The sequence below is a fragment of the Duganella sp. CY15W genome (assembly GCF_009857555.1).
GTDB lineage: Bacteria > Pseudomonadota > Gammaproteobacteria > Burkholderiales > Burkholderiaceae_D > Rugamonas > Rugamonas sacchari.
The window spans coordinates 396,139-509,880 of the sequence record NZ_WWCQ01000001.1; the positions used below are offsets into that span (position 1 = coordinate 396,139).

The window sequence follows — 113,742 nt, forward strand, 5'->3', positions numbered from 1 at the left end:
GATAACGGTATCGGCCCTAAGCGCCGCGTGGTTGGCGCGTCCTACGGCATGCGCGACTGGCTGGCGCAACGCGTCACCGCAGTCATCATGGTGCTGTACACCGCCACCCTGGTCCTGGCCTTCCTGACCGGCCAGAACTTTACCTATGAAGGCTGGGCCGGCCTGTTCGCCCAGCAGTGGTTCAAACTGGTCACGGCCGTGACCCTGATCGGCCTGTTCTACCACGCCTGGGTAGGCATGCGTGACGTCTGGATGGACTACGTGAAAGCCGTTGGCCTCCGCCTCACCCTGCAAATCGCCACCATGGCCTGGCTGATCGGCTGCGCCGTCTGGTCGATTCAAATTATCTGGAGTGTGTAATCGTGGCAGCTATTAAATCTGCAATCCCTACCCGCCGCTTTGACGCGGTAATCGTCGGCGCCGGCGGCTCCGGCATGCGCGCATCGCTGCAACTGGCCGAAGCCGGCCTGAACGTGGCCGTGCTGTCGAAAGTGTTCCCGACCCGTTCCCACACCGTGGCAGCGCAGGGCGGTATCGGCGCCTCGCTGGGCAATATGGCCGAAGACAACTGGTTCTGGCATATGTTCGACACCGTCAAAGGTGGCGACTACCTGGGCGACCAGGATGCGATCGAATTCATGTGCCGCGAAGCACCGAAGGTCGTGTACGAGCTGGAACACTTCGGCATGCCGTTCGACCGCAATCCGGATGGCACCATCTACCAGCGTCCGTTCGGCGGCCACACCGCCAACTTCGGTGAAAAGGCTGTGCAGCGCGCTTGCGCCGCAGCTGACCGTACCGGCCACGCGCTGCTCCATACGCTCTATCAACGAAATGTGCGCGCCCGTACCCACTTCTTCGTGGAGTGGATGGCGCTGGACCTGATCCGCGACGCCGAAGGTGACGTGGTGGGCGTGGTGGCACTGGAAATGGAAACCGGCGAAGTCATGATGCTGGAAGCGAAAACCACCATCTTCGCTACCGGTGGCGCTGGCCGTATCTTCGCTGCCTCGACCAATGCCTTCATCAACACCGGCGACGGCATGGGCATGGCGGCACGCGCCGGCCTGCCGCTGCAAGACATGGAATTCTGGCAGTTCCACCCGACCGGCGTGGCCGGCGCGGGCGTGCTGATCACCGAAGGTGTACGCGGTGAAGGCGGTATCCTGATCAACTCGGAAGGCGAGCGCTTCATGGAGCGTTATGCGCCGACGCTGAAAGACCTGGCGCCGCGCGACTTCGTGTCCCGCTCGATGGACCAGGAGATCAAGGAAGGCCGCGGCTGCGGTCCGAACAAAGACCACGTCATGCTGGACCTGCGCCACATCGGCAAGGACACCATCGAGAAGCGTCTGCCGTCGATTCTGGAAATCGGCCACAAGTTCGCCAACGTCGATGCGACCAAGGAACCAATCCCGGTCGTACCAACCATCCACTACCAGATGGGCGGTATCCCGACCAACATCCACGGTCAAGTGGTCACGCCGAACGGCGACGGCACCCAGAAAGTGGTCAACGGCCTGTACGCAATCGGCGAATGCGCCTGCGTCTCGGTGCACGGCGCCAACCGCCTGGGCACCAACTCGCTGCTGGACCTGGTGGTCTTCGGCCGCGCAGCCGGCAACCACGTGGTGGCATCGAACCTGAAGCAGAAGGAAAACAAGCCGCTGCCGAAAGACGCGGCCGACTTCGCGCTGAACCGCCTGAACAAGCTGGAAACCTCGACCGGCGGCGAAAAAGTGCAGGGCGTCGCCAACGACATCCGCGCTTCGATGCAGAAGTACTGCGGCGTGTTCCGTACCGACGACATGCTGCAAAAAGGCGTCGAAGAGATCATGAAGCTGGACGAGCGCCGCAAGCACGTCTCGTTCAAGGACAAGTCGAAAGTGTTCAACACCGCCCGCGTGGAAGCGCTGGAACTGGACAACCTGATCGAAACCGCGAAAGCCACCATCGTGTCGGCTGCAGCGCGTAAGGAATCGCGCGGCGCCCACGCCCACGATGACTACCCGCACCGCGACGACGACAACTGGATGAAGCACACGCTGTGGTACTCGGAAGGCAACCGCCTGGATTACAAGGCAGTCGTTACCAAGCCGCTGACGGTTGATACCTTCAAACCGAAACCACGTACTTTCTAAGGCTATATAACATGGCACGCACTCTCAAACTCAAGATTTACCGTTACGATCCGGACCAGGACGCCAAGCCGTACATGCAGGACGTCACTGTCGAGCTGAAAGACACCGACAAGATGCTGCTCGATGCCCTGCAGCGCATCAAGTCCGACGTCGATGACTCGCTGGCCCTGCGCCGCTCGTGCCGCGAAGGCGTGTGCGGTTCGGACGCCATGAACATCAACGGCAAGAACGGTCTGGCCTGCACCACCAACCTGAACGAGCTGACCGAGCCTATCGTGCTGCGTCCGCTGCCAGGCCTGCCGGTGATCCGCGACCTGATCGTCGACATGACCCAGTTCTTCAAGCAGTACGATTCGATCAAGCCTTACCTGATCAACGATTCGATCCGTCCTGAAAAAGAACGCCTGCAATCGCCAGCAGAACGCGAAGAGCTGGACGGCCTGTACGAGTGCATCCTGTGCGCGTGCTGCTCGACCTCGTGCCCGTCGTTCTGGTGGAATCCGGACAAGTTCGTCGGTCCTGCCGGCCTGCTGCAAGCCTACCGCTTCATCGCCGACTCGCGCGACGAAGCCACCGGCCAGCGTCTGGACAACCTGGAAGATCCGTACCGCCTGTTCCGCTGCCACTCGATCATGAACTGCGTCGATGTCTGCCCTAAGGGTCTGAACCCGAACAAGGCGATCGGCAAGATCAAGGAATTGATGGTCCGTCGCGCAATCTAAGGCGCACACGGGCGGTGGCGACTGCGCCGCCCGTTTTTGTGTAAAGTAGCATGACTATGACTGAAACAAATCACTCTGCGCATCAGTCCGACCCAGCCAACCGCGCCCGCCTGCGCTGGCGCTCCCGCCGGGGTCTGCTGGAAAACGACATCATCCTCACCCGTTTTCTGGATGCGCATGAAACCGAATTGACCGACGACGAAGTGGACGCGTTCACGCGGCTCCTCGACTTGTCGGACAATGCCCTGATGGATCTGGTACTGGCCCGTAAAGAGCCGGAAGGCGACGTCGATCTGCCGCACGTTCACGCGTTGCTGCAGCGGTTGCGCCAAGCGTAAGACACACCCAGAATTTTTGCTTTTTTTACTCGCATCATCTCTCCAAGAAGGAAGAGTCCATGAATATCTCTGATAACAAAGCCACTCTGTCGTTCTCCGATGGCAGCCCATCGGTCGAATTCCCGATCTACAAAGGCACCGTTGGTCCTGACGTCGTCGACATCCGTAAACTGTACGGCGCGACCGGCAAGTTCACCTACGATCCAGGCTTTATGTCGACCGCAGCGTGCAACTCGTCGATCACCTACATCGACGGCGACAAAGGCGAACTGCAATACCGCGGCTACCCAATCGAACAGCTGGCCGTGAACGCCGATTTCATGGAATCGTGCTACCTGCTGCTGAACGGCGAACTGCCAAACGCGGCGCAGAAAAAAGAATTCGTCGAGACCGTCGGCAAGCACACCATGGTGCACGAGCAGATGCAATTCTTCTTCCGCGGCTTCCGCCGCGACGCGCACCCGATGTCGGTACTGGTCGGCACCGTTGGCGCGCTGGCCTCGTTCTACCACGACTCGCTGGACATCAACGATGCCAAGCAGCGTGAAATCTCGGCTATCCGCCTGATCGCCAAGATGCCGACCCTGGTCGCCATGGCGTACAAGTACTCGATCGGCCAGCCGTTCATGTACCCACGTAACGACCTGTCGTACTCGGCCAACTTCATGCGCATGATGTTCGGTAACCCATGCGAAGAATACAAAGTCAACGACGTGCTGGTGCGCGCGCTGGACCGTATCCTGATCCTGCACGCTGACCACGAACAGAATGCTTCGACTTCGACCGTGCGTCTGGCTGGTTCGTCGGGCGCCAATCCGTTCGCCTGTATCGCTGCTGGTATCGCCTGCCTGTGGGGCCCTGCTCACGGCGGCGCCAACGAAGCGGCCTTGAACATGCTGAAAGAAATCGGTTCGGTCGAGAACATCCCGGCGTTCATCGCGCAGGTTAAAGACAAGAACTCCGGCGTCAAGCTGATGGGCTTCGGTCACCGCGTCTACAAAAACTTCGACCCACGTGCGAAGCTGATGCGCGAAACCTGCTACGAAGTGCTGAACGAACTGGGCCTGCAAGACGACCCGCTGTTCAAACTGGCGATGGAACTGGAAAAGATTGCACTGAACGACGAATACTTCGTGTCGCGCAAACTGTACCCGAACGTCGACTTCTACTCGGGCATCGTGCAATCGGCACTGGGCATCCCGGTCTCGCTGTTCACCGGCATCTTCGCGATGGCACGTACCATCGGCTGGATCGCCCAGTGGAACGAAATGATCGCCGACCCGGAACAGAAAATCGGCCGTCCACGCCAGCTGTTCGTTGGCGCGACCACCCGCGACGTACCACCGCTGGACAAGCGTTAATCCACGGTTGTATGCAGCACAAAAAAAAACGGGCTTCGGCCCGTTTTTTTTCGTCCTTACGGCGAGCAATCGCTGATGGATGCGCTAACGCTGCGCCGAGACCAGCACCAGCATCGGCCGCTGCGCTTCTTCCGCCAGCGCCGGCGTGGCCACGATCTGCTGCGCGCTCGGCCCCCATTCCTCGACATGGCGAAGTGTGAAGCCGGCAGCCATGAGCGCGTTCAAGGTGGTGCCCAAGGTCCGGTGGTACTTGCGTACGCCGTCGGCCAGCCAGTTGCTGATGCGCGGGCCTTCGTTTTGATAATTGTTGACGGCCCAGGAGCGCTGGCCATCGTCATCCGTGAGCCAGGCCTGGCGTGTCGGGCAGGTGTAAATCGGATGTTCGGTGGAGAACACCAGCCATCCGCCCGGCTGCAGCGCCTGATGGATGGCCGCCAGCAGCGGCGCAAGGTCGGGCAGGTAGTGCAAGGTCAGCGAGCTGTAGACCAGATCGAACGCCTGAGCGGGCAGTGCGAGCTGTTCAAGGTCGCCGAGCCGGTAGCTGATGCCGGCATCGTCGGTCAGCTCCCGTGCACGGGCCAGCATTTTCTCGGACAGGTCGATGCCAACGACTTCCGCCGCCCCTGCGGCGCGGGCGCTGCGGCAAAACCAGCCGTAGCCGCAGCCAAGGTCGATCACCCGTTTTCCTGACAGGTCCGGGAGCATGGCCTGGATCGCGGCCCATTCGGGCGCGCCATCAAGACCTCGCTGCGAGCGTGGCAGTTGCGCGTAGCCGTCGAAGAAGGCTTGGTTGTCGTAGATATTCTGGGACATGGTGGGTTCCTGAAGACAGCGGGTCCGGCTACGCTGTCGGCCGCGTGTTGAACGCCTGTTGATCGGCAAAGGCGCGTTGATAGGCATGGCGGGCTTCGCCACGGGCGACGTAGGCGGCAAGGCGGGGGAATTCGTCCAGGATGCCGGATGGTCTTAGCTGGAGCAGCACCGAAACCATCATCAAGTCACCCGCGCTGAACGCGCCATCCAGCCAGTCGGCATCACCGAGGCGTGCGGAGAGTTGATTCAGGCGCTGGCGGATGCGGTCTGCAATCAACGGCATACGCTCTTTGCTCCACGGCTTGTCGCCTTCCTGGAACTTGGCGGTGGCGATTTCCAGGATCGGCGGCTCCACGGTGTTGAGGGCGGCAAAGATCCAGGTGATCGCGCGGGCGCGGGCATTGGCGTCATCCGGCAGCAAACCTGGGTGGTGCGAGGCGATGTGAAAAATGATGGCGCCGGACTCGAACAGCGCCAGCTCGCCTTCCTCGTAGGTCGGGATCTGGCCAAAAGGGTGGAGCCGCAGATGCGCCGGCTCCTTCATCGCAGCAAACGACACGGGCCGTACTTCGTAGGCCAGACCGGCTTCTTCCAGCGCCCACCGTACGCGCGTGTCGCGCGCCAGTCCCTTGCCGCCATCCTGACATGACGACGTATGACTTAACGCGAAATCGACACGGCGCTGTCAAAGTGCAGCATGTGTTCGACGTGGACCTTGATTTCGCTGTTGAGGCTGGCAAACGCCTTGCGCAACGCGCGCGCGGACGCCTCGCCGATGCCGCCCACAGTAATGCTGTGCTCGTAACAGCCGCCACGACGCAGGATAAGCCATTTGTCGACGCGCGCGTTTGAACTTTTCAAGGTCGATTCCAGCTGGCCGGCGACCGGTTCGCTGGCGCCCAGCAGCAGATGAAAGGTATGGGTCATGCGGAACTGGTTGTCCAGTGCGCTGACGTTGTCGGGGGAGTGGGCGGTAAGAGTCGTCATGGTTTCTCCAGAAAGCTTGGCTCGATTCGGAGCAAACCATGTGCGCCCGCTTCGTTGCCGTTAATAGGCCGCATCGCCGTAAAGGCTTCCACCTTGCCCGGGTAGGCAGGTTGGCGTCGGATAACCGACTCTTGATGCTAAATAATTTATAACAGATTGGCTTGAACAAAATCCGCTATAAAGAACTGGTGTTCAATATAGCGGAAATTTCCTGATGAGGCAATAGGCCGGTGCGCGCTACGCCGGTATCTGCAGCGAGGCGTCTATGCAAAGCCGTACAAACGCCTGGTAGCGGTTTGCCGCTTTGCCAACAACGGGCGTTTGGCGCTGGCGTTGATATTCCTGATAGAAGAAAGCCGCCAGGTCGGCCCGGGATTCCAGGAAAATTTTAATGAGGCCCTCGGCCGCCTGCTTGTTGTCAACCCAGAGTGCAATGTCGAGCGCCCAGTCCGGAAACCGGGTGATCTCCGGACGTGCAAGCAGATGGGTGCTGAGGCTTTCCATGGACGAGCAGGCATCGAACGCGGGAAGCACGATACTGCGCACAGTCTCGATCATGCTCTGGATTTCGTTGGCGCGGGTGTGTGCATCCACCAGCTGCCATTTCAGGTAAGTGTGCGCCGGGCTCAGATAGCCGGCTTGCGTGGTCCAGACGGTGGCGCTGTCCGTCACGCCATGGTTTATTTGACGCCACTTTTCCAGCGCAGCGGACTTCACCTGGGCGTGCATGGCAACGGCAACATGATGGCCGGAGGTGTTGGCGCTGTCGGCCTGAAACGACACGATCTGGGTGAATGGGCCGGCCTTGCGTGAAAACCGCAGTCCGCTTTTCGCCCACTTGAAGCCGTCGGCGGCAAATGCGGCGGCAACGGCGCTGCAGCTGTCGATCACGACGTCGCCCACCAGTTCGGTCCCCTCAGGGACGGCCTGGAATCGCCCGGCATGGCTGCGGCCGCGTGACTCGGTGATATCTTGAACGTGGTCGTCCAGTGAGGCTAATTTCTTTGGCATGGCTGTCACGACTCCCTGTGACGGCGGTCCGGGCGCAGCACCAGCAGCCACCAGCCCAGCACGCCCAGCGTCAGCTGAGGCAGGTTGTACAGGAATTTATCCAGCGTCACATCGCGCCGCTGCGGCCAGGCGCTGCTGGCGGTTTCGGCGATGATGTTGGTGTGGTAGAAGCAGGCCGCCAGCAGGAACAGCGCGGCGATGCCCCAGATGGACGGCAGGCTGGTGATGCGGTGACGCAGCAGCGCCGCAAACGGGTACACGAGCACGCAGCAGAACGTATAGGCAAACAGATTGGCGGGCAGGTTTGCCAGATCGGCGTGCGGCAGCACGACAGGCACGGCGCATATCGCCACGCCCAGCATGACAGCCAGAACAGGATGCGCCCGTTCGGGCCAGGAAGAGAAGCGAGTAGTCATCTGATGGTGCGCAGTGAAAGGAGCACCATTGTAGTGCTACTTTTCCTGGTCGAGCAGGGCCTGGATTTCTTCGCGTTCTTTTTTGCTGACATGACCGCCGCGCAGGGCGGCCAGCACCAGCGCTTTGCCTGAGCCGGCAAAGGCTTTCTGGATCAGGTCCTTGAGCAGGTTGGTCTGGACGGAGTCCTGCTCCTGTACCGGCGCGTAGACGTGGGCGCGCTGGCTTTCATCGCGCGCCAGCAAGCCCTTGGTGTGCATCACTTGCAGCACGCGCAGCACGGTGGCGTAGTTCATGTCCGGACGCGTTTCCAGAGCGGCTTCGTGCACTTGCCGCGCAGTGGCGGGGCCGAGCGCGAACAGCAGGCGCAGCATCTCCAGTTCGGAGGCGGTCGGTTTGGGCAGATTGGCGGTACTCATGGATGTAGAATAAAATATCTAGAATGGATTGTCTAGCTGTTCTTGGATGCGGGCGAAGCGTGGCTGGCCTTGCTGGCAGACGGCTTGCAGTTCACGCAACGCGGCTGGCGCGGCGTCGCAGCGGTCCAGCAGTTCTTCCAGCAGGTTGCCGAAGGCGCGCACTTCCAATGTCTGCATGGCGTCGGCCTGCGGGCCGGCGGCGTCGTAGAAGGAGGCGGCGCCAAAGTCGCCCAGCAGCGTGTGGCCGTGGTCGTCGTGCAGGATGTTGTGGGCGTACAGGTCGCCGTGCATGATGCCGTGGCGGTGTAGTTGCGCAGCGGCGGAGGCGATGGCGCGCGCGATCGCCAGCGCCGCCGGCAGGCCGAAGCGCTTGCCGGCGGCGTAGATGTCGCGCGTGCAGCTGTCCAGGCTTGGCGGGCCGGCCAGATTGTGGAAGGCCGGATCGATGAGCGCCATCACCAGGCCGTGGGTGGCGTCGGGATGGTCTGCAACGTGGCCGAGCACCGGGATCAGGTTCGGATGCGCGCCGGCGCCGAGGCAGGCCGCCATTTCGCTGAGCGGCGAGCCGTCGCTGGTCATGGCGGCGCGGAACAGCTTGACGGCGACTGGCTGGGCGGAGCCGGCGCCACGCTGCCAGTCGGCGCGGTGGATGATGCCGGAGGCGCCTTCGCCCAGCTTTTCGCGCAGCGTCAGCGCGGACCACGGGATGGCGGCGGACGGCGTGTGCACCAGCGTGTCTTCCAGCTGGTCGCACAGCGGATTGCCGGCATAAGCCAGCCAGGTCAGGCGCGGCAGCGACAGCAGCCAGTCCGGCAGCGCGGTCAACTGGTTGCTGGCGATGCGCAGCAGTTCCAGTTTGTGCAGCTGGGCCATGGACGCGGGCAGCGCGCGCAGGCGGTTCCCGGCCAGCATGAGCTTTTGCAGCAGCGGGCGTTCGCCCAGGGCCGCAGGCAGCTCTTCGATAGCGTTATCGGTCAGTACCAGCCAGCGCAACGCAGCGGGCAGGGCGGCGGCGGGCACGTGGCGGATGCGGTTGGCCTTGAAGCCGACCATGGTCAGCGCCGGGCACGCGCCCAGCACCGCTGGCAGTTCTTCAAACAGATTGTCCGAGCAGAAAATGATGCGCAGCTTGTGCAGCCGGTGCAGATCGTCCGGCAGCGCGCTCAGGGCATTGCCGGAGAGGTCGAGAATTTCCAGGCTGTCGGCCAGCGCGTAGATCTCGCGCGGGAATTCGGTGAGGCCGCAACGCAAGGTCAGGCGCGTGATGCCTGCCAGCGCGCCGCTGCGCAACTGCTCAAGGGTGTGCATGGGAAGAGGGGATAAACAACGACGGCGCAGTGTATCACTTCACCGCCGCTGTCGCCGCCTCGTCTCAGCGCATTACCACTTCACCACTTCATTTCGCCCTTGGCGACCTTGGCGCTGATTTCCAGCGCGCTTTGCAGGCCGGCATTTGGATACAGCTGTTTCATGCGGGCGATCAGCGCGGACGAATCGGCGGCTTTGGCGGTTTCGCCTTCAAACTTGACCAGGTAGTCGCGGGTGTAGGCGATGCTGTCCGGCGTCAGCGGCGCCGATGGTGCAAAGTGGCCTGGCACCACGGTGGTTGGCTTCAGCGCGGCGATGCGGTCCAGCGTGGACAGCCACTGCTTGCGCGATTCCGGCGTCTGGCTGTCGGCGGTCCACACGTGCAGGCCGTTGAACACTTCGACGCCGCCTACCACGGCTTTGATCGATGGAATCCACACGTATTCGCGGGTGATGTCCAGCTTTTGGCCTTCCAGCGTGATGACATTGCCTTTGAGGGGCTGCGGCACGATCACTTCATGCGGCGCGTTGTCTTTCAGTATCGGACCCCAGTAAGCGACCTTGGCGGCCTTCTTGCGCTCGATGCCGGCGATGACGTCAGGCAGGGCGACGATTTTCGCGTCCGGGAAGGCGGCGTGGATCACGTCCAGGCCGAAGTAGTAGTCCGGATCATCATTGCTGATGTAGACGGTGGTCAGGCGCTTGCCGCCGGCCTTGATCTTCTCCACCAGTTTCACGGCTTCGCCACGCGAGAACTGGGCGTCGATCAGCACCGCATCCTTGGCGCCGCTGACGATTACTGAGGCGACCGGGAAGATGGCGGCTTCGCCAGGATTGAAAACGTCCAGCTTCAGCGGCGCGGTGTGGGCGCTGATGGTGGTGGCGAGGGCGGCGGTCAGCAGGGCTTGCTTCAACATGGTCAACTCCAGAAAAGTAAGAATGACGCTATCTTAAATTTCTTAATCCGATAGAAAAATAGGTTATTCTGGCTTTATTAATTGCATAAATCGGACGAATCATGGATCGCATCACAGCTGCACGGGTGTTTGTCAGCATTGCCGAGCGGGGCAGCATGATTGCCGCCGCCGATGCGCTGGACATGTCGCGCGCCATGGTCACGCGCTATCTGGCGGAGATGGAGGAGTGGGCCGGCGCGCGCCTGCTGCAGCGGAGCACGCGCCGCCTGAGCCTGACCGATGCCGGCGACGTCACGCTGGCGCGCTGCCGCCGCATGCTGGAGGTGGCGGACGACATGGCCGTTGCCGCCGGCGACGAGGCCGATGTGCCGCAGGGCCTGCTGCGCATCACGTGTTCGCAGTCGCTGGCGCAGGCCGAGGTGGCCAGTGCCGTCGGCGCCTACCTGAAGCGCTACCCGCGCACGGCGGTCGATCTGCAAATGAATAACCGCGCCGTCAACCTGATCGAGGAGCGCATCGACCTGGCGCTGCGTGTCACCAACACACTGGAGCCGAACCTGATCGCCCGTCAGTTGGGCAACTGCGATTCGGTGGTGTGCGCAGCGCCGTCCTACCTCAAGGAGCGCGGCACGCCGCAGCAGCCGCAGGACCTGGCGGGCCACAATTGCCTGACCTACACCTATTTCGGCAAAAGCCTGTGGCAATTCACGCGCGGGCAGGATGGCGCCGCGCTGTCGGTGCCGGTCAGCGGCAACCTGTCCGCCAATGAAGACCTGATCCTGCTGAAAGCGGCGGAGCAGGGCGCCGGCATCGCGCTGCAGCCGCTGTATAGCGCGGCGCCGCTGATCGCCGATGGCAGGCTGGTGGCGTTGCTCCCAGGCTACACTCCGCAGCGCATGGGGATCTATGGCATCTACACTTCGCGCCAGCATATGCCGCCAGCCTTGCGTACCATGCTGGACTTGTTACTGAATTGGTTTGATGGCAAAAAACCGTTAAAAATATGAAAACATTGCGTGGGCAACCAGCATCCATGCGGCTTAAGTTAAAATTAACGGCGAAAGATTCATCCGGATTTTGTCGCGCCAATGGTTGTTGGGATACAATACCGGTGCTATGCTGAAGGACCCGTTTTAGGTATAACCCAAACAAATAGCCCTTCCCCCACAACTTGATGTGCAATCCGCTAACCGGTCAGGCCGTGTCGCGGAAGGTTAGATTAACCCGCTAATTCCTCGCGAAGCGCGAAGAAAGGTGAGCAAGAATGATGCAACAATACACGTCCAACTCCTACCTGTTTGGTGGGAACGCCCCGTACGTTGAGGAACTGTACGAAGCGTACCTCGACAATCCAGGCTCCGTCCCAGACAACTGGCGCGCTTACTTCGACGCCATGCAGCACGTCCCGGCAGTCGATGGTTCCAACAAACCCGACGTGGCCCACGCCTCCGTCATCGCCTCCTTCGCCGAGCGCGCCAAAGCAGGTCCCATCCGCACCGTAACCGCCTCCGCCGACGCCGAAATGGGCCGCAAGCGCGTTGCCGTGACTCAGCTGGTCGCAGCCTACCGTTACCTGGGCTCCCGCTGGGCCAACCTGGACCCGCTGCAACGTCAGGAGCGTCCAAGCATTCCGGAACTGGAGCCAAGCTTCTACGGCTTCTCGGATGCGGACATGGACACCGTATTCAACATCAGCAACACCTACTTCGGCCCAGAGACCGCGACCCTGCGCGACCTGCTGAACTACCTGCGCGACACCTATACCCGTTCGATCGGCGCAGAGTATATGTACATCTCCGACCCGACCGAAAAGCGCTGGCTGCAAGAGCGCCTGGAGTCGATCCGCTCGACCCCGAACTTCACCCCGGAAAAGAAAAAGCACATCCTGGAGCGTCTGACTGCGGCCGAAGGCCTGGAGCGCTACCTCCACACCAAATACGTTGGCCAGAAGCGCTTCTCGCTGGAAGGCGGCGAAACCTTCATCGCCTCGATCGATGAAATCATCCAGCGCGCCGGCGAAAAAGGCGTGCAAGAAATCGTCATCGGCATGGCCCACCGCGGCCGACTGAACGTGCTGGTCAACACCCTGGGCAAAGCACCAAAAGACCTGTTCGAAGAATTCGAAGGCAAGCACGGTGACGACCTGCCAGCGGGCGACGTCAAATACCACCAGGGCTTCTCGTCGGACATCTCGACCGTTGGCGGTCCTGTCCACCTGTCGCTGGCGTTCAACCCATCGCACCTGGAAATCGTCAACCCAGTGGTTGAAGGTTCGGTCAAAGCCCGTATGGATCGCCGTGGCGACCATGGCGGCAAACAGGTCCTGCCTATCCTGGTCCACGGCGACGCTGCATTCGCTGGCCAGGGCGTGGTCATGGAAACCCTGAATCTGGCGCAAACCCGTGGTTACGGCACCGGCGGTACCGTGCACATCGTGATCAACAACCAGATCGGTTTCACCACCTCCGACCCGCGCGATGCCCGTTCGACCATCTACTGCTCGGACGTCGTCAAGATGATCGAAGCACCGGTGCTGCACGTGAACGCCGATGATCCGGAAGCCACCGTGCTGGCGTCGCAGATCGCCATGGACTACCGCACCGAGTTCGGTAAGGACATCGTGGTCGACATCATCTGCTACCGCAAACTGGGCCACAACGAGCAAGACACGCCAGCGCTGACCCAGCCGCTGATGTACAAGAAAATCGGCAAGCACCCAGGCACCCGCAAGCTGTATGCCGACAAGCTGGCTACCCAGAACGTGATCCCGGCCGACGGCGGCGAACAAATGCAAACCGCCTACCGCGACGCGATGGACGCCGGCAAGCACACCGTCGATCCAGTGATCTCCAACTTCAAGAACAAGTACGCCGTTGACTGGCTGCCGTTCCTGAACAAGAAATGGACCGACGCTGCCGACACCGCCGTGCCGATGACCGAACTGAAACGCCTGGCCACCCGCATCACCACCGTGCCGGAAAACTTCAAGGTCCACTCGCTGGTCGAGAAAGTGCTGGCTGACCGCGCTGCCATGGGCCGTGGTGAAGTCAACCTGGACTGGGGCATGGGCGAACACCTGGGCTTCGCGTCGCTGGTATCGTCGGGCTACGCAGTGCGCCTGACCGGCCAGGATGCTGGCCGTGGCACCTTCGTGCACCGTCACGCTGTGCTGCACGACCAGAACCGTGAACGCTGGGACGCAGGCACCTACGTGCCACTGCAGAACATCGCAGAAGGCCAGGCGCCATTCACCGTGATCGACTCGGTGCTGTCGGAAGAGGCAGTGCTGGCGTTTGAATACGGCTACTCGACCGCTGAACCAAACACCCTGACCATCTGGGAAGCCCAGTTCGGCGACTTCGTCAACGGCGCCCAGGTCGTGATCGACCAATTCATCAGCTCCGGCGAAGTGAAGTGGGGCCGCGCTTCCGGCCTGGTCATGATGCTGCCACACGGCTACGAAGGCCAGGGTCCAGAGCACTCGTCGGCGCGCCCAGAGCGCTTCCTGCAGCTGTGCGCGGACAACAATATGCAAGTGGTGCAGCCAACCACCGCATCGCAGATCTTCCACGTGCTGCGTCGCCAGATGGTGCGCCAGTTCCGCAAGCCGCTGGTCATCATGACCCCGAAATCGCTGCTGCGTAACAAGGATGCCGGCTCGCCGCTGACCGACCTGGCCAAAGGCGCGTTCCAGACCGTGATCGGTGAAGTGGACGAGAAGATCGACGCCAAGAAAGTCAAACGCGTGATCGCCTGCTCGGGCAAGGTCTACTACGACCTGGTCAATGCACGCAAAACCCGCGGCCAGACCGATACCGCCATCGTTCGTGTTGAGCAGCTGTATCCGTTCCCGCACAAGGCCTTCGCTGCCGAACTGAAAAAGTTCCCAGGCCTGACCGAAGTGGTGTGGGCGCAGGACGAGCCGCAGAATCAGGGCCCATGGTTCCAGATTCAGCACAACATCTTCGAGAGCATGGACGCTGGCCAACGCCTGGCTTACGCCGGCCGCCCAGCCTCGGCATCGCCAGCTGTCGGTTACTACGACAAGCACTACGCTCAACAGAAAGAGCTGCTGGAAACCGCCTTCTCGAAGCTCAAAGGCTTCATCCTGACGAAGTGATGCGCGAAGGCGCCGGGCGAGTCGCCCGGCTCCTGACCAAATAAGCGTCACTACACATTGAACGGAGCGCCGCCTTGCTACGCGGGGCGGCGCCGCAAAAACAAAATATACGGAGTTTTACATGGCAAAAATCGAAGTCAAAGTTCCCCAACTGTCGGAATCCGTCGCTGAAGCGACCATGCTGACCTGGCATAAAAAAGTCGGCGACACCGTTGCGCGCGACGAAAACCTGATCGATATCGAAACCGATAAAGTGGTTCTGGAACTGCCAGCACCGGCGGCCGGCACCCTGGTGCAAATCATCAAGGGCGATGGCAGCACCGTGGTTGCTGACGAACTGATCGCCATTATCGACACCGAAGGCGGCGCTGCTGTTGCCGCACCTGCTGCTGCCGCTGCTCCAGCACCTGCCGCTGCGCCTGCCGCCGCTGCACCAGCTGCTGCAACCGGTGGTTCGAAAGGCGACGTGGCGATGCCTGCCGCTGCCAAGATCCTGTCGGAAAAAGGCCTGTCGGCTTCCGACGTTGCCGGTTCGGGCAAAGATGGCCGCGTGACCAAGGGCGACGCCCTGGCAGCTTCGGCGCCTGCTACCCCGGCCGTTGCGCCACTGGCCGCACCTGCTGCCAAGCCAGCACTGGCACAAGTTGCTGCACCAGCCGCTGCCAACCTGGGCGACCGTCCAGAAGAGCGCGTGCCGATGAGCCGTCTGCGTGCACGTATCGCTGAGCGTCTGATCCAGTCGCAATCGACCAACGCCATCCTGACCACCTTCAACGAAGTGAACATGGCGCCAGTCATGGAACTGCGCAACAAGTACAAAGACAAGTTCGAGAAAGAGCATGGCGTCAAGCTGGGCTTCATGTCGTTCTTCGTCAAGGCTGCAGTTGCCGCGCTGAAGAAATACCCGATCATCAATGCATCGGTGGACGGCAATGACATCGTCTACCACGGCTACTTCGACATCGGTATCGCAGTGGGTTCGCCACGCGGCCTGGTGGTGCCTATCCTGCGCAATGCTGACCAAATGTCGATCGCTGACATCGAGAAGAAAATCGGTGAATTCGGCGCCAAAGCCAAGGACGGCAAGCTGACCCTGGACGACCTGACCGGCGGTACCTTCTCGATCTCGAACGGCGGCACCTTCGGCTCGATGCTGTCGACCCCGATCATCAACCCGCCACAATCGGCGATCCTGGGCGTGCACGCGACCAAAGACCGCGCCGTGGTTGAAAACGGCCAGATCGTTGTTCGTCCGATGAACTACCTGGCGATGTCCTATGACCACCGCATCATCGACGGCCGCGAAGCCGTGCTGGGCCTGGTGGCCATGAAGGAAGCGCTGGAAGATCCTGCACGTCTGCTGCTGGACCTGTAATTTGTCCGGCGACCCCGGCACACCAGGGTCTGACCCCGTACGGGGTCAGACCCTGACGATTGCAGGGTTTAACTAAGAGGATCGTGGAATGAGCGTTGCTGAAGAAATCAAGCGTTTGCACGAACTGCATCAGGCGGGTGCGCTGTCGGACGAAGAGTTCGCGGCTGCCAAGGCCCGTTTGCTGAACAAGGAAGAAAGCCCGGGCGCCAGCAGCGATTTTTCGCGCTTGCGCCGTGCGCGCACCGACCGCTGGCTCGGTGGCGTCTGCGGTGGCCTGGCCCGCATCAGCGGTGTCGAATCGTGGATCTGGCGTTTGCTGTTTGTACTGTTTGTGCTGACCTTTGGTTTCGGTCTGGCGATATACATTCTCTTGTGGATCTTCGTCCCAGAAGACGAACTGATTGGAAATTAAAAAATGAGTAAACAATTTGACGTAGTAGTCATCGGCGCCGGTCCTGGCGGTTACATCGCCGCTATCCGTGCTGCACAACTAGGCTTCTCGGTTGCTTGCGTGGACGCGTGGGAAAACGAAAAGGGCGGCCCTGCACCAGGCGGCACCTGCACCAACGTCGGCTGCATCCCATCGAAAGCACTGCTGCAATCGTCGGAACACTACGAGCACGCCGGCCATGCGTTCAAGGACCACGGCATCGACGTTGCCGGCCTGTCGCTGAACCTGCCGCAAATGATCAAGCGCAAAGACACCGTTGTGAAGCAAAACAACGACGGCATCCTGTTCCTGTTCAAGAAAAACAAAGTGACCTTCTTCCACGGCCGTGCTGCCTTCGCTGGCGCCGCTACTGCTGAAGGCTACCCGCTGGCCATCTCGGCGCCTGCCAACGAGACCATCACCGGCAAGCAAGTGATCATCGCCACCGGCTCCAACGCCCGTGCTCTGCCTGGCGCAGACTTCGATGAAAAACTGATCCTGTCGAACACCGGCGCGCTGACCATCGGCGAAGTGCCGAAGAAGCTGGGCGTGATCGGCGCCGGCGTGATCGGCCTGGAAATGGGTTCGGTATGGCGTCGTCTGGGTTCGGAAGTGACCGTGCTGGAAGGCCTGCCAGTGTTCCTGGGCGCCGTGGACGAGCAGATCGCCAAGGAAGCCAACAAGCTGTTCACCAAACAGGGCCTGAGCATTAACCTGGGCTGCAAGATCGGCAAGATCACCAAGGGCGACAACAACGTCACCGTGGAATACGAAAACGCCAAGGGCGAAGCCACCACCACCGTGTTCGACAAGCTGATCGTATCGATCGGCCGTACCCCGAACACCAACGGCCTGGCGGCGGACAAAGTTGGCCTGGCGCTGGACGAGCGTGGTTTCGTGGCTGTCGACGACGACTGCAAAACCAACCTGCCAGGCGTATGGGCAGTGGGTGACGTGGTGCGCGGCCCGATGCTGGCGCACAAGGCGGAAGAAGAAGGCGTGGCAGTGGCCGAGCGTATCGCTGGCCAGCATGGCCACACCAACTTCAACACCATCCCTTGGGTCATCTACACCTCGCCGGAAATCGCGTGGGTTGGCCGCACCGAGCAGCAACTGAAGGCCGACGGCGTCGCTTACAAAGCCGGCACCTTCCCGTTCCTGGCCAACGGCCGCGCACGCGCGCTGGGTGATACCTCGGGCATGGTCAAGTTCCTGGCCGACGCCACCACCGACGAAATCCTCGGTGTGCACATCATCGGTCCTATGGCTTCGGAACTGATTTCGGAAGCGGTAGTGGCGATGGAGTTCAAAGCTTCGGCTGAGGACATCGCACGCATCTGCCACGCTCACCCTTCGCTGTCGGAAGCGACCAAGGAAGCAGCGCTGGCAATCGATAAACGTACGCTCAACTTCTAAGTTGATGACGTAGCCGTTGTAAGGCGGGCCGCCATGGCCCGCCGTTTTTGTTTGTGCCGAATGAACACGATGAACGTCCAAGAGTACTACCACAATGCGCTCTCGCAGCGCGGCTACAAGCCCGATGACGCGCAACTGCGCGCGATCAACCGTCTGCAGCAATGCTATGACGAGTGGGTGGAATACAAGTCGCAGCGCTCCAGCACCTTCAGGCGCCTGATTAACCGTCCGGCCGTGCCGAAAGGCGTGTACATGTGGGGCGGCGTGGGACGTGGTAAGTCCTTCCTGATGGACAGCTTCTTCTCGGTGGTGCCGCTGGTGCGCAAGACGCGCCTGCACTTCCATGAATTCATGCGCGATGTGCACCGCCAGCTCGATGATCTGCGCGGCGTTGCCGATCCGCTGGATGAAGTGGCCAAGCGCGTGGCCAAGAAATACCGTCTGATCTGCTTCGATGAATTCCACATCTCCGATGTGGCCGACGCCATGATCATGTACAACCTGCTGAAGGCGCTGTTTGATAACGGCGTGTCCTTCATCATGACCTCCAACTACGATCCGCAGCTGCTGTATCCGGACGGCCTGCACCGCGACCGCATCCTGCCCACTATCGATCTGCTGTACGAAAAGCTGGACGTCATGAATATCGACGCCGGCATCGACTACCGTGGCCGCGCGCTGGAGCAGGTGGAGGCCTACTACACGCCGCTCAACGCGAAGACCGATCAGGCGCTGCGCGACGCCTACGCCAGCGTTGCCGAGACGGCCGACGAAGATCCGGTGATCCGCATTGAGGCGCGCGAGATCCGCGCGCTGCGCCGCGCCGGCACCATCATCTGGTTCGACTTCAACACGCTGTGCGGCGGGCCGCGCTCGCAGAACGATTACCTGGAAATCGCCAGCCGTTTCCATACCGTGATATTGTCCGGGGTGCCGATGATGTCGGCATCGATGTCGTCGGAAGCGCGCCGCTTCACCTGGCTGATCGACGTGTTCTACGATCAGGGCGTGAAGCTGCTGATGTCGGCCGAAGTCGAGCCGGAAGAGCTGTACACGACCGGCGCCATGGCCAACGAATTCCATCGCACCGTGTCGCGCATCGTCGAGATGCAGTCGCAGGAATACATGAACCGCCAGCAGCGCGGCGCTGCAGCGTCGCTGGCGTAATCGGATCAGGATATGAAAGCACTTATCGCATTGCTGGGCGCCGCCGTCATCACCATGACGGCACAGGCCCAGAACGTAACTTCGGTGGCGCAGGCCGATGCCGCACTGGTGCAGGTGGCCAGCGACCGCGCCGCCGCCAACGAGGAATTTGCCGCCAGCGAGCGCGAATGCTCGGCCAAATTCTTCGTCAATAACTGTCTGGACAAGGCCAAGGAAAAACGCCGCGTGGCGCTGTCCGCAATCCGTGCGCGGGAAGTCGATGCGCAGCACTTCAAGCGTGCCGACTCTGTCGCCAGGCGCGATGGCGACCTGGCTGAACGCGCACGCAAGGATGCGGACGAAGCGGCGCTGCGTGCCGCCCAGCCCGCCAAACCGGCCAAGGAAGAGAAAGCGCCTGCTCCGGCGCCAAGCGGCCAGCGCGTAGCCGACCGTGAGGCCGAACACGCCGCCAAGATCAAGCGTCTGGAACAGCAGGACGCTGCCGAAGCAGCCAAGCGCGCCGCCAATGTCCAGGCCTACGAGAAGAAGAAAGCCGAGTCCGAACGTCGCCAGACCCAGGTCGAGCGCAAGAAAGCGGAAAACGCCGAGAAAGCGAAGGCAGCTGCCGAGCGCGCCGAAGCGGACAAGAAAAAAGCGGAAGCACAAGCCGCCGCAGCAGCCTCCAAGAAGTAATCACACGGCGCGGCGCATCTGCTGCACCGTGTAGGCGGGGGCCTGAGGCGGTGGTGCCACCAGCTTGATGATGGCCATTGAGCAGTTGTCGCCTTTGCCTTGCGCCCGCTCGCCGGCCTTGCCGATCAGGCGTTCGGCCGCCTGGCGCGGCGTGTTGCGGGCCACCGCTGCGGCCAGCTCCTCGGGCCGGAACAGCTGCCATAAACCATCGGAGCACAGCATCAGCGCATCGCCGGCCTGCAAGCCCTGGTGGCAGCCGACGGTGACAAACGGCTCTTTCATGCTGTTGCCGATCACGTTATGCAGCAGGCGCGAGCTGCGGTGCTTCTTTGCCGCTTCCGCCGGCAGCTGCTCGACATTGACCAGATGCTCAATATAGGCGCTGTCGTTGGTGCGCATGGCGCAGGTCTCGCCGGCAAAACGGTAGATGCGTGCATCGCCCACATGCGCCCACACGGCTTGCGCCTGCGGCGTCAGCACCAGCAGGGCAAGCGCGCTTTGCGGCTCGGCCACGGCGGCGATCGGGCTCATCTTGATGACCTGGTGGACTTCCAGCGCGATACTGCGCAGCAGCTCCTGCAGGCGGGGCAGGTTGGCGCTGTCGCCGACGCGGAATTCATCAAACAGGTGCTTGCTGGTGAGTAAAGCCTGATCGGCGGCGATGGGGCTGTGATTGCCATCCGCCAGCACCGCCATGACATAGCCGGGCGCCTGGGCTGCCGTGTACAGCGCGACCCGGTCGTTTTGCTGGGGGCGTTGGCCGATGTGCTGGGCGGTCCCGGCTTCGATTTTGTAGGCGCTCATGGCTGACACGGTATCCTGCGCGATCATTCTGTTGGCGGCAGCGCCGCCGTAGATTAAACTATGCACCGTGTCCCAGTTTGTTTGCAATGTGTAGTCGCGTCCCTGTTGTTCCAGTGAAACTATTTGGCTGAGAAATATGACTGATGTACAAGATATCCAACGTCGTTTGATCGAACTCGACGTCGAACACCGCGATCTGGACGCGGTCATCGATATGCTCACGCTGGACGGACACCACGATCAACTGCAATTGCGCCGTCTCAAAAAGCGCAAGCTGCAACTGAAAGACCATATCACTTTGCTTAAAATGCAGCTGGTACCTGACGTCCCGGCGTAAATAACGCCACAAGCCGATTTATTTTGACCGAACACCTCCCACCGTCCGCAGACGCCACGCCCGCCATCATCGGCGCCACCCCTGAACAGCCTCCCGGCAAGTACGATTCCGAGGTCGAGCGCCTGTTTGGCGCTGGCGGCCCGCTGGGGCCGGCCGTGGGCGACTTCCGCCCGCGCCGCTCGCAGACCGAAATGGCCAAGGCAATTGCGTCGGCGATTGCCAACCAGACCACGCTGATTGCCGAGGCGGGCACGGGCACGGGCAAAACTTTTGCCTATCTGGTGCCGGCGCTGCTGTGGGGCGGCAAGACCATTGTTTCGACCGGGACCAAGAACTTGCAGGATCAGCTGTTCCTGCGCGACATTCCTTCGGTGCGCAGTGCGCTGCAGGCGCCGGTGTCGGTAGCGCTGTTGAAGGGGCGTTCGAACTACCTGTGCCACTATCATCTGGAGCGCACGCTGCAGAATGGCCGCATGACCTCGCGCGATGACGTCGGCTATCTGCGCGAAATTTCGCGTTTTCTCAAGATGACCAAGACCGGCGACAAGGCCGAGCTAGCCCGTGTGCCGGAAAACGCCCTGATCTGGAACCTGGTGACCTCAACGCGCGACAACTGCATGGGCGCGGAGTGCCAGTATTACCAGGATTGCTTCATCATGAAGGCGCGCAAGGAAGCGCAGCAGGCGGACGTGGTGGTGGTCAACCACCACCTGTTCTTCGCCGACGTGGCGCTGAAAGACTCGGGCGTCGCCGAACTGCTGCCGTCCGCCAACACGATTATCTTCGACGAGGCGCACCAACTGCCGGATACCGCCACCCTGTTCTTCGGCGACACGTTTTCCACGTCCCAGGTGCTGGAACTGTGCCGCGATGTGCTGGCCGAAGGCCTGTCCAACGCGCGCGATGGCGCCGACTGGGGCAAGGTCGTTACCGTGGTGGAAAAGGCGGCGCGCGACCTGCGCCTGACTTTCCCTCAGGACATCGTGCGCCTGTCGCTGCCGCAAATCGCGCCGTCGAGCGACTTCTTCCCGGCGCTGGAAACCTTGAAGGACGAGCTGGACGGCATGATGGCCGTGCTGGAAAAGCAGGCGGAACGCGCCGAAACGCTGGAACAATGCCGCCAGCGCGGCGTGGAACTGGTGGCGCGCCTGGCGGCATGGAAATTTGATCCCAAGGCCAGGGTCGCCAAAGGCGAAGAAGCCGTGTTCTGGGTTGAAGCGTTCGCCTCATCCTTGCAGCTGCACAAGACACCGCTGTCGATCGCGCCGATCTTCAACGGCCAGCGCGAAGGCGTGCCGCGCAGCTGGATTTTCACCTCCGCAACCTTGGCGGTGAAAAACGACTTCAGCCATTTTTCCGAGCAAATGGGCCTGGACAAGGAGCCGTCGATGTCGTGGCCGAGCCCGTTCAATTACGAAGAACAGGGTATTTTGTACGTGCCCACCGGCTTGCCGGACCCGAATTCCTTCGGTTACACGGACGCTGTGCTAGATCTGGCCTTGCCGGTCATCGAGGCGGCAGGCGGAAAAACTTTCCTTTTGTGCACGACTTTGCGCGCGGTAAAGCGTGCCGCCGAGCGCCTGCGCGACGAATTCGAGAAGCGCGGTCTGCCATTCCCGCTGTTTGTGCAAGGCGACAAAGGCCGCACCGAGCTGCTGGATCAGTTCCGGAAAGCAGGAAATGGCGTGCTGATCGGTTCACAGAGTTTCTGGGAAGGCGTGGACGTGCGGGGTGATGCGCTGTCGTTGGTGATTATCGACAAGCTTCCGTTCGCGCCGCCGGATGATCCGGTACTGGCCGCGCGCATCGAAGTGATGGAAAAACAGGGCAAAAACGGCTTCATGCACCACACTCTGCCGGAAGCCATCATCAACCTGAAGCAGGGCGCAGGCCGTCTGATCCGCGATGAAAAAGACCAGGGCGTGCTGATGTTGTGCGATCCGCGCGTGATTTCCAAGCCTTACGGCAAGCGCATCTGGCAGAGTTTACCGTCCTTCAAACGCACGCGCGAACAAGACGTCGTCCTCGAATTCTTCAAAAACAAGAATTCTGATCAGTAACTTTCAGTATCAAAATCCGGGGTCAGTTCTTGCAATCCAACACGAGCTCAACTATTGAATAGCTGAGCTCGTGTTGGATTGCAAGAACTGACCCCGGATTGGGTTTTATGATTGCGGCAATACAATCACCTTGCCAGTGACCTTGCGGGCGGCCATGTCTTTGAGCGCTTGCGCGGCGTCTTCGAGTTTGTAGCGTCCGGAAATGTGGGGTTTGATTTTGCCTTCGTGTAACCATTGCAGCAGTTGGCGCATATTGCTGGCGTTGCCTTTTGGATCACGTTTGGTGAATTCACCCCAGAATACGCCGACCAGTGATGCACCTTTGAGCAAGGTCAGGTTCAGCGGCAATTTCGGAATTTCGCCGTTGGCGAAGCCGACCACCAGGTAGCGTCCTCCCCACCCGATCGAACGGAATGCCGGTTCGGCATACTCGCCGCCGACAGGGTCATAAATCACGTCCGGGCCTTTGCCGCCCGTCGCGGCCTTTACCGCTTCGCGTAAATCTTCCTTGCTGTAGTTAATCAGGACGTCGGCGCCGTGCTGGCGGCAGACTTCCAGCTTCTCATCGGTGGAGGCGCAAGCAATAATGCGGGCGCCAAGGGCTTTTCCTATCTCTATTGCAGCCAGGCCTACCCCTCCAGCTGCGCCAAGAATTAGCATGTTCTCACCATTTTTTAGCATGGCGCGGTCGACTATCGCGTGATAGGAGGTGCCGTAGGTGAGGGTGATGGCGGCTGCGGTGTCGAAATCCATGCCGGGCGGCATTGGAATCAACGATTGCACTGGCGCTAATAGTTGTTGTCCAAAACCACCGGTAGGGGCGAAGGCGATGACCTTGTCGCCGGCTTTAAAGGTGGTCATATCACTACCGGTTGAGCGGATGATGCCGGCCACTTCGCTGCCCGGAACAAATGGCAGCTCTGGCTTGAATTGATACTTTCCTTGCACGATTAATACGTCCGGAAAATTTACACCGGCCGCTTGCACGTCGATGACCACCTGTCCGGAACCCGCTTGCAGATCTTGTAATTCTTGCACTTTCAGGGTGTCTGGCGCTCCCCAGTTTTCGCACACCACAGCTTTCATTCTGGTCTCCTTGTTTTTAAAAAAGAGCGAAAAAAGAACGCTCGTTATATTTTTATCTTACCCCAAACTGCCAGCCGCTTGCGCAAAGTTATGGCTGGCACACGTTTGTGCTGGCGCAAAGTGTCTGCATTCTGGCTTGTTAGAGTTGGTTAAACGCAGGGAGGATGTCATGACTATCCGTCACGGCTGCTTTTTCAGTTATGCCCATGGCCAGCATGCCTACATGAGCAAATTCAAGGACGATCTGGTCGATGCCTTGAAATGCTATCTGGAACCGCATTTTGATAACGAAGACGAGTTATTTGTTGACAGTGAGCAACTCGGCGGCGGAGATGATCTGGATGAAAAAATCGCGCGCGCTTTGTGTGAGAGCGTTTGCATGATTGCCATTTATACACCAAAATACGAAGCCCACGGCTATACCCGCCGGGAGTTTGCAGCCATGCAACTTATCGAACATGAGCGCAAACAGTGGTACACGCTGCCCAGCCATTTGATTATCCCCGTCATCATGACGCGCCATCCGGTCGGCTTGCCGCCGCAAATTGCCGGGCCGGGCATGTATGTGGATTTTTCCCGCTACACGCTGGCCAGCGGCGACTTGAAAACCAATCCAGATTTCATACCGGACATTGAAAAAATCGTCCACCGCATTGCCGAGCATTACCACTGTCTAAAACGAAGCACGCCGCCGGGGCATGACTGCAGTCGTTTTGTGTTGCCGGAAATCCCGCCGGAATGGCGTGTCATTCCTCCTCCACACTTCCCTCGCTAAAGGTTTGCCATGGAATCCATTCCCTTGTCGCTGCCGCCGCTCAGCACCAACGGCGAAGTCATTACTTTCTATTCTTATAAGGGCGGCACCGGTCGCACCATGGCACTCTCCAATATAGCGGTGTTGATGGCGCGTCAGCAGAATGCCACCACGCCCGTGCTCATGATCGACTGGGACCTGGAGGCGCCCGGCTTGCACCATTATTTTGACCACCATCCCGAGCCTAGGCCGGGGGTGCTGGAGTTGTTTGAGGCTTGCCGCGAGCAGTTGCAGCGTCGCCGCAGCGGCACCATGGCGCTGGACGATGAAGAACTCGCCCATGAAGTATTGGCAGCTGTTGGTTGGGAGCAATATGTGAGCCGTGTTGACCAGAGCAGCCAGCTCTACCTGATGCGCGCCGGCCGGTTTGACGACAGTTATGGCGAGCGGCTCGCCGGCCTGCGCTGGGAGGAGCTGTTTAATAGTTGCCCGGCGCTGTTCCGATGCTTTGCCGAGCGGCTGACCCGGCATTTCCGTTATGTGCTGGTGGATTCGCGTACTGGCCGCAGCGATAGCGCCGGCATCTGCACCACCTTGCTTCCTCGTAAGCTCGTCGTGGTGTTTACGCCCAACCGTCAGAGTCTGGAAGGCGTGCAGGCGCTGGTGACACGCGCCACCACTTATCGGCGCAGTCACGAAGACGAGCAGCGGCCTTTGCTGGTCTACCCCTTGCCGTCGCGTATGGAAATGGCCGATAGCGCCCAGCGTGCCCAGTGGCGGCGCGGCGACGAGCGTCAGCGCATTTTCGGTTACCAGCCTAGCTTTGAGGAGCTGATCGGCGAATGCTATGGCATGCAGGACGTGTCGCTGGAGAGCTATTTTGACGAAGTCCAGCTGCAGCAGACCCGTACTTTTGCCTATGGCGAGCAGCTTGCGGTGCGGCTGGATCAGGGCGGCGACCGTTTCTCGCTGACGCGTACTTTCGAAGCGTTTCTTGCTTGGCTGGCGCCGGGCTATTTTCCGTGGCAGTGCAGCCGTGAAATTCATCTGCTGGGCTCGATCAATCAGGCGCGCAAGGCGCTAGAGGAGGGCGGCGTCGCATCGCGCGCTGTTGCCCAGTCACTCGCGCACAATCTCAATCTGCTGGGGGAGTTGTACCGGCGCGATGGCAGCTTGCGGCAAGCGCTGGCTTGTTTCGAGGAAAGCCTCGGTTTGCGCCAGCGCGTCTTGGGCGAAGACCATCCTGATACGTTGTCCAGCAAAGCTTACCTGGCGGCCGGTTTGCGCCAGCAGGGGCGGCTGGATGAATCGCAGTTTCTCGATGAGTGCGTGGTGGAGGCGCGTGAGCGGCAGCTGGGGAATGAACATTTTGACACCTTGTCCGCCCGTACCAGCCTGGCCACCACGCTGGGGCAGCAGGGGCATGTCGCCGAGGCGCTGGCCATACAGGATGCGGTGATCGATATTTATCTGCGCCTGCTGGGGCCTGAGCATCTGCTGACCTTGTCCGCCAAGGCGGTGCGCGCGGAACTGCTGCTACGGCGCGGCGAAACCGAACACGCGCGCAGCCTGCAGGAGCATGTGCTGGCGGCGCGCAAGCGCATGCTGGGTTCCGAGCATGTGGATACACTGCACAGCAAGACGGCGCTGGCGCAGACGCTGGTGCAGATGCAGGAGCTGGACGCGGCCCGCAGTCTGCTGGAAGCCGTGCTGCATGCCCATTTGCTCCGTCTGGGGCCGGATCACCGGGATACTCTCAAGGCGCGCGAGCAGCTCGTGGAAGTCCAATTGCAGCTGGGGATGCCATCCGCCGACCTGCCCATGGTGACCGAACTGCACCAGAATGCCGCCATGGACGACTACGGCGATGCGCTGGTCCGGCCGCTGCGGCCGCGCAACCCGCTGCCAGCCCATAGTTTGTGGTCACACGCCCCGGATGAATTGCTGGCGCTGGACGGCCATCTGGCCGGCATGCGCAGTCCGCCGCGGTGATAGAAATTTATATGTTTTCCGGGCCTCTGCCATGCGCAGTGCGGCCATTGCTTCGGGTAAAATCCCCTGTATGAGAATCCTGATAAGCAATGACGACGGCTACCTGGCGCCCGGTATCAATGCGCTGGCCAGTGCGCTCGCCCCCATCGCTGACATCGTGGTGGTGGCGCCGGACAGCAACCGCTCGGGCGCATCGAACTCCCTGTCGCTGGACCGGCCCTTGTCGGTACAGCAGGCGGCCAATGGCTTTTACTTTGTCAACGGCACGCCCAGCGATTGCGTGCACGTGGCATTGACGGCGCTGCTCGATTACAAGCCCGACCTGGTGGTTTCCGGCATCAACAACGGTCCCAATATGGGGGACGACACGCTGTATTCCGGCACGGTTGCCGCCGCCACCGAGGGATTTTTGTTTGGCATTCCCGCCATCGCCTTTTCCCAGGGCGCATACGGCTGGGAGCATATCGATGATGCCGCACGTCATGCGCGCGACATTATCCAGCGTTATTATGAAACGTTGCCGCGCCCCTGTTTGTGGAACGTGAACATCCCGAATCGTCCTTACGAGCAGCTGAATGTGCTGGCCGCCACCCGTCTGGGCCGGCGCCACCAGTCGGAGCCGGTGATCAAGGCCAAGGACCCGCGCGGCAGGGATATTTACTGGATCGGCCCACCGGGTGCATGCAAGGATGCAGGGGAGGGCACGGATTTCCATGCTGTCGCCCATGGCCGCACATCGATCACGCCGCTGCAAGTCGATCTGACGCACACCACCCAACTCGATGCATTGGCAAAGGCCTTGGCATGACCGAAAAAAACCGTACCTTTCCCTTGCCGCTGTCCTCAGTAGTCGACAAGGGGGCCAAGAAGGCAACGGTATTCGCGCCGGTGGCAACACCGCAAACCGCCACCCAAAATGCTGCGCGCCATGCGCCGCCGCTGTATCCCGCTCCCCGCCCGGTTGCCACGCCGTCCAAGTCGCACAGTTATGCGATGGAGCGGGCGCAGGCCGCGCCGGTGCAGGCGCCGCGCCAGAATCCGCTGGTATCCGATGCGGTGCGCCGTGCGATGGTGCAGCGCATCGCCAAGCAGGGCGTCAAGGACCCGGTCGTGCTGGGCGCCATGGAAACCGTGCCGCGCCATCTGTTCATGGATGAAGGCCTGGCGCCGCAAGCCTATATCGACGCCTCGCTGCCGATAGGCCATCACCAGACCATTTCCCAGCCCTACATCGTCGCCCGCATGATCGAGGTGATGCGCAACGGTGGCCAGCTCCGGCGCGTGCTCGAGATCGGCACCGGCTGCGGCTACCAGGCCGCCGTGCTGTCCTGCGTGGCGCAAGAGGTGTATTCCATCGAGCGCATCAAGCCGTTGCACGAGCTGGCCAAGGCCAATTTGCGGCCGCTGCGCGTGCCGAACCTGCGTCTGCATTACGGAGATGGTATGCTTGGGCTGCCGCAAGCCGCTCCATTTGACGGTATCATTCTGGCCGCGGCCGGTTTGGAAGTGCCGCAAGCCCTGCTGGAACAACTGGCCATCGGCGGTCGCCTGGTCGCGCCAGTGGGGTCCCGCTCACAGCATTTGGAACTGATTACCCGCATCGGCAAGACGGAGTGGACCAGCGAAACGCTGGAAGATTGCCACTTTGTGCCTTTGCGTCCGGGCGTGGTTTAGCGCCCGCACCACTAGACAATACGATGAGAATGACGAATAAAAGTAATTTGCTCGCAATGAGCTTTGCGCTTGCCTTATTAAGCGCGTGTACCACTCCTCCTAATCAGGCCCCGGTCGTAGACCGCACGATCCCGCCGGCCGTCAAACCCGCCACCCCGAGCGAAACGGCGCAGGTGGCGCGCGACGAGCGCGGCCTGTACACCGTGAAAAAGGGCGATACCCTGATCCGCATTGCGCTGGAGTTCGGCCAGAACTACCGCGACCTGGTGGCCTGGAACAATCTGTCCAACCCCAACGACATCAAGGTTGACCAGGTGCTGCGCGTACTGCCGCCCGAGAATGTGAGCGGCGTCGAAACCGCTGCTGTCGTCATGCCGCCATCCGACAAGACGCCGCCGCCACCGCCGGTGGTCAAGAAGACCAGCCCGAAAGGCGACAAGAAACCCTATTCCGAAGCCAATCTGGCCGAGCTGCAACGCGCCGATACCGGCAAGGATGTTGCGGCAACGCCTGCGCCAGCGCCGGCCGCGACGCGTCCAGCGGCGCCGGTGCCGGCCGCGCCAGCCGCACCGGCCATGGCGGCCGACGATGCCAGCCTGACCTGGATCTGGCCGGCGGAAGGCAAGGTGATCGCCACGTTTGACGAAGGCAAGAACAAGGGCGTGGACATCGCCGGCAAGGCCGGTCAGCAGGTCGTGGCTGCCGGGGCAGGAAAAGTGATGTATGCCGGTAGCGGCATCCGCGGATATGGTAATCTCGTTATTGTGAAGCACAGTAATAATTTGTTGTCGGCCTACGCGCACAACCGGACCATCCTGGTCAAGGAAGGGCAAAGCGTCAACAAGGGGCAAATGATTGCGGAAATGGGTGATTCCGATACCGACTCCGTCAAGCTGCACTTTGAAATACGACAGCAAGGCAAACCGGTGGACCCGTCCAGATTCCTGCCTAACCGCTAGCTGAACCATGACACATACGCCGCACGATCAAATGGATGACGACGCTCTCCCGGACGATTTCCGGGACGAAGCGAATGAGGATGTCGCAATTGATGGTGCGGACGAAGCCGATCTGCCTGAAGGCAGCACGGTGCTGGAAACCGTCGACGAGCTGAAGAAAGTGCTGGCCGCCGAACTGTCCACCGACACCACGCAGCACTATCTGAACCAGATCGGCACCCGCCCGCTGCTGACCGCGCCGCAGGAAGTCCATTACGCCACGCTGGCCAAGGCCGGCGACTTCAGCGCGCGCCAGACCATGATCGAGCACAATCTGCGGCTGGTGGTGTCGATTGCCAAGCACTACATCAACCGCGGCGTGGTGCTGCTGGATATGATCGAAGAGGGCAACATCGGCCTGATGCGCGCCATCGACAAGTTCGAGCCCGAGCGCGGCTTCCGTTTTTCGACCTACGCCACCTGGTGGATACGCCAGAGCATCGAGCGCGCCATCATGAACCAGGCCCGCACCGTGCGCCTGCCGGTGCACATGGTGCGTGAGCTGAACCAGATCCTGCGCGGCAAATACCACCTGGAAGCCCAGCACCACAACGGCAAGGACGCCACCGCCGAAGACATCGCCGAACTGGTGGGCCGGCCGGTGGAGGAGGTGCAGGACATCCTGGCGCTGTCCGAGCATGCCACCTCGCTCGATGCGCCGCTCGACAACGATCCCCAGTCCTCGCTCATGGACATGCTGCCCGGCGACAGCGATGACAGTCCCGACGCCCGCGCCGAACATCATGAAATGACGGTGCTGGTGCGCGACTGGCTGACCAAGCTGCCGGACAAGCAGCGCATCGTCATCATGCGCCGTTTCGGCCTCGATAACGACGACCCGGCCACGCTGGAAACTCTGGCCGAAGAGATGGGCGTCACGCGTGAGCGCGTGCGCCAGATCCAGCAGGAAGCGCTGGTCAAACTCAAGCGGGCGATGGCCGCGCGCGGCGTAGTCCGCGATTCCCTGCTGTAGTTCCTTCCTGTTCTGCTATCATATTGCCCCTGCACGCGGGCCGGCCGCGCCATTCTTTTTCCAATATTGAACGCTATGCAAGAAAATACCATCGACATCAAATCGCTCGACATGGACGCCCGTGGCGTCGGCCACCTGCAGGACAATGAAGACGGCTCGCCGGGCAAAGTGGTGTTCGTGGAAGGCGCGCTGCCAGGCGAGCGCGTGAGCTTCGAGACCTTCAAGAAGAAGAAAAACTGGGAAGCGGCCAGGATGACCGCGCTGCACCGCGAATCGTCGATGCGCGTGAAGCCGAAGTGCGAGCACTTCGACTATTGCGGCGGCTGCTCGATGCAGCACATCGAGCCGAGCGCCCAGGTGGCCATCAAGCAGCGCGTGCTGGAAGATAATCTGTGGCACATCGGTAAAGTCACGTCCGAAACCATCATGCGTCCGATGTACGGCCCGACCTGGGGCTACCGCTATCGCGCGCGCCTGTCGGTGCGCTGGGTCGAGAAGAAGGGCACGGTGCTGGTCGGCTTCAAGGAAAAACGCTCGGTCTACGTGGCCGACATCAAGAGCTGCCAGATCCTGCCGCCGCACGTGTCGGATATGCTGATGCCGCTGCGCGCGCTGATTGGCTCGCTGACCCTGTACAGCCAGGTCCCGCAGATCGAACTGGCGATCGGCCAGGACGTGACGGTGCTGGTACTGCGCATCATGGACGCGCTGACCGCCGACGACGAAGCCAAGATCAAGGCCTTCGCCGATGAATACAAAGTGCAGTTCTGGCTGCAGACCAAAGGCCCGGAAACCGCCGCGCCGTTTTATCCGCTGGAGCCGGAGCTGCACTACCTGCTGCCGGAATTTGGCGTACGCATGCCGTTCAAGCCGGTCGACTTCACGCAGGTGAACCACCACATCAACCGCGTGCTGGTGCACAAGGCCTTGCGCCTGCTGGACGTGCAGCCCGAAGACCGTGTGGCCGACCTGTTCTGCGGCCTGGGCAACTTCACGCTGCCGCTGGCCACGCTGGCGCGTGAAGTGGTCGGCATCGAAGGCAGTCAGGCGCTGACCGACCGTTCCCTGAGCAATGCCAAGGCCAATGGCCTGGATGCCAAGACCACGTTCTACAACCGCAACCTGTTTGAAGTGACGCCGGAAGACCTGATCGCGCTGGGCAAATTCGACCGCATGCTGATCGACCCGCCACGTGATGGCGCCATGGCGCTGGTGGCGGCGCTGGGCGAACTGCGCAACACCCATCCGGAGTTCCTGCCGAAGCGTATCGTCTACGTCTCGTGCAGCCCATCGACGCTGGCGCGCGACGCCAACACGCTGGTCCACCTGGCGGGCTACAAGCTGGATAAGGCCGGCGTGGTCAATATGTTCCCGCACACCTCGCACGTCGAGTCGATGGCGGTGTTCGATCTGGTCTAATGTTTTTCTTCTAATATTATTGACTTTGCAGGAGGCGTGCGCAACACTGAGCTGATTCACTTTCAGCATCTGGAGTTGGCATGCGCCTCCTGTCCCGCCTTATCGCGCTCGCTGCGCTCTGCAGTCCGCTGGCCGTTCTGGCCGACACCTCAGTCACCTCGTTTTCACCGTCGGGCACCGTCAAGGGCGTACGCCAGGTAGCCGCGCGCTTCAATGGGCAAATGGTCCCCTTGGGCGATATGCGCCTGGGCGATCCGTTCACGGTCGATTGTCCGGAAGAGGGCAAGGGACGCTGGATCGATGGCCAGAACTGGAGCTACGACTTTGTCCGCGACCTGCCCGCCGGCGTCGCCTGCCGCTTCACACTGAAAGACGGCATCAAGGATTTGAGCGGCAAGGCGCTGACCGGCGAGCGCCAGTTCGCCTTTGATACCGGCGGTCCTGCGATTGTGGAGGCCGTGCCGCGCGAAGGCTCCAGCTATATCGACGAACAGCAGATCTTTTTGCTGGGCCTTGACGCACCGGCCAGTGATGAAACGGTGGCGGCGCATGCCTGGTGCCGCGCCGATGGCATCAACGAGAAAATCGGCGTACGCGTGCTGCAGGGTGCGGAACGCCAGCAGGTGCTGAACTTGCGCAAGTCCTTCACTGAGCGCTATCTGTCGGTGTACTTCAAGGCGCGTGGCGTGCTATGGCGCGCCACAGCATCCGTCAACAACAAGAAGCTGGACAAGCTGCCGCTGGCGGTCCTGCAGTGCCGGCGCAATCTGCCACCGGGCACCGGGGTGTCGCTGGTGTGGGGCGCGGGCATCAGCGCCGATAGCGGGATTAGCACCTCCCAGGATCAAACGCTGGCATACAAAACGCGCGAGGACTTTACTGCGCGCTTCAGCTGCGACAGGGCGAGCGCCGATGCGGGCTGCGTGCCTTTCCTGCCGATGCGCTTGCAGTTTACGGCGCCGGTCAGGCGCGCGGATGCGCTGGCGGTCAGGGTCACCGGTCCGGGTGGGCAAGTCTTCAAGCCCGCGCTGGAAAAGGATGACGAAAAGAGCGAATACCTGACGTGGCTGAATATCAAAGGCCCGTTCCCGGAGAAGGCCAAACTCACGCTGTCGCTGCCGGCAAATCTGAAAGACGATGCTGGCCGCGCACTGGTCAACCAGGCGCGCTTCCCGATGGCGATACGCACCGACGCGCAGCCGCCGCTGGTCAAATTCCCCGCGCGCTTCGGCATCATCGAAGCCAAGGGCGACAAGCTGCTGCCGGTCACCGTGCGCAATGTGGAGGCCAGCCTGGCTGGCAGCAAGGTGGACGGCGCCGCATTGCGCGTCAATGATGGCGATGCATCGTCCGACCAGCAGGTGATCTCCTGGCTCAAGCGCATGTCCGGCTACGGCTGGGAGCCGCAGGAACTGTATATCGACAAAATGACCAAGCCGCTGCTGGACGCCAATGTCGGCAGGGTCGAACGCTTCACCATGCCCAAGCCGGGTGGCGGCAAGGCGTTTGAAGTGGTTGGCATCCCGCTGCGCAAGCCGGGCTTTTATGTGGTGGAGCTGGCCAGCCCCAAGCTGGGCGCCGGGCTGGCGCTGGGCCGCAAACCTGCCTACGTCAGCGCAGCGGCGCTGGTGACCAATATGGTGGCGCACTTCAAGCATGGCGCCGAGTCGTCGCTGGTGTGGGTGACGTCGCTGGATAACGGCAAACCGGTGGCGCAGGCACAGGTCGTGGTGCGCGACTACACGGGCAAGCAGCTGTGGCAGGGCATGACGGATAGCGGCGGGCTGGCCCACATCCGCCAGGACCTGCCGAGCGCCAAGGACGATGGCAATGGCCGCTACTTCATCAGCGCGCGGCTGGGCGGCGACATGACGTTCACCCTGTCCGACTGGGATCGTGGCATTGAGATGTGGCGCTTCAACCTGCCAACCGGCGACTTCGGCGCAGACAATGTGATTGCCTCGACGGTGTTTGACCGCACGCTGCTGCGTGCCGGCGAGACGGTGCACATGAAGCACTTCATGCGCCGCCATATGGAGCAGGGCCTGGTGCGTGCAGCCAGGGAGCAGGCTGCCAATATGTTCATCATCCACGAGGGTAGTGGCCAGCAGTACGAGCTGCCGCTGAAATGGAGTGCGAACGGTTCGGCGGAAAACACCTGGACCATTCCCGCCGATGCCAAGCAAGGCTGGTATGAGCTGATGATAGGCGGCCGCGCGTCGGGCCGCTTCCGCGTGGAGCAGTTCCGCGTGCCGACCATGAAAGCGCTGCTGCAAGGACCCAAGTCGCCAGCGGTGCAGGTGTCGTCTGTCGATCTGGATGTGCAGCTGAGCTATTTGTCTGGCGGTGGTGCCGGCGATGCACCGGTGCAGTTGCGCACCGTGGTGCAGGACAAGGGCGTAAGCTTTGAAGACTATCCCGACTTCAGCTTCAGTAACGGCGATGTGAAGGTGGGCCTTGAACGCAGTGGCGGCAGCTTCGACGATGACGAAGGCATGTATGAAGGTGACGAGAACGCAGTCGCCACCCCTGGCGCAATCAAGACCCGCAGCCTGGTGCTGGACAAGGCAGGCGGTGCGCGCGTCAAGCTGGATCAACTGCCCGAGGTGAAAATCCCGCGGGAGTTGATGGCGGAGATGACCTACCAGGACGCCAACGGCGAAACCCTGTCCTCGGCGACGCGTATTCCGCTGTGGCCCTCCAGCTATGTCATCGGCATCCAGCCGGATGGCTGGGTGGTGAGCAAGGAGGCGCTCAAGTTCACTGCAGTGGTACTGGATTTGCAAGGCAAGCCGGTGGTGGATGCGCCGGTATCGGTGGACTTCTTCCAGCGCCAGTCGTACTCGCATCGCCGCCGCTTGATTGGCGGTTTCTACGCCTACGAGAACAGCAGCGAGATCAAGGCGCTGGGCGCCGCTTGCGAGGGCAAGACCGACAACAAGGGCCTGCTGATCTGCCAGGTCAAGGCACCCGCATCGGGCAACCTGATACTGCGCGCTAAAACACAGGATGCGCAGCAGCGGGTGGCGGTCGCCAATCGCGAGACCTGGGTCGCCGACGGTGCGGACTGGTGGTTCTCCGCGAGCGATAACGACCGCATCGATCTGCTGCCGGAGAAGAAGCGTTACGAACCTGGCGATACCGCCACCTTTCAGGTACGCATGCCGTTCCGCGAGGCGACCGCGCTCATCACGGTGGAGCGCGAAGGCGTGATCGATACCTATGTGCGCCCGCTGTCGGGCAGCGAGCCGGTATTTTCGATCCCGGTGAAGAAGCAGTATGCGCCGAACGTCTACGTGTCTGCGCTGGTGGTGCGTGGCCGCGTGAACGGCGTGCAGCCAACTGCGCTGGTCGACCTGGGCAAGCCTGCTTACAAACTGGGTATCGCGCCGCTGCGTGTGGGCTGGTCGGCCAATGAGCTGAAGGTGCAGGTGACGTCGGACAAACCTGTCTACAAGGTACGCGAGAAGGCGACGGTGAAGGTCAAGGTGGCGCGGCCGGATGGTTCCGTGCCGCCTGCTGGCGCCGAGGTGGCGCTGGCGGCTGTGGATGTGGGCCTGCTGGAACTGATGCCCAACACCAGCTGGGATTTGCTGGAAGCGATGATGGAGCAGCGTAATCTGCAGGTCACCACCTCTACCGCGCAGATGCAGGTGGTCGGCAAGCGCCACTTCGGCCGCAAAGCCGTGCCGGCCGGCGGTGGCGGTGGCAAGGGCGCTGGCCGTGAGCTGTTCGATACACTGCTGTTCTGGAAAGCGCGCGTGACCCTGGATGCCAATGGCGAGGCCAGCGTGCAGGTTCCCATCAACGACTCGCTGACGGCCTTCCGCATCGTCGCTATCGCCAGTGCGGATGCAGACCTGTTTGGTACTGGCCGCACGGAGGTGCGCAGCTCGCAGGACCTGATCCTGCTGTCTGGCCTGCCGGCGCTGGTGCGCGAGGGTGACCGCTTCCGCGCTACCTTCACCTTGCGCAATACGACCGACGCCGCCGTCAAGACCACGCTGAACGCCAATGCTGGCGGCAAGGACTTGTCGTCACAGCAGGTGGCGCTGGAGCCGGGGCAGGCGCGTGAAGTAGCGTGGGACGTGCAGGTTCCGCAAGGCGCAACCACGCTGGCATGGGACGTGAGCGCGGCCGTGGAAGGCGGCGGCCCGGCATCCGTCGACCGGCTCAAGGTGAAACAGAAGGTAGTGCCGGCGGTACCCGTGACCACCATGCAGGCGACGTTGCTGCAACTGGACCGCAAGCAGAACATACAGGTCAAGTCGCCGGACGACGCCTTGCCTGGCCGTGGCGGCGTGCAGGTGCAGTTCAGCCCCAAGCTGGGCGGCGACCTGCCTGGCGTGCATGACTACATGCTGGCCTATCCCTACCGCTGCTTTGAACAGGTGACCTCGCGTTCCATCGCGCTGCATGATGAGGCGATGTGGAAGGCGGCGCTGGAGACCCTACCGGCGCATCTGGATGCCGATGGCCTGGTCAAATACTTCTCCGGCATGTACCGGGGCAGCGATACGCTGACCGCGTATGTGCTGTCCGCCGCGAATGAGGCAGGTTATGAGATTCCCGATGCGCTGAAAGGACGCATGGAGTCGGCGCTGCTGGGCTTCGTGCAAGGGAAGGTGATGCGCAACTCGGCGTTGCCAACCGCTGATCTGGCGGTGCGCAAGATCGCTGCGCTGGCGGCGCTGTCACGCTCCAGGGCCGTCAACGCCAGTGAGCTGGAATCGTTCAGCATTCAGCCGAATCTGTGGCCGACATCGGCGGTCATCGACTGGTACCAGATCCTGCAACGCTCGCCGAAGCTGCCGCAGCATGCGCAACGCCTGAAAGAGGCCGACCAGATTCTGCGTTCGCGCCTCAATCTGCAGGGCACCACTATGACCTTCTCTACCGAACGTACGGATGACTGGTGGTGGCTCATGTCTTCGGCGGACGCCAATGCCAACCGCCTGCTGCTGCTGATGGCGGACAATCCGGCGTGGAAAGATGATATCGGCCGTCTGGCGCGCGGTGCGCTGGGCCGTCAGCACAAGGGCCGCTGGGGGACGACCGTGGCCAACGCCTGGGGCGTGCTGGCCATCGACAAGTTCTCGCGCGTGTTCGAGAAAGACAAGGTGGCTGGCACCTCCGGCGCAACGCTGGGCAATGCCAGCAAGAGCATCGCGTACGGCGGCGAGCCGGCCGGCGGCACGGCGATGCTGCCGTGGCCGCGCGGCGGCGCGGGTCCGCTGGAACTGGAGCATACCGGCACGGGCAAGCCGTGGGTGACGGTGCAGACCTTGTCGGCATTGCCGCTCAAGGCGCCGCTGTCCAGTGGTTACAAGATCGCCAAGACCGTCACGCCGGTGGAGCAGAAGGTGCGCGGTGCGTGGTCGCGTGGCGATGTCTACCGCGTGCATCTGGACCTGGAAGCGCAGTCGGATATGACCTGGGTGGTGGTCGATGATCCGATTCCGGCCAGCGCCACGGTGCTGGGTTCCGGCCTGGGTGGCGACTCCCAGATCATGAGTGCGGACGAGCAGGACACCGGCTGGGCCTATCCGGCGTTCCAGGAGCGCACCTTTGAAGGTTATCGCGCGTTTTACCAGTTTGTCCCGAAAGGCAAATGGAGCGTGGAGTACACGGTACGCCTGAACAATCCGGGCCAGTTCAACCTGCCGCCGACGCGCGTGGAGGCCATGTATAGCCCCGAGATGTTTGGCGCGCTGCCGAATGCGGCAATGAGTGTGAAATGAAGCTGAGGACTGGCCCCCTGATGGCGGCGCTGGCGCTGGCCAGCGCCGCTGCCCATGCGGTACCGACCTTTGACCAGGTGCGCGCCGTGTATCGCTCGTCGGATGCCGAGCTGCTGGACCGGCATGGGGAAGCGATCCAGTCGCTGCGTATCGATATGGCGGTGCGCCGCCTGCCGTGGGTGGCGTTGAACGACATCTCGCCGGCATTGCCTGCAGCGGTGCTACAGGCGGAAGACCAGCGCTTCTACGAACACAATGGCGTGGACTGGAGCGCAGCGGCCAAGGCGGCCTGGGACAATCTGTTCCGCAAGCGTCCGCGAGGCGCGTCGACCATCACCATGCAGCTGGCGGCGCTGCTGGACCCGGCGCTGCAGCCCACCTCGCAAGGCCGCAACTGGTCGCAGAAGTGGGATCAGGTGAAAGCTGCACGCGAGCTCGATGACGGCTGGAGCAAGCAGCAGATCATCGAGGCCTATCTGAACCTGGTGTCGTACCGCGGCGAGCTGCAAGGCGTCGGCGCCGCCGCGCGCGGCCTGTTCGGCAAGGCGCCGTCCGGGCTGGACCTGAGCGAATCGGTGATCCTGGCCGGCCTGCTGCGCGGGCCGGCGGCGGCGCAGAAGGTGGTGGCGCAGCGCGCGTGCGGCCTGGCGCACGAACTGCACCTGCCAGCGACCTGCAGCGAGATCCAGCTGCGCGTCATCATTGCGATGAGCCGCCCGCAGCTGGCCGCCAATCTGCCGCCGGCGCCGCAAGTGGCGCAGCAGCTGCTGACGCGCAGTGGACAAGCGGTGCGCAGCACGCTGGATGCCAACTTGCAGCGCCACGCGCAAAACGTGCTGCGCCAGCAGCTGACGGCGCTCAATGGCCGTAATGTCAATGACGGCGCGGTGATCGTGCTGGATAACGCGAGCGGCGAAATCCTCGCCTATGTCGGCAATGCCGGCGGCCGCGAGGTGGACGGCGTGGCGGCGCTGCGCCAGGCTGGTTCCACGCTCAAGCCCTTCCTGTATGAACTGGCGCTGGAGCGCAGGCAGCTGACGGCGGCATCGTTGATGGATGATGCGCCGATTGATATTTCTACGGCGTCCGGCATGTACGCGCCGCAGAATTACGACAAGGGTTTTAAAGGCTATGTCAGCGCGCGCACCAGCCTTGCCAGTTCGCTCAACGTGCCGGCCGTCCGCACGCTGATGATGACAGGGCTGGAGCGCTTCCATGAACGCTTGCGCGACGTGGGGCTGGGCAGTCTGACGCAGCCGGCGGAGTACTACGGCTATTCGCTCGCACTGGGTTCGGCCGAAGTGTCGCTGCTGGAATTGACCAACGCCTACCGCACCCTGGCTAATGGCGGCTTGTATGGCGAGGCGACGCTGCTGCCCAGGGCCGCCGCCGCGCCGCGCCGCGTGCTCGATGCGCGGGCCAGCTTCATCGTCAGCGATATCCTGGCCGACCGCGCGGCCCGCAGCCTGACCTTCGGTCTGAAGAATGAGTTGGCGACCACCTTCTGGGCCGCGGTCAAAACCGGCACCAGCAAAGACATGCGCGACAACTGGTGCATCGGCTATTCGGACCGCTACACGGTCGGCGTCTGGGTCGGCAACTTCGATGGCCAGTCGATGTGGGATGTTTCCGGTGTCAGCGGCGCGGCGCCGGTGTGGCGTGATGTGATGGATTACCTGCACCGCAGCCAGGGCAGCCGTGCGCCCAAGGCGCCGGCCGGCGTGGTGCGCCAGCAGATCACCTACCAGCCGGCGGTGGAGGCGGCGCGCAACGAGTGGTTCATTGCCGGCACCGAAAGTCCGCTCATCGCGCTGGTGCAGGACGGCCAGCGCGGGCCGAAGATACTGTATCCCGGCGATGCCAGCATCATCGCGCTCGACCCCGATATTCCCGACGCCACCCAGCGCGTGTTTTTCCAGGCGCAGGCAGGGCGGGGCTTGAGCTGGCAGCTGGATGGCGAGCCGCTGGGTCAGGCCAGCGTCAGCTACAGCTGGCGGCCGACACCGGGCGCGCACCGGTTGGCCCTCATTGACGCCAACGCCAAGCCTGTCGCCACCACCAGCTTCCAGGTGCGAGGAACGGAGCGGCAATAAAAAAGCCGGCGCAGCGGCCGGCTTTTTGAGAGGAGGGGTAAGCGCTTAGTCGCGGTCACCGCCAAAGATGCCCAGCAGGGACAGCAGGTGGGTGAAGATGTTGTACACGTCCAGGTACAGTGCCAGGGTGGCACGGATGTAGTTGGTTTCACCGCCGTTGATGATCTGCTGCACGTCATACAGGATGTAGGCCGAGAAGATCGCAATGGCCACCACCGAGATCACAATTGCCAGCGCCGGGATGTGCAGGAAGATGTTGGCGATCGATGCCAGCAGCAGAATGATCACACCGGCGAACAGCCAGGTGCCCATGCCCGAGAAGTCACGCTTGGAGACGGTGGCGACCGATGCCAGCGTCGCAAACACGGCCGCCGTGCCGCCAAACGCGGTCATGATCAGGAAGCCGCCATTCGAGTAGCCGAGGATGCGCGACAGCAGCGGCGTCAGCATCAGACCCATGAAGAAGGTGAAGCCCAGCAGCAGGGCCACGCCCACGCCGGAATCCTTGTTCTTCTCAATTGCCCAGATGAAGCCAAACGCCACTGCCAGGAACAGCAGTGCCATCATGCCGCCACCGAGTGGCAGATGCAGCGACACGCCGAGGGCCGCGCCGAATACGGTCGGAACCATCGACAGGGCCAGCAGCCAGTAGGTGTTGCGCAGCACGTTATGCTGCACCAATCGGCGGCTTCCCGCCAGATCGTAGGTGTTTTGCACGTTGTTCATATATTGCCTCCAGTAAAGGATTTCAGGTAAAGCTTTGATAAAAGCATAGCATGTCGGGAAGAGAATACGCAAAAACATGCCAAAAATGCACTTAATCCGGACTTAAACAGCCTTCATGCCCGCGCCAAATCGGCTTTATAGCCTTATTGCAAGCTTATCGACGGCCCTTTATTCGGAATGTGGGGTGTTCTATGGTAAAATCAAAGGTTGATTGGATTATCAATTATTGTTTTAAACCTTTCTTTTTATTGGAGTTTTTCAAATGGCAATCGAACGCACCCTGTCGATCATCAAACCAGACGCAGTTGCAAAAAACGTGATCGGCAAAATCTACACCCGCTTCGAAGAAGCCGGCCTGAAGATTGTTGCTGCGCAAATGAAGCAACTGTCGCGTGAAGAAGCCGAAGGTTTCTACGCTGCGCACAAAGAGCGCGGTTTCTTCAAAGACCTGGTGGACTTCATGGTCTCCGGTCCAGTCATGATCCAGGCGCTGGAAGGCGAAAACGCAGTACTGAAAAACCGCGAACTGATGGGCGCTACCGATCCTAAGAAGGCAGACAAAGGCACCATCCGTGCTGATTTCGCTGACTCGATCGACGCTAACGCTGTTCACGGCTCGGACGCTGTTGAAGCCGCTGCTGTTGAAATCGCTTACTTCTTCGGTAAGTAATTTGTAAGGATTCCGTTTCCGCGCTGCGGTGCGGAAACGGGATAAATGATTAGTACTGTTTTGAGCCCCATTATGAACGCTCCTCTGACCAACTTGCTGGACTTCGATCCCGCGCAACTCACCGCGTATTGCGCCGAGTTGGGGGAGAAGCCGTTCCGCGCCAAGCAACTGCAACGCTGGATCCACCAATTCGGTGCGTCGGATTTCGACAGCATGACGGATCTGGCCAAGTCGCTGCGCGACAAACTGAAAACCCGCGCCTTCGTGGCGGCGCCGGCCATCATCAGCGACCACACGTCGACCGACGGCACCCGCAAATGGCTGGTGGATGTCGGCAATGGCAACGCCGTGGAAACCGTGTTCATTCCGGAAGAGAACCGCGGCACGCTGTGCATCTCGACCCAGGCCGGTTGCGCCGTCAACTGCCGTTTCTGCTCGACCGGCAAGCAAGGCTTCAGCCGCAACCTGAGCGTGGGCGAAATCATCGGCCAGCTGTGGATGGCGGAATTTGAACTGCGCCGCACCAAGGGCATCGAGCCCGGTCCGAAAGGCGAACGCCAGATCACCAACGTGGTGATGATGGGCATGGGCGAGCCGCTGCTCAACTTCGAGCCGACCGCCACCGCGCTGAAGCTGATGCTGGACGATAACGCCTATGGCCTGTCGCGCCGCCGCGTCACGCTGTCCACCTCGGGCGTGGTGCCGATGATCGACAAGCTGTCGCAGGAAGTGCCGGTGGCGCTGGCGGTGTCGCTGCACGCGTCCAACGACGAGCTGCGCAACGGCCTGATTCCGCTGAACAAAAAATACCCGCTCAAGGAGCTGATGGCCGCCTGCAAACGCTACATCGAGTTTGCCCCACGCGACTTCATCACCTTTGAGTACTGCATGCTGGATGGCGTCAATGACACCGACCAGCACGCACGTGAGCTGGTGGCGCTGGTACAGCACCCCGAGTACGGCGTGAACTGCAAGTTCAACCTGATTCCGTTCAACCCCTTCCCGGAATCGGGCCTGCTGCGCTCGAAGAACCCGCGCATTGCCGCCTTCGCGCAGATCCTGCTCGATGCCGGCATCGTCACCACCATCCGCAAAACCCGTGGCGACGATATCGACGCCGCCTGCGGCCAGCTGGCCGGCGAGGTGCAGGACCGTACCAAGGTCCAGCAGCGGATGGAAAAAATGGCCGAGTATCAGAATAAATTCGGCGCCAACTTCGGCAAGATCGTGGAGATCCGTTCCTGATGATCTTCCTGGCGCAGCCTAGCCGCTTCCATCTTGTCGCGCTGTGCGCGGCAGGGGTGCTGGCCGGTTGCGCTTCGCCAGGAACCCAGCCGGGCAACAGCGGCAAGGCCGAACTGCAAACGGCGTCCGACCAGACTGCAGCGCAGCGCAAGGTCGACATCCGCATGCAGCTGGCGATTGGCTATTTTGAGCAAGGCCAGTATGCTGTGGCGCTGGATGAAGTCAAACGGGCCTTGGCAGCGGATCCGAACAACGCCGAAGCCTATGGCATGCGTGGCCTGATTTACCAGCAGATGGGCGAGAACGGCCTGGCCGAAGACAACTTCGTGCGTGCCCGCAAACTGGCGCCGAACAGCCCTGAGCTGGACAACAACTATGGTTCCTTTCTGTGCCAGACCGGCCGTGTGAAGGAAGCCATGCCGCTGTTTGATGCGGCCCTGAATAACCGGAGTTACCGTTCGCCGGCCAGTGCCGCGAACAACGCCGGTTCTTGCGCATTGAAGATCAAGGATTACGCCAGCGCGGAGCGTTATCTGCTGCAAGCCTTGCAGTTGACGCCTGACCTGCCGGCCACCAACGCCAATCTGGCGCGGGTCTATGTTGAAAAAGGCGATTATGTGCGCGCCAATTTCTTCATCACCCGTTTGAACAAGGTGGCAAAGATGGAGAGCCTGACGGCCGATGTGCTGTGGCTCGCGATTAAGGTGCAGCATAAGCTGGGCGATACGGGTGCGGAATCTGGTTGGGCGACGCAATTGCGCCGTCACCACCCTGGCTCGCCTGAGTATGCTGCTTATCAACGTGGGGCGTTTGATGAGTGAAACAGGGGTACCAATGAATTCTGAGTGGGCAGAACCGCCGCAGGAGCAGGGCAACACTGGCAAGGCTACGCCCGGCGCATTGCTGGCGGCCCAGCGCGAAGCGATGGGTTGGACGGTGGAACAGATTGCAGACCAGCTGAAACTGGCCGTGCGCCAGGTGAAGGCATTGGAGTCCGGCGATTATGCTGCGCTACCTAATTCGGCGGTGACGCGCGGCTTTGTACGCGCGTACGCCAAGGTATTGAAGATGGATGCGGCGCCCTTGGTCGCAATGATTGAAGCAGCGCAGCCGACCAGCCCCGAGGTCGTGGTTGCGCCGCGCAAGGATCTGGCGCAGTCGTTCTCGGAATCGCGCTTCCCGTCGATGACGGGGCGCTCCTCCGGTCCGGCTGGCTGGCTGGTGGGCCTGGCCGCCGTGGTGGTGGTAGGCGGCGCGGCTGCTTATGCCTACCAGAGCGGCATGATTCCAGCCTCGCTGTTTGAGCGCAAGGAAGAAGAAACCAAGCCGGCAGAAGCCACGACGGCGCCGATTGACACCACGCTGGTGAAGCCAGGCCAGGAAACTACCGCGCTGCAGACGCAGAACGTGCCGCTGATTTCGGTGCCGCCGCAAGGTGGCGAACAAGCGGCAACGCCTGCCGCTGCCGAAGCTGCGCCTGCGCCGACGCCAGTTCCGGTTGCGGTTGCACCAGCTCCAGTACCAGCGCCAGTGGCTGCTGCGCCGGCGCCTGCTCCAGCCCCGGCACCGGCACCGGCACCGGCAGCACCTGCTGCGGCAGGCGCGGGGCATCAGCTGGTGCTGAAGGTGAACGAGGATTCGTGGGTAGAGATCCGCCGTCCAGGCACCACTTCGCTGATTTCGCGCGTGGTGAAGGCCGGCAGCACCGAGACCTTTGATATCAAGGATCCAGCGCTGCTGATCGTCGGTAAGCCAGGCGGCGTGGAAGCCACGCTGAGTGGTGCGCCACTGTCGCTGCCGCTGATCCCGGGCGGCACGATTTCGCGTGTGAACATTAAGTAAAAACAGAGTTAGAACCATGACGCAAACTGCTATTCCATCGGGACCAACCGACCGCCGCGCCAGCCGCCGCGTGTTGATCTCGCACGGCGAGCGCAAAATCTGGGTGGGCGGTGACGCCCCGGTAGTGGTGCAGTCGATGACCAACACCGACACCGCCAACGCTATCGAAACCGCGATCCAGATCCGTGACCTGGCGCGTGCCGGTTCGGAACTGGTGCGCCTGACCGTGGACCGTCCGGAAGCCGCCGAAGCGGTGCCGTACATCCGCGAACAGCTGGATAAAATGGAAGTCGACGTACCGCTGGTCGGCGACTTCCACTACAACGGCCATACGCTGCTGAACGACTACCCGGAATGCGCCAAGGCCCTGTCCAAGTACCGCATCAACCCGGGCAACGTCGGCAAGGGCGCCAAGCGCGACACGCAGTTTGCGCAGATGATTGAAGTGGCCGCACGCTACGACAAGCCGGTGCGCATCGGCGTCAACTGGGGTAGCCTGGATCAGGCGCTGCTGGCGCGCATCATGGACGAAAACGCCGGCCGCGCCAACCCGTGGACCGCGCAGCAGGTGATGTACGAGGCGCTGATTACCTCGGCCATCGAAAACGCCGTGCGCGCGGAAGAACTGGGCCTGGGCCGCGACAAGATTATCCTGTCGTGCAAGGTCTCGGGCGTGCAGGACCTGATCGCGGTCTACCGCGAGCTGGCCAAGCGCTGCGATTATCCGCTGCATCTGGGCCTGACCGAAGCGGGCATGGGCAGCAAGGGTATCGTCGCATCGACGGCCGCGCTGTCGGTGCTGCTGCAGGAAGGCATCGGCGACACCATCCGCATTTCGCTGACGCCGGAACCGGGCGGCGACCGCACCAAGGAAGTGGTGGTTGGCCAGGAGATCCTGCAAACCATGGGCCTGCGCAAATTCACGCCGATGGTGATTGCCTGCCCGGGTTGCGGCCGCACCACCTCGACCACCTTCCAGGAACTGGCGGACAACATCCAGACCTTCCTGCGCGACCAGATGCCGGAATGGAAAAAAACCTATCCGGGCGTGGAGGCGATGAACGTGGCCGTGATGGGCTGCATCGTCAACGGTCCGGGCGAATCCAAACACGCCAACATCGGCATCAGCCTGCCGGGCACGGGCGAATCGCCGGCCGCGCCGGTGTTTGTCGATGGCGCCAAAGTGGCAACTCTGCGCGGTGAACGCATCGTCGAAGAGTTCCAGGAAATCGTACTGAATTACGTCAAGAAGAACTACAGCAAAGAATATGTCTAAGACCGAAAAAATCGTCGCCGTTAAAGGCATGAACGACATCCTGCCTACCGACTCGCATCTGTGGCAGCTGTTTGAAAATACCGCGCAGTCGGTGGTGCAGAGCTATGGCTTCCAGCAGATCCGCACACCGATCGTGGAAGATACCGCGCTGTTCAAGCGCGCCATCGGCGCTGTGACCGACATCGTGGAAAAAGAGATGTACTCTTTCGAAGACTCGATGAACGGCGACCAGCTGACGCTGCGTCCTGAGGGCACGGCCGGCGCGGTGCGCTCTGTGATCGAACACAATCTGGTCTACGAAGGTCCAAAGCGCCTGTGGTACACCGGCCCGATGTTCCGCCATGAGAAACCACAGCGTGGCCGCTATCGCCAGTTCTACCAGTTCGGCTGCGAAGCGGTTGGCTTCACCGGTCCGGACGTGGATGCGGAACTGATCATCATGTGCCGCCGCCTGTGGGACGACCTGGGCCTGCCGGAAATCCGTCTGGAGATCAACTCGATCGGCGACGCCGAAGAGCGTGCGCGCCACCGCGTTGACCTGATCGCCTATCTGGAAAAGCACGAAGACCTGCTGGACGCGGAAGCCAAGCGCCGCCTGCACAGCAACCCGCTGCGCATCCTGGACACCAAGAACCCGGCGCTGCAGGACGTGGTCAATGCCGCGCCGAAGCTCATGGATTACCTGGGCGAAGAATCGCTGGCCCACTTCAACGGCGTGCGCAAGATCCTCGACCACAACAACATCCAGTACGTGATCAATACCCGCCTGGTGCGCGGTCTGGATTACTACAACCGCACCGTGTTTGAATGGGTGACCGACTCGCTGGGTTCGCAGGGTACTGTGTGCGCCGGTGGCCGTTACGATCCGCTCATCGCCTCGTTCGGCGGCAAGCCGACGCCTGCTGTCGGTTTCGCCATGGGCATCGAGCGCCTGCTGGAGCTGATGAAAGAAGCGGGCGAGCCGGAAGCACCTAACCAGTGCGACGTCTACCTGGTGCACCAGGGCGAAGCGGCGCAGCTGCAGGCGTTTGTGCTGGGCGAGCGTCTGCGTGACGCCGGCCTGGACGTCATCATGCACGGCGCCACGCTGGCCGGAGCAGGCAGCTTCAAGTCGCAGATGAAAAAGGCCGACGGCGCTGGCGCCGCCTATGCCATCATCATCGGCGAAGATGAAGTGGCCAACAACACCGCGGCCGTCAAGTCGATGCGCGCTGCGGAAGGCGAGCAGCAGCAAACCACGGTGCCGTTCGACCAGGTAGTAGACTTCGTGGTGGACCAGATCACCGACAGCGGCGATCATCACCACCACGTGCACGATGAACACTGCAACCATTAATCATCAACTCATAACAACGGCAGACGAATACCATGGCATACGATCTTGAAGAACAAGAACAACTCGCGTCCCTCAAAGCATGGTGGGACAAGTACGGCAATGCAGCGACCTGGGTGCTGATCGCCGCTCTGGCCTCGTACTCTGGCTATACCTACTGGAAGTTCCGCGACCGCGACCACGCCAACCAGGCTTCGGTGCTGTACGGCGAACTGCAAGCTGCTGTGGAAGCCAAGGACAACGCCAAGGCGCTGCGCGCCGCCAGCGACATGGAAAGCAAATTTGGCGGCACCGCCTACGCGCCGATGGCCGCACTGGTAGCAGCGAAAAGCGCGTTCGATGCCAACGACCTGAAATCGGCCAAGGCTCAGCTGCAATGGGCGGCCGATAATGGCGCCGCTGAGTTCAAGGCGATTGCCAAGATTCGCCTGGCTGGCGTGCTGCTGGATGAAAAAGCCTACCCTGACGCGCTGAAAACGCTGGAAGGCGACCTGCCGGCACAATTCGCAAGCGCCGTGGCCGACCGCAAGGGCGACATCCTGGCTGCGCAAAACAAGCTGGTTGAAGCCCGCGCTGCCTACAAGGCAGCCCTGGATGCTGCCGACAAGAAGAACCCTGGCCGCCAGCTGATCCAGATGAAACTGGAAGCTGTCGGCGGCGCTGCGTAAGCGCGTCCGTTCCCACGCCAAGTCACGATCAAGGTTGAATAAATTTATGCGTATGACCAAAACAGTAGTTGCAGCAAGCGTGTTTGCGATGTTGGCCGGTTGTTCCTTGTTCTCGTCCAAAGATACCAAGAACCAGCCGGCGCCACTGGTGGAGCTGAAAAATCCATCGCTGTCGCCGAAGGTGGTGTGGAAGTATTCGACCGGCAAGGCCGGCACCGCAGTGTTCTCGCCGGCATTGGCTGGCGATAGCGTGTACGTGGCGGATGCCGACGGCGCGCTGGTGCGCCTGAACGCGGCCAGCGGCAAGGAGCAGTGGCGCGTCAAGACCGGCACCGACCTGACCGCAGGCGTGGGCAGTGATGGTGAGGTAATCGTGGTCGGCGGCGTCAAAGGCCAGATCCTGGCGTACGACGCCAGCGGCAAGCAGCTGTGGAAAGCACAGGCCAGCAGCGAAGTGCTGTCGTCGCCGGTGGTGGGCGGCGGCCTGGTGGTGGTGCGCAGTGTCGACAACATGATTAACGGCTACGACGCCAAGACCGGCGCGAAGAAGTGGAGCATGCCGCGCACCACGCCGGCGCTGACGCTGCGTAACGCACCGGGCATGGTCATCAACGGCCCTAACGTCTACATCGCCCAGCCAGGCGGCAAGCTGCTGGCGCTGACGCTGGCCACCGGCATCCAGCGCTTTGAAGTGGTGGTCGGTGAGCCACGCGGCGCGACGGAACTGGAACGCGTGACCGACATCGCTGGCGCACCAGTGATTTTTGAAAAAGACGTCTGTGCCGTGTCGTATCAGGGCCGTGTCGCCTGCTTCGACGCCGCCACCGGCGCACCGCACTGGAGCAAACCGACGTCGTCCGACAAGGGCGTGGCGGTGGACCAGCGTTTTGTATTCGTCTCTGACGACAAAGGCGACGTTGGCGCCTATAGCCGTGAAAACGGCGCCAACGCCTGGAAGAACGACAAACTGTCGTATCGCAACCTGTCGACCCCCGTGTCGTATGGCCGCGCGGTGGCAGTGGGCGACTACCAGGGTTATATCCACTTCCTGTCGCGGGAAGATGGCGCATTTATAGGTCGTGTGGCGACCGACGGCAGCGCAATCAACGCTGATCCTGTCATCGCCGGCACGAATTTGATTTTCCAAACCCAATCAGGGACAGTGACCGCTCTCGCGGTCGAGTAATAAAATGAAGCCGGTAATCGCACTAGTGGGTCGACCCAATGTAGGGAAATCGACCTTGTTCAATCGTCTGACCCGCTCGCGCGATGCGCTGGTGGCGGACTTGCCTGGGTTGACGCGAGATCGTCACTATGGCGAGGGCCGTGTCGGCGAACGTCCCTTCCTCGTTATTGACACCGGCGGCTTTGAGCCGGTGGCCAAGGAAGGCATCCTCCATCAGATGGCCAAGCAGACCAAGCAGGCCGTGGCCGAAGCCGACGTCGTCGTCTTCCTGGTCGACGGCCGCCAGGGCCTGACGCCGCACGACAAGACCATCACCGACTTCCTGCGCAAGAGCGGACGTCCGGTGCTGCTGGTCGTGAACAAGTCTGAAGGCATGCGCTACACCTCGGTGGTGGCGGACTTCTATGAACTGGGCATGGGCGAACCGGCTGTCATTTCGTCGGCGCACGGCGATGGCGTGCACGATCTGGTGGAGCTGGCGCTGGACACCGCTTTCGAGCAGCGTCCGGAAGATCCGCAAGAGCTGGAGAAGACCGACCGTGGCGTCAAGATCGCACTGGTGGGCCGTCCCAACGTCGGCAAGTCGACGCTGATCAACACCCTGGTCGGCGAAGAGCGCGTGATCGCGTTCGACATGCCGGGCACCACCCGCGACTCGATCGAGATTCCGTTCGAGCGCGATGGCAAGCAGTACACGCTGATCGACACGGCCGGTATCCGCCGCCGCGGCAAGGTGTTTGAAGCAATCGAGAAGTTCTCGGTGGTGAAGACGCTGCAATCGATCTCGGAAGCCAACGTGGTAGTGCTGATGCTGGATGCGCAGCAGGACATCTCCGAGCAGGACGCGCACATCGCCGGCTTCGTGCTGGAGACGGGCCGCGCGCTGGTCATCGCCGTCAACAAGTGGGACGGTCTGGAATCGTGGCAGCGCGACGAGATCAAAATTGATATCGACCGCAAGCTGGACTTCCTCGGCTTCGCCAAGATGCACTTCATCTCGGCGCTGAAGGCGCAGGGCATCGGTCCGCTGATGAAGTCGCTGGACCAGGCTTACGCTGCGGCGTTTGCCGACCTGTCGACGCCGAAGCTGACGCGCGCGCTGATCGAGGCGGTGGAGAAGCAGGAGCCGAAGCGTAAAGGTTCGATCCGTCCGAAGATGCGTTACGCGCACCAGGGCGGCATGAATCCGCCGGTGATCGTGATTCACGGTAATGCACTGGATGCGATTGCCGAGCCATACAAACGCTATCTGGAAAAGCACTTCCGCGAGACGTTTAACCTGGTCGGCACACCGCTGCGCATCGAGCTGCGCACCGGTAAAAACCCATTCGCGAAAAATCAGGACAAATAAGGCGTTTTTTTGCAGGAACACCCTGCAAAAAATGCAAAAACAGGGTACAGTGGCTTAGAAGCACCACTTTTGACGTGGCGAGCGGTGTTTCAGCGAAAATAGTTTGACTTTTTGATGACTTTTCGCTGAGCCACGACCTTGAAACCAAGCGTTTCGCCTCCACTTCCAACACAACAACATAAAATGGAGCTGTTATGAGCAACAAAGGGCAACTGTTACAAGACCCATTCCTGAATGCACTGCGTAAAGAGCACGTTCCTGTCTCGATCTATCTGGTCAACGGCATCAAGCTGCAAGGCCATATCGAATCGTTCGACCAATACGTCGTCCTGCTGCGTAACACTGTGACCCAGATGGTCTACAAGCACGCCATCTCCACCGTGGTGCCGGCCCGTGCCGTCAATCTCAATATTGAAAACGAAGCGGAATAAGCATTTGCAGCATCGCTTCTTTTTATCTAGCCTGACCGTCGTATGCGTGCAGCTCTAGTCGGTATCGATTTCGGCCAGGGCGACTTTGCCGCCAGCATCGAGGAATTGCAGCTGCTGGCCCGTTCAGCCGGTGCAGATCCGGTGGCGACGATCACGGCAAAGCGCTCCTCGCCGGATGCAGCTTATTTTGTCGGCAGCGGCAAGGCCGATGAAATCGGCCAGGCCGTGCTGGCTGACCGCGTCGAAATCGTCATCTTCAATCACGCGCTGTCGCCGGCGCAGCAACGCAATCTGGAAAAGCGCCTCAACATCCGGGTGCTGGACCGGACCAGCTTAATCCTTGATATCTTCGCCCAGCGTGCCAAGAGCCACGAGGGCAAGCTGCAGGTCGAGCTGGCGCAGTTGCAGCATCTGGCCACACGGCTTATCCGCGGCTGGACTCACCTTGAGCGCCAGAAGGGCGGTATCGGTCTGCGCGGCCCCGGTGAAACGCAGCTGGAGACTGACCGCCGGCTCATCGGCGAGCGTGTCAAAGCCTTGCGCGCGCGCCTGGCCAAGCTGCGCAAGCAGCATGAGACCCAGCGCCGTTCACGCAACCGCACCCAGACGTTCTCGATCTCGCTGGTGGGTTACACCAATGCCGGCAAATCGACCCTGTTCAACGCGGTGACCAAGGCCGGCGTGTACGCTGCCGACCAGCTGTTCGCCACGCTGGACACGACTTCGCGCCGTGTCTACATGAACGAGGAAGTAGGGCACGTGGTGCTGTCCGACACCGTTGGTTTCGTGCGCGAGCTGCCGCACCAGCTGGTGGCCGCCTTCCGCGCCACGCTGGAAGAGACTATCCACGCTGATTTGCTGCTGCACGTTGTCGACGCCGCGTCGCCGGTGCGGATGGAGCAGATCGAGCAGGTCAACCTGGTGCTGCGCGAAATCGGCGCCGATCACATTCCGCAGATTCTGGTGTGGAACAAGATCGACGCGGCAGGCCTGGAACCTTCGGTCGAGCGAGATGAATATGATAAGATTTCCAGGGTCTTCCTCAGTGCGCGCACCGGACAAGGACTGGATCTGCTGCGCGGCGCCATCACTGAATGGGCCAAGGCTGCGCCAGGCGCGCGCCTGCAGCAGCCGTATGTGTTCGACCAGGACCCGCCGGAAGAATTAGAAGCCGAAGAAGCAGAAGAACCAGAGAGCAGTCCCACCCACACTCACGTTGGATCACACTAATGCGTGTCTCCTCACTTATGAAACGACTTGGCCTGAAGCTGTCGCTGAACGACCCTCGCTGGGGGAAGGACAACAAGCCGCAGGCCAATGAAGGCAAGAAGCCCGGCGAAGGTCCGCCCGATATGGAACAGCTGTGGCGCGACTTCAATCAAAAGCTGAACAACCTGTTCGGCCAAAAGCGTCCTGGCAATAACAATGGCGATAACAACGGCGGTGGTGACGGCGGCGGCAATCGTCCCGACATGGCTGGCGGCGTGCGCGCCACGGCTGGCGCGATCGGCGCAGTGGTGGCGCTGATCTGGCTCGCCAGCGGTTCGTTCATCGTGCAGGAAGGCCAGACCGGCGTGGTCTACACCTTCGGTAAAGTCAGCCACACGACCGGCTCCGGCTTCAACTGGCGCTGGCCGTATCCGTTCCAGAGCGACGAGACGGTCAAAGTGTCGCAGATGCGCATGGTGGAAATTGGCTACCGTGGCAATATCAAGAACAAGCAGACGCGCGAATCGCTGATGCTGACCGATGATGAGAACATCATCGACATCCAGTTTGCCGTGCAGTTCAAACTGAAAGATCCGGTTGCCTGGCTGATGAATAACCGCGACGAGGAAGACACCGTACGCCAGGTGGCTGAAACCTCGATCCGTGAAATCGTCGGCAAGAACAAGATGGACTTCGTGCTGTATGAAGGCCGCGACAAGGTGGCATTTGAAACCCAGCAGCTGATGCAGCAGATCCTGGACCGCTACGCTTCGGGTGTGATGATCTCCAGCGTGACCCTGCAGGCCGTGCAGCCGCCAGAGCAAGTGCAGATCGCCTTTGACGATGCCGTGAAAGCAGGGCAGGACCGCGAACGCCAGAAGAATGAAGGCCAGGCGTATGCCAACGACGTGATTCCAAAGGCGCGCGGTACCGCATCGCGCCTGATGCAGGAAGCGGAAGGCTACCGTTCGATGGTGGTGGAAAACGCCACCGGTAATGCTTCGCGCTTCAAGCAGGTGCTGGTCGAGTACCAGAAAGCACCGGCCGTGACGCGCGACCGCATGTACCTGGACACCATGCAGCAGATCTTCTCCAGTTCCTCTAAAGTGATGGTGGATGCGAAGAGCGGCAGCAACCTGCTGTATCTGCCGTTGGACAAGCTGATCGCCCAGGCGGCGGCAGGCGATGCGCAGGCAAGCGCTGCACGCATCGCGGCGCAGAATGCCAATACGCCAGCAGCCACCACGACGCTGCCATCGGAGCTGATGCCGTCGGTGGAAGTGAATCGCACGCGTGACCAGCGTTCGCGCGACGCCAGCTTACGTGACCGGGAGAGCCGTTAATGAATCGCATAGCTAGTACCGTTGTCCTGGCCTTCATCGCTTTGATGCTGCTGTCGTCGACCGTGTTCGTGGTCGACCAGCGCAAATATGCGATCGTGTTCGCGCTGGGCCAGATCAAGGAAGTGATCCGCGAGCCGGGCCTGCACTTCAAACTGCCACCGCCATTCCAGAATGTGCTGTTGCTGGATAACCGCATCATGACCATCGAGTCGCCGGACGCCGAGCGTTTCATCACCGCTGAGAAGATGAACATTCTGGTGGACAGCTTCGTCAAGTGGCGTATCGGCCGCGGCGAGAATCAGCCGAAGCTGTACTACGTCACCTTTGGCGGCGATGAAAGCCGCGCGCGTGACCGTATGTCGCAAATCATCAAGGCAGCACTGAACGAAGAAATCACCAAGCGCACCGTCGCCGAAGTGATCTCCGGCCAGCGCGGCAAGGTGATGGAGGGCATCCGCGCCAAGGTGGTGCAGGAAGCAGCGCAGATCGGCGTCGAGATCATCGACGTGCGCCTGAAGCGTGTGGAATATGTCGAGCAGATCAATAACTCAGTGTACGAGCGCATGAAGGCCGAACGTACCCGCGTTGCCAATGAGCTGCGTTCGACCGGTTCGGCGGAGTCCGAGAAGATCCGCGCCGATGCCGAGCGCCAGCGCTCGGTGATTCTGGCGGAAGCTTATCGCGATGCGGAGCAGATCCGTGGTGAGGGCGATGCGAAAGCATCGGCCATCTACGCGGAAGCCTTTGGCCGCAATCCTGAGTTCTACAAGTTCTACCGCAGCCTGGAAGCCTATCGCGCCACCTTCAAAAATCACGGCGACGTGATGGTGCTGGACGCCAGCTCCGACTTCTTCAAATACTTCAAAGGCTCCGGTGCCGGCGGTGCTGCCGCCCCGGCCCCGGCCAAGAAGTAACGCCGCACACGATCCAGCGGGCCTGTGGCTCGCTGGATCGCATCTTTTTCCCCTCGTTAAGCGCATTTTCGCGTAAAATATCAGGTTCGGCCATTCGCTTATGTGGCCAAGGCCTGCGCGCCGCATTGTTCATTTCTTAATTAATAGACCCATGCCAAATTGGCTGCTGCCCGAGAATATCGCCGACGTATTGCCGTCGGAAGCACGCAAGATTGAAGAGTTGCGTCGTCTGATGCTGGATAACTTCCGTCTGTACGGCTACGAGCTGGTGATGCCGCCGCTGCTGGAATACCTGGAGTCGCTGCTGACCGGCGCCGGTGAAGACACCGACCTGCGCACCTTCAAGCTGGTGGACCAGCTGTCGGGCCGCATGCTGGGCCTGCGTCCGGACATGACGACGCAGGTGGCGCGCATCGACGCCCACTTGCTGAACCGCGCCTCGGTGACGCGCCTGTGCTACGCCGGCAGCGTGCTGCATACCCGTCCATCGGGCCTGCACGCCACCCGCGAGCCGCTGCAGATCGGCGCCGAGATGTATGGCCATGCCGGCCTGGAAGCCGACGCGGAAATCCAGGAACTGGCATTGGCGTCGCTGGCCCTGGCCGGTTTCACCGATGTGCGTCTGGACCTGACCCACGTCGGCGTGCTGCGCGCGCTGCTGGAAAACTGTCCTGCAGCGAAAAAAGATGAGGCTAAACTGTATGCAGCGCTGCGCGCCAAAGACGTGCCGGATCTGCAGGCCCTGACCGCGGACTATGCGCCACTGGTGCGCGACGCCTTGCTGGCGCTGCCGAATCTGTACGGCGACATCGACGTGCTGAAAAAAGCCCGCGAAGTGCTGCCGGACCTGCCGGGCATCGCCAGGGCGCTGGCCGAACTGGCGGCGCTGGCGGCATCGGCGATCGGCCGTGCGCAAGTGGCCATCGACCTGGCCGACCTGCGCGGCTACCAATACGAAAGCGGCGCGATGTTCGCGCTGTATGTACCCGGCCTGCCGAACGCAGTGGTGCGCGGCGGCCGTTACGATCACGTAGGCGAGGCCTTCGGCCGGGCACGTCCCGCCACCGGTTTCTCGCTCGACCTGCGCGAACTGGCGCGCCTGCTGCCAACCGCGGAACGTAAGCATTCGATCCGCGCGCCATGGGGCAATGCGCCGGAATTGAAGGAAAAAATCGCCGAGCTGCGCAAGTCCGGCGAAGTGGTGATCCAGAGTATGCCGGGTCACAGCCACGAACTGGACGAGTTCGAGTGCGATCGCGCGCTGGTCCTCGACGAGCATGGTAGTAACTGGATTCTTAAAAACTTAGGTTAATGTGATGTCAAACAAAAACGCAAAAAACGTCGTCGTCATCGGTACCCAATGGGGCGATGAAGGTAAAGGCAAAATTGTCGACTGGCTGACCGACCACGCCCAAGGCGTGGTGCGCTTCCAGGGCGGCCACAACGCCGGCCACACGCTGGTCATCGGCGGCGTGAAAACTGCACTGCAGCTGATTCCTTCGGGCATCATGCGTCCAGGCGTGGCCTGCTACATCGGTAACGGTGTGGTGGTGTCGGTGCCGGACGTGCTGCGCGAAATCGACAAGCTGGAAGCGGTAGGCGTAGAAGTCGCCTCGCGCCTGAAAGTGTCGGACGCAGCGCCGGTCATCCTGCCATACCACTCGGCACTCGACCTGGCCCGTGAAGCCGCCCGTGGCGAAGCCAAGATCGGCACCACCGGTAAAGGTATCGGCCCAGCGTACGAAGACAAAGTGGCGCGCCGCGCTATCCGCGTCGCCGATCTGCTGAACGAAACCCGCTTCGCAGAAAAGCTCAAAGAAAACCTGGACTACCATAACTTCGTGCTGGAACACTATCTGAAAGCACCGAAGATCGATTACCAGAAAACCCTGGACGACGCGCTGGCCTACGTGCCACGCCTGCGCCCGATGGTGACCGACGTATCGAGCGCGCTGTACAAGGCGCACAAGGCCGGCGCCAACCTGCTGTTCGAAGGCGCGCAAGGCTCGCTGCTGGACGTGGACCACGGCACCTATCCATTCGTCACCTCGTCGAACTGCGTGGCCGGCAATGCCGCCGCCGGTGCTGGCGTGGGTCCAAGCATGCTGCACTATGTGATGGGCATTACCAAGGCTTACACCACCCGCGTGGGTTCCGGCCCGTTCCCTTCGGAACTGCCAACCGATGCAGGCGTCGGCCATCACCTGGCGCAAGTTGGCCACGAGTTCGGTACCGTGACGGGCCGTGCCCGCCGCTGCGGCTGGTTCGACGCTGCGCTGCTGCGCCGCTCGGTCCAGATCAATGGCGTCACCGGCATGTGCCTGACCAAGCTGGACGTGCTGGACGGCCTGGAATCGCTGAAGCTGTGCACCGGCTACACCATCGACGGTGAAGCCGTGGACATCTTCCCATCGGGCGCTGAAGAAGCTGCCCGCTGCGTGCCAGTGTACGAAGAAATGCCAGGCTGGAAAGACAGCACCGTGGGCGCCAAGTCCATGGACGCTCTGCCAGTGGCTGCCCGCAACTACATCAAGCGTATCGAAGAACTGGTCGGCGTGCCGATCGACATGGTATCGACCGGCCCGGATCGTGAAGAAACGATCGTGCTGCGTCATCCGTTCGCGTAATTTAGGAACAAGTAACAATGAACACCCCACAATCGAACGAAAAACACCTCTGGGTCTCCTGGGACGAATACCACCGCCTGATCGAGCGCCTGGCGCTGAAGGTGCATGAGTCGGGCTGGAAATTTGACATGGTGCTGTGCCTGGCGCGCGGCGGCGTGCGTCCTGGCGACGTTTTCTCGCGCATCTTCGACGTGCCGCTGGCGATCCTGTCGACCAGCTCGTACCGCGCAGACAAGGGCACCGTGCAAGGTGACCTGGATATCGCCAAATACATGACCATGACCAAAGGTCCGCTGTCGGGCAAAATCCTGCTGCTGGACGACCTGGCCGATTCCGGCGTGACCCTGATGAAGGTGGTGGACCACCTGAAGCAGAACTTCACCGGCGTGACCGAAGTGAAGACCGCAGTGATCTGGACCAAGGGCAGCTCGGCATTCCGTCCGGACTACCAGATGGAAGAACTGCCGCACAACCCATGGATTCATCAGCCATTTGAGGACTACGACGCGCTGCGCCCGCATCAGCTGGCGGCCTGGATCAAGAAAGGTGAGGCCAACGCGTAAGGGTTTCCTAGCGTTTCCTCCGATGAAAGCGGCCTGCGGGCCGCTTTTTTTTATCTTTGTCTGTCCTGTACAACGAATAGTTTTTATTGGGAAATAATTATTACTAATTTGACTTTAAAAATGTAAAAAAGAAATGACTCTTGGACATTTTGTGTTAAGATGGCTTTAAGTCAAGAAAAACACTCGGCGGGCAACACGGCATGCGTTGCAGCACATAATTCAAAAAATTTTTGGGAATTCCTATGAAACTTAACACTCTCGCATCGTCGCTGCTGTTTGTTGTTGCCAGCATTGCAGCCGGCACCGCCTCTGCAGCGGTGCAAACCTTTACGGCGACCACCCCAATCTCGCCTGCGGACTTCACTTCTCAGCTGACGCTGAACAAGTTTGATACCTCGCTGGGACACCTGGACAGCATCACCTTCTGGATCGATGGTTCGGCCACCACTGACCTGACCCTGACCAATACCAAGGGCGGAAAAACGCCGGATGTCAACATCACCACCAAACTGTCGCTGACCCTGCCTGGCGCAAGCGGCGTAGTGGCTACCCCAACCGTGTCGACCGTTCACTTCAACAGCCTGCTGGCCAAGAATGAAACCAAAACCGTGTCCGGTACCGCAGCCCTGTCGTCGGGTGTGATCAGCATCGACGCGGCTTACTTCTCGCTGTTTGAAGGTAATTCGCACGATACGCTGCTGGCGCCGATGACGCTGAGCGCGAAATCGCTGGAAAGCAACGCGACCAACATCACCATCAGCAAGGTCACTTCCGGCAGCGCCACTGCACACATCAGCTACAACTACACCGTTGCAGCCGTACCTGAGCCAACAACCTACGGCATGCTGCTGCTGGGTATGGGCGTAGTTGCCTTCGCGGCCAAACGCAAATCGCGTTCGGCGCAAGCTTAAACCATCGACTCGGTACTTACTGCGAATATAAAATGAAAAAATCTACTCAAATGCTGCTGGCTGGTGCTTCGATGGCTGTTGCGCTGAATGCTTACGCTACGCCTTTCACCACCCACACCACCGCTCCGGTACAGACCCTGACCGTGACCGATCTGGAAAGCTTCGACGATGGCGCGACCACGCTGGACCTGAGCAAGTTCAACGCCAGTCTGGGTCAACTGCAATCGGTCAAAGTAGAGCTGTTCACCAATTTTACCGGTAGCATCAACGTTGAAAACACCAGCACCAGCTCGCCTTTGTCGTTCACTCAGTGGGTGAGCTCGACCGTTACCCTGGCCATTTCGCCAACGGCGGCACTGACCACCAACAGCTCGGACCATAAATCGGCAACGCTGGGCGTGTATGACGGCACGACCGATTTCGGCGGTACCTCGGGCGGCTCGGTGAGCTTCAGCGCGAACGGCCATGAAACCGTGATCTACAGCGACAGCGCCACGCTGGCAGCTTTTTCCGGCCCTGGCAGCCTGCAGGCGCTGGTATCGGGTTCGAGCAACTCCTGGGGCTCGCTGGAGAATGGTAATCAGGTCAATGCGATCCCTACACAGATCGATACCTATGCCAAAGTAACCTACACCTATATTACTGCCGTACCTGAGCCAGAAACCTACGCCATGCTGCTGGCAGGCCTGGGCCTGGTAGGTGTGGTAGCGCGCCGCCGTAAATCGGCTTAAGCTGAATCTGGTGGTACACTTAAACGGGAGCTTCGGCTCCCGTTTTTATTTTGCCTAAGAGACTACATGACCCAGGACTTCTTTCAGACCTTCATCCTGCTGCTGCTGGTGACTGACCCCTTCGGCAACGTGCCGCTGTTTGCCAGCGTGCTCAATCCCGTGCCCATCTCGCGCCGGTCGCGCATCGTGATCCGCGAATGCGCGATCGCGTTTGTGCTGCTGCTGATCTTCATGTTCTTCGGCCGCCACTTCCTGACGGCGCTGCACCTGTCCGAAGTGGCGCTGCGCATCGGCGGCGCGGTGATCCTGCTGCTGATTTCGATTCGCATGATCTTCCCGCATCCTGACGGCGTGCTGGGCCGCACGGACGGCGCCGAGCCGTTCATCGTGCCACTGGCGATACCGGCGCTGGCCGGGCCATCCGCGTTGGCGACGGTGCTGCTGTTCTCGCGTGAGAGCACGGGCGAGGTGCTGGTGCACGTGGCGGCGCTGGCCTCGGTCGGCGTGATCTGGCTGCTGGTGTTCCTGAGTGCCGAGCGCTTGCAGAAGGTGCTCGGCCCGCAGGTCATGACGGCCTTCGAGCGCCTGATGGGCCTGATCCTGACGGCGATGTCGGTCGAGATGCTGCTGGGCGGCATCCGCGAGTTCGTTAAAACCCTGTAATCCGAAGGCAGGCGCTTGACGCCTGCTTTTTTTACATCTATATTTAGATGGTCGTCTAATTAGATATTCGCCTAATGAACGCCTCCAACAGCGCCTTCAAAGCCATTGCCGATCCCGCCCGCCGCGAGATCCTGCGCCTGCTGCGTCAGGGCGAGATGACGGCTGGCGACCTGGCGCAACACTTCGACATGAGCAAGCCCACCATGTCGCACCACTTTGCGGTGCTGGCCGACGCGGATCTGATTACGCGTCGGCGCGAAGGCCAGACCATCTGGTATGGCCTCAACACCACCGTGCTGCAGGACGTGCTGGCCTGGATGATGGATCTGACCAGCGCTGAAAATCAAGGAGAAAAGAAATGAAGCCGCGTGCCTTATTGCTGTGCATCCTGATGATCCTGGCCATGGCGGCCATCACCGGGTACTACTATTCCGCGCTGCCCGAGAAGATGCCCATGCACTGGAACTTTGCCGGCCAGGTGGATGGCTACGGGCCGCGCTGGCAACTGTGGCTGCTCGGTCCCGGGACAATGGCGGGCATGCTGGCTCTGGGCGTGGTTTTGCCCTTCCTGTCGCCTAAGCAGTACGCGCTGGAGGCCTCCGGCGACACCTACAGTTACCTCATGATGCTGCCGGTCGCGCTGTTTGGCGCGATCGAGCTGCTTGTGCTGTGCAATGCGCTGGGCATGCAGTTCGGCGTGGTGCATCTGCTGCAGGGGATATTGTTTGTGGTGCTGGTCCTGATGGGGAACCCGATGGGCAAGGTGCGCAGCAATTTCTTTGTCGGTATCCGCACGCCGTGGACGCTGGCCAATGAGCGCGTGTGGTACGCCACGCATCGCCTGGCGGGCAAGCTGATGGTGGGCAGTGGTCTGCTGGGACTGTGCGCAATGGCGCTCGGTGCGCCGCAATGGCTGCTGCTGGTGTTGATGCTGGCCTGGACGCCGGCGGTGATCGGTTACTCGTTCGTGATGTACAAACGTCTTCCTCAATGAATGGAGAAAAGTATGCGTCGTAAGTTACTGCTGTCTTTGATGATGTTGTCCGCTTCGGTGCCGGCGTTCGCCGCGCAGCGCCCGGTGTCGCTGGATGTGGGCGGCGGCACAGTCTACGGCACCGAGCTCACACCGGATGGCGTCAGTGGCAAGGTGCCGGTGGTGCTGCTGCATGCCGGCTCCGGCCCGACCGACCGTGACGGCAACAACACGCTGCTGCCTGGCCCGAACGATGCGCTGCGCATGGTGGCGGAAGGCCTGGCGAGGCAAGGCATCGCATCCATACGCTATGACAAGCGCGGTATCGGCGCCAGTGCGCTGCCGGTCTGGAAGGAAGAGAACCTGCGCCTGGATGACTATGTTGGCGATGCCGCCGCATGGCTGCGCAAGCTGCACGCCGACCCGCGCTTCTCGCGTGTGGTGATGGCGGGGCATAGCGAAGGCGCACAGATTGCATCGGAAGCCTGTGCGCAGGGCGGCGCCGATGCTTGCGTACTGATCGCCGGTCCGGCGCATGCGCTGGATGAAGTCCTGCGCGAACAACTGAAGGACAAGCTGCCGCCGCCGCTGATGGAGGAAAGCGACCGCATACTGGCCGCGCTCAAGGAGGGTAAAACGGTGGACAAGGTACCGCCGCCGTTGATGGTGCTGTATCGCCCGGATGTGCAGCCGTACCTGATCTCATCGCTGCAGCACGATCCGCGCAAGGCCATCGCAGCGTTGAAGATGCCGGTGCTGATCCTGCAAGGCACGTCCGACATTCAGGTGCCGGAAACGGAGGCGAAGGAGCTGTCCGCAGCCGCGCCCAAGGCCAGGCTGGTGACCGTCGAAGGCATGAACCATCTGCTGAAAATGGTCGGCAAGGACGAGGCCTTGCAGCAGAAATCGTACGGCAGCCCTGACATGCCCGTGGCGCCGCAGCTGATCGACGCCTTGAGCAGCTTCGTCAAGGCGCCGTAAGCGCAGATTTAAGACAGTGTGTCGGCGCCTGGCGCGCCGAACAGCTGCTGCTTGAGGTGATGGAGCTGGTCGCGCACCTGCGCGGCCTTCTCGAACTCCAGGTTCTTCGCGTGATCGAGCATGGCCTTTTCGAGACGCTTGATCTCCTTGCTGATCTGCTTCTCGCTCATGGCCTCGTACTTGGCGGTTTCCTGCGCCACCTCCAGCTCTACCTTGGCTTCCTTCTCGCTGTAAACGCCATCGATCATGTCCTTGATGATCTTCTTCACGCCGCGCGGTGTGATGCCGTGCGCTTCGTTGTAGGCGATCTGCTTGGCGCGGCGGCGCTCCGTCTCGCCGATGGCGCGTTCCATCGAGTCGGTCATGCGGTCGGCGTACAGCAGGGCCACGCCGTTCAGGTTACGCGCGGCACGGCCGATGGTCTGGATCAGCGAACGTTCGGAACGCAGGAAGCCTTCCTTGTCGGCGTCCAGAATCGCCACCAGCGACACTTCCGGCAAGTCCAGGCCTTCGCGCAGCAGGTTAATCCCGACCAGCACGTCGAACGTGCCGATACGCAGATCGCGCAGCAGCTCCACGCGCTCCACGGTTTCGATATCACTGTGCAGGTAACGCACCTTGATGCCGTGGTCGGCCAGGTACTCGGTCAGCTGCTCCGACATGCGCTTGGTCAGCGTGGTCACCAGCACGCGCTCGTTCTTGGCGACGCGGTCGGTGATCTCGGACATCAGGTCGTCCACCTGCGACAGCGCAGGGCGCACGATGACTTGCGGGTCCACCAGGCCGGTCGGGCGCACCACCTGTTCCACCACCTGGTCGGCACGGGTTTTTTCGTAGTCGGCCGGCGTCGCCGAGACGAAAATCGTCTGCCGCATTTTCTGCTCGAACTCTTCGAATTTCAGCGGGCGATTGTCCAGCGCGGACGGCAGGCGGAAGCCGTAGTCCACCAGATTGGTCTTGCGTGAACGGTCGCCGTTGTACATGGCGCTGAGCTGGCCGATCAGCACGTGCGATTCGTCGAGGAACATCAACGCGTCTTTCGGCAGGTAGTCCACCAGCGTTGGCGGCGGTTCGCCCGCCTTGGCGCCGCTCAGATGGCGCGAGTAGTTCTCGATGCCTTTGGTGAAGCCGATTTCCGCCATCATCTCCAGGTCGAAACGCGTGCGCTGTTCCAGGCGCTGCTCTTCAATCAGCTTGTTCTCCTTGCGGAAGAACTCCAGGCGCTCGCGCAGTTCGGCCTTGATGGTTTCCACCGCGCGCAGCACGGTGGAGCGTGGCGTGACGTAGTGTGAGCCAGGGTAGACGGTGAAGCGCGGGATCTTCTGTTTGACGCGGCCAGTCAGTGGATCGAACAGCTGGATCGATTCCAGCTCGTCGTCCCACAGTTCCAGGCGCACGGCGAGGTCCGCATTCTCGGCCGGGAAGATGTCCAGCGTATCGCCACGCACGCGGAAGGTGCCGCGGCCGAAGTCCACTTCGTTGCGCGTGTACTGCATCTGGATCAGGCGCGCGATGATGTCGCGCTGCGAGACGCGGTCCTTCTGGCGCAAGGTCAGGATCATCTGGTGGTATTCGTTGGGATTACCGATACCGTAGATCGCCGACACGGTAGCGACGATGACCACATCACGGCGCTCCATCAGCGACTTGGTGCACGACAGGCGCATCTGCTCAATGTGCTCATTGATGGACGAATCCTTTTCAATGAACAGGTCGCGCTGCGGTACGTAGGCTTCCGGCTGGTAGTAATCGTAGTAGGACACGAAGTACTCGACCGCGTTCTCCGGGAAGAATTCGCGGAACTCCGAGTACAGCTGTGCTGCCAGGGTTTTGTTGGGCGCGAACACGATGGCCGGGCGGCCCAGGCGGGCGATGGTGTTGGCCATCGTATAGGTCTTGCCGGAGCCTGTGACGCCCAGCAGCGTCTGGAAAAACAGGCCGTCGTTGACGCCTTCGCACAGCTGGTCAATCGCCGCTGGCTGGTCGCCGGAAGGCGGGAAGGGCTGGTGCAATTTGAAGGGCGAATCGGGGAACGTCACCACGGTTGCCTTGGTGGTATCAGCTACAGGTAAATCAGCCATCTTGTCAGACCTTTGTTAGAATAATGGCCTGCCAGCGGCCTGAAGTCGTTATTTTAAAGGGCGCTGTCTATACATCTCTGCTGCGAACCGCTTCCAATCGAATCCAATCTTATCATGACGAATCCTAGCTTGTTCAGCGCCATCGACATGGCACCACGCGACCCTATCCTGGGTATTACCGAAGCCTTTAACGCCGACCAGAATCCAAACAAAATCAATCTGGGCGTCGGTGTTTATTATGACGACAACGGTAAAGTGCCGCTGCTATCGTGCGTGCAGAAAGCGGAAGAAATCCTGATCGCAGCACCAGCCCCGCGCACCTACCTGCCGATCGAAGGTCTGGCTGCCTACGACAAGGCGGTGCAAGAGCTGGTATTTGGTGCCGACAGCGCGGTAATTCAAGAGAAGCGTGCCGTCACGGTGCAAGCCATCGGCGGCACCGGCGCACTGAAAATTGGCGCCGACTTCCTCAAGCGTTTCGCACCGGATGCCGAGGTCTACATCAGCGACCCAAGCTGGGAAAACCACCGCGCGCTGTTTGAAAGCGCCGGCTTCAAAGTCAACAACTACGCCTACTTCGATGCGGCCACCCATGGCGTGAACTTCGCCGGCATGCTGGCTGATCTCAAAGCCATGCCGCGCGGCGCCATCGTGCTGCTGCACGCGTGCTGCCATAACCCGACCGGCGCTGACCTGACCTCGGACCAGTGGACCGAAGTCATTGCAGCGATTACCGCCGGCGGCCTGGTGCCGTTCCTGGACATGGCCTACCAGGGCTTCGGCGCGGGCATCGCGGAAGATGGCGCCGTGGTGCGCCGCTTTGCGGAAGCGGGCGGCCCGCTGCTGGTATCGAACTCGTTCTCGAAGTCGTTCTCGCTGTACGGCGAGCGCGTGGGCGCGCTGAGCGTGGTGGCGTCGAGCGGCGAAGAAGCTGCGCGCCTGATGTCGCAACTGAAGCGCGTGGTGCGTACCAACTACTCCAACCCGCCAGTTCATGGCGGCAAGGTGGTGGCCACCGTGCTGACCACGCCGGAACTGCGTCAACTGTGGGAAGACGAACTGGCCGGCATGCGCGTGCGTATCAAGGAAATGCGCGAAGCGTTCGTAACCAAGCTGGCTGCCAAGGGCCACGATTTTGCCTTCGTGCGTGACCAGATCGGCATGTTCTCGTACTCGGGCCTGAGCAAGGCGCAAGTGGAGCAGTTGCGCGCGCAGTCGATCTACGCTGTGGACACGGGCCGGATTTGCGTCGCCGCATTGAATTCGCGCAATATTGATGTCGTTATTGACGCCATCGCCAAAGTGCTCTAAACTCTTGTTTCTTCGCATTGCGCTGCAAAGCATGAGGCGAAGAAATGGCAACATGAAATACCTGCAGTAGCGCATCTTGCTGATGTGAACTAAACAGTATAAAATGTTGCCTCTAATCCCTGATAGCTCAGTCGGTAGAGCGACGGACTGTTAATCCGCAGGTCCCTGGTTCGAGTCCAGGTCGGGGAGCCAGAATACTAGAAACCGCATATTTGCTTACGGCAATATGCGGTTTTTGCATTTTGGGCTGGCTTGATGCGTCGCAGATTATTTTTACAAATATTCCGCAAATCGGCCTACCATTGACTGTCGGCACGTTTTCCGAGGGCCGACTGACCAAGGAGCCGGCTTATGATGCAGCATCACGTCGTTTCTGATGATTTCCTGGGAAAGTGGCAGCAGACCACCAATGTCATGGCGGGCATTTTTGATGTGCCGGCTGGTCTGATCATGCGCGTCTGGCCGGAGCAGATCGAGGTGCTGGTGTCCAGCCATACGCCGGGCAATCCCTACGAAGCGCACGAGAAAGCCAACCTGAACACCGGCTTGTACTGTGAAACCGTGATGGCCACGCGTGACGTGCTTCAGGTGCCCCACGCGCTGGAAGACGAGCACTGGCAAGACAATCCCGATGTCGCGTTGAACATGATTTCCTACCTGGGTGTGCCCTTGCTGTGGCCGGATCAGGAGGTGTTTGGCACCATCTGCGTGCTCGATAGCAAAAAGCGCCTGTATCAGGAGCGCTATGTGGCGTTGCTGTGGGAGATCAAGCGGGCAATCGAGGCGGATTTCAAGGTCATGGCGCAGCAGCAGGAACTCATCGCAGGCAATGCGCAACTGCGTGACGCCAACCAGGCGCTGGCGCGCAGCAACGAGGAGCTCAAGACGGCGCTGGAGAAAATCAACACGATGCAGGTCGATTTGCTGCGCGCGGAAAAGATGTCGGCACTGGGCAAGCTGGTGGCTGGCATTGCGCATGAACTCAATACGCCGATCGGCAACGGACTGATGCTGGCCAGTACGCTCAAGAGCAATGCCGTGGATATCACGCGGGAACTGGAGGCGGGCGTGACGCGCAAGCGTATGCAGGATTTCATTGGCGGGGTCAATCAGGGCGCGGATATCCTGCTGCACAGTCTGGGGCGGGCAGGGGAGCTGGTCACCAGTTTCAAGCAGGTGGCGGTCGACCAGTCCAGCATGCGCCGGCGCGAGTTCGGGCTGGAAAAAACCTGCGGCGAGATTCTGGTGGCGCTGGGGCCGACCATACGCAAGAGCGGCCATGAGGTGGTGTGTGAGGTGCCGGATGACATCGTCATGGACAGCTATCCGGGAGCGCTGGAGCAAGTGCTGATTAACCTGGTCAATAATGCGCTGCTGCACGCTTACCCCAGCGGGATGGCGGGACGGATTCGTATTACAGCGCGCAGCGATGCCGATGACTGGGTGGAGATCGGCGTGATCGACGATGGCGTCGGCATCTCTCCCGCCAATCTGGCGCGCGTGTTCGATCCATTCTTTACCACGCGGCTGGGGCAGGGCGGCAGCGGGCTTGGGCTGAGCGTGGTCTACAACCAGGTCACATCGGCGCTGGGCGGCAGTGTGCGGGTGGACAGTGAGCTGGGCCATGGCGCCCGTTTCACGCTGCGCCTGCCGCGCATCGCGCCGAAAGAAGTTGCCTAATTCGACAAATGACAGCTATAATTCTGGCCTCAATTCCCTGATAGCTCAGTCGGTAGAGCGACGGACTGTTAATCCGCAGGTCCCTGGTTCGAGTCCAGGTCGGGGAGCCAGAATACAGAAAAGCCCAGCCTTCTCCGGTTGGGCTTTTTGCATTTCGGGCCGCGCTTCACTCCAGGTTGAGCTTTTTGCACTTCTGTGGGGCCAATTGGGGCCGGAAGCGGCAATCGAGGGCAATGAAAAAGTCGCGCGTGACGCCGTAGTCACGCTGGTAGCGGGCCAGGATGCGGTCGATCTCGCCGTTGGCATAAAGTTGGCCGACGCCGCGTTCAAACGCATCGCGCTGCGCTGCTGTGCGGAAGCGCATCCAGTAGAACCGGCCCGGCCCCAGGATGTCGTGATAGGCCAGCTCCGCATCGGCATTCCGGTGTTGCGGCAGTTGCTGCCGGAGGTAATACAGGAAAATGTCGGGCTGCGAAATGATGACGTCCGTGCGGTCCAGGAACAGGGTGCCCGAAGGCATGGTCACCGTCTCGCGATAGGATGGATGGTGCTCCATTGCCGTGGCGTAGGCAGGCCCCAGCACTGTGCGCGCATTGCGAAACGAGGTGACGCGATATTGTTTCAGGTCCTCCAGGCTGGAGATGACAGGGATCTTGCTGCGCAAGGTGATGGCCACGTTTTGAAAATGCGAGACCGGCCAATGGCCAAGGTAGCCATCCTGAGCCTGCTGCGGAGATGAGGAGGTTGTCACGTCAAGCAAGCCTTGTCGGAACTGGTCATCGAAGCGGGCATTGGGTAAATAGCGAAACTCCACCGGAATGTGCTGGGATGCGAATGCGGCGCGCAAAACGTCAACCAGCAGGCCAGATGCGTGGTCCGACAGCACGAACGGCGCAATGACGTTTTGCAGACCGATCTTGACCGTGGCCGGGGCGGAACCGGCGGGCGCCGTTTCCACGGCGGGGCTGGTCACGGCAGCAGCAGTAAAGACCATGGCGGTTAACCACATTCGCGCCCCCATCGGTTTGGTTTGGTTGTCAAATTATAGCCAGATTGTTCCTCTTTCAATCTTGTGCAAATGGTGTGCGGTGTCGGCGGAACACAAAAAATTAGGCAAATTCAGAATGAGTCGCTATAATTCTGGCCTCAATTCCCTGATAGCTCAGTCGGTAGAGCGACGGACTGTTAATCCGCAGGTCCCTGGTTCGAGTCCAGGTCGGGGAGCCAGAATACAGAAAAGCCCAACCTTCACCGGTTGGGCTTTTTGCGTTTCGGCTGCCGCGCAGAGGATTTGCGTCGGCCATGGCGCTCAGCCGCCCAGCGTGTGGCCGCCCCAGGCATGCAGTTGGCCCAGATTCGGCGCATAGGCGCCGGCATTGCCCAGTACACCCGCAACGCCGCCACTGACATCGCTGAAACGTGCCGCTTCGCTGACTGCCACGATCACGCGTGCCAGGCTGTCGAGCAAGGCGGCGTTCAGCGCGCCGCCGTTATAGCCGGACAGGGCCGCGACAGCGTTGCTGAGCGTGGCGTCCGTGATGTTGGGTAGCGGCGGATGGGCATAGCCGAGCGAGTTGTAGCTGCCGTCCGGATTGCCGGGGAAGGCCGCCCCGGGCAGGCCGGCAACGCCGGCGATGTTGAAGTGCCAGTTGCCGTTGGCGTTGCCGATGCCGACTAGATACACCGAGGCGTTGGCCGGCGCCAGCGCGCCGTTGGACTGATAGGCCAGATTCACGAACACGGTGAGGTTGGCGGCGGGCTGCAATGGGTGGCTGACTGGAATCGCCTGGATATGGGCAACGGTGCCGTTGGCGCGGATCTGGTTGCGCAGCGCACCGATATCGGCGATGTAAGCGCCGCCGTGTTGAAAGCGGATGGGCATGGGACTCTCCTGATAAAGGTTTCAAGAAAACCGGGCAGCGGAATGCTGAACCGGGAGTCTTCATGCTATGGACTGCACAGCGCTGGTCCCTGACCGTTACTGGCATGGCAGCTGGGCTGCCTGGCGGACGCGCGGCAGGCCGCTTTTTGCATTTTGGCACGCAAAATTCACAAAATACACGATACAAGTGGACGAGAATCTTGCGCGTCGGTATTCTGAATCTTATTTCCGGCCCGAAGGGGAAGTCATGGTCATGAGCGTTGAGGCGCGCGCGAGCGTGCGGCGTGTCCGGGACCTGGAACTTGAAGTCGAGATCTTGCGCCGAACGCTGGCTGCCACGCCGGCCGCCGCGCTGCAGGATCAGCAATGGAAAGATGAGGTAGTCCGCTTGCTCGCCGAGGTGGCCTTGTTTCGTCTCGCGTTGGACCGGGAAACGGTACTTTCATCTTTAAAAAATAAGTAGAGGTAGTGATATGAGCGACGAAAACGATGCAATTGTCTACGGTACGGAAGACTTGTTGATGAGTCTGTGCAACTCGGTGAGCCGGGTGCTGAACGTCGCCACACAAAGCAAGGTCAACTATTCCGGCATGGTGCAGCGGATTACCAAGGTCGGGCTGAAGCCGGACATCGGCTGCTTCGTGCTGTTCGATGGCGGCTTCACCGGCCTGGTGGTGCTGAACTTCTCCGCCGATACTGCCATGGAAATCTACGAGCGCTACATGCTGCACATGGGCATGCCAAAGTCGGAACTGGCCAGCTCGCACACCTCGGATGAAGTGGCCAACATCATGGGCGAGCTCATGAACCAGATCGTCGGCGACTTTACCGGCAAGATCCGCCGTGAACTGCAAACCAATATCACCCAGAATCAGCCGAAGATGCTGGTGCTGAACAAGCAGATCGTGCTCAGCGTCGATACCCCGCTGGACCGCCCGGAAATGCGCCGCGTCAGCTTCTACACGGAAAAGGGCAATATCTTCTACCTGGAACTGGCCATCGACCGCACCGAGTTCATCCGCCTGCACGACTTTGACTCCAGCGAAATCGACGATCCGGATGCCTTGCTCGACGAGCAACGCGTGGCCCACCAGTCCGCACCGTCGTCGTCCGCGGCATCGTCCGATCCTGACGCTGACGAATTGCTGAAATCGCTCGGCATGTAATCCTCCCTCCCACACGGCCAGCCTCGCGCTGGCCGTGCTGTTTTTGTGGCGAAATCCCTACACGCGCCCATCTTCTCCCAGGTTCATGTTTCGACAGCAAGCTTGCTGTTCCTGCCATTGTGTGGCTGTACTGTCACGCCTAAGCCACTGAATATTCAGTTATTGCATATCTTTAGCCGAATTTCTAACCGTTAATTGGCTGGTTGTTATATTCGGCTTGCAATACATGGTATGCATCAAAGAGAATATCGCCTTTCAAAAAAGTCAGTGCATTATTGAAAGCCACCGCGGGCGGATTCAGGGCTGCCACGCGCTACCACGATCACGACAGATGAACGGGTAGTGACCAGAAAAGAGAGAACAGGGGACACTGTTTTTAACTCTTTGCACTACATTTAAATCGGGAAATTGAATGATCAAACTGTCGAAGATGCACAAGCGCCTGCTGGCGCTGAGCGCCCTTATGCCTATTGGCACCGCCCTGGCACAAAGCACCGAGCCGCAACTGGAAACCGTGACTGTGACCGCACAGCGCCGTGCCGAGAACATCAAGGATGTGCCGGTTTCCGTCACCCTGCTGAAAGATGAAAAACTCGATGTGCTGCTGTCCGGCGGCCAGGACATCCGCTTCCTGGCAGGCAAAGTGCCGTCGCTGAACGTGGAATCGTCGAACGGCCGTACCTTCCCGCGCTTCTACATCCGCGGCTACGGCAACACCGACTTCAGCACCTTCGCCTCGCAGCCAGTGTCGCTGATCTATGACGACGTGGTGCAAGAGAACGGCATCCTGAAAGGCTACCCGGTATTTGACGTGGCGGGCGTGGAAGTGCTGCGCGGCCCGCAGGGCACGCTGTTCGGCCGCAACACCCCGGCTGGCGTGGTCAAGTTTGAATCGGCCAAGCCGAACCTGGACAAGATCGAAGGCTACTACAGCGCCTCGATCGCCACCCACAACACCGCTGCGCTGGAAGCCGCCGCCAACATTCCGCTGTCGAGCGAATGGGCGATGCGCGTGTCGACGCTGCGCCAGCACCGCGACAACTTCGTGGACAACACCTTCACCAAGCAGAACGATGCGCTGGAAGGCTACAACGAACACGCCGAGCGCGTGCAGTTCCTGTACAAGCCAAGCACCACCTTCAACGCGCTGTTCAATGTGCATTCGCGTACCACCGACGGTAGCGCGCGTCTGTTCCGCGCCAACCTGATCAAGAAGGGCACCAACGACTTCGCGGACGGTTACGACTTCACCAAGATCAACACCAACGGCCAGAACTTCCAGAATCTGAGCACCAACGGCGCCAATGCCCGCCTGACCTGGGACCTGGGCGCCGTCAAACTGTTCTCGATCACCGGCTACGAAGCCGTGGACAACTACTACAGCCGTGGCGACATCGACGGCGGCACCCCAACCGGCCCTGGCTTCATTCCATTCCAGGTACAAACCGGTGGCGGGCTGACCGGCCTGAAGCAGTACAGCCAGGAATTCCGCGTCGAGTCGAAAAACGCTGGCCCGCTGAACTGGCAGACCGGCGTCTACTACTTCAAGGAAAGTGGCGACGGCTTCAGCGACAACTTTGACAGCAACACCCAGGTACAGACCTCGCACCTGGCCAGCCACCAGAACAACACCGCGTACGCGGCGTTCGGTTCGGTGACCTATGACGTGTCGAGCGACTTCACCGTGCGCGGCGGCCTGCGCTACACCCACGACCAGAAAGACTTCCGCACCGTGGAATCGTGGAACGTGACCCAGATCGGTCCTAAGTCGGTTGAAGAGAGCAAGAACAAGGCGAACTGGGACCTGAGCGGCACCTACAAGATCAACAAGGATGTCAGCACCTACGCCCGCGTAGCGACCGGCTTCCGTGCACCATCGATCGCCGCTGCTTCGGCGTCGGTGCCGATCACCGTGGCCGATGCGGAAACCATCACCTCGTACGAAGCCGGCATCAAGGCCGACCTGTTCAACCGCCGCGCCCGCGCGTCGCTGAGCGTGTTTGACTACGAAGTCAAGAACCAGCAGCTGACCGTGGTGGGTGGTAACTCCAACGTGACCAAGCTGATCAACGCAGCCAAGACCGTTGGCCGTGGCCTGGAAGGCGAGATCGAAGGTTTCGTGACCCCGGACTTCAAAGTCAGCCTGAGCGGTTCGTACAACTTCACTAAGATCGAAGATCCTAACCTGTACGTGGCCAAGTGTGCCCAGTGCACCATCACCGATCCGATCGGTGCCAACGGCCTGGTGTCGATCAACGGCAACCCGCTGCCACAAGCTGCCAAGGTCATCGTGAACGCCACCGCGCGTTACAACTGGCCACTGGCGGACGGCAACCTGTTCGTGCTGACCGACTGGTCGTACCGCAGCAAGATCAACTTCTTCCTGTACGAGTCGAAAGAGTTCACCGGCAAGTCGATGGTGGAAGGCGGCCTGCGCGTGGGTTACAACTGGGCCGGCGGCAAGTATGAAGTTGCTGGTTTCGCGCGTAACATCACCAACACCGAGCGCATCATCGGCGGCATCGACTTCAACAACCTGACCGGCTTCGTCAACGAGCCACGTCAGTTTGGCGTGCAGTTCCGCGGCGGCTTTTAATTAAATCCGCCTCAGCCTAGACAGCTGAAAAATGGCCGTATATAATGCGGCCTCTTTTCCCTGATAGCTCAGTCGGTAGAGCGACGGACTGTTAATCCGCAGGTCCCTGGTTCGAGTCCAGGTCGGGGAGCCAGAATATTAGTAGTACAGATTAAGGGGTTACATGCTTCGGGATGTAACCCCTTTTTTGTCATTTGGGGCTCGGTACTGGGACTAGATTGCCGGTGGGGGGGGCTGGTCTTTTGGCTTCGGCGAGACGTACAGCTTAGCACCCACCTGATGAGGTCACTTGGCTGGAGGGGAAATTAATCGTACTATGTTACCAGCACCCATGGATAGCGTAGCTGTCGTTTGCCAACTATCGACATACGCAGCTTCCTAGCGCCCGAATAGGGACATGCATGGACAAGAACCTCGAGCAGCTAATCAACGAATACCAAACACGCGTGAGAGACGCTGTAGCGTTGATGTACAGGTCTGGTATAAAAATGCCGTACAGCTCTTTTGCATGGCTGGAATACGATATTCCGGGTAGTGGCGTTCTTGCCTGCGGAATTAAATATCACAAGCATGGCGCCGGTTGCGAGGTGCAACTGGATACCGGAAAAGTTGACTTCGATTTTGGCGAAAACGGCGAGATCGACGGATTTGACTTGTGGCGGTTAGCTCACTTCACAAGGGACCGATTGCCCTGTTTCGGTTTCGACAGTGCGGAGCAAATCGAAAAATCTTTCGACGCATCGATAGCATCCGGTGAACTGGAGCATTCGAGGTCCGGCCTGCTATATTTCGCCGATGCCACGCGGGTTCTTGCCATAGATATCGATTCCACGCAACCCGGTGACATGCTCCCAAGCCGGAATCGCGACATGGTTATGACCTTGTATTCCCACTACTTCGAAGCGGCCGATCTGATGCGGGAGAATTATGAAAAGCTCAAAACGAAAAGGAAGAAAGCTAGAAAATTGAGTCGCAATGACGAAGTCCAGAGTAGGATTTACTTCTTCTCTTGGCTTGGATTCCTTGCTGTCACATGTGAGGGATTCAAGGGTGTAAATATGCGCCGACTGCTCATGGATGAACGGCCTGGGGAATTCAAGGAATTGCTCCCCCTGTCCAACGCGTTGGGGAAATTGATTAACACCCACTGGCATCCGCTTAGGGACTTCAGAAACAATGTGTTCCACCTCCGCGATAGCCCGGAGAAGATTCGCAAATTCTTTTCGAAAGACGCAGACCGTCTTACTTGGGCTCGAGAGCTGCACGATGCATTGGAGGGCTTCTTCTCGAGTTATCGGATTCTCTGCGAAGTCCACTACTTCATGAACAACCGAAAAGGCGAGTTGGATATTGGAGGAGACCTTTTCCGCCACTCCTTAAGATCTTAGTGGACATACCGGGCACTTAGTTCTCCTATTGTCTTGACCCTTGGTTCGAGTCCAGGTCGGGGAGCCAAAATTCTAAAGCCATCTGTGTGCTTGCAACGTTCAAGATCGTTGCAAGGTCACAGATGGCTTTTTTCTTTTGGGCATCTTCTGTTAGTATTGCGTATCTACTAACGATGTGGAAATGTTATGCAACAGCTTGGCGAGCGCGTCATTGAGGTCAGTAAAACCAAGATCTGGATCGCCGTAATCGGCGCGCTGGTATTTGTTTGGCTGGGATATTGGCTGCTGCGGCTGGATGCTGCCGAGATCGAGCAAAATCGGCGTCTCGATAGTCCGGTGTTAGTCCACGGTCTTGGTGTCGTGACCATGGTGTTCTTTGGGCTGTGCGGTGTCGTGGGCTTCTGCAAGTTGTTTTCAACGAAGCCTGGCCTGGTGCTTAACCGGGATGGTTTACTGCTTGGCGCTGGCGGGTTGGTGCCTTGGTCCGAGATCGATGGCTTTGCGGTGTTTGCGGTGAATCGGCAGCGTAGCCTGGTGGTTCGTTTGAGCGATCCGCAAAAGTATGTGGAGTCTGGCGGCGCCATCAAGCGCGTCTTCAACCGCATGAACTATAAGCTGGTCGGCAGTCCGATTACGCTGGCCTCGAATGCGCTGGCAATCAGCTTCGACGAACTGCATGCACTGTGCATCGCCTATCATCAGCAGTACCTGGAGCATGCGCGCTGAGCTGACCGCATGAAGCTCCTCAGACGCTCCGTGCTTGGTGGCCTGCTGGCCATGAGTTTGCCGTCGGCGCGCGCTGCGACGACGGTGGTGCGCTTTCCCCGTTCCGATGGACCGGAGCCCAAGGCTGAGCATTATCCGGTGCGGCTGCTGCGCATGGCGCTGGCGCGTTCCTCTGGCGACTACGCGCTGCAGGCTGCGGGACCGCTGATGCGCCAGAGCCGCGCGCTGCTGGAGCTGCAACATGCCCGTACCATCGATGTGATGTGGACCATGACTTCGCAGCAGCGCGAAAAGGATTTGCTGCCAATCCGCATACCGCTGGACCGTGGCCTGATCGGCTGGCGTCTGCTGCTGATACGCGCGCACGATCTGCCGCGTTTCAAGACGCTGCGGCGGGTGGCCGATCTGCGCGCGCTCGAAGCGCTGCAAGGCCATGACTGGCCAGATACCGACATCCTGCGCGCCAACGGCTTCCGCGTGCAGACTGCCTCCGCCTACAACGGCATGTTCCAGATGCTGGCTTCAGGCCGCGTCGATTACTTCCCGCGCGCGACGTTTGAGATCTGGGATGAAGCCGAGCAGCACGCGCGCAACGGCCTGGTGGTCGCGCCGGGCCTGGCCTTGCACTATCCCAGCGCATTCTACTACTTCGTCAACAAGGCGAATGCGGCGCTGGCGGCGGATATCGAGTCCGGCATGAAGCGCATGCTGGCCGATGGCAGTTACGATCAGCTGTTCGAGGCCTATTACGGCAAGTTGGTCAGCCGCGCAGCGCTGCCGGGACGCCGGGTATTCAATCTGGAGAATCCGCTGCTGCCGTCCGCCACGCCGCTGGCACGGCATGAGCTTTGGTATCACCCCAACGAAAAATAGGGCTGTTCAGCAGGATTGCCGGGCTTCGTGGATAATCAGTCCATCTTTGACTTGAAGAGTAGGTTCACCATGTCTGACTTGACCGCCTTTCCTATCGCCGCCAAGTGGCCGGCCCAGCATCCGGAACGCCTCCAGCTGTATTCGCTGCCGACGCCGAATGGCGTGAAAATCTCCATCGCGCTGGAGGAAACCGGCCTGGCGTATGAGCCGCACCTGGTCAGCTTCGACACCAATGACCAGCTGTCGCCGGAATTCCTGTCGCTGAATCCGAATAACAAAATCCCCGCCATCATTGACCCCAATGGCCCGGATGGCAAACCGCTGCCGCTGTTTGAGTCGGGCGCGATCCTGCTGTATCTCGCCGAGAAAACCGGCCAGTTGCTGCCGAAGGACGCGGCCGGCCGTTACGAAACTATCCAGTGGGTGATGTTCCAGATGGGCGGGATTGGACCGATGTTTGGCCAGGTCGGCTTCTTCCACAAGTTCGCCGGCAAGGAGTATGAGGACAAGCGTCCGCGTGACCGCTACATCAACGAGTCCCGCCGCTTGCTGGCGGTGCTGGAGCAGCGTCTGGCAGGCCGGCAGTGGATCATGGGCGATGAATACACCATCGCCGATATCGCCATCTTCCCGTGGGTGCGTAATCTGGTTGGCTTCTACGGCGCCGGTGAGCTGGTGGAGTTTGACAAATTCACCAACGTCCAGCGCGTGCTGGCGGCGTTTGTGGCACGGCCGGCGGTGGCCAAAGGGCTGGAGATTCCCAAGCGCGGCTGATTAGCGGCTCGGCGCGCGGCAGGCCGCATCCGCTTCCCAACGGCCGGAGCAGATGCGTGAACGGCATAGCATGCCTTCGATGAGCCCCAGCTGTTTGCAGCGCGCCAGCAATTGCGCAGTGGTGTCGCCATCCTGGCGTTCGACCACGTCGCGGTTGCGTTCAGGCGCCACCTCACTCGGTTTGCCGGCGTGCGCCACCAGCGCCGTGAGCAGGGTGACGTCGCTGTCCGCCGGCTGTGCGGCAGCATGGGGTACCGCCGCTACCCGCGCCACTGGCTGAACTGGTTTTGCTGGCGTTGCTGGTGCACGCGCTGGTGTGGCTGCCGTTGTTGGGACGTCGCTGCTGTCTGTGGAGGCGACGTTGATGATGGTGGCTGCCTGCTCCGGCTGCGGTTCGCCATCGGCCGGCGCCAGTGCTGGCGTGACGCCGCGTACCTGCGTGCTGTAACTGTGTTTATTTCGCTGCGGCGTCACGCTCCCATCATGCATGAGCCACGCCACGCCGCACATCGACAGCAGCAAGACAAACAAGGCGACAGTCCAGCCATCCACCGTCCAGCCGGTGTGATGTGTTTGTGTGCCGTGCTCCAGTTGCGCCAGAATGCGCTTGCTCTCGGTCGGCCGGGATACGGCCTCCAGCAATACGGGCTTTGATTTCGACGTCTCCACAATATCCCCTTCGCATTTGATCTGGCCCGGGTCGCGGTGCTGCGAACGGCCTACGATGCAGTGTCTGGTTTGTGGCATAGGCCCGTTTTGATGGAGCGCACCATGTTTCTCTTTTTCATGCTGCTGTTCTTCCTGCTGACGTGTCTGGGCGCCTGGCTGTTGCTGTTTCCCGGCGGGCGCGAGGTGGTGATGCAGACGATCGATGTGGCTGGCCGCAGCATCGGGCGGCGCATGCTGCATCGGCGCTCACTGTTTGTCTTGGCGGCTGCGGTGCTGTTGACGGTGCCGCCGTTGCTGGCGCTGCTGCTCAGCGGCCGCATCGCGCTGTCGGGTTACGACAGCGATACCCACGCCATCAATGACCACATTGCGGGCTTGCTGCAAGGTGAGCAGCTCAGTGCGCCCGCGCCCTTGCCGCCGGTGGCCTTTTCCACTGCCGAAGTCACGCTGCTGCGCCCCATGCTGGAGAGCGCAAACCGCAACTGGCAGCAGCTCGATCCCGCGTTTGCGCAGCGGCTGCTGGTGGTCTTCAACATCATGAAAGAGCGCCATGGTTATGACATGGCGATACTGGAGGGGTATCGCAGTCCGGAGCGGCAAAACACGCTGGCGGCGGCAGGTCCGGGCGTGACCAACGCCAAAGCGTTCCAGAGCTATCACCAGTTTGGCCTTGCGGCGGACTGTGGATTTTTACGCGACGGCCGGCTGGTGATCTCGGAAAAAGATCCATGGGCGATGCGCGGCTATCAGCTCTATGGCCAGACAGCGGAAGCGCTCGGCCTGCATTGGGGCGGGCGCTGGACCATGATGGATTTCGGCCACACCGAATTGCGTGTGGCAGGTGTCGTCAAGCATTAAACGCTATTGTTCTTGCGCAAGAATTCCCGGCTTTATTGATGGCAACATCGATCTGGTCCGCCCGTCACCTGGGCGTTGCGGTCTTCGCCGGACATTCTCTATGCTGCGCAGAACCTGGGATTTTCTGACTGACAGCCGCCACCTCACTGTGCTGGGCATGCTAGCGATGGCGGCGTTCTTTTATCTCGGCGCCCAAGTGCTGGAGCTGGCGCTGATATGGGCGCTGGCCGCGATGGCGTTGATGCTGGCGCTGGCCGGCGCGGTGTGGTGGTGGCGCCGCTGGCGCGCGCGGCGCGAGTCGGCCCGGCTGGGCGAAGCCATCGTGGATGCTTCCGTCGCGGAGGTGAAAGCGATCCGCGATAATTTGCTGAAGGCGATCGACACCATCAAAGGCTCCCGGCTGGGTATCGTCTCCGGCGCGCAGGCCTTGTACGAACTGCCGTGGTATATGCTGATCGGGAATCCGGCGGCGGGCAAGAGCACGGCGGTCGGCAACTCTGGTTTGCAGTTTCCTTTCGCTGACGGCAAAGTGCTGCAAGGCGTGGGCGGTACGCGCAACTGCGACTGGTTCTTCACGACCGAAGGCATTCTGCTGGATACCGCAGGCCGCTACGCTGTGCAGGAGGAACACCGCGCCGAGTGGTTTGGTTTTCTGGGGCTGCTGAAAAAGTACCGCCGCCGTGCGCCGATCAACGGCATCATCATCGCGGTGAGCATTGCCGAGCTGCGGGGCGATGACCCCGAACTTGGGATTCAGCTGGCCCGTAGCCTGCGCAAGCGGGTGCAGGATCTGATTGAGCGCCTGGAAGTCTACGCGCCAGTGTATGTGGTCTTCACCAAGGCGGACCTGATTGCGGGCTTTGGCGACTTCTTCGCCCAGGCCGACCGCAATGAGCGGGAGCGCGTGTGGGGCGCGACCATGCCGTATCAGCGCAAGACTACTAGCCAGCAGGTGATGGCGTTCTTCGATCACGCTTTCGATGAGCTGTGCGATGGCTTGAAAGCTCTCAGCCTGGCGAACATGGGCCAGCAGCGGCGTGGACGTATCGAGCCGGGTGTGTTCACCTTCCCGCAGGAGTTTTCGACCATACGTGCACCGTTGCGCGCATTTCTTGTCACGCTGTTTGAAGAGAATCCGTTCCAGTTCAAGCCCGTGTTTCGCGGCTTTTATTTCACCAGCGCGCTACAGGAAGGCATGCCGCGCTGCGAACAGGCGCAACGCGTGGCCAAGCGGTTTTCCTTGACTGTGCCGGATGCTCCCGTGACGGCGGGAGAAGGGCACGCGGGTTTCTTCCTGCTGCAGCTGTTCCGCAAAGTGATTTTTGCGGACAAGGATCTGGTTTCGCAGTATGCCAGCAAGACCCGGTTGCGCTTGAAGTACACCGCCTTCTTTGCGGCTGTGCTGTTGCTGGGCGCATCGCTGGGTGGGTGGAGCTGGTCGTACATGGCGAACCGCCAGTTGGTCAGCAATGTGCAGGCGGATCTCGACAAGGTCACCAAACTGCAGGCCAAACGGATCGATCTGCAATCACGGCTGGAAGCGCTGGAGATTATGCAGGACCGTATCGCGCAGCTTGAAAAATATCGCGCAGCGCGTCCGTGGTCGTTGCGCATGGGTCTTTATCAGGGCGAACTGCTGGAGCGTAAGCTGCGGGAGGAGTACTTCGCTGGCGTGAAGAATGTCATGCTGATGCCAGTCGTCGCGAACCTTGAGATGCTGCTCTCCGAATTCAAGCCTGGCTCGCAAAATGTCGATGAGGCGTATAACGCGCTCAAGAGCTATCTGATGCTGGCCGATAAATCGCATGCCGAAGCGACACACCTGAACGACCAGCTGCCACGCCACTGGCGCGCATGGCTGGAAAACAATCGCGGAACAATGCCGCGCGAGCTGATGATACACAGCGCGGAGCGGTTGATGAGTTTTTATCTCAGCCAGATTCCCGACCCAGCCTGGCCGCGTATCGAACCACGGCTGGTACTGGTGGACCAGGCGCGTGAAAGCCTGCGTCGCGTGGTGCGCGGCATGCCGGCGCGTGAGCGCGTGTATGTCGAAATCCGCACCCGTGCCAATACGCGCTTCGCTGCGATGACGGTAGCACGCGCGGTTGGTGAGCAGGATCAGGCGCTGGTCACGGGTAGCTATGCCGTGCCGGGCGCTTACACGCGCGAGGCCTGGGAGAAGTTCGTGAAGGACGCGATCCGCGAAGCGGCCAACCATGAGCTGCAAAGCGTGGACTGGGTGCTCAAGACTGTCGCGCGTGATGATCTGACGCTGGAAGGCAGCCCGGAACAGATCCAGAAAAATCTGACTGAACTCTACAAGGCGGACTATGCACGCGAGTGGCAGAAGTTCCTGCAAGGCGTGAATGTCGCCAATCTGAATGGACTCGATGCCGCTGTCGCAGCCATGAACCGGCTGGGTGATCCGCAGTCTTCGCCCATATCGCGCGTGCTCACGGCGATTCATGAGCAAACCGCGTGGGATAGCCAAGGTGTTGTAGCTGCACAGGTGCAGACAGGCTTGATCCACTGGATCAAATACAGCTTGTTGCGACAGACGCCGGCGCCGTTCACTGTGCAGCTGGATGCAAAGGCGCCAGCTGGGCAGGACCTTACTGGCCTGGGCCGGCTGCTGGCCGCAAAAGAACCGTCACTGATGCGCGGCTATCTGGATGCGCTGTCCAAACTGCGCAGCCGTTTGAATCAGCTCAAAAACCAGGGAGATGCCGGACCTGGCGCACGGCAGCTAATGCAGCAGACATTGGAAGGCAATGGCTCCGAGCTAAGCGATGCACTGCGCTATGTCGATGAGCAGATGCTGGCCGGGATGACCGATGCGCAGAAACAGGGCCTGCGCCCTGTTCTTGTCCGGCCGCTGATGCAGACGTTTGCCGTGCTGATTCCCTCGGTGGAGGCGGAATTGAACAAGACCTGGTCAGCGCAGGTGTATCGGCCTTTCCAGCAATCGCTGGCGGATAAATATCCATTCGCGCCGACGGCGCGGATAGAAGCGGCCAATTCAGAGATCGCGCAGTTCTTTGGCCCCGATGGCGCCATCGCCAAATTCGCCAATAGCGCAATGGGGCCGCTGGTGCTGCGGCGCGGCGATGCGCTGGCGCCGCGCACCTGGGCTGATATGGGCATTGCCTTGTCACCGCAGACGATCGCGCGCTTTGCGTCATGGATCGCGCCCATGGGGGCGAGCGCCAATGCGCAGACCATTTTCCAGATCCAGCCCATGCCGGCACCCGGAACGCAGGAGTACACGGTGGAGATAGACGGCCAGCAGCTCCGTTACCGCAACACGCCAGCCCAGTGGGCCAGTATGGTGCACCCCAGTGCTCAGGGAATACCCGGCGCACGCATCACGGTGACGATGCTGGATGGGCGCAATGTGGATGTCGTCAATGAAGCGGGGCAGTTTGGCCTCAAGCGCATGATCGACTCGGCGGCGAAGCAGCGGCGCGACAGCGGCGAGTTTGAACTACGCTGGACCAGCGGGGCGATTACCGTGGCGATGGGTCTCAAGATCGTCAGTAGTCCTGAAAGCGGCGGCGCGCAAGGACAAGGGCAGGGCTATCGCGGCATGCAGTTGCCCGAGGTGGTTGTGGGATCGTCCGGCGCGCAAATGGGAGGTGCGCAATGAAGCGCGGCATGCAGATGGCCCGCGTCGGCTATTTCGGCAAACTGGCTGCGCGTAGCGATTTTGTGAAAGCGGTGGATAACCTGGCGCTGGCCAGCCTGCTGGACGACTGGCTGGCCGATGTCATGAATCTGCTGAGCACCGATCCCCGCTGGAAACTGAATTACGATGCCACGCGGCCTTTGCATTTCGCCTTCGTCGGCACGCGCAGCCGGTGCGCCGTAGCGGGGCATCTGGTCGCCAGTGCAGACAGCTCCCAGCGGCGCTATCCATTTCTCGGCATGAGCGCTATCGAGGTTGACGATCCTTCCGTCTTCATTTCGCGCTGTCCGCTGATATTTTCGCCGTTGTGGGATACGCTAGAAGAACTGACGCGCGAAGTGCTGGCGGCGCAGCAGCCTGCCGCTGCACTACATACACTCGCTGGAACGCTGATTGAAGTCCCCTCTGCCGATCAACCGTCTTTCGGCGATTTCCTTGATGGCTATACCATCGCGGCGATGGAAGCCGTACTGCCAGGGGGCTGTGTACGCCGCGTCATTCTGGCCATCGCATTACTACTGGAGCCGGTGAAGCGTGCCAGGGCAGGCCGGCTGGAAAAAAGCCTGGTACTACCGTTGCCGTCGTCGCCGCAGCTACGCTATCGGGTCGCGGCTTTCTGGCTGGACCTGATCGTCCCGTTTCTCCAGCAAGCGGATTATGAACTCAGCCTGTTTCTGACCCAGCAGCCATCGCTGGTTGTCGGCTTTAGTGGCGCTGCGCCGGAAGTGTTAGCCGCCATTATGGACCCGCAAAGCGCAACCGAACATCAAATCAATCTGAATGACACCGGCTGGGTCGATGAGGCGATGGGTAACGCACAGGCACAAAAGCTGTCGGCGTACCTGGAGCAGGGCCAGTTATCGCTGCGCTCTGCGCAGGCGCTGTTCCACGAAACCTTTTTTTGAGAGGTGTTTCATGCTCAAGATCTTGACGTTACTGACGCTGCTGACATCCGTCGCCGCCGCGCAAACACCCGGCCAGATTGTCGCCACCGGCGCCGTGCCGGATGAAGCCAGCAAGGCGGGCGTACTGGCGCAGTTGCGGGCGCTGTATGGCGCAGACCGCGTGGTGGACCAGCTGACCATCGCACAGGTATCGTTACCGCCTAACTGGAACGCTTATGTGCAAAAGCTGATTAGTCCCAACCTCAAACTGGTCAGCAAGGGGGAGTTGAAAATCGATGGCACCAACGTTACGCTGCGCGGCGAGGTGGCAAACGAGGTGCAGCGGCAGCAGATCGCCAGCGACATCGCTACCGTGCTCAATCCCAGCTACACAGTGAACAATGGCCTGCGTGTCAGCGCAGCCGAGCAGAATCTGCTGGATACGACGCTGGCCCGGCGCATCATCGAATTCGAGAGCGGCAGGGCGACACTGACTTCATCCGGAAAAACCATACTCGATGAGATGGCATTGGCGATGCAAAAAGTCAAAGGCAAGAGGGTGGAGGTTATCGGTCATACGGATAACGTCGGCCTGCGGGACAGCAACCTTGCGCTCAGCCAGGCGCGCGCGGAAGCGGTGAGGACCTATTTGTCTGGACGGGGAATCAGTCCGGAGATGGTGCTGGTGTCAGGCCAGGGGCCAGATCGCCCCGTGGCGGACAACACCAGCGCGGAAGGCCGTGCGCGCAACCGGCGGATTGAATTCCGCGTAGCGCAGTAGCTAGGGTAAAGTGATGGTCACGTAAGCTGGACGCGGCGCCAGCTTCACCAGGTCTGAATATGCCGCCAGCGTGGTTTGCGTGCTGCTGGACAGCGACGCATCCAGCGCGATATAGACGCTCAATCCTATCGCCCCAAACACGGCGGCCATTGCCCACAGCGGCGTATTGGAACGCAGCTTGTGCACGATCTGGTCCGGCCGTTCCGCTTGTGGCGCAAAGCCTTTGCTTTTGCCTTGCATGTGCGCGATCTCTTCGCCCAGACGCGCGGTCAGGTAGGCCAGCTTGTCGCTCGCGTCCAGCGTGTACTTGCCACGGAAGCCGATCAGCAAACACATATGGAACACCTGCAGTGCTGCCAGCCTGTTGCTGCCCGCGCTGCGTAGCGCTTCCAGGCGATCAAAGAAATGCTCGCCAGCGAGTTGATCGCCAAAGATCACCAGTTGCAGCGGCCTGCGCTCCCACGCAAAGCGCATGGAGAATTGCGACGACAGGATGATTTCATCCAGCGCCGCACAAAATGCGTATTTGGCGTCGTCGATATCCTGGCCGCCTGCTCGCAGCTTGCGCGCCTCGCCATCGAAGTCCGCCAGGTACGCTGTGATGGTGTCGAGGAGCGCGCTTTCTGATGGCGGCTCACTGCCGTTCCTGAGCATGAACAGCAGGTAGAAGCCTTCCTGCAGCAGATCGACCAGCGTGCTTACATGGCCGTAGCCCGGCTGCACCTGTTTGCGCTGACCGCCCATCAGTGTAGGAATTGCACGGCGTTCGACTGGCCGCGTCATGCTGTCACCGCGATCAGGCTGAGACGCAAGTCGCGTATGCCGGCAGGTACGTAAATCGAAATTGACTGTGCCTTGAGCATTTGCTCGTACAGCATGCCTTTGCCCTCCAATGCGAAGTAATAGGTGTCGGGCTGGATCGGTATCGCCGCCGGCACCTGCGGCGCGTGCGTGAGTTTGACGCCGGGCATGGCCGAGAGTACGCATTTCTCGACGTCGTCCGGTGCGCCAACCTTGACGCGCAGCGGAACGACTTCCACCAGCTCCAGTGCGGGAAGCGCGGCGCTCACCGCGAGATACAGCGTGGTGCGCTGGTCGATCTTTCCCGAATCAAGCTTGCCGAAGTGGTAGCTCGGTTTGTCTTCGCTGAGCGCGATGGCGAAGTATTTGGTGGAGATTACGGTATCCAGCAAGTCGCGAATGATGTCGCTCAGCGCGTAGAAGCAGGTGGCGGGATCTTCGTGGCGATAGCTGGGCAGGTCAATCAACGCATACTGTTTGGAGTAAGTCATCATGGCGCCTGCCAGTGACAGCAGCGCTTCAAACAGGCGCTCCGGATGCAGTTCTGGATTGCGGGCATAGTGCAGCAGCGTTGCCGCGGACGTGCTCACAGTGTGCAGCAGCCAGAACGACGACACGTCGCCCGAGCGGAACTCAATCACATTGCGGCTGGGTTCACGCATATGGCCTTGCAGCGATTGCACCTTGGCCTGGAGCGCATCCAGCAGGCGGTCCAGCACGGCCTTGAGCGCCGGCGCGCTATCGATGGAGAGGGCGGGAGGAATGAATGCGGGATCTGCTTCAAAGCCGCCCGTGACTGTGCGCCGCAACCGTATCACCGGCACGCATTCAAATGCGCCCAGCGGTTCCAGGTCCGACAACAGCCTCACTGCGCTGTTGAGGAAACTGACCTCCGTGCTCACGGCTTGCGTGTACAGGTCGGCCATGTTCCGGCTGGCCTGCCGGTAGCGCCCACCTTGGGCATCCGCGTTGCTGGCGCCTGCCACCAGCAACGGCAGTGCCGCGTACCAGCTGACTTCCATGACATTGGCTGGAATGCGCGCCAAATCGACTGGTTCGGGCAAAGGAACGCTGGACGGCGCATCGATGATTTCGCCATCGCGGAAGATCAGCGACAGTGTCTCCAGCCGCAGTTTCCCCGCCCTGAGTGCATCGTTATCCCAGGCGATTTCACGTACACCCCACAGACAGGGATGCAGCGTTTGCACCGTATGGCGCAGGCGCGCTTCGTGGTACTGGTCCTGCTGCTGGAAGTGCTGCGGCCGCAAAAACAGGCCCTCTCCCCACAAGACTTTGGATGGAATGCTCATGCTGTCTCCCATGGTTGATCGTGCAGACGATCCGTCCATTAGAGCGAAACCTTCAGGCTGAATATTTGCGTCTGCGCAAGCAAAAAGGAAACCAACCAGTACTTGCGTAAGCGCAATTGTTCCTCACGGCATTCCTGAATAATGACCATCTTCCTGCCCGCTTATGCAAAAGGAGAAAGCGATGAGAACCCAGAGTTTGCCCTACATCGTCAGCCTGTTACTGCTATCGGCTTGCGCGACAGACGGTGCTGCCATCCGCATCGACAAGCCGCAGCCCGCCACGCTGGATCGCGCGCTGGCGGAGGCCGACACTGCGCTCAGTGGCGGCCATACCGACAAGGCGCAGACCATACTGAAAGCTGCTGCGGCCAGCTACCCATCCGACAAAACACCTTGGCTGCACATGGCGCAAATGAAGTTTGACCGCGCCAGCTACGGTGAAGCCATCATCAACGCGCAGGAGGCCTTGCTGCGCGACCCCAACGACAAGCTTGGCCACAGCATCGTCGCGGTGAGCGGCTTGCGTCTGTCGACCAAAGCGTTGGCGGACCTGAGCCAGCAAAACAATCTCAATGGCTCCTTGCGCTCCGAAGCGCAGGACCTGGCCAAGCTGCTGCGTACCAGCCTTGGTGAAGATGTGCTGGTGCCGGGGGCGAATTCCGCCGCGCGCAAACCGGCGCCGCAAACGCCTGCGAAGAAAAGTACGGCTCCCGCTTCCGGCGTGACGCCAAAAACCGGCAATCAATCTAACAGCAGCGATCCCTTTGGTGGACTGAAATAAGGAGCTTGTATGGCTAACGGTGACAGCATTCAAAAGCGTCTGGGCAGGATTCGTCCGCCGCGCGTGCAGATGACCTACGACGTCGAGATTGGCGACGCGATGGAAAACAAGGAACTGCCGTTTGTGGTGGGCGTGGTCGGCGACTTTGGCGGCAATTCGGAAGTCGAGAAGAAGCGTCTCAAGGACCGCAAGTTCGTCAGCATCGACAGCGACAATTTCGACGAGGTGCTGAGCGGCGTCGAACCCGTCGCACGGTTCCAGGTGCCGAATCAGCTCAAGTATGACGACAGCAGCTTTAACGTCGAACTGCGGTTTAAAAGCATGGCTGACTTTCGCCCCGAGTCGATTGTGCGGCAGGTCGAACCGCTGGCGCAGTTGCTGGAGGCGCGCGGCAAACTGGCCGACCTTCTCAACAAGATCGCCGGCAATGACAAGCTGGAAGACATCCTCAACGAAGTACTGAGTAATACCGACAAGCTGGCCAGCTTGAAGAAGGGAGGCTGATATGTCCGCACAACTGAATCAGGTACAAGCCGCTGCAGCCGCCACGGAAAGCGCCGATCTGCTGGACCAGATCGTCGAGCAAAGCAAGGTCGCCAAGTCCAGCGTGGAGCATGAGCGGGCCAGGGACATCATCACGGAGCTGGTCACGCAGGTACTGGCGGGAACGGTCACTGTCTCTAACAACCTGTCGGCGACACTGGACGCGCGCATCGCCGAGCTGGATCAGCTGATTTCCGGCCAGCTCAGCGCCATTATGCATGCACCATCCTTTCAAAAGCTGGAGCAGAGCTGGACCGGCTTGCATTATCTGGTCAAGAGTTCAGCCACCGGCCCCGGTCTGAAAATCCGCGTGCTCAACGCGACCAAGCGTGAACTGGTGAAGGACTTCCAGTCGGCACTGGACTTCGACCAGAGCGTCATGTTCAAAAAAGTCTATGAAGAAGAATTCGGCACCTTCGGCGGTGCGCCATATGCAGCACTGCTGGGCGACTTTGAAATCTCGCGCCAGCCGGAGGATATGTACTTTATCGAGCAGATGTCGCATGTGGCGGCAGCGTCGCACGCGCCGTTCATCACCGCGGCGGCTCCGGAACTGTTTGGCCTTGAAAGTTATGGCGACCTGGCCAGGCCGCGCGATCTGTCCAAGGTATTCGATACCGTGGAATATGCCAAATGGAAGGCCTTCCGCGAATCCGAGGACTCCCGCTATGTGGGCCTGACGCTGCCACGCTTTCTTGGCCGCCTGCCATTCAACCCCGTCGATGGCACGACGGTGGAAGGCTTTAACTTTGTCGAGGAAGTGGATGGGACCGACCATCAGAAATACCTGTGGTGTAACGCGACCTACGCTTTCGGCGCCAAGCTGACCAAGGCCTTCGAGGACTACGGCTGGTGCGCGGCGATACGCGGTGTCGAAGGCGGTGGCCTGGTGGATGACCTGCCGACGCATACCTTCAAAACCGGCGAAGGCGAAATCGCACTCAAATGCCCGACCGAAGTCGCCATCACCGACCGCCGCGAGAAGGAACTCAGCGATCTCGGTTTCATCTCGCTGGTGCACTGCAAGAACACAGCCTATGCAGCCTTCTTTGGCGCACAGTCCGCGCAAAAGGCGCGCAAATACAGCTCGGACGCGGCAAACGCCAACGCCGTGCTGTCGTCGCAATTGCAGTACATCTTTGCGGTGTCGCGCATCGCTCACTACATGAAGGCGATGATGCGCGACAAAGTGGGCAGCTTTGCTTCCGCCTTCAACGTCGAAGACTTCCTCAATCGCTGGCTCATGAAATACGTGCTGTTGGACGACAACGCCAGCCAGGAGCAGAAAGCCCAGTTTCCGTTGCGCGAGGCATCGGTGCAGGTGCAGGAAGTCGCTGGCCGGCCGGGCGTGTTCCGTGCCGTGTCCTTCCTGCGTCCGCACTTCCAGCTGGACGAGCTCTCCGTTTCACTCCGTTTGGTCGCGGAGTTGCCGCAATCGACCAACCACTAAACCCAACAAATCAGAGGAGCATGCAATGGCAATCGACGTTTATCTGTACATTGACGGCATCAAGGGCGAATCCAGCGATGATCGTCACAAGGACTGGATCGAGTGCAAATCGGTCAGCTTCGGCGTGGAACAGCCAAAGTCCGCCACCGCCTCCACCAGTGGCGGCCATACGGCGGAACGCTGCGAACACCGCGACATCGTCATCTCCAAGCTGACCGACCTGTCGTCGCCGGTGCTGCTGCAAACCTGCTCGGCCGGCCGCACCATCCCCAAAGCCAAGTTCGAGTTCATGCGCGCGGACGCACAGGGCGAGCGTGTGAAGTACTACGAAATCGAAATTGAGAACGTGCTGATTGGCGCCGTGTCGCCAGCGGTCGAGGAAGGCGACATCCTGACCGAAGACGTCGCGTTCAAATTCTCCAAGATCAAGTGGAAGTACACGCAGCAAAAAATCAGCGGCGGCGCTGGTGGCAACACGTCCGGCGGCTGGGACCTGGCCAGCAACCGTATCGTCTGAACTTCCCCAGCGCCTGCGGCGGCATCGTGGCGACCGTCGCTGTGCGCCTTTGGCCAGGCCATCCGGCCTGGCCCTTTTTCGAAAGCATGCGATGAACGGCTTTACCCCCGGCCTGCTTGACCGTTTGTTCGGCGCAGAGCGCAACATGACGCTGGAGCAGTTCAAGGACAGTGTCGCACGCGACCTGGAAGACTTGCTGAACACCCGCTGCGCGCTGCCGGAGGAAATGATGCGCGCTTATCCCGAATGTTCCCGCTCCATTGCCAACTACGGCCTGATGGATTTCGCCGGCATGTGCCTGAACAGTAGCGATGACCGTGCCCGCATCTGCGCCGCGCTGAAGAAGACCATTGAACGCCATGAACCACGCCTGCGCAACGTGCAGACAAGGTTGGAACATCATCCCGGCACCATCAACCGCGTCAGCTTTGTTATCTACGGCACGCTGGCCGGGGTGCCACATACAGAGGCCGTCAGCTTTGACGCTGTGCTGCAACCGTCATCGCTGCATTACTCCATCAACCGCAGCGCGCGCGGAGGCCGGAAATGAATACGAATCTGAAAACGCTCATCAGTAAACTCAATGACAGCTGCCGCCTGGCGGCCACGCGGGCAGCCAACATCTGTGTCGCGCTGGGGCAGCATGAGGTGGAAGTTGAGCATCTGCTTTTGGCGCTGCTGGAGCAGGAGCGGTGCGACTTCACGCTGATCGTCAGACAGTGCGGCGTTGATCTTGACACGCTGTCGGCAGAGCTGCATCGCGAAGTCAGTCAGTTTAAAGCGGGCAGCACGCGAACGCCGGTGTTCTCGCGCCATCTGCCGTTGTTGCTCGAGCACGCGTGGTTGATCGCGTCGCTGGCGGCGCCGGCGCAAATCCGCAGCGCGCACCTGATGATCGCTTTACTGTCCGAGCCGGAGCTCAGTCAGTTGGCGCTGCGCGCCTCCGCGCAATTCGGCCGTATCCCCATCGGCGAAATCAAACATCAACTGGAGAAATACACGCATGACTCACAGGAGGAAGCAGTCGCCGATGCACCGCTTGCCCGTTGCGCGCACACGCCAGCGCTGGACTTGTACACGACAAGCCTCACGCAACAGGCGCGTGGCGGCAAGCTCGATCCTGTCATCGGGCGTGAAGGTGAAATCCGGCAGATGGTGGACATCCTGCTGCGCAGGCGCCAGAACAATCCGATACTGACTGGTGAAGCCGGTGTTGGCAAAACTGCTGTCGTGGAAGGGCTGGCGCTGCGCGTGGCGACCGGGGATGTGCCGTCAACGCTGAAGAATGTGGATATCCGCACGCTGGACATGGGCTTGTTGCAGGCTGGTGCCAGCGTCAAAGGCGAGTTTGAGAACCGGCTGAAAAGCGTTATCGATGAAGTCAAACAGAGCCCACACCCCATCATCCTGTTCATCGACGAGGCGCATACCATGATAGGCGCCGGCGGCACGGCAGGCCAGAACGATGCCGCCAACCTGCTGAAACCGGCACTGGCGCGCGGCGAGCTGCGCACCATTGCCGCCACGACGTGGAGCGAGTACAAACAGTACTTTGAAAAGGATGCAGCGCTGGCGCGGCGCTTCCAGGTCATCAAGGTGGAAGAGCCCTGCGAAGAAATCGCCTCCGCCATGCTGCGCGCAATGGCGCCGCTGATGGAGGCGCACTTCGGCGTGCGTATCCGCGACGAAGCGGTGACCGAAGCGGTTCGGCTTTCTCACCGCTATATCAGCGGCCGGCAGCTTCCCGACAAGGCAGTCAGCGTGCTGGATACCGCGTGCGCCCGCGTCGTGCTGGCACAGAGTGGTACGCCAGCCTTGATGGAGGATGCAGCGCGGCAGATGGAGCGCATCGCACAGGAGATAGCGGCATTGCAGCGGGAAGAGGGCACTGCTATGCGGCAGCGTGTCCAGCAGCTGCAAGCCGAACATGCGGCGCTGGCTGAAGAGCATACGCGGCATACCCTGCGCTGGCAGCGCGAGCAAGCCATCGTCGCCGCGATTATCCGTCTGCGGACCGATGGCGTTGACGAACAGGAGGCACGCTCGATGAAGCTGGAGCTGGCGGCACTGCAAGGCGAAACGCCGATGGTGCCACTGGACGTGGATGCTGCCTCAGTGGCCGCTATCGTCTCCGGTTGGACCGGCATCCCGCTGGGTAAAATGGTGAAGGATGAAATCAGCATGGTGCTGTCCTTGCAGGCCGCATTGCAAGCCCGGATTCTCGGCCAGCAGCATGCAATCGCCGCCGTTGCGCAACGTGTGCAGACAGCGCGCGCGAATCTGGATGACCCCAATAAGCCGAAAGGCGTTTTCCTGTTCGTCGGCCCTTCCGGCGTAGGCAAGACGGAGACGGCACTGGCACTGGCGGAGCTGTTGTATGGCGGTGAGCGCAAGCTCATCACCATCAACATGAGCGAATACCAGGAAGCGCACAGCGTCTCCGGTCTCAAAGGTTCGCCGCCTGGCTACGTGGGCTACGGCCAGGGCGGCGTGCTGACAGAAGCCGTGCGCCGCAATCCCTACAGCGTGGTGCTGCTGGATGAAATTGAAAAGGCCCATGCAGATGTGACGGAGCTGTTCTTCCAGGTGCTGGACAAAGGTGTCATGGACGACGCGGAAGGCCGCGAGATCGACTTCCGCAACACCATCATCATCGCCACGGCCAATACCGGCTCCGCAGCCATCATGCAAGCCTGCCTGAATACGGCCCGGCCTGAACCCGAGGAACTGGAGCAGCTGCTGCGCCCCCAGCTTCATCGGCATTTCAAGCCCGCCTTCCTGGGGCGGATGAAGGTGGTTCCCTACTATCCAATTGCGGATGAGGTGCTGGCGCAGATCATCGCGCTAAAGCTGAACCGCATCGGGCAGCGCATACGCGAGCACCATCACGCGGAGTTCAGCTACGAACCATCGCTGGTTGACGCCGTACTGGCGCGCTGCACGGAAGTCGATTCAGGCGCCCGCAATGTAGACCATATCCTGAATGGCACGCTGCTGCCGCAACTGGCCCAGGCGGTGCTGGAGCGGATGGCGCAGGAAGAAAAAATCCTCAGCATCCAGGTCGGCGCCAGCGATAAGGGCGAATTCAATTACGTCATCCAATAGGAGGCGCTTATGTTGAGCATCGAGCAGCTGCTACAGCCTGTCAGTGTCGGACAGCGCTGTGGCGAAGACCTGTCCTTCAGTAGCGACGTAGACGAAATCGCCCAGGCACGCCAATACGACGATCCTACGCTGGACCAGGGCGAATGGCAGACCGCACTCAAGGAAGCTAACTGGCCGTTCGTGGCCACCCGCTGCGCGACCCTGATCGCCACCCGCAGCAAAGACCTGCGCCTGGCCGTCTGGTTCGCGGAGGCGCAGGCCAGAACCCACGGCCTGCGCGGACTGGGCGAGGGCTATCAACTGCTGGCCGGCCTGTGCCAACAATACTGGGATGACCTGTACCCATTGGCCGATGGTGATGACTGCGACCAGCGCGTCGGAAATCTGTTTTGGCTGCTCACACGCACACCCGCGCTGGTGCGCGAGTGCGCGTCGCCTGCGGTGCAGGACGCCGAGTTTTGCCTGTCCGCGTTGATCCAGCTGGAGCGCGTGGTAGATACGCAACTGGGTGTCGAAGGCCCCGGTTTTACGCCGGCCAAAGATGCCTTGCAATCTGTGATTCGCAGTCTCGCGCCGCACAGCCAGTTCGTGGCGCTGGTGAGCGATGATGACGTGATCGCGCCCGTGACGACGCTGCAGGACCGCGTGCAGGCGCTGCAACAATTACGGCTGATTGCTGACTTTTTCCGCCGTACCGAACCACATAGCCCGGTGGCCTACCTTGCCGAACGCGCGGCCACTTGGGGCGAGATGCCGCTGCATGTCTGGCTGCGCGCGGTGATTAAAGACCCCGCTGCTATCGCCGGCGTGGAGGAGTTATTGGGCGCCGCGCCGCTGCCCGATTAATTTGATGCGCTGCAGCGGAAAATATTTCTTTTGAAACTATAGATTGTGGACAAATAGTGCTAGCATGGTCTGGAAAATCCAGACTTTAGCTAGGGAGTCCTCTATGAACAACCTCAAGATCGGTACACGCCTCGGCTTCGGTTTCTCGCTGATTTTGCTACTGCTGGTTGCGATGACCGCCATAGGCATACTGCGTCTGAGCGGCGCCAGCGCCACCACCGATGAAATGATCAACGTGAAGATCCGCGATGAGCGCCTGATCTCGGAGTGGGGCAAGATCATCGAAGTGAACGCGGCGCGCACCACCGGCGCTTTCATGGTGAGTAATGCCGCCGATCAGAAAAGGCTCGAAGCGCTGATGGCGGAATCCTCCGGCCGCGCCACGCAGATTCAGGACATGATCGGCGCCAGCCTGGATGAGGAAGAACTCAAGCCACTGTTCAAACAGGTGCTGGATACGCGCAAGACTTACACCGAGCTGCGTAAGTCCGTGTTCGCCGCCAAGAACAAAGGCGATATCGACAGCGCCACCAAAATCTACGAAGGCGACATGACCCAGAGCCGCATTCGTTATCTGGCGGCGCTGAAGAGCTTCGCGGATAAACAGGCAGCCCTGCTGGATGCATCTGCGGTCGATATCCAGCAGCAGTACAAGAGCGGCCGCACGCTGCTCATCATGCTTGGCCTGGCTGCGATTGTGATGGGTGTGTTTGCCGCATGGTGGATCACACGGACCATCACGGCGCCGATCAATGAGGCGGTGAAGGTCGCGGAGACTGTCTCCTCGGGCGATCTGACCAGCGATATCCAGGTCAACAGCAATGACGAAACCGGTCAGCTGATGAACGCCTTGAAGACCATGAACAACAACCTGGTGAGCATCGTAGGCCAGGTGCGCAACGGCACTGAGCTGATTGCGACTGCATCCACGCAAATCGCCGCCGGCAATCAGGACCTGTCCTCGCGCACCGAGGAGCAAGCCAGCTCGCTGGAAGAAACCGCGTCGTCGATGGAGGAGCTGACCTCCACCGTGCGCTTCAACGCAGAGAACGCGCGGCAGGCAAATGCGCTGGCGATTAGCGCGTCGGAAATTGCCAGCCGTGGCGGTTCCGTGGTGGGCGAGGTGGTGAATACCATGGGCTCGATCAACGATTCCTCCCGCAAGATTGTGGACATTATTTCGGTCATCGACGGCATCGCTTTCCAGACCAATATCCTTGCGCTTAACGCGGCGGTGGAGGCGGCGCGCGCCGGTGAGCAGGGGCGCGGTTTTGCGGTGGTGGCGTCGGAAGTGCGTAACCTGGCGCAGCGTTCCGCATCGGCTGCCAAGGACATCAAGGGCCTGATCGATGACTCGGTGCAGAAAGTGCAGATAGGCTCCGACCTGGTGGACAAGGCTGGCCAGACGATGGATGAAATCGTCCAAAGCATCGGCCGCGTCACGCAGATCATGACGCAGATTAGCCATGCCAGCGAAGAGCAGAGCCAGGGCATTGCGCAGGTCAACGACGCCATCACGCAGATGGATCAGGTGACGCAGCAGAATGCCGCCCTGGTTGAGCAGGCTGCAGCGGCAGCGGAGTCGATGCAGGAGCAATCGGCCAAGCTGGCGGATGTGGTCAGCGTATTCAAGATCGATGCGTCTTATGCGCCGCCTGCCTTGCCGCGTCCGGCGCCACGCAAGGCCGCACTGCCGCGCCGGACGGCGGTGGTGGCTGCGGCCAAGCCAGCGCCGGCTCCTGCGTCCGCACCTGCGCCCAAGCGCAAACCCGTCGCCGCCAACGAATCGGACGGCTGGGAAGAGTTCTAAGCCACGGTACAATGGCGGGCTATGAATACCGCCAGTACCGAACGTCCCGCGCGGCGCGCATTGTGTGCCGCGTGCCTGCGCCCGCAGCAGACCTGCATCTGCCGCTGGGTGACAGCGCTTCCCAATCAGGTCGAAGTCCTGATCCTTCAGCATCCGATGGAAGTCAGCAATGCCAAGGGCAGCGCGCGCCTGCTGCATTTGAGCCTGGCCAACAGCCGTCTCGAAGTCGGCGAGACGTTCGAGCCTTCGCAACTGCAAACATGGCTGTCGCCGCAGCGGCGCAGCGTGCTGTTATATCCGGATACGGAAGATACGTCCCTCGGCCTGGCGGCGCCGCAGCCGTTTGATGCGGCCTGGTTGAACGAACCTTTGCGGCTGGTGGTGATGGATGGGACCTGGCGCAAAAGCCGCAAGATGCTGTATCTGAATCCGCTGCTGCAAGCGCTGCCGCGCATGCCGCTGCGCGATACGCCACCGTCGCACTACCTGATCCGCAAGGCGCATTTGCCGGACCAGCTGTCAACACTGGAAGCTACGGTGTACGCGCTGGCGCAGCTGGAAAACGATCACAATAAATTCGATCCGCTGATTGCGGCCTTTGACGGCTTTGTCGCGCAGCAGGCCAGTTACGTCAGGCGATCAGTTTAAGGCCGGGAGGCAGGGCGTCGCCCAGCATGCGCTTTTCATCAGCCTGATCGAGCTGCATCACCTCGCGCACCATCGCGCTCCAGTTGGCCGGGGCGCCGACGGCGTGCAGGCGGCGCAGCACTTCGGCGCGCAGGGTGTCGCTGATATCGCGCGAACGGTCGCCCGTCATGCGCGCAAGGTGTGAGGCGGCGAAGCCCGCCGGCTCGACCTTTTTCCAGTCCAGCGACAGCACCTCGTCAAGCCAAGTCTCCACGGTGGCGGTGTCCACCACATCATGCGCGCTGCCGTGGAACGGCTGGCGTGCGCCGACGCGGCTCAGGCCCCACAGGAAGCGGCCTTGTGCCGCCTCGGCTTTCGCCAGGTCGGCGCCGCCGCTGCGGGTTTTGTTGGCGGCGGCTTTGACGGCTGCCTTGGTCGCGGCATGCAACTGGCCCAGCATCCATGCGCCGATTTCGGCTTTGTAGTTGCCGGGAATGCGTTCCAGCGAGGCGCCAAGGCGTAGCATATCTTCTTCGCTGCCATTGACCAGCGTGACGGGACGCCGCCCGCGCTCAGCCGCATCGGCCTGCACGTTGAAGGCGAAATCGTCCAGCACCCGCAACTGTGCCGTCACGCTCAAGCCACCGGCGACACGGCGCCACAGCGTCCACCATTCTGCGCAAACCTGGCTGTCCTTGTGATGCTGTACGCCAGCGTCGTACGCGCCCCATAGCTGTTCGATGCGCCACGCATCAAGCGCATGGCCGAAGCCAGGCCGCAGGCAATAACCGCTCAGGTTAAGCCAGGCGCGTTCATGTTCCGACGAGCGGCGGCGGCCTTTGGCGCGCTCCATGAGCGCATCGAACAGGCGGCGCAGCACCGGCGTAGTCCAGCCTTCGCGGCTGCCCAGCAGCTGCTCAAGCTGGGTGCGCAGCTGCTTGACTTCCTTGATGTCCACCTGCTGCGCGCGGCTGCCGAAGATACGTTCGATTTTTTCAATCGCCGCGCTCAGGCCTGCCGGCATCGGCGTGTCCTCCGCTGCTGCGGGTTCTGGCGTGCTGTCACCGCGCAGCTGGAATTCAAGCAGCCAGCGTTGCGTGTCTTCCTTGGCGACGCAGTGTACTTCCAGCGTGCCAACCTCGCTCAGCATGGCGGCCAGTTGCACGGGGATTTCCTTGCGCGCGTCGCTGGCGCTGCTGTCGCGCAGGACGGTGGCGATGGGGGGCAACTCTACATACTCGTCCGGCTGCAGCTGTGTGATGTCGCCTGCCTGTGGCGCGTCGGAGGTGGAGGAGGCCAGGTGAAAGCGTACCGGCCGGCCAAGGCGCAAGGCAAACGTGCGGTCGGCCAGCAGGATCTCGGGGCCTTCACCGGCGCCGCGCGGCAGGATGCAGACGGCGCGGCGTGGCTTGTCGGCTGGACCTGCATCGTCCAGCAGCAGGAAGTAGCTGCGCGCCGAGCCGCCGCCAATGACCGGAGCTTGCCCCGCCTGTCCCAGCGCATAGGCAACGCCGCCACGCGCGACGGCGACGTCCGGATTGTCGTTGTGCAGAACGCGCAACGGCTGCTGGCGCCAGCCTGCAAGCGTGGCCTCCAGGCGTCGCGCCAGGGCGTCCGCACGAAATACGCCGCCGTTGAGCAGCAGCGTATCGGGGATGGGAACGGCGCTGCTATCTGCGGGCAAGCCGAGTGCTTCGCGCATGGCGGCGGCGTGCTGACGCAAGAAGTCGGCGAGGTGATGCGTGATGGCCGCATCGCTGGCGTAGGGCAGGCCGAATTCAATGATCGCACCACGGCCACGCTTGGCGCCAGTCTGCGTTTCATTGAGCGGGAAGAAGCCGTCGACAACGAGGGCCGAGACTTCATCGCGCGTCAGATCGGCCGAGCGCGAACCGCCGATCAGGCGGGAGCCGGAACCCAGCAGCGTGACGGTGGTGCGTTCCGGCGCGTCAGCCGCCAGCAGCTGTTCTTTCGCCGCGCGGCAGCGTTCCGCCAGCTGCGACAGTCGGCTGGCGGACAGGCGTGCCTGCGCTTCGCCACCCGCAAGGCGCGATTCCACCAGATGGGCGAGGGCGAGGTCCATATTGTCGCCGCCCAGGATCAGGTGATTGCCAACACCGATGCGGCTGATGACTGGCTGGCCATCGCCGGGTTCCACCTTCATCAGGCTGAAGTCGGTGGTGCCGCCGCCAACGTCGCACACCAGTACCAGCCGTGTGCCCGCAAGCTGCCCGGCAAGCGCGGCGCGCTCGCGGAACAGCCAGTCGTAGAAGGCCGCTTGCGGCTCTTCCAACAAACGCAATGACGGCAAGCCTGCCATGCGTGCCGCTTCCAGCGTCAGCGCGCGTGCGCCTTCGTCAAAGGATGCGGGGATGGTTAACACAATCTGCTGCTTTTCCAATGGATGCGCTGGAAAGCGTGCATTCCAGGCGCCGCGCAAGTGCGCAAGATAAGAGGCGCTGGCGGCGACCGGCGATACCTTGGCCACCTCGGCCTCTGCGCCCCACGGCAGTATCGGCGCCATGCGGTCGACCTGGGGATGCGACAGCCAGCTCTTGGCGCTGGCAACCAGACGTCCGGGCACCTGCGCACCGCGTTGCCGTGCCAGCCGGCCAACCACCACTTGCGGCAGGCCAGCCACGTCGTCCGCACGCCATGGCAGTTGCAGCTCGCCGTCAGCCAACTCGCCGTCAGCCGGATGGTAGCGTAAAGAAGGCAGTAACGCCGCAGCACCTACTTCACCGGGCGCGGTCAGTTGCTCGATCTCGAACAACTGAATCTGCGCGCTACCGGTTTCCGCGTAGGCCATCACCGTGTTGGTGGTGCCCAGGTCGATGCTGACGACGTATTGACTCATGCTCAGGCGCTGGTACGGACGTCGAACTCCACGTTCCAGCGCTGGCCATCGTTGGCGACAGCAGCCAGTTCGAGCGTGCCGGATTCCGTGGCCAGTGCGTGCAGACGCACTTGTACTACATCGCCAGCCTGACGGCCTTCCGGCGACAGGTTGGCCTGAATCTCGTTCATCTCGATCAGCTCATCCGGCCCCCAGAAGTCCAGCAGGTCGCCGATCTGATCCTGACGGCGCACCGACGAACCGAAGAAGCGGAACTGTACCGGCTCGCCCACCACCAGGCCAAATTCCTGGTTCGGCAATTCGATCTCGCTGCCTTCTTCCATGCCGAACGGCGCCACGCACAGCGCCTGAATCGGCGGCTCCATGCCGGGAATCGCCGGCATGGCCGACTCGATCGCCACGTAGTACGAGCGCGCCGTACCACCACGGATACGCACGCCGGTACCACGGCGCACGTAGCTGTAGTAGGCCGCACCGCGTGCCACGGCCAGGTCCAGGTCCGCGCCGCCCAGCATGCGTGCCGGCTCCGCGCCTTCCATGTACAGCCAGTCGTTGATGGTGCCCATGATGCGCTGCGCCAGCAGGTCCGACTTGAACACGCCGCCGTTGAACAGCACTGCGGTTGGATGCAGGAAGGTGGCGTCAGCGCTTTGCTTGCCGGCGTAGCCTTCCAGTTCCGCCGTCGCGCCAACCTGGCGTGCCAGGAAGGCGGCCAGATGGCGCGTGACGCCAGCATCCTGCGCGTATGGCAGGCCAAGCTGCGTCAGGCCTGCGCGGGTACGCACGGCCGGACGCGCCGAGGCTTCCACCTGCGGGAAGAAGCCGTCGAGGATGAAGGTCGATACTTCTTCGCGCGTCAGCTCGGTGCGGATCGAACCGCCAATCAGCTTGGAGCTGCGGCTCGGCACCACGATAGGCCAGGTGGCGACAGTGGCATCGGCCAGCAGTTTTTCCTTGGCGGTGCGGCAGCCGTAGGTCAGTGCGCGCATCTGCCACGCATCCAGCTGCGTGCCGTTGGCGGCCAGCTTGCGGGCCACCAGGTGGGCCAGCGCCAGGTCCATATTGTCGCCGCCAAGCAGGATGTGGTCGCCCACGGCGATGCGGTGCGGTTCCAGCACGCCGTCGCGTTCCAGCACGGCGATCAGCGAGAAGTCGCTGGTGCCGCCGCCAACGTCGACTACCAGGATGATGTCGCCGGGTTTGACTTCCTTGCGCCAGCGGCCTTCGCTGCCCTGGATCCAGCTATACAGCGCTGCCTGCGGTTCTTCCAGCAGCGTGAGGCTGGTGTAGCCGGCGGCTCGTGCTGCTTCTGCGGTCAGTTCGCGCGCGCCCGGATCGAAGGAGGCAGGAATGGTCACGGTCACTGCCTGTTCGCCGAACGGCGCGTCAGGATGTGCCTGTTCCCACGCCTTGCGCAGGTGCGCCAGGTAGCGCGTCGAAGCTTCCAGCGGCGATACGCGTATGACTTCTTCCGGCGCATCGTTGGGCAGCAGCGCGGAGCGGCGGTCCACGCCAGGGTGGCTCAGCCAGCTCTTGGCGCTGGAGACCAGGCGGATCGGCGTGGTGGCGCCACGGCTGCGCGCCATTTCGCCGGCGACGCCGGTTTGCTCTTCGGCGCTTTGCTGCCATGGCAGGTTGTTCTCGCCGGGCGCCAGTTCTTCCGCATGCGGCAGGTACAGGAAGGAAGGCAGCAGCGGCAGGTCTTCAATCGTGCCTGGTGCGGTCAGCTGTGGAATCGGCAGCACGCCGTGCTTGGTTTTCTCGCCATCGCTGGCCTGCAGGTCGACATACGACAGCGCGCTGTGCGTGGTGCCCAAGTCAATGCCGATGGCGTAACGTGGAGTGCTCACAGTTCCACCTCCGCTGGCGCCAGGATGGCGGCGTCGTGTGCCTCCGCCAGTTTAGGCAGGCGCACGTCGGCCGAACGCCAGCCGCGATGGCTCAGCGTGCCGCGGAACGGGGCTTTGCCGACCACATTGCCGGTCAGGCGTACGGAGGCAGCGTCAAAGCCTTCCGGCAGTTCGATGCGGCTCCCTTCCGCTTCGCTGCGGACTGGCTGGATGGTGAAGTGTTCTTTCAGAACTTTGGCGCAGCCTTCGTGCACCACGCGCGCTGCGGCGCCGATGTCGGCGTCGGAATAGGCGCTCAGGTTTTCCTGGGTGAAGTCGATCAGGCGCGCTTCGCGCTGGAACAGCGACAGCAGTTGCAGGGCGGCGTCTGGCGTGGCGACGCGCAGCGTGACGGGCGCAGGCGCAGGTGCTGGGGCCGGCGCCGGCGCCGGTGCCGGTGCGGCCACCGGTGCGGCGGCAGGCTCAGGCGTGTCGTCGATGCGCGTCAGGCGGGCAGCGTATTCAGCGTCGGACAGGGCGCGGAAGAAGGCGCCGATGGCAATAGAAATCCGGCTAAAGAAAGACGGCAAAGGTTGGCTCGATTGGTTCATGTTTTTACTCACTGTGAGGTTGCCGAACGCTGCGCTGGGCGCGCGATATGGCGAAGCCCGGCATGATACCAGCTTGACCAAGCGCTCCCCAAGGACGCAGGCGGATATTTCGCTTGAAATGGCGGTGGGTAAAGCCTAGAATACTGGATATATATACAGTATTTTGATTTCCGCCATGTCTTACGATGAAAACAATCAGGAACACGTGATGCTACCGCCGCCTTCGCTCAAGGCGCAGAAGGGGCGTGGCGCGGTATCGAATATACAGGGTCGGTACGAAGTCAACGCACGCGAGGCCTACGATGACGGCTGGGAGCGGGAAGAGGACGAAACCCGGCCGATTAAAACACAGGTCACGGAAGAAATCTGTAAATCCATCCTGAGCCGGAATGCCTCGCCGGATCTGCCGTTCAGCGTTTCGCTCAATCCCTATCGGGGCTGCGAGCATGGCTGCATTTATTGCTTTGCCCGGCCGACCCACAGCTATCTGGGGCTGTCGCCAGGCATGGAGTTCGAGAGCAAGATCTTCGCCAAGGTCAACGCGCCCGAGGTATTGCGGCGCGAGCTGGCCAAGCCCGGCTATGAACCCTTGTCGATTGCATTGGGTGTCAACACGGATGCTTACCAGCCTTGCGAGCGCGAACTCAAGCTGACGCGCCGCGTGCTGGAAGTGCTGCAGGAATGCCAGCATCCGGTCGGCCTGATTACCAAGTCCTCGCTGATCGAGCGTGATATCGACATCCTTGCGCCCATGGCAGCCAGGCAGCAGGCCGGTGTGGCCATCACCTTGACCACGCTCGACCCGGCCATCTCGCGCACACTGGAGCCACGCGCTGCGGCGCCGGCACGCCGCCTGCGCACCATCCGCACGCTGACGGATGCGGGCATTCCGGTGGCGGTCAGCATCGCCCCCATCATCCCCTTCATTACCGAGCCGGACATCGAACGGATACTGGAGGCGGTGAAGGAAGCGGGCGCGGTCAGTGCTCACTACACCGTGCTGCGTTTGCCGTGGGAAGTCGCGCCGCTGTTCAAGGAGTGGCTGCAAGCGCACTTCCCGGAGCGGGCGCAGCGCGTGATGAACCGCGTGCGCGAAATGCGCGGCGGCAAAGATTACGACAGTGATTTCAGCTCACGCATGAAAGGCGAGGGCGTGTGGGCCGAGCTGATACGCCAGCGCTTCAAGATTGCCAGCGAGCGGCTGGGGCTGACGGGGCAGGGCAGCCGCTTTCACCGCATGGATGCGTCCCAGTTCACCCGCCCGCTCGTGGTGCCGCCGTTGGGCGCGCGCGCCAAAGCGGCGGCGGATGCCGGACAAATGGATTTATTTTGACTGCAGCGCGGCGAGGTGGCGCTCAATCTCAAACACATGCTGATCGTGCCGGCCCAGTTCGCGTAATGCTGTCGCGAGATGGTTGAGATAGTCGCTGTTCGGGCCGCTGGGGCCGACGGAGCGGGCGATGTGGGCCGCGATGTCCTGTTCGGAGGCCGCGCCGAGGAAGGCAGTGTTGTCTGGCGTGGCGATGTACACCAGGCCCTCCACTTCGTCGCGGTCTTCAAACGTGATGGGCATTGCCAGCCGCAGGTAGCCATTCTTTTCGCGGTGGTCCAGATGGGCAAACACTTCTGGCGTGATGAGGTAGGCCATGCCGTGGCAAATGGCGTCGGCTTCTTCGATTAAGGTCACCACGCGCCCCGGCGCTTCCGGCGTGCCACGGTGGTCGTGCGAGCCTTGCCAGAAACGCCGCGTCCAGCCGGCGATGCTGGCGGGGCGGCGTTGCAGGTAGGGGAAGTCCGCCTTGTAGATCAAGGAGCCGTAGCCAAACAGCCAGACGCTGTGGCGGCCGTCAAACTTGTCCATCATTTGATTGATGGCGATGGTATTCGCTGTCATGGCATCCATTATAAGACAGCGATAGCGCTATCATCAGGCCGCGCTACGCAAGCGGAGCGCCTGCGGCACGTCAGCCAGGCCGCGCACCACGTTTACCCGGCTGACGCCCAGGAACTGGAAGGCGGCTTTGAGCTGGTTTTCGTGGTTGTTCATGAGCTCATCAACGGACTCCAGGCCCATGACGCCGCAGCCCGAGGTCACCAGCAGCAAGTGCAAGTCATCGCGTGGCTTGCTGCTGGTGGTTTGCAGCTCCAGCAAGCGGTCCATCCAGGCCTTGAGCGTGGATGGCACGGAGAAGTTGTGCAGTGGCGCGCCCAGCACCACCACGTCCGCGTCCTGAAACTCTTGTACCAGCGAGGCGCTTTGCAGGGCTTCCGCGCGCAGTTCGGCGTTCATCGGGATGTCGGCATCCCAGCGCTGACTGATGACCTGCAACAACGGACCGCTCGCGTGGGACAGCGGCGAGGCTGCCAGATCGCGGTAGAGCACGGTCGCTTGTGCGTTTGCTTCGGTTAAAGCCGCCACGGTTGCCGAAGTAACCTGGCGGGAAACGGAATTGTCGCCTAGGGCGCAGGAGTCGATGTGCAAAATGTTCATAAATAAAGCATACACAATCAGAAACCGCTTCCACAATGGATTAATGGCAACAATCTTTTCCAAATTGAAATAAAAAGTAAGGCTGTTGATTATGCGGACTAGGATGCCGAACGATTCCATTCGTGCGAGGCAATAAACTGGTGCAAATATGCCACAAGACTCTCTGCCGCCGGGGAGAGCGCACGGGCGCTGCGCGTGTAGATGAAGAAACGCCGCGTCAACGCTGGCGCTTCCAGCGGACGCATTTTCAGGCCGTACAGCTCGACCATTTTCTCGGCATACGGCAGGCACACCGTAATGCCCTGGCCGGCATGCACCATGGCCAATGCGGTGGTCATGAACGTGACTTCGTTATACGGACTCAGCGACAATTCGCGGAAAGAGACGTGCACATCACGCAGCAGGCGCTCGGTGAACTGGCCTTGTAGCGAAATAAACGGGAACTGGTTGACGTCGCCCCAGGTGATGCGCTTGCGCCTGGCCAGCGGGTGGTCGGGCGGATAGACCACCACAAACGGCATCTCGAACAAAGGCTGGGATTCAATTTCCGCCGTCGCATCGCGCTCGGGGCCGATGCCAAAGTCCACCTCGCCACTGAACACGCGTGCAGTGACCTGCTCCAGCGGGCAGTCGGTCAGGCGCACCTGCACTTCCTTGTGCTGGGTACGGTAGCCGGCGATCACTTCCGGCACCATCGTGCAGGACAGCATCTGCGGCGCCGCCACGCGCACCGAACCCTGCTTGAGCGCCTTGCGGCTGGCGATGTCGGCCATGGCGCGGTCGAGGTCGTGCAGCATCTTGTCGAACAGGGGATACAGTTCCCGCCCGAGTTCGGATAACTGGGTCTTGCGCGTGGTACGCTCGACCACACGTATGCCCAGTAGCTGTTCCAGTTCCTTGATCTGGCCGCTGAGCGCGGATTGCGTCACGTTCAAATGGTCGGCCGCCAGCGTAAAGCTGCCGGTCTTGGCCAGCGCCACCAGCGCGCGCATCTGCTTCAGGCTAGGATTCATTGGAAAAAATGATAAATGAAGAGAAAAATACGATTTGTATGATATCTGAATCCAGCGTCTAATGCTGGCATCACGTTGGAGACCTCCCATGAAAATCAAGCAAATTCACCACGTCGCCTACCGCTGCAAAGACGCGAAAGAAACCGTCGAGTGGTATGTCAAACACCTCAATATGGACTTCGTCCTGGCCATCGCCGAAAACGAAGTGCCATCCACCAAAGCGCCGGACCCGTATATGCACGTGTTCCTGGACGCCGGCAACGGCAACGTCCTGGCCTTCTTCGAACTGCCTACCCAGCCGGATATGGGCCGTGACCAGAACACCCCGGCCTGGGTGCAGCACCTGGCGATGGAAGTCGGCAGCATGGAAGAACTGCTGGCCGCCAAAGAACGCCTGGTGGCGGCGGGCATTGATGTCATCGGCCCGGTCAACCACACCATCTTCAAGTCGATCTACTTCTTCGACCCGAACGGCCATCGCCTGGAGCTGGCCTGCAATATCGGCACGCCGGAAATGATGAAGAAGCTGGACGACGTGAAATGGGAAATGCTGGAAGAATGGTCGCAGACCAGGAAAGCGCCGAGCCACGCTGCATGGATGCATGCACCGGAAGGAGAGCACGCATGAAGCTCGCGACCCTGAAAGACGGCAGCCGCGACGGCCGCCTGGTGGTGGTCAGCCGCGACCTGTCGCGCTACCAGCACGTGCCGAAAATCTCGGCCACCCTGCAGCACGCATTGGACAACTGGGACCTGGTGGCGCCGCGCCTGGAGCAGGTGTATGCCGCGCTGAACGCGGGCGATGCGGTTGATGCCCAGCCTTTCGACCAGCAGTACTGCCACTCGCCGCTGCCGCGCGCCTATCAGTGGGCGGACGGTTCGGCCTACATCAACCACGTGGAACTGGTGCGCAAGGCGCGCAATGCCGAAGTGCCGGCATCGTTCTACACCGATCCGCTGATGTACCAGGGCGGTTCGGACAGCTTCGTCGGCCCGCGTGATCCGGTCTACGTGCTGTCGGAAGAGTGGGGCGTGGACCTGGAAGCGGAAGTCGCCGTTATCACGGGCGACGTGCGGATGGGCGCGACACCGGAAGACGCGGCCAAGGCGATCCGCCTGGTCATGCTGGTCAACGACGTCTCGCTGCGCAACCTGATTCCGAACGAACTGGCGAAAGGCTTCGGCTTCTTCCAGTCCAAGCCGGCCAGCGCATTCTCGCCAGTGGCGGTGACGCCGGATGAACTGGGCGCCGACTGGGCCGACAACAAGCTGCACCTGCCGCTGCTGGTACATCTGAACAGCCAGCCTTTCGGCAAGCCGAATGCGGGTGAGGACATGACCTTCAACTTCGCACAGCTGGTGGCGCATGCCGCCTCCACGCGCGAACTGGGCGCCGGCGCCATCATCGGCTCGGGCACCGTATCGAACAAGCAGGGCAACCTGCACGGTTCCAGCATCGCCAATGGCGGCGTGGGCTACTGCTGCCTGGCCGAGGTGCGGATGTACGAAACCATCGAAACCGGCAAGCCGCAAACCCCGTTCCTGAAGTTTGGCGACACCGTGCGCATCGAGATGCAGGATGCCCAGGGCGCCAGCATCTTCGGCGTGATCGATCAGACCATCACGCACTACAAGGAGCGTGGCTGATGAAGCTGTACACCTACTTCCGCAGCTCGGCCGCTTACCGCGTGCGTATCGCGCTCAACCTGAAAGGGTTGGCTTACGATGCGGCGCCGGTGCATCTGCTGCGTAACGGTGGCGAGCAGCTCAGCGACGCTTACCGCGCGGTCAATCCAGCCATGCTGGTGCCGGCGCTGGAAGACGACGGCAACGTGATTGGCCAGTCGCTGGCCATCATCGAGTATCTGGAAGAGACGCATGCGGCGACGCCGTTGCTGCCATCCGACGCCCTGGGCCGCGCCCGCGTGCGCGCGCTGGCGTTGACGGTGGCGGCGGATACCCACCCGCTGGGCAATCTGCGCGTGCTGAAATACCTGACCGGGCAACTGGGCGTGACGGAGGAGGTCAAGCTGGGCTGGCAGCAGCACTGGCTGCGCACTGGCATGGCCGCACTGGAAGCCTTGCTGGCCAACGATGCGCGCACCGGCCGTTTCAGCCACGGCGACACGCCGACCCTGGCGGATTGCTGCCTGGTGCCGCAAGTGTTTGGCGCGCAGCGTTTTGGTGTCGATATGTCGCCGTATCCGACCGTCATGCGTATTCACGCCGCATGTGCAGAACTGCCGGCATTCCAGCAAGCCCACCCATCGCAGCAGCCGGACGCCGAATAATCAGCAACTGACGACGCGGTCACGGCCTTCGTGCTTGGCCTGGTACAGCGCCTTGTCCGCTCGCGAGAGCAGCGATGAGGCGCTGTCCATGGTGCCGCTGGGATCGGACGAGGCCACGCCGATGCTGATGGTCAGGCGGATTTCCTCGCTGTTGTCGCCGGCGATGCGCAGTGCCGCAATATCGCTGCGCAGGCGTTCGGCCGCAGCGCCGGCGACATCGATTTCCGTTTCCGGCATCAGCAGCACAAACTCCTCGCCACCAAAACGCGACGCCATGTCGATGCTGCGCATACCGCTGGCCAGCGCGTGCGAGATCGCAACGATGGCGCGGTCGCCCGCCTCATGGCCGTAGATGTCGTTGACGTTTTTGAAGTGGTCGATATCCACCATCAGCAGCGACAGCGGATGTTTGAAGCGCCGGCTGCGCTCCAGTTCCTTGTTGATCTGCTCCGTCATGCGGCGGCGGTTGCCGATGCCGGTCAACGGATCGGTGGTGGCCTGCTGTTCCAGCTTGGTGTTGGCCGCCATGAGTTCCAGCGTGCGCTGCGCAACGCGGGCCTCCAGCTGGTCGCGCTCTTCGTTGAGTGCGCGCAGCGTCTGGCGGCGGCTGCGCAGCGAGAACACCAGCGCGGAGATCAGCAGTCCTTGCAGCACAATCAGCGTGAGTCCTGTCAGGATCTGCCACCAGTACTGTTCCAGCACGCTTTGCGGGCGATACAGGTATTGCGCGGTCGGCGGGATGTTTTGCAGGTGGAAGCGCTGGACGGCGCCGTAGTCAAACAGGTAGCCGGGAATGCCGGCGATGTCCGGCTGGTGCTGCATCAGGATGTCGGCAATGGCGTGGCCGATACGTTCGCCGCTGACCACATAGCCGCCCACCACGCCGGGGACGACAATGGCCTCCCAGTTGGTGAAGATGGGCGCCTGCGTGGTGGCGACCAGCTGGCGCGCAATGTCCACGGGGCGGCGCCGCTCGCCCGTGCGGTCGTGGTATATCGGCATCAGGAAGATGGCGCTGTCGGACGGCAGCCGCGCCGCCTGGTGGAACATCTCGGCGTAGGTGAGGTTGTCCCAGTATTCAAACGCCAGCTTGTGCTGATGGGCGCTGGCGGCATCGCGCACCGCGCGTACCGATTCCTGCGTGCGCTCGGTGCTGTCGCCGATGACGATGACACGCTTCACTTGCGGCGCCACTTGCGGAATGATGCCGATGGTACGCGTGAAATCCGCCTGCACCTGGTAGCCGATGCCATCCCTGGGCTTCCAGCCGATGCGGCCATGGTTGATGTAGTGGCGGGGCACGCCAGGGAACAGGTCGGGGTGCTCGTTGAGGAAGCGCCCGGCCACATAATTTTCGGCGATGATGGCGTCGAACTTGATGCCCGCGTATTTGGCGCGCAGATAGGGCGCCATGCTGGACAGCGCCTGTTCATCGCCCACGCGCACGGCGTCGAAGCGTTCTTCGAAAATGGCGGGGATCGAGGCGGGGCTGTGCTGCGACAGTTCGGCGGTCATCCCTTTGCGCAGCAGGCTTTGCCAGGCGGAGGACGCGTCCGATCCCAGCGAATACAGCACCAGCACCTTGCGTTCGGACGCCTGTGCCGCTGCCTGCATCAGCACGAGCGCCGCGCACAGCAGCAGGCCGCGCCATAACTGGCGCAGCGCGGAGGCGGCGAATCTGTCATCCCTGAGCAGCATGGTCGGCACCATGAACAGCAAAAAACAGCGGTTGGCGAAATTTGCACTAAGGCAAGTCTAGCACGCTTTTTCGCGTAATCTGTTGGTGTCCGGGTACAGCTTATCTTTTCGGTTTGAGGCTGGCCTGGGCCATGGCGATGGCGGCGTTCAGCGCGTCGGCGGCTGCCACCACGCGGTTCGGCTGGACGCCCGTGCCTTCCCAGTTGCCACGGGTGCTCAGGTTGACGGCCTGGGTGGCGGCGATCACCGTTTGCAGCTGGCGTGACACGCGCTGCTTCGCGGCGACGCGGGCGTCGCCCATGGTTGGCACCCCCACGATGACGGCCCGCTGGTAGTACTGCTGCAAATCGTAGGCGAAGGCTTCGGCGGCGCTGCTGGTGCGTTCGTTGACGAGCAGGTAGAGCGGCTTGTAGCCGCCGAAGTGCCTGCCGGGAGCGTCGGCCGTGGTCCAGTACTCGGCCATGACCTTGCCTTCGCGGTCGACCTGGTCGTGCAGGTGGATCTGCTTGTCCTTGAAAATGTAGCTGCGCCGGTCGACCAGCAGATAGCTGGACAGCAGGGCAGCCATCGCCTCGCTGTCGCCACCGGCATCGCGCAGGTCGATGATGAGGGCGGCGCAGTCGCCAGCCTGCGACATGAAGCGGGCGGCGGCATTGGCGGAGACCCGGTCCACCGGGGCGAAGCGGCTGATGTGCAGGTAGCCGATGTTGTCGCCCAGCGTTTCGAATTTGCGCAGGCCGAAGTTGTCGGCCGACTGCACAGGCGGCGGCGGACGCTGGCGCTCGTCGCCCAGGTCGTAAGGCACATATTCAAGGTAGGTCTGGCGGTCCGCATGCATGGCCGCGACGTCGCGGCTGACGCGGGCGGCCAGCAGGCGCGCCGTGGTCTGGTCATTGTATTCGCCGTTGTTCAGGCGCTGGCGCAGGTTGTCGGCGACGGCCTTGGCGCGGCCTGGATCGACGTGCTGGGCGGTCAGGCGGCGCGCATATTCGTTGACCACATGGGCGCGGGTCGGCGCGTCGAGTGCTTCATCAAGCGCGGGCATCGGCGCCTGGGCGCCAGCGCCATTCGACAAGCACATCAGCACAGCCACGGTGATCCAGCGCGTACGACCCATTTATTCCCCACAGTTAGACATTTATTTGAAAATTATATTATCACTTTCCCATCAGAAAGTGCCGCTGCGGGGCCGGGCGCGTTACAATCTCACCTTTCCCCGAAAGCATTTTTCCCTGATGACGATCCCGACCACCATTCTGGCGGCGCTCGAGCGCGCCGATATTTCCTGGCGCCCGCTGCTGATCGAGGGGCTGGAAGCCATGATGGCGGCCACGCCGGATTACCTGCCGCAACTGGCGCAGGATCAGTACCTGCCGACCGAACAGCGGTTGTTTGCCGCGTTCGCCCTGCCGATGCAGCAAGTGAAGTATGTACTGGTGGGCGAGGGGCCATATCCCCGAGCAGAGAGTGCCACGGGCGTCTGTTTCATGGATGGGGCAGTTGGCCGCCTGTGGTCGGATGAGGCCGGCGGTGGACTGTCTAAGCCGGTCAACAAGGCCACCTCGCTGCGCAACTTCATGAAGATGCTGCTGGTGGCTGATGGTCAATTGCAGCTGGAAAATACGGCTGGCGAAGCCATGGCAGCGGTGTCGGCCCGCGCCCGCAGCGGCGCCGGCACGCACATCCAGACCCTGGCCGACATGCAGCACAAGCTGACGCAGCAGGGTTTTCTGCTGCTCAACGCTTCGCTGGTGTTCCGCAGCCATGTGGCCCCGGCCAAGGACGCCAAAGCCTGGCTGCCGTTCTTTGAAACGGTGATGCAGGGACTGGCCACACAGGCGCAGACCGTGCCCACCATGGTGCTGTGGGGAAAAATCGCTGAATTGCTGAGTAAGTTGCCTGTAATGAAAGATTTCCCGCAAATCGTTGCGGAACATCCGTACAACCTGAGTTTCATCGGCAACAGGGACATGCACCAGCTGTTCCAGCCGATGCAGCTGCTGAAGGGCTGAGCGGGGGCTAAGCGAGGGGGCGCCAGCAAGCTTTATTAAAGTTTGGTATACTTGACTAAATCGTTCAACTAATCGGGCTTTACGATTAGCAACAAGGGCGATATTTTAACCCAACCGAGGTAGTGATGCGTCTGACCACCAAAGGCCGTTTTGCTGTGACTGCGATGATCGATCTGGCTTTGCGCCAAGGCAAAGGTCCAGTGACGCTGTCCGGCATCAGCCAGCGTCAGGCGATTTCGCTGTCTTACCTGGAGCAGCTGTTCGGCAAGCTGCGCCGCCACGAGATCGTTGAATCGATCCGCGGTCCGGGCGGTGGCTACAGTCTGGCGCGACGCGCCGACAAGGTCACGGTCGCCGACATCATCATTGCCGTGGATGAGCCGCTTGATGCGACCCAGTGCGGCGGCAAGGAGAATTGCCATGGCGCCGACGCGGCCAGTGGCGCGCGCTGCATGACCCACGAACTGTGGGCCACGCTGAATGAAAAGATGGTTGATTATCTGGATTCCGTTTCGCTGCAGGATCTGGTCGATCAACAAAAGCAAAAGAATGCTGAGCAGAACGTGGTTGTAATGCATCTCAACGGCAACCACGCCCCGCTGTAAGCCCTAACGGAGTAACCAGATGAACGCCCCAGAAAAAAACATCGCTGACGTGAAGTTCCAGACCGCGCCGCATTTCCCGATCTATATGGACTATTCGGCCACCACGCCGATCGATCCACGCGTTGCCGATGCGATGATTCCGTACCTGCGCGAGCAGTTCGGCAATCCGGCTTCGCGCAGCCATATGTACGGCTGGACCGCGGAAAAGGCGGTGGAAGAGGCGCGCGCCAACGTTGCGGCGCTGGTCAATGCCGACCCGCGCGAAATCATCTGGACCTCGGGCGCGACCGAATCGAACAACCTGGCCATCAAGGGCGCGGCGCAGTTCTACAAGACCAAGGGCAAGCACATCATCACCGTCAAGACCGAGCACAAAGCGGTACTGGACACGGTGCGTGAACTGGAGCGCCAGGGTTTTGAAGCGACCTACCTGGAGCCGCAGGACAATGGCCTGGTCACCGTCGAGCAGATCGCTGCCGCCGTGCGCCCGGACACCATCCTGATCTCGGTCATGTACGTCAACAACGAGATCGGCGTGATCCAGCCGATCGCGGAAATCGGCGAATTCTGCCGTTCGAAAGGCATCATCTTCCACTGCGACGCCGCGCAAGCGACCGGCAAGGTGGTGATCGACCTGCAAAAGACCAAGGTTGACCTGATGACCTTCACCGCGCACAAAACCTATGGCCCGAAAGGCGTGGGCGCGCTGTACGTATGCCGCAAACCGCGCGTGCGTATCGAAGCCCAGATGCATGGTGGCGGCCATGAGCGCGGCCTGCGTTCCGGCACGCTGCCAACCCACCAGATCGTCGGCATGGGCGAAGCCTTCCGCCTGGCGAAAGTGGAAATGGACAGCGAAATCGCCCGCATCAAGGCGCTGCGCGACCGTCTGGCCAAAGGCCTGCAAGAGATCGAAGAAACCTACATCAACGGCGACATGGAACACCGCGTGCCGCACAACCTCAACGTCAGCTTCAACTACGTCGAGGGCGAGTCGCTGATCATGGCGGTGAAAGACCTGGCCGTATCGTCGGGTTCCGCTTGTACTTCGGCCTCGCTGGAACCATCTTATGTATTGCGCGCGCTGGGCCGTAGCGACGAACTGGCGCACAGCTCGATCCGTTTCACCATCGGCCGCTTCACTACTGAAGCCGATATCGACTTCGCGATTGAACTGATGAAGTCCAAGGTACACAAACTGCGTGAACTGTCGCCGCTGTGGGATATGTTCAAAGAAGGTATCGACATCAGCTCGATCCAATGGGCAGCCCACTAATTTTACAGATACAGGAGCATCAAAATGGCTTACTCGGAACAAGTACTGGACCACTACGAAAACCCACGTAACGTTGGCGCCTTCGAAAAAGGCGACGACAGCGTAGGCACCGGCATGGTGGGCGCGCCTGCTTGCGGCGACGTAATGAAGCTGCAAATCAAAGTGGGCGCCGATGGCGTGATCGAAGACGCCAAGTTCAAGACCTATGGCTGCGGTTCGGCCATCGCTTCCAGCTCGCTGGTGACGGAATGGGTCAAGGGCAAAACCCTGGATCAGGCACTGGCCATCAAGAACACCCAGATCGCCGAAGAGCTGGCGCTGCCGCCAGTGAAGATCCACTGCTCGATCCTGGCGGAAGACGCCATCAAGGCAGCGGTGCTGGACTACCAGAACAAGCACGCAACCGTAGCAGCGTAATTACGACACGTCGCCCCAGTCAACGCTGGGGCGCGGGAGAATCAAATGGCAATCACCCTGACCGAAAAAGCAGCGAAACACATCAACCGCTACATCGAGCGCCGCGGCAAGGGCATCGGTTTGCGCTTTGGCGTGCGTACCACCGGCTGCTCGGGCATGGCCTACAAGCTGGAATACGTGGACGAAGTGACGGCCGAAGACAGCATCTTCGAATCGCACGGCGTGAAAGTGTTCGTCGATCCGAAAAGCCTGCCGTACATCGACGGCACGGAGCTGGACTTCGCACGTGAAGGCCTGAACGAAGGCTTCAAGTTCAACAACCCGAACGAGAAAGACGCTTGCGGTTGCGGTGAAAGCTTCCGCGTCTGACACGTCATGCAGAATCACTTTGAACTCTTCAATCTGCCACAGCAGTTTGCCGTCGACGCGGATGCGCTGAACAGCGCCTACCGCGACGTCCAAAGCCGCGTCCATCCCGACAAGTTCGTCAACGCCACCGACGCTGAAAAGCGCGTGGCGATGCAGTGGGCCACCCGCGCCAACGAAGCCTATCAGACCCTGAAAAATCCGCAGAAGCGCGCGCAGTACATGTGCGAGCTGCATGGCGTTGATTTGCAGACCGAGTCGAATACGGCGATGCCGATGGCGTTCCTGATGCAGCAGATGGAGTGGCGTGAAGAGCTGGGCGATGCCCGCGCCGCCAAGGACAGCGATGCGCTGGAGTCGCTGGACGATCAGCTGCGCGCAGCGCGCAAGCAGCAGCTGGCGCAGATCGAACAGCAGATCAACGCAGGTGATTTTGCCGCCGCCGCCCAAGGCGTGCGCGCGCTGATGTTCCTCGAAAAATTCGGCGAAGAAGTCCGCTTCGCCTTTGAAGCAATCGAAGCTTGATGCGCTGGCGCCTGTCTGGCGCCGCTTCAAGTACTACAAAAAATACAGGTCCCGTCTCATGGCACTTCTGCAAATTTCCGAACCAGGCATGTCCACTGCACCGCACCAGCACCGGCTGGCGGTCGGGATCGACCTGGGCACCACCAACTCGCTGGTGGCGACTGTGCGCAACAGCATTCCAGAAGTGCTCAACGATGAAGACGGCCGCGCGCTGCTGCCGTCCGTGGTGCGCTATCTGCCGAACGGCCATGCCAACATCGGCTACAAGGCGCAGGCGGCGCAGACCACTGACCCCAAGAACACCATCGTGTCGGTGAAACGCTTCATGGGCCGTGGCCTGGCGGATATCGCTTACGCAGAGAACCTGCCGTACCAGTTTGTTGATGCTCCGGGCATGGTGCAGCTGAAAACCGTTGCTGGCGTCAAGAGCCCGGTGGAAGTGTCGGCGCAGATTCTGGCCACGCTGCGTCAGCGCGCGGAAGACTCGCTGGGCGACGATCTGGTGGGCGCGGTCATCACCGTGCCAGCTTACTTCGATGACGCGCAGCGCCAGGCGACCAAGGATGCAGCGCAACTGGCCGGCCTGAACGTGCTGCGCCTGCTGAGCGAGCCGACGGCCGCCGCGATCGCCTACGGCCTGGATAACGGTTCGGAAGGCGTCTATGCGGTCTACGATCTGGGCGGCGGCACCTTCGATATCTCGATTCTGAAATTGAGCAAGGGCGTGTTTGAAGTGCTGGCCACCGGCGGCGATTCCGCGCTGGGCGGCGACGACTTCGACCATCGCCTGTTCTGCTACATTCACCAGGAAGAAAAGCTGGCGCCGCTGTCGGACGAAGACACCGCGCTGCTGATGGTGAAAGCGCGTGAAGCCAAGGAACTGCTGTCCACCAAGGCCGAAGTGACGGTCGATGCCGCACTGAAGTCGGGCGAGCAGGTACACCTGACCATCACCGCCGAGAAGTTCCAGGAGATCACCAAACACCTGATCGAAAAGACCATGAAAGCCATCAAGAAAGCGCTGCGCGACGCCAATGTCGATGCGGACGATGTCGATGGCGTGGTCATGGTCGGCGGTGCGACGCGCATGCCGCATGTGCACCGCGCGGTCAGCGAGCATTTCCACACCACGCCGCACGCGAATATCGACCCGGACAAGGTGGTAGCGCTGGGCGCCGCCGTGCAGGCGAATCTGCTGGCCGGCAACCGCGCGGCGGGCGATGACTGGCTGTTACTGGATGTGATTCCATTGTCGCTGGGTATTGAAACCATGGGCGGCCTGGTTGAGAAGATCATCCCACGCAACTCGACGATTCCTTGCGCGCGCGCGCAGGAATTCACCACGTTCAAGGATGGCCAGACCGCGCTGGCGGTGCATGTGCTGCAGGGCGAGCGTGAACTGGTGGCGGATTGCCGCTC

At 61.1% G+C, this 113,742-nt stretch carries 103 protein-coding genes, 4 tRNA genes and 1 riboswitch (2 of these 108 cut by a window edge); of the genes, 82 read left to right on the forward strand and 25 right to left on the reverse strand.

What is annotated here, in order from left to right:
• The 5 genes in view from sdhD to gltA are tightly spaced (at most 59 nt apart) and all read left to right on the forward strand, a layout consistent with a single transcriptional unit that may run on beyond the window.
• Positions 1 to 360 carry the 3' portion of a succinate dehydrogenase, hydrophobic membrane anchor protein gene (gene sdhD / locus GTP58_RS01825; RefSeq protein ID WP_072780870.1) on the forward strand. 12 nt of this gene lie to the left of the window's left edge, so 360 of the gene's 372 nt are visible here — the last part of the coding sequence; its start codon lies beyond the left edge, outside the window; it ends in the stop codon at positions 358 to 360.
• A 2-nt stretch (positions 361 to 362) separates the two neighbouring features.
• On the forward strand, positions 363 to 2,141 hold the full coding sequence (sdhA, locus tag GTP58_RS01830; protein ID WP_161076054.1) for a succinate dehydrogenase flavoprotein subunit: 1,779 nt from the start codon (positions 363 to 365) through the stop codon (positions 2,139 to 2,141).
• Between the two features lie 11 nt (positions 2,142 to 2,152).
• On the forward strand, positions 2,153 to 2,863 hold the full coding sequence (locus GTP58_RS01835; protein WP_072780868.1) for a succinate dehydrogenase iron-sulfur subunit: 711 nt from the start codon (positions 2,153 to 2,155) through the stop codon (positions 2,861 to 2,863).
• Between the two features lie 56 nt (positions 2,864 to 2,919).
• Positions 2,920 to 3,201 (forward strand): succinate dehydrogenase assembly factor 2, encoded by a 282-nt coding sequence (locus GTP58_RS01840; protein WP_161076055.1) that lies wholly within the window; start codon positions 2,920 to 2,922, stop codon positions 3,199 to 3,201.
• A gap of 59 nt (positions 3,202 to 3,260) precedes the next feature.
• Positions 3,261 to 4,562: a citrate synthase gene (gene gltA / locus GTP58_RS01845; protein WP_072780866.1), complete on the forward strand. Its 1,302-nt coding sequence runs from the start codon at positions 3,261 to 3,263 to the stop codon at positions 4,560 to 4,562.
• An 84-nt stretch (positions 4,563 to 4,646) separates the two neighbouring features.
• Here gltA and GTP58_RS01850 read toward each other — a convergent pair whose 3' ends face one another.
• From GTP58_RS01850 to GTP58_RS01885, 8 genes are all read right to left on the reverse strand, one after another.
• Positions 4,647 to 5,375 carry a bifunctional 2-polyprenyl-6-hydroxyphenol methylase/3-demethylubiquinol 3-O-methyltransferase UbiG gene (locus GTP58_RS01850; protein WP_161076056.1) on the reverse strand — a complete coding sequence of 243 codons (729 nt, stop codon included), beginning with the start codon at positions 5,373 to 5,375 and terminating at the stop codon, positions 4,647 to 4,649.
• Between the two features lie 28 nt (positions 5,376 to 5,403).
• On the reverse strand, positions 5,404 to 6,000 hold the full coding sequence (locus GTP58_RS01855; protein WP_161077232.1) for a glutathione S-transferase family protein: 597 nt from the start codon (positions 5,998 to 6,000) through the stop codon (positions 5,404 to 5,406).
• A 35-nt stretch (positions 6,001 to 6,035) separates the two neighbouring features.
• Complete coding sequence (locus GTP58_RS01860) at positions 6,036 to 6,362, reverse strand: hypothetical protein (RefSeq protein ID WP_161076057.1); 327 nt, start codon at positions 6,360 to 6,362, stop codon at positions 6,036 to 6,038.
• A gap of 40 nt (positions 6,363 to 6,402) precedes the next feature.
• Positions 6,403 to 6,505: riboswitch (SAM-I-IV-variant riboswitch) on the reverse strand.
• Positions 6,506 to 6,599: 94 nt separating this feature from the next.
• Entirely contained in the window at positions 6,600 to 7,373 is a 774-nt protein-coding gene (locus GTP58_RS01865; RefSeq protein ID WP_161076058.1) for a hypothetical protein, read from the reverse strand.
• A gap of 5 nt (positions 7,374 to 7,378) precedes the next feature.
• Positions 7,379 to 7,789, reverse strand: a complete 411-nt coding sequence (locus tag GTP58_RS01870; RefSeq protein WP_072780859.1) for a hypothetical protein — start codon at positions 7,787 to 7,789, stop codon at positions 7,379 to 7,381.
• A 36-nt stretch (positions 7,790 to 7,825) separates the two neighbouring features.
• Entirely contained in the window at positions 7,826 to 8,206 is a 381-nt protein-coding gene (locus tag GTP58_RS01875) for a BlaI/MecI/CopY family transcriptional regulator (RefSeq protein WP_072780858.1), read from the reverse strand.
• Positions 8,207 to 8,224: 18 nt separating this feature from the next.
• Complete coding sequence (locus GTP58_RS01880; RefSeq protein WP_161076059.1) at positions 8,225 to 9,514, reverse strand: leucine-rich repeat-containing protein kinase family protein; 1,290 nt, start codon at positions 9,512 to 9,514, stop codon at positions 8,225 to 8,227.
• A gap of 80 nt (positions 9,515 to 9,594) precedes the next feature.
• On the reverse strand, positions 9,595 to 10,431 hold the full coding sequence (locus GTP58_RS01885) for an MBL fold metallo-hydrolase (protein WP_161076060.1): 837 nt from the start codon (positions 10,429 to 10,431) through the stop codon (positions 9,595 to 9,597).
• Between the two features lie 101 nt (positions 10,432 to 10,532).
• On the opposite strand from GTP58_RS01885, the gene GTP58_RS01890 reads away from it, so the two are divergent.
• The 7 genes from GTP58_RS01890 (at position 10,533) to GTP58_RS01920 (ending at position 19,611) form a co-directional block, all read left to right on the forward strand.
• Positions 10,533 to 11,438 (forward strand): LysR family transcriptional regulator, encoded by a 906-nt coding sequence (locus tag GTP58_RS01890; RefSeq protein ID WP_161076061.1) that lies wholly within the window; start codon positions 10,533 to 10,535, stop codon positions 11,436 to 11,438.
• A gap of 257 nt (positions 11,439 to 11,695) precedes the next feature.
• Complete coding sequence (locus tag GTP58_RS01895; protein ID WP_161076062.1) at positions 11,696 to 14,551, forward strand: 2-oxoglutarate dehydrogenase E1 component; 2,856 nt, start codon at positions 11,696 to 11,698, stop codon at positions 14,549 to 14,551.
• A gap of 121 nt (positions 14,552 to 14,672) precedes the next feature.
• Positions 14,673 to 15,926: a 2-oxoglutarate dehydrogenase complex dihydrolipoyllysine-residue succinyltransferase gene (gene odhB, locus GTP58_RS01900; RefSeq protein WP_161076063.1), complete on the forward strand. Its 1,254-nt coding sequence runs from the start codon at positions 14,673 to 14,675 to the stop codon at positions 15,924 to 15,926.
• An 88-nt stretch (positions 15,927 to 16,014) separates the two neighbouring features.
• The gene (locus tag GTP58_RS01905) at positions 16,015 to 16,338 is read left to right on the forward strand and encodes a PspC domain-containing protein (RefSeq protein ID WP_161076064.1); all 324 of its coding nucleotides are present in this window, start codon (positions 16,015 to 16,017) and stop codon (positions 16,336 to 16,338) included.
• 3 nt (positions 16,339 to 16,341) lie between these two features.
• Positions 16,342 to 17,772 carry a dihydrolipoyl dehydrogenase gene (lpdA, locus tag GTP58_RS01910; RefSeq protein ID WP_072780846.1) on the forward strand — a complete coding sequence of 477 codons (1,431 nt, stop codon included), beginning with the start codon at positions 16,342 to 16,344 and terminating at the stop codon, positions 17,770 to 17,772.
• A gap of 69 nt (positions 17,773 to 17,841) precedes the next feature.
• Positions 17,842 to 18,939, forward strand: coding sequence for a cell division protein ZapE (gene zapE, locus GTP58_RS01915; protein ID WP_161076065.1), 1,098 nt, complete (start codon positions 17,842 to 17,844; stop codon positions 18,937 to 18,939).
• Positions 18,940 to 18,951: 12 nt separating this feature from the next.
• Entirely contained in the window at positions 18,952 to 19,611 is a 660-nt protein-coding gene (locus tag GTP58_RS01920; protein WP_161076066.1) for a hypothetical protein, read from the forward strand.
• Here GTP58_RS01920 and GTP58_RS01925 read toward each other — a convergent pair whose 3' ends face one another.
• On the reverse strand, positions 19,612 to 20,415 hold the full coding sequence (locus GTP58_RS01925; protein WP_161076067.1) for a PP2C family serine/threonine-protein phosphatase: 804 nt from the start codon (positions 20,413 to 20,415) through the stop codon (positions 19,612 to 19,614).
• Positions 20,416 to 20,551: 136 nt separating this feature from the next.
• On the opposite strand from GTP58_RS01925, the gene GTP58_RS01930 reads away from it, so the two are divergent.
• Both GTP58_RS01930 and GTP58_RS01935 read left to right on the forward strand, forming a co-directional pair.
• The gene (locus GTP58_RS01930; RefSeq protein WP_008450659.1) at positions 20,552 to 20,752 is read left to right on the forward strand and encodes a YdcH family protein; all 201 of its coding nucleotides are present in this window, start codon (positions 20,552 to 20,554) and stop codon (positions 20,750 to 20,752) included.
• Between the two features lie 23 nt (positions 20,753 to 20,775).
• Positions 20,776 to 22,812 carry an ATP-dependent DNA helicase gene (locus GTP58_RS01935; RefSeq protein ID WP_072780842.1) on the forward strand — a complete coding sequence of 679 codons (2,037 nt, stop codon included), beginning with the start codon at positions 20,776 to 20,778 and terminating at the stop codon, positions 22,810 to 22,812.
• 105 nt (positions 22,813 to 22,917) lie between these two features.
• Here GTP58_RS01935 and GTP58_RS01940 read toward each other — a convergent pair whose 3' ends face one another.
• Positions 22,918 to 23,898, reverse strand: coding sequence for an NADPH:quinone oxidoreductase family protein (locus GTP58_RS01940; protein WP_161076068.1), 981 nt, complete (start codon positions 23,896 to 23,898; stop codon positions 22,918 to 22,920).
• A 169-nt stretch (positions 23,899 to 24,067) separates the two neighbouring features.
• Here GTP58_RS01940 and GTP58_RS01945 point away from each other — a divergent pair, with 169 nt between their 5' ends.
• The 9 genes from GTP58_RS01945 to pbpC all read left to right on the forward strand — a co-directional run bounded on the left by GTP58_RS01945 (position 24,068) and on the right by pbpC (position 39,542).
• Positions 24,068 to 24,673 carry a toll/interleukin-1 receptor domain-containing protein gene (locus GTP58_RS01945; protein ID WP_161076069.1) on the forward strand — a complete coding sequence of 202 codons (606 nt, stop codon included), beginning with the start codon at positions 24,068 to 24,070 and terminating at the stop codon, positions 24,671 to 24,673.
• A 9-nt stretch (positions 24,674 to 24,682) separates the two neighbouring features.
• Entirely contained in the window at positions 24,683 to 26,644 is a 1,962-nt protein-coding gene (locus GTP58_RS01950) for a KGGVGR-motif variant AAA ATPase (RefSeq protein ID WP_161076070.1), read from the forward strand.
• Between the two features lie 70 nt (positions 26,645 to 26,714).
• Positions 26,715 to 27,452 carry a 5'/3'-nucleotidase SurE gene (surE, locus tag GTP58_RS01955; RefSeq protein WP_072780836.1) on the forward strand — a complete coding sequence of 246 codons (738 nt, stop codon included), beginning with the start codon at positions 26,715 to 26,717 and terminating at the stop codon, positions 27,450 to 27,452.
• Entirely contained in the window at positions 27,449 to 28,318 is an 870-nt protein-coding gene (locus tag GTP58_RS01960) for a protein-L-isoaspartate(D-aspartate) O-methyltransferase (protein WP_161076071.1), read from the forward strand. Before surE ends, GTP58_RS01960 begins: the two co-directional genes overlap by 4 nt.
• Positions 28,319 to 28,347: 29 nt before the next feature.
• Complete coding sequence (locus GTP58_RS01965; protein WP_072780833.1) at positions 28,348 to 29,277, forward strand: peptidoglycan DD-metalloendopeptidase family protein; 930 nt, start codon at positions 28,348 to 28,350, stop codon at positions 29,275 to 29,277.
• 7 nt (positions 29,278 to 29,284) lie between these two features.
• The gene (gene rpoS, locus GTP58_RS01970; RefSeq protein ID WP_072780831.1) at positions 29,285 to 30,289 is read left to right on the forward strand and encodes an RNA polymerase sigma factor RpoS; all 1,005 of its coding nucleotides are present in this window, start codon (positions 29,285 to 29,287) and stop codon (positions 30,287 to 30,289) included.
• Positions 30,290 to 30,364: 75 nt separating this feature from the next.
• Positions 30,365 to 31,708, forward strand: a complete 1,344-nt coding sequence (gene rlmD, locus GTP58_RS01975) for a 23S rRNA (uracil(1939)-C(5))-methyltransferase RlmD (protein WP_072780830.1) — start codon at positions 30,365 to 30,367, stop codon at positions 31,706 to 31,708.
• 80 nt (positions 31,709 to 31,788) lie between these two features.
• Entirely contained in the window at positions 31,789 to 37,449 is a 5,661-nt protein-coding gene (locus GTP58_RS01980) for an alpha-2-macroglobulin (RefSeq protein ID WP_161076072.1), read from the forward strand.
• Complete coding sequence (gene pbpC / locus GTP58_RS01985; RefSeq protein WP_161076073.1) at positions 37,446 to 39,542, forward strand: penicillin-binding protein 1C; 2,097 nt, start codon at positions 37,446 to 37,448, stop codon at positions 39,540 to 39,542. The genes GTP58_RS01980 and pbpC overlap by 4 nt, the downstream gene beginning before the upstream one ends.
• A 45-nt stretch (positions 39,543 to 39,587) precedes the next feature.
• Here the strand turns inward: pbpC and GTP58_RS01990 are convergent, their stop codons facing one another.
• Positions 39,588 to 40,268: a Bax inhibitor-1/YccA family protein gene (locus tag GTP58_RS01990; protein WP_161076074.1), complete on the reverse strand. Its 681-nt coding sequence runs from the start codon at positions 40,266 to 40,268 to the stop codon at positions 39,588 to 39,590.
• Between the two features lie 262 nt (positions 40,269 to 40,530).
• On the opposite strand from GTP58_RS01990, the gene ndk reads away from it, so the two are divergent.
• The 22 genes from ndk (at position 40,531) to GTP58_RS02100 (ending at position 61,185) form a co-directional block, all read left to right on the forward strand.
• A complete protein-coding gene (gene ndk / locus GTP58_RS01995; RefSeq protein ID WP_072780823.1) occupies positions 40,531 to 40,938 on the forward strand; it encodes a nucleoside-diphosphate kinase in 408 nt (135 codons plus the stop codon).
• Positions 40,939 to 41,010: 72 nt separating this feature from the next.
• On the forward strand, positions 41,011 to 42,183 hold the full coding sequence (gene rlmN, locus GTP58_RS02000) for a 23S rRNA (adenine(2503)-C(2))-methyltransferase RlmN (protein ID WP_072780822.1): 1,173 nt from the start codon (positions 41,011 to 41,013) through the stop codon (positions 42,181 to 42,183).
• Positions 42,183 to 43,004, forward strand: a complete 822-nt coding sequence (gene pilW / locus GTP58_RS02005; protein ID WP_161076075.1) for a type IV pilus biogenesis/stability protein PilW — start codon at positions 42,183 to 42,185, stop codon at positions 43,002 to 43,004. Before rlmN ends, pilW begins: the two co-directional genes overlap by 1 nt.
• A gap of 13 nt (positions 43,005 to 43,017) precedes the next feature.
• Positions 43,018 to 44,025 (forward strand): RodZ domain-containing protein, encoded by a 1,008-nt coding sequence (locus GTP58_RS02010; protein ID WP_161076076.1) that lies wholly within the window; start codon positions 43,018 to 43,020, stop codon positions 44,023 to 44,025.
• Positions 44,026 to 44,041: 16 nt separating this feature from the next.
• Positions 44,042 to 45,301: a flavodoxin-dependent (E)-4-hydroxy-3-methylbut-2-enyl-diphosphate synthase gene (gene ispG / locus GTP58_RS02015; protein ID WP_072780817.1), complete on the forward strand. Its 1,260-nt coding sequence runs from the start codon at positions 44,042 to 44,044 to the stop codon at positions 45,299 to 45,301.
• A complete protein-coding gene (gene hisS / locus GTP58_RS02020; protein ID WP_072780815.1) occupies positions 45,294 to 46,637 on the forward strand; it encodes a histidine--tRNA ligase in 1,344 nt (447 codons plus the stop codon). Before ispG ends, hisS begins: the two co-directional genes overlap by 8 nt.
• 32 nt (positions 46,638 to 46,669) lie before the next feature.
• The gene (locus GTP58_RS02025; RefSeq protein WP_161076077.1) at positions 46,670 to 47,302 is read left to right on the forward strand and encodes a tetratricopeptide repeat protein; all 633 of its coding nucleotides are present in this window, start codon (positions 46,670 to 46,672) and stop codon (positions 47,300 to 47,302) included.
• Positions 47,303 to 47,348: 46 nt separating this feature from the next.
• Positions 47,349 to 48,488, forward strand: coding sequence for an outer membrane protein assembly factor BamB (gene bamB, locus GTP58_RS02030; RefSeq protein ID WP_161076078.1), 1,140 nt, complete (start codon positions 47,349 to 47,351; stop codon positions 48,486 to 48,488).
• A 4-nt stretch (positions 48,489 to 48,492) separates the two neighbouring features.
• Complete coding sequence (der, locus tag GTP58_RS02035) at positions 48,493 to 49,839, forward strand: ribosome biogenesis GTPase Der (RefSeq protein ID WP_072780810.1); 1,347 nt, start codon at positions 48,493 to 48,495, stop codon at positions 49,837 to 49,839.
• 194 nt (positions 49,840 to 50,033) lie between these two features.
• A complete protein-coding gene (hfq, locus tag GTP58_RS02040; protein WP_072780809.1) occupies positions 50,034 to 50,270 on the forward strand; it encodes an RNA chaperone Hfq in 237 nt (78 codons plus the stop codon).
• Positions 50,271 to 50,312: 42 nt separating this feature from the next.
• Complete coding sequence (hflX, locus tag GTP58_RS02045) at positions 50,313 to 51,500, forward strand: GTPase HflX (RefSeq protein WP_161076079.1); 1,188 nt, start codon at positions 50,313 to 50,315, stop codon at positions 51,498 to 51,500.
• 17 nt (positions 51,501 to 51,517) lie between these two features.
• Positions 51,518 to 52,822: an FtsH protease activity modulator HflK gene (gene hflK / locus GTP58_RS02050; RefSeq protein ID WP_229215396.1), complete on the forward strand. Its 1,305-nt coding sequence runs from the start codon at positions 51,518 to 51,520 to the stop codon at positions 52,820 to 52,822.
• A complete protein-coding gene (gene hflC / locus GTP58_RS02055) occupies positions 52,822 to 53,736 on the forward strand; it encodes a protease modulator HflC (RefSeq protein WP_161076080.1) in 915 nt (304 codons plus the stop codon). The genes hflK and hflC overlap by 1 nt, the downstream gene beginning before the upstream one ends.
• A 151-nt stretch (positions 53,737 to 53,887) precedes the next feature.
• The gene (locus GTP58_RS02060) at positions 53,888 to 55,048 is read left to right on the forward strand and encodes an ATP phosphoribosyltransferase regulatory subunit (protein WP_072780803.1); all 1,161 of its coding nucleotides are present in this window, start codon (positions 53,888 to 53,890) and stop codon (positions 55,046 to 55,048) included.
• A 4-nt stretch (positions 55,049 to 55,052) separates the two neighbouring features.
• The gene (locus GTP58_RS02065; RefSeq protein WP_072780801.1) at positions 55,053 to 56,363 is read left to right on the forward strand and encodes an adenylosuccinate synthase; all 1,311 of its coding nucleotides are present in this window, start codon (positions 55,053 to 55,055) and stop codon (positions 56,361 to 56,363) included.
• Positions 56,364 to 56,380: 17 nt separating this feature from the next.
• Positions 56,381 to 56,926: a phosphoribosyltransferase gene (locus GTP58_RS02070; protein WP_161076081.1), complete on the forward strand. Its 546-nt coding sequence runs from the start codon at positions 56,381 to 56,383 to the stop codon at positions 56,924 to 56,926.
• 242 nt (positions 56,927 to 57,168) lie between these two features.
• On the forward strand, positions 57,169 to 57,837 hold the full coding sequence (locus tag GTP58_RS02075; RefSeq protein ID WP_161077233.1) for a PEP-CTERM sorting domain-containing protein: 669 nt from the start codon (positions 57,169 to 57,171) through the stop codon (positions 57,835 to 57,837).
• 32 nt (positions 57,838 to 57,869) lie between these two features.
• Positions 57,870 to 58,568, forward strand: a complete 699-nt coding sequence (locus tag GTP58_RS31205; protein ID WP_229215397.1) for a choice-of-anchor E domain-containing protein — start codon at positions 57,870 to 57,872, stop codon at positions 58,566 to 58,568.
• 66 nt (positions 58,569 to 58,634) lie between these two features.
• On the forward strand, positions 58,635 to 59,231 hold the full coding sequence (locus GTP58_RS02085) for a MarC family protein (protein ID WP_161076082.1): 597 nt from the start codon (positions 58,635 to 58,637) through the stop codon (positions 59,229 to 59,231).
• Positions 59,232 to 59,305: 74 nt separating this feature from the next.
• Positions 59,306 to 59,593, forward strand: a complete 288-nt coding sequence (locus tag GTP58_RS02090) for an autorepressor SdpR family transcription factor (RefSeq protein WP_072780795.1) — start codon at positions 59,306 to 59,308, stop codon at positions 59,591 to 59,593.
• Positions 59,590 to 60,225, forward strand: a complete 636-nt coding sequence (locus GTP58_RS02095; RefSeq protein WP_161076083.1) for an SdpI family protein — start codon at positions 59,590 to 59,592, stop codon at positions 60,223 to 60,225. Before GTP58_RS02090 ends, GTP58_RS02095 begins: the two co-directional genes overlap by 4 nt.
• 12 nt (positions 60,226 to 60,237) lie before the next feature.
• Positions 60,238 to 61,185: an alpha/beta hydrolase gene (locus tag GTP58_RS02100; RefSeq protein ID WP_161076084.1), complete on the forward strand. Its 948-nt coding sequence runs from the start codon at positions 60,238 to 60,240 to the stop codon at positions 61,183 to 61,185.
• Positions 61,186 to 61,193: 8 nt separating this feature from the next.
• Here GTP58_RS02100 and uvrB read toward each other — a convergent pair whose 3' ends face one another.
• Positions 61,194 to 63,266, reverse strand: coding sequence for an excinuclease ABC subunit UvrB (uvrB, locus tag GTP58_RS02105; RefSeq protein ID WP_161076085.1), 2,073 nt, complete (start codon positions 63,264 to 63,266; stop codon positions 61,194 to 61,196).
• Between the two features lie 114 nt (positions 63,267 to 63,380).
• Between uvrB and GTP58_RS02110 the strand changes: the two genes are divergently transcribed.
• The 4 genes from GTP58_RS02110 to GTP58_RS02125 all read left to right on the forward strand — a co-directional run bounded on the left by GTP58_RS02110 (position 63,381) and on the right by GTP58_RS02125 (position 66,367).
• Positions 63,381 to 64,577 (forward strand): amino acid aminotransferase, encoded by a 1,197-nt coding sequence (locus tag GTP58_RS02110; protein ID WP_202413456.1) that lies wholly within the window; start codon positions 63,381 to 63,383, stop codon positions 64,575 to 64,577.
• Between the two features lie 116 nt (positions 64,578 to 64,693).
• Positions 64,694 to 64,769 (forward strand) — tRNA-Asn (locus GTP58_RS02115).
• A gap of 159 nt (positions 64,770 to 64,928) precedes the next feature.
• Positions 64,929 to 66,257: an ATP-binding protein gene (locus GTP58_RS02120; protein ID WP_161076086.1), complete on the forward strand. Its 1,329-nt coding sequence runs from the start codon at positions 64,929 to 64,931 to the stop codon at positions 66,255 to 66,257.
• A gap of 34 nt (positions 66,258 to 66,291) precedes the next feature.
• Positions 66,292 to 66,367 (forward strand) — tRNA-Asn (locus tag GTP58_RS02125).
• A 56-nt stretch (positions 66,368 to 66,423) separates the two neighbouring features.
• Here GTP58_RS02125 and GTP58_RS02130 read toward each other — a convergent pair.
• On the reverse strand, positions 66,424 to 67,266 hold the full coding sequence (locus GTP58_RS02130; RefSeq protein WP_161076087.1) for an ABC transporter substrate-binding protein: 843 nt from the start codon (positions 67,264 to 67,266) through the stop codon (positions 66,424 to 66,426).
• A 142-nt stretch (positions 67,267 to 67,408) separates the two neighbouring features.
• Here GTP58_RS02130 and GTP58_RS02135 point away from each other — a divergent pair.
• Positions 67,409 to 67,484 (forward strand) — tRNA-Asn (locus tag GTP58_RS02135).
• Positions 67,485 to 67,566: 82 nt separating this feature from the next.
• Here the strand turns inward: GTP58_RS02135 and GTP58_RS02140 are convergent.
• Positions 67,567 to 68,139, reverse strand: a complete 573-nt coding sequence (locus GTP58_RS02140; RefSeq protein ID WP_161076088.1) for a ribosome-inactivating family protein — start codon at positions 68,137 to 68,139, stop codon at positions 67,567 to 67,569.
• Positions 68,140 to 68,386: 247 nt separating this feature from the next.
• Between GTP58_RS02140 and GTP58_RS02145 the strand changes: the two genes are divergently transcribed.
• The 8 genes from GTP58_RS02145 to GTP58_RS02180 all read left to right on the forward strand — a co-directional run bounded on the left by GTP58_RS02145 (position 68,387) and on the right by GTP58_RS02180 (position 75,662).
• Positions 68,387 to 68,602 carry a hypothetical protein gene (locus GTP58_RS02145; protein WP_072781535.1) on the forward strand — a complete coding sequence of 72 codons (216 nt, stop codon included), beginning with the start codon at positions 68,387 to 68,389 and terminating at the stop codon, positions 68,600 to 68,602.
• A 10-nt stretch (positions 68,603 to 68,612) separates the two neighbouring features.
• A complete protein-coding gene (locus GTP58_RS02150; protein ID WP_161076089.1) occupies positions 68,613 to 69,305 on the forward strand; it encodes a DUF3334 family protein in 693 nt (230 codons plus the stop codon).
• Positions 69,306 to 69,717: 412 nt separating this feature from the next.
• Positions 69,718 to 71,901: a TonB-dependent receptor gene (locus GTP58_RS02155; RefSeq protein ID WP_072780782.1), complete on the forward strand. Its 2,184-nt coding sequence runs from the start codon at positions 69,718 to 69,720 to the stop codon at positions 71,899 to 71,901.
• A gap of 57 nt (positions 71,902 to 71,958) precedes the next feature.
• A tRNA-Asn gene (locus GTP58_RS02160) sits at positions 71,959 to 72,034 on the forward strand.
• A gap of 268 nt (positions 72,035 to 72,302) precedes the next feature.
• Positions 72,303 to 73,289 (forward strand): hypothetical protein, encoded by a 987-nt coding sequence (locus tag GTP58_RS02165; RefSeq protein ID WP_161076090.1) that lies wholly within the window; start codon positions 72,303 to 72,305, stop codon positions 73,287 to 73,289.
• 186 nt (positions 73,290 to 73,475) lie between these two features.
• Positions 73,476 to 74,015: an STM3941 family protein gene (locus GTP58_RS02170; protein WP_161076091.1), complete on the forward strand. Its 540-nt coding sequence runs from the start codon at positions 73,476 to 73,478 to the stop codon at positions 74,013 to 74,015.
• Between the two features lie 9 nt (positions 74,016 to 74,024).
• A complete protein-coding gene (locus GTP58_RS02175) occupies positions 74,025 to 74,888 on the forward strand; it encodes an ABC transporter substrate-binding protein (RefSeq protein WP_161076092.1) in 864 nt (287 codons plus the stop codon).
• 69 nt (positions 74,889 to 74,957) lie between these two features.
• The gene (locus GTP58_RS02180) at positions 74,958 to 75,662 is read left to right on the forward strand and encodes a glutathione S-transferase N-terminal domain-containing protein (RefSeq protein WP_072780778.1); all 705 of its coding nucleotides are present in this window, start codon (positions 74,958 to 74,960) and stop codon (positions 75,660 to 75,662) included.
• Here the strand turns inward: GTP58_RS02180 and GTP58_RS02185 are convergent, their stop codons facing one another.
• Complete coding sequence (locus tag GTP58_RS02185) at positions 75,663 to 76,409, reverse strand: hypothetical protein (protein ID WP_229215398.1); 747 nt, start codon at positions 76,407 to 76,409, stop codon at positions 75,663 to 75,665.
• Positions 76,410 to 76,433: 24 nt separating this feature from the next.
• On the opposite strand from GTP58_RS02185, the gene GTP58_RS02190 reads away from it, so the two are divergent.
• The 4 genes from GTP58_RS02190 (at position 76,434) to GTP58_RS02205 (ending at position 82,542) form a co-directional block, all read left to right on the forward strand.
• On the forward strand, positions 76,434 to 77,189 hold the full coding sequence (locus tag GTP58_RS02190) for a M15 family metallopeptidase (RefSeq protein WP_161076093.1): 756 nt from the start codon (positions 76,434 to 76,436) through the stop codon (positions 77,187 to 77,189).
• 100 nt (positions 77,190 to 77,289) lie between these two features.
• Complete coding sequence (tssM, locus tag GTP58_RS02195; protein WP_229215399.1) at positions 77,290 to 80,838, forward strand: type VI secretion system membrane subunit TssM; 3,549 nt, start codon at positions 77,290 to 77,292, stop codon at positions 80,836 to 80,838.
• A complete protein-coding gene (gene tagF, locus GTP58_RS02200) occupies positions 80,835 to 81,782 on the forward strand; it encodes a type VI secretion system-associated protein TagF (RefSeq protein WP_161076094.1) in 948 nt (315 codons plus the stop codon). The genes tssM and tagF overlap by 4 nt, the downstream gene beginning before the upstream one ends.
• A 10-nt stretch (positions 81,783 to 81,792) precedes the next feature.
• Positions 81,793 to 82,542: an OmpA family protein gene (locus GTP58_RS02205; RefSeq protein ID WP_072780771.1), complete on the forward strand. Its 750-nt coding sequence runs from the start codon at positions 81,793 to 81,795 to the stop codon at positions 82,540 to 82,542.
• Here the strand turns inward: GTP58_RS02205 and icmH are convergent, their stop codons facing one another.
• Both icmH and tssK read right to left on the reverse strand, forming a co-directional pair.
• On the reverse strand, positions 82,543 to 83,325 hold the full coding sequence (gene icmH / locus GTP58_RS02210) for a type IVB secretion system protein IcmH/DotU (RefSeq protein WP_161076095.1): 783 nt from the start codon (positions 83,323 to 83,325) through the stop codon (positions 82,543 to 82,545).
• Positions 83,322 to 84,653: a type VI secretion system baseplate subunit TssK gene (gene tssK / locus GTP58_RS02215; protein WP_072780768.1), complete on the reverse strand. Its 1,332-nt coding sequence runs from the start codon at positions 84,651 to 84,653 to the stop codon at positions 83,322 to 83,324. Before tssK ends, icmH begins: the two co-directional genes overlap by 4 nt.
• A 181-nt stretch (positions 84,654 to 84,834) precedes the next feature.
• Here tssK and GTP58_RS02220 point away from each other — a divergent pair, with 181 nt between their 5' ends.
• From GTP58_RS02220 to GTP58_RS02260, 9 genes are all read left to right on the forward strand, one after another.
• Positions 84,835 to 85,434 (forward strand): M48 family metallopeptidase, encoded by a 600-nt coding sequence (locus tag GTP58_RS02220; RefSeq protein ID WP_161076096.1) that lies wholly within the window; start codon positions 84,835 to 84,837, stop codon positions 85,432 to 85,434.
• A 9-nt stretch (positions 85,435 to 85,443) separates the two neighbouring features.
• Complete coding sequence (gene tssB, locus GTP58_RS02225; protein WP_161076097.1) at positions 85,444 to 85,938, forward strand: type VI secretion system contractile sheath small subunit; 495 nt, start codon at positions 85,444 to 85,446, stop codon at positions 85,936 to 85,938.
• A 1-nt stretch (position 85,939) separates the two neighbouring features.
• Positions 85,940 to 87,427, forward strand: coding sequence for a type VI secretion system contractile sheath large subunit (gene tssC / locus GTP58_RS02230; protein WP_161076098.1), 1,488 nt, complete (start codon positions 85,940 to 85,942; stop codon positions 87,425 to 87,427).
• A gap of 25 nt (positions 87,428 to 87,452) precedes the next feature.
• Positions 87,453 to 87,944, forward strand: a complete 492-nt coding sequence (locus GTP58_RS02235; RefSeq protein ID WP_072780762.1) for a type VI secretion system tube protein Hcp — start codon at positions 87,453 to 87,455, stop codon at positions 87,942 to 87,944.
• Positions 87,945 to 88,035: 91 nt separating this feature from the next.
• On the forward strand, positions 88,036 to 88,494 hold the full coding sequence (gene tssE, locus GTP58_RS02240; RefSeq protein ID WP_072780760.1) for a type VI secretion system baseplate subunit TssE: 459 nt from the start codon (positions 88,036 to 88,038) through the stop codon (positions 88,492 to 88,494).
• Positions 88,491 to 91,049 (forward strand): type VI secretion system ATPase TssH, encoded by a 2,559-nt coding sequence (gene tssH / locus GTP58_RS02245; RefSeq protein ID WP_161076099.1) that lies wholly within the window; start codon positions 88,491 to 88,493, stop codon positions 91,047 to 91,049. The genes tssE and tssH overlap by 4 nt, the downstream gene beginning before the upstream one ends.
• Positions 91,050 to 91,058: 9 nt before the next feature.
• The gene (gene tssA / locus GTP58_RS02250; protein WP_161076100.1) at positions 91,059 to 91,895 is read left to right on the forward strand and encodes a type VI secretion system protein TssA; all 837 of its coding nucleotides are present in this window, start codon (positions 91,059 to 91,061) and stop codon (positions 91,893 to 91,895) included.
• 103 nt (positions 91,896 to 91,998) lie between these two features.
• A complete protein-coding gene (locus GTP58_RS02255; RefSeq protein ID WP_161076101.1) occupies positions 91,999 to 93,705 on the forward strand; it encodes a methyl-accepting chemotaxis protein in 1,707 nt (568 codons plus the stop codon).
• 21 nt (positions 93,706 to 93,726) lie between these two features.
• Complete coding sequence (locus tag GTP58_RS02260; RefSeq protein ID WP_161076102.1) at positions 93,727 to 94,353, forward strand: tRNA-uridine aminocarboxypropyltransferase; 627 nt, start codon at positions 93,727 to 93,729, stop codon at positions 94,351 to 94,353.
• On the opposite strand, the gene GTP58_RS02265 is transcribed toward GTP58_RS02260, so the two are convergent.
• From GTP58_RS02265 to GTP58_RS02275, 3 genes are read right to left on the reverse strand one after another with little or no spacing between them, the layout of a single operon-like run.
• The gene (locus tag GTP58_RS02265; protein ID WP_161076103.1) at positions 94,337 to 97,189 is read right to left on the reverse strand and encodes an Hsp70 family protein; all 2,853 of its coding nucleotides are present in this window, start codon (positions 97,187 to 97,189) and stop codon (positions 94,337 to 94,339) included. The two genes, GTP58_RS02260 and GTP58_RS02265, sit on opposite strands and share 17 nt — an antisense overlap.
• 2 nt (positions 97,190 to 97,191) lie before the next feature.
• Positions 97,192 to 99,039: an Hsp70 family protein gene (locus GTP58_RS02270; protein ID WP_161076104.1), complete on the reverse strand. Its 1,848-nt coding sequence runs from the start codon at positions 99,037 to 99,039 to the stop codon at positions 97,192 to 97,194.
• Entirely contained in the window at positions 99,036 to 99,629 is a 594-nt protein-coding gene (locus tag GTP58_RS02275) for a DUF2760 domain-containing protein (RefSeq protein ID WP_161076105.1), read from the reverse strand. Before GTP58_RS02275 ends, GTP58_RS02270 begins: the two co-directional genes overlap by 4 nt.
• Positions 99,630 to 99,804: 175 nt before the next feature.
• Here GTP58_RS02275 and GTP58_RS02280 point away from each other — a divergent pair, with 175 nt between their 5' ends.
• Positions 99,805 to 100,962, forward strand: coding sequence for a PA0069 family radical SAM protein (locus tag GTP58_RS02280; RefSeq protein ID WP_072780748.1), 1,158 nt, complete (start codon positions 99,805 to 99,807; stop codon positions 100,960 to 100,962).
• On the opposite strand, the gene GTP58_RS02285 is transcribed toward GTP58_RS02280, so the two are convergent.
• The 3 genes from GTP58_RS02285 to GTP58_RS02295 form a co-directional block, all read right to left on the reverse strand.
• Complete coding sequence (locus GTP58_RS02285) at positions 100,954 to 101,523, reverse strand: gamma-glutamylcyclotransferase (protein ID WP_161076106.1); 570 nt, start codon at positions 101,521 to 101,523, stop codon at positions 100,954 to 100,956. The genes GTP58_RS02280 and GTP58_RS02285 overlap by 9 nt on opposite strands.
• Positions 101,524 to 101,556: 33 nt before the next feature.
• The gene (locus GTP58_RS02290; RefSeq protein WP_161076107.1) at positions 101,557 to 102,120 is read right to left on the reverse strand and encodes an FMN-dependent NADH-azoreductase; all 564 of its coding nucleotides are present in this window, start codon (positions 102,118 to 102,120) and stop codon (positions 101,557 to 101,559) included.
• A gap of 98 nt (positions 102,121 to 102,218) precedes the next feature.
• Positions 102,219 to 103,133 (reverse strand): LysR family transcriptional regulator, encoded by a 915-nt coding sequence (locus tag GTP58_RS02295; RefSeq protein WP_072780744.1) that lies wholly within the window; start codon positions 103,131 to 103,133, stop codon positions 102,219 to 102,221.
• Positions 103,134 to 103,221: 88 nt separating this feature from the next.
• Between GTP58_RS02295 and GTP58_RS02300 the strand changes: the two genes are divergently transcribed.
• From GTP58_RS02300 to maiA, 3 genes are read left to right on the forward strand one after another with little or no spacing between them, the layout of a single operon-like run.
• Positions 103,222 to 103,761, forward strand: a complete 540-nt coding sequence (locus tag GTP58_RS02300) for a VOC family protein (RefSeq protein ID WP_161076108.1) — start codon at positions 103,222 to 103,224, stop codon at positions 103,759 to 103,761.
• Positions 103,758 to 104,780: a fumarylacetoacetate hydrolase family protein gene (locus GTP58_RS02305; RefSeq protein ID WP_161076109.1), complete on the forward strand. Its 1,023-nt coding sequence runs from the start codon at positions 103,758 to 103,760 to the stop codon at positions 104,778 to 104,780. Before GTP58_RS02300 ends, GTP58_RS02305 begins: the two co-directional genes overlap by 4 nt.
• On the forward strand, positions 104,780 to 105,424 hold the full coding sequence (maiA, locus tag GTP58_RS02310) for a maleylacetoacetate isomerase (RefSeq protein ID WP_161076110.1): 645 nt from the start codon (positions 104,780 to 104,782) through the stop codon (positions 105,422 to 105,424). Before GTP58_RS02305 ends, maiA begins: the two co-directional genes overlap by 1 nt.
• Here the strand turns inward: maiA and GTP58_RS02315 are convergent, their stop codons facing one another.
• Together GTP58_RS02315 and GTP58_RS02320 are read right to left on the reverse strand one after the other, a co-directional pair.
• Positions 105,425 to 107,122, reverse strand: coding sequence for a GGDEF domain-containing protein (locus GTP58_RS02315; RefSeq protein ID WP_161076111.1), 1,698 nt, complete (start codon positions 107,120 to 107,122; stop codon positions 105,425 to 105,427).
• 100 nt (positions 107,123 to 107,222) lie between these two features.
• Positions 107,223 to 108,239 carry a S41 family peptidase gene (locus GTP58_RS02320; protein ID WP_161076112.1) on the reverse strand — a complete coding sequence of 339 codons (1,017 nt, stop codon included), beginning with the start codon at positions 108,237 to 108,239 and terminating at the stop codon, positions 107,223 to 107,225.
• 118 nt (positions 108,240 to 108,357) lie between these two features.
• Between GTP58_RS02320 and GTP58_RS02325 the strand changes: the two genes are divergently transcribed.
• The 7 genes from GTP58_RS02325 to hscA form a co-directional block, all read left to right on the forward strand.
• Complete coding sequence (locus GTP58_RS02325; RefSeq protein ID WP_161076113.1) at positions 108,358 to 109,134, forward strand: uracil-DNA glycosylase; 777 nt, start codon at positions 108,358 to 108,360, stop codon at positions 109,132 to 109,134.
• Between the two features lie 125 nt (positions 109,135 to 109,259).
• Positions 109,260 to 109,739 carry a Fe-S cluster assembly transcriptional regulator IscR gene (gene iscR / locus GTP58_RS02330; protein WP_072780734.1) on the forward strand — a complete coding sequence of 160 codons (480 nt, stop codon included), beginning with the start codon at positions 109,260 to 109,262 and terminating at the stop codon, positions 109,737 to 109,739.
• A 19-nt stretch (positions 109,740 to 109,758) separates the two neighbouring features.
• Complete coding sequence (locus tag GTP58_RS02335) at positions 109,759 to 111,015, forward strand: IscS subfamily cysteine desulfurase (RefSeq protein ID WP_072780733.1); 1,257 nt, start codon at positions 109,759 to 109,761, stop codon at positions 111,013 to 111,015.
• Positions 111,016 to 111,039: 24 nt separating this feature from the next.
• The gene (gene iscU, locus GTP58_RS02340; RefSeq protein ID WP_072780731.1) at positions 111,040 to 111,432 is read left to right on the forward strand and encodes a Fe-S cluster assembly scaffold IscU; all 393 of its coding nucleotides are present in this window, start codon (positions 111,040 to 111,042) and stop codon (positions 111,430 to 111,432) included.
• 45 nt (positions 111,433 to 111,477) lie between these two features.
• Positions 111,478 to 111,801 carry an iron-sulfur cluster assembly protein IscA gene (gene iscA, locus GTP58_RS02345; protein ID WP_072780728.1) on the forward strand — a complete coding sequence of 108 codons (324 nt, stop codon included), beginning with the start codon at positions 111,478 to 111,480 and terminating at the stop codon, positions 111,799 to 111,801.
• Positions 111,802 to 111,807: 6 nt separating this feature from the next.
• Positions 111,808 to 112,323, forward strand: coding sequence for a Fe-S protein assembly co-chaperone HscB (gene hscB, locus GTP58_RS02350; RefSeq protein ID WP_161076114.1), 516 nt, complete (start codon positions 111,808 to 111,810; stop codon positions 112,321 to 112,323).
• A gap of 58 nt (positions 112,324 to 112,381) precedes the next feature.
• On the forward strand, positions 112,382 to 113,742 hold the 5' portion of the coding sequence (gene hscA / locus GTP58_RS02355) for a Fe-S protein assembly chaperone HscA (protein WP_161076115.1). The gene runs 520 nt beyond the window's last position; 1,361 of the gene's 1,881 nt are visible here — the first part of the coding sequence; the start codon lies at positions 112,382 to 112,384; its stop codon lies off the right edge, out of view.

Excerpts from the sequence above, each read along its gene's own strand:
- GTP58_RS01940 (WP_161076068.1), bottom strand. The coding sequence starts at position 23,898 with ATGAAAGCTGTGGTGTGCGAAAACTGGGGAGCGCCAGACACCCTGAAA.
- rlmD (WP_072780830.1), top strand. The coding sequence starts at position 30,365 with ATGCAAGAAAATACCATCGACATCAAATCGCTCGACATGGACGCCCGT.
- tagF (WP_161076094.1), top strand. The coding sequence starts at position 80,835 with ATGAAGCGCGGCATGCAGATGGCCCGCGTCGGCTATTTCGGCAAACTG.
- maiA (WP_161076110.1), top strand. The coding sequence starts at position 104,780 with ATGAAGCTGTACACCTACTTCCGCAGCTCGGCCGCTTACCGCGTGCGT.
- GTP58_RS02140 (WP_161076088.1), bottom strand. The coding sequence starts at position 68,139 with ATGCCCATCCGCTTTCAACACGGCGGCGCTTACATCGCCGATATCGGT.
- tssA (WP_161076100.1), top strand. The coding sequence starts at position 91,059 with ATGTTGAGCATCGAGCAGCTGCTACAGCCTGTCAGTGTCGGACAGCGC.
- ndk (WP_072780823.1), top strand. The coding sequence starts at position 40,531 with ATGGCAATCGAACGCACCCTGTCGATCATCAAACCAGACGCAGTTGCA.
- hflK (WP_229215396.1), top strand. The coding sequence starts at position 51,518 with ATGAAACGACTTGGCCTGAAGCTGTCGCTGAACGACCCTCGCTGGGGG.
- GTP58_RS01880 (WP_161076059.1), bottom strand. The coding sequence starts at position 9,514 with ATGCACACCCTTGAGCAGTTGCGCAGCGGCGCGCTGGCAGGCATCACG.
- GTP58_RS01945 (WP_161076069.1), top strand. The coding sequence starts at position 24,068 with ATGACTATCCGTCACGGCTGCTTTTTCAGTTATGCCCATGGCCAGCAT.
- GTP58_RS02220 (WP_161076096.1), top strand. The coding sequence starts at position 84,835 with ATGAGAACCCAGAGTTTGCCCTACATCGTCAGCCTGTTACTGCTATCG.
- GTP58_RS01850 (WP_161076056.1), bottom strand. The coding sequence starts at position 5,375 with ATGTCCCAGAATATCTACGACAACCAAGCCTTCTTCGACGGCTACGCG.
- GTP58_RS01920 (WP_161076066.1), top strand. The coding sequence starts at position 18,952 with ATGAAAGCACTTATCGCATTGCTGGGCGCCGCCGTCATCACCATGACG.
- hfq (WP_072780809.1), top strand. The coding sequence starts at position 50,034 with ATGAGCAACAAAGGGCAACTGTTACAAGACCCATTCCTGAATGCACTG.
- GTP58_RS01960 (WP_161076071.1), top strand. The coding sequence starts at position 27,449 with ATGACCGAAAAAAACCGTACCTTTCCCTTGCCGCTGTCCTCAGTAGTC.
- hisS (WP_072780815.1), top strand. The coding sequence starts at position 45,294 with ATGTCTAAGACCGAAAAAATCGTCGCCGTTAAAGGCATGAACGACATC.
- GTP58_RS02180 (WP_072780778.1), top strand. The coding sequence starts at position 74,958 with ATGTCTGACTTGACCGCCTTTCCTATCGCCGCCAAGTGGCCGGCCCAG.
- GTP58_RS02065 (WP_072780801.1), top strand. The coding sequence starts at position 55,053 with ATGTCAAACAAAAACGCAAAAAACGTCGTCGTCATCGGTACCCAATGG.
- GTP58_RS01930 (WP_008450659.1), top strand. The coding sequence starts at position 20,552 with ATGACTGATGTACAAGATATCCAACGTCGTTTGATCGAACTCGACGTC.
- GTP58_RS01835 (WP_072780868.1), top strand. The coding sequence starts at position 2,153 with ATGGCACGCACTCTCAAACTCAAGATTTACCGTTACGATCCGGACCAG.
- GTP58_RS02100 (WP_161076084.1), top strand. The coding sequence starts at position 60,238 with ATGCGTCGTAAGTTACTGCTGTCTTTGATGATGTTGTCCGCTTCGGTG.
- GTP58_RS02260 (WP_161076102.1), top strand. The coding sequence starts at position 93,727 with ATGAATACCGCCAGTACCGAACGTCCCGCGCGGCGCGCATTGTGTGCC.
- GTP58_RS02085 (WP_161076082.1), top strand. The coding sequence starts at position 58,635 with ATGACCCAGGACTTCTTTCAGACCTTCATCCTGCTGCTGCTGGTGACT.
- hscB (WP_161076114.1), top strand. The coding sequence starts at position 111,808 with ATGCAGAATCACTTTGAACTCTTCAATCTGCCACAGCAGTTTGCCGTC.
- GTP58_RS02130 (WP_161076087.1), bottom strand. The coding sequence starts at position 67,266 with ATGTGGTTAACCGCCATGGTCTTTACTGCTGCTGCCGTGACCAGCCCC.
- GTP58_RS02315 (WP_161076111.1), bottom strand. The coding sequence starts at position 107,122 with ATGCTGCTCAGGGATGACAGATTCGCCGCCTCCGCGCTGCGCCAGTTA.
- GTP58_RS02145 (WP_072781535.1), top strand. The coding sequence starts at position 68,387 with ATGGTCATGAGCGTTGAGGCGCGCGCGAGCGTGCGGCGTGTCCGGGAC.
- GTP58_RS02265 (WP_161076103.1), bottom strand. The coding sequence starts at position 97,189 with ATGAGTCAATACGTCGTCAGCATCGACCTGGGCACCACCAACACGGTG.
- rpoS (WP_072780831.1), top strand. The coding sequence starts at position 29,285 with ATGACACATACGCCGCACGATCAAATGGATGACGACGCTCTCCCGGAC.
- GTP58_RS02185 (WP_229215398.1), bottom strand. The coding sequence starts at position 76,409 with ATGCCACAAACCAGACACTGCATCGTAGGCCGTTCGCAGCACCGCGAC.
- surE (WP_072780836.1), top strand. The coding sequence starts at position 26,715 with ATGAGAATCCTGATAAGCAATGACGACGGCTACCTGGCGCCCGGTATC.
- GTP58_RS02285 (WP_161076106.1), bottom strand. The coding sequence starts at position 101,523 with ATGACAGCGAATACCATCGCCATCAATCAAATGATGGACAAGTTTGAC.
- GTP58_RS01890 (WP_161076061.1), top strand. The coding sequence starts at position 10,533 with ATGGATCGCATCACAGCTGCACGGGTGTTTGTCAGCATTGCCGAGCGG.
- GTP58_RS02290 (WP_161076107.1), bottom strand. The coding sequence starts at position 102,120 with ATGAACATTTTGCACATCGACTCCTGCGCCCTAGGCGACAATTCCGTT.
- GTP58_RS02150 (WP_161076089.1), top strand. The coding sequence starts at position 68,613 with ATGAGCGACGAAAACGATGCAATTGTCTACGGTACGGAAGACTTGTTG.
- GTP58_RS02190 (WP_161076093.1), top strand. The coding sequence starts at position 76,434 with ATGTTTCTCTTTTTCATGCTGCTGTTCTTCCTGCTGACGTGTCTGGGC.
- tssE (WP_072780760.1), top strand. The coding sequence starts at position 88,036 with ATGAACGGCTTTACCCCCGGCCTGCTTGACCGTTTGTTCGGCGCAGAG.
- GTP58_RS02155 (WP_072780782.1), top strand. The coding sequence starts at position 69,718 with ATGATCAAACTGTCGAAGATGCACAAGCGCCTGCTGGCGCTGAGCGCC.
- GTP58_RS02320 (WP_161076112.1), bottom strand. The coding sequence starts at position 108,239 with ATGGGTCGTACGCGCTGGATCACCGTGGCTGTGCTGATGTGCTTGTCG.
- GTP58_RS01840 (WP_161076055.1), top strand. The coding sequence starts at position 2,920 with ATGACTGAAACAAATCACTCTGCGCATCAGTCCGACCCAGCCAACCGC.
- GTP58_RS02110 (WP_202413456.1), top strand. The coding sequence starts at position 63,381 with ATGACGAATCCTAGCTTGTTCAGCGCCATCGACATGGCACCACGCGAC.
- GTP58_RS02070 (WP_161076081.1), top strand. The coding sequence starts at position 56,381 with ATGAACACCCCACAATCGAACGAAAAACACCTCTGGGTCTCCTGGGAC.
- GTP58_RS02205 (WP_072780771.1), top strand. The coding sequence starts at position 81,793 with ATGCTCAAGATCTTGACGTTACTGACGCTGCTGACATCCGTCGCCGCC.
- GTP58_RS02305 (WP_161076109.1), top strand. The coding sequence starts at position 103,758 with ATGAAGCTCGCGACCCTGAAAGACGGCAGCCGCGACGGCCGCCTGGTG.
- tssH (WP_161076099.1), top strand. The coding sequence starts at position 88,491 with ATGAATACGAATCTGAAAACGCTCATCAGTAAACTCAATGACAGCTGC.
- uvrB (WP_161076085.1), bottom strand. The coding sequence starts at position 63,266 with ATGGCTGATTTACCTGTAGCTGATACCACCAAGGCAACCGTGGTGACG.
- GTP58_RS01990 (WP_161076074.1), bottom strand. The coding sequence starts at position 40,268 with ATGAACAACGTGCAAAACACCTACGATCTGGCGGGAAGCCGCCGATTG.
- lpdA (WP_072780846.1), top strand. The coding sequence starts at position 16,342 with ATGAGTAAACAATTTGACGTAGTAGTCATCGGCGCCGGTCCTGGCGGT.
- GTP58_RS01965 (WP_072780833.1), top strand. The coding sequence starts at position 28,348 with ATGACGAATAAAAGTAATTTGCTCGCAATGAGCTTTGCGCTTGCCTTA.
- pbpC (WP_161076073.1), top strand. The coding sequence starts at position 37,446 with ATGAAGCTGAGGACTGGCCCCCTGATGGCGGCGCTGGCGCTGGCCAGC.
- GTP58_RS02095 (WP_161076083.1), top strand. The coding sequence starts at position 59,590 with ATGAAGCCGCGTGCCTTATTGCTGTGCATCCTGATGATCCTGGCCATG.
- tssC (WP_161076098.1), top strand. The coding sequence starts at position 85,940 with ATGTCCGCACAACTGAATCAGGTACAAGCCGCTGCAGCCGCCACGGAA.
- zapE (WP_161076065.1), top strand. The coding sequence starts at position 17,842 with ATGAACGTCCAAGAGTACTACCACAATGCGCTCTCGCAGCGCGGCTAC.
- GTP58_RS01950 (WP_161076070.1), top strand. The coding sequence starts at position 24,683 with ATGGAATCCATTCCCTTGTCGCTGCCGCCGCTCAGCACCAACGGCGAA.
- GTP58_RS02275 (WP_161076105.1), bottom strand. The coding sequence starts at position 99,629 with ATGAACCAATCGAGCCAACCTTTGCCGTCTTTCTTTAGCCGGATTTCT.
- iscU (WP_072780731.1), top strand. The coding sequence starts at position 111,040 with ATGGCTTACTCGGAACAAGTACTGGACCACTACGAAAACCCACGTAAC.
- hflC (WP_161076080.1), top strand. The coding sequence starts at position 52,822 with ATGAATCGCATAGCTAGTACCGTTGTCCTGGCCTTCATCGCTTTGATG.
- GTP58_RS01865 (WP_161076058.1), bottom strand. The coding sequence starts at position 7,373 with ATGCCAAAGAAATTAGCCTCACTGGACGACCACGTTCAAGATATCACC.
- der (WP_072780810.1), top strand. The coding sequence starts at position 48,493 with ATGAAGCCGGTAATCGCACTAGTGGGTCGACCCAATGTAGGGAAATCG.
- GTP58_RS02060 (WP_072780803.1), top strand. The coding sequence starts at position 53,888 with ATGCCAAATTGGCTGCTGCCCGAGAATATCGCCGACGTATTGCCGTCG.
- pilW (WP_161076075.1), top strand. The coding sequence starts at position 42,183 with ATGATCTTCCTGGCGCAGCCTAGCCGCTTCCATCTTGTCGCGCTGTGC.
- GTP58_RS02175 (WP_161076092.1), top strand. The coding sequence starts at position 74,025 with ATGAAGCTCCTCAGACGCTCCGTGCTTGGTGGCCTGCTGGCCATGAGT.
- GTP58_RS02295 (WP_072780744.1), bottom strand. The coding sequence starts at position 103,133 with ATGAATCCTAGCCTGAAGCAGATGCGCGCGCTGGTGGCGCTGGCCAAG.
- GTP58_RS01870 (WP_072780859.1), bottom strand. The coding sequence starts at position 7,789 with ATGACTACTCGCTTCTCTTCCTGGCCCGAACGGGCGCATCCTGTTCTG.
- GTP58_RS01925 (WP_161076067.1), bottom strand. The coding sequence starts at position 20,415 with ATGAGCGCCTACAAAATCGAAGCCGGGACCGCCCAGCACATCGGCCAA.
- bamB (WP_161076078.1), top strand. The coding sequence starts at position 47,349 with ATGCGTATGACCAAAACAGTAGTTGCAGCAAGCGTGTTTGCGATGTTG.
- GTP58_RS01860 (WP_161076057.1), bottom strand. The coding sequence starts at position 6,362 with ATGACGACTCTTACCGCCCACTCCCCCGACAACGTCAGCGCACTGGAC.
- GTP58_RS01980 (WP_161076072.1), top strand. The coding sequence starts at position 31,789 with ATGCGCCTCCTGTCCCGCCTTATCGCGCTCGCTGCGCTCTGCAGTCCG.
- GTP58_RS02335 (WP_072780733.1), top strand. The coding sequence starts at position 109,759 with ATGAACGCCCCAGAAAAAAACATCGCTGACGTGAAGTTCCAGACCGCG.
- GTP58_RS02025 (WP_161076077.1), top strand. The coding sequence starts at position 46,670 with ATGGCATACGATCTTGAAGAACAAGAACAACTCGCGTCCCTCAAAGCA.
- icmH (WP_161076095.1), bottom strand. The coding sequence starts at position 83,325 with ATGACGCGGCCAGTCGAACGCCGTGCAATTCCTACACTGATGGGCGGT.
- tssM (WP_229215399.1), top strand. The coding sequence starts at position 77,290 with ATGCTGCGCAGAACCTGGGATTTTCTGACTGACAGCCGCCACCTCACT.
- GTP58_RS31205 (WP_229215397.1), top strand. The coding sequence starts at position 57,870 with ATGAAAAAATCTACTCAAATGCTGCTGGCTGGTGCTTCGATGGCTGTT.
- GTP58_RS02280 (WP_072780748.1), top strand. The coding sequence starts at position 99,805 with ATGTCTTACGATGAAAACAATCAGGAACACGTGATGCTACCGCCGCCT.
- gltA (WP_072780866.1), top strand. The coding sequence starts at position 3,261 with ATGAATATCTCTGATAACAAAGCCACTCTGTCGTTCTCCGATGGCAGC.
- tssK (WP_072780768.1), bottom strand. The coding sequence starts at position 84,653 with ATGAGCATTCCATCCAAAGTCTTGTGGGGAGAGGGCCTGTTTTTGCGG.
- GTP58_RS02090 (WP_072780795.1), top strand. The coding sequence starts at position 59,306 with ATGAACGCCTCCAACAGCGCCTTCAAAGCCATTGCCGATCCCGCCCGC.
- GTP58_RS02235 (WP_072780762.1), top strand. The coding sequence starts at position 87,453 with ATGGCAATCGACGTTTATCTGTACATTGACGGCATCAAGGGCGAATCC.
- GTP58_RS02165 (WP_161076090.1), top strand. The coding sequence starts at position 72,303 with ATGGACAAGAACCTCGAGCAGCTAATCAACGAATACCAAACACGCGTG.
- GTP58_RS01905 (WP_161076064.1), top strand. The coding sequence starts at position 16,015 with ATGAGCGTTGCTGAAGAAATCAAGCGTTTGCACGAACTGCATCAGGCG.
- GTP58_RS02170 (WP_161076091.1), top strand. The coding sequence starts at position 73,476 with ATGCAACAGCTTGGCGAGCGCGTCATTGAGGTCAGTAAAACCAAGATC.
- iscA (WP_072780728.1), top strand. The coding sequence starts at position 111,478 with ATGGCAATCACCCTGACCGAAAAAGCAGCGAAACACATCAACCGCTAC.
- odhB (WP_161076063.1), top strand. The coding sequence starts at position 14,673 with ATGGCAAAAATCGAAGTCAAAGTTCCCCAACTGTCGGAATCCGTCGCT.
- ispG (WP_072780817.1), top strand. The coding sequence starts at position 44,042 with ATGACGCAAACTGCTATTCCATCGGGACCAACCGACCGCCGCGCCAGC.
- GTP58_RS02255 (WP_161076101.1), top strand. The coding sequence starts at position 91,999 with ATGAACAACCTCAAGATCGGTACACGCCTCGGCTTCGGTTTCTCGCTG.
- GTP58_RS02325 (WP_161076113.1), top strand. The coding sequence starts at position 108,358 with ATGACGATCCCGACCACCATTCTGGCGGCGCTCGAGCGCGCCGATATT.
- hflX (WP_161076079.1), top strand. The coding sequence starts at position 50,313 with ATGCGTGCAGCTCTAGTCGGTATCGATTTCGGCCAGGGCGACTTTGCC.
- GTP58_RS01875 (WP_072780858.1), bottom strand. The coding sequence starts at position 8,206 with ATGAGTACCGCCAATCTGCCCAAACCGACCGCCTCCGAACTGGAGATG.
- GTP58_RS02010 (WP_161076076.1), top strand. The coding sequence starts at position 43,018 with ATGAATTCTGAGTGGGCAGAACCGCCGCAGGAGCAGGGCAACACTGGC.
- GTP58_RS02300 (WP_161076108.1), top strand. The coding sequence starts at position 103,222 with ATGAAAATCAAGCAAATTCACCACGTCGCCTACCGCTGCAAAGACGCG.
- tssB (WP_161076097.1), top strand. The coding sequence starts at position 85,444 with ATGGCTAACGGTGACAGCATTCAAAAGCGTCTGGGCAGGATTCGTCCG.
- GTP58_RS01885 (WP_161076060.1), bottom strand. The coding sequence starts at position 10,431 with ATGTTGAAGCAAGCCCTGCTGACCGCCGCCCTCGCCACCACCATCAGC.
- GTP58_RS01895 (WP_161076062.1), top strand. The coding sequence starts at position 11,696 with ATGATGCAACAATACACGTCCAACTCCTACCTGTTTGGTGGGAACGCC.
- GTP58_RS02120 (WP_161076086.1), top strand. The coding sequence starts at position 64,929 with ATGATGCAGCATCACGTCGTTTCTGATGATTTCCTGGGAAAGTGGCAG.
- iscR (WP_072780734.1), top strand. The coding sequence starts at position 109,260 with ATGCGTCTGACCACCAAAGGCCGTTTTGCTGTGACTGCGATGATCGAT.
- GTP58_RS02075 (WP_161077233.1), top strand. The coding sequence starts at position 57,169 with ATGAAACTTAACACTCTCGCATCGTCGCTGCTGTTTGTTGTTGCCAGC.
- rlmN (WP_072780822.1), top strand. The coding sequence starts at position 41,011 with ATGAACGCTCCTCTGACCAACTTGCTGGACTTCGATCCCGCGCAACTC.